Here is a 115,343-nt window from a genome sequence, read left to right on the forward strand (position 1 = left end):
CCCACCCCTTGGCGTGCACGATCGCGTTGGGCACCGCCGGGGTGAGTCGGGCGGGGGACAGGCGCACGCCCGACTCCTCGTACAGCTCCCGGGCCGCGCCGACCGCCGGGTTCTCGCCGCGTTGCAGCAGCCCGGCGGGGAGCGTCCAACCCCGTCCCGGCGGCTGGCGCAGCAGCAGCAACCGCCCCGCCTCGCCGGCCTCGCTGTCGCGGACCAGGGTGACGGCGCCGACGATGTACTTGGGCACGGCCATCCGTACCAGCCGGCGTCGCACCGGTAGCGGTAGCCGGTAGAAGACCTGGTAGGCGACGGCGCGTCCGGTGCGGCGCGTGCGGGGGATCATGAGTCCAGGCTAGTAGCCGTGAGCCGCGCTCGCGGCACGAGGAGCCCGGGTCATTGCCGGTGGTCGACCAGATCGATGAGTTGGCGTACCACGGCGTCCGGCTCGATCACCCGGTCGAAGACCGCGACCAGCAGGGTCTCCAGGTCCGGATAGCCGAGCTCCTCGGAGAGCCGCAGCAGCGGCAGGTCGCTGGCCAGCCCCCGATTGTGCTGCCGTAGGGCCAGCCCGATGGTGGCCCGGCCGAGCCGCACCTTGTCACTGATCGAGATGCCCGGCTCGCTGTGGTCGGCGAACCACCGGTTGATCTGCATCTGCGCGTGCGGCGACTTGACGAAGCCCAGCCACTCGCGGCGGGGGCCGCGTGGGGCCACCTCGGCGTCGAGGCTGCCCTCCTCGTCGGTCTCGGTGAAGATCTCGACCACGTCGCCCTCCTCCAGCTCGGAGGAGAGCGGAACCAGCCGGCCGTTGATGCGCGCGGCGAGACATCGGTCGCCCCGGTCGGCGCTCAACTCGTACGCCAGGTCGACCGGCGTGGCGCCGGCCGGCAGGACGATCTGCCGCCCCTCGGCGACCACCTGGATCTGCACCTCCGACAGGTCGCAGCGCAGCGACTGGAGGAACTGCGCCGGGTCGGCCGCGTTCTGCTCCCAGTCCAGCACCCGGCGCAGCCAGTCGAGTTGCCCGGAGCCGGTCGTCGCGGCCGTGCCGGAGCGGGGGAAACGGAAGTCGGCGGCCACCCCGTACTCGGCCGAACGGTGCATCTCCGTGGTGCGGATCAGCACCTCCACCGTGCGGTTGCCTGGACCGCAGACGCTGGTGTGCAGGGACCGGTAGAGGTTGTTCTTCGGCGAGGCGATGAAATCCTTGAACCGGCCGGGCACCGGCCGCCACAGCCCGTGGATCGCGCCGAGCGCCGCGTAGGTGTCGGTGGCCGGGCCGTCCACCACGATGGTGATGCGGGGCAGGTCGTACGGGACGGCGTGACCGCCCGCGACGGTGTCCTTCCAGATCGAGTAGAGGTGCCGGGGCCGGGGGGCCACCTCGCCGTCCACCCGGCTGCGCCGCAGCGCCACCTTGGCCTGGGCGACCACGTCGGAGAGGTAGCTGTCCCAGCCGGGGCGGTCGTGCACGTGCCGGGCGATGCGGGCGTGCTCGTCCGGCTCCAGGTGCAGCAGCACCACGTCGTCCAGCTCCCGCTTGAGGGTCTGGATGCCCAGCCGGTCGCAGAGCGGTACCAGCACCTCCTGGGTCTTGCGGGCGATCCGTTCCCGGGAGGCGGCCGAGCGGACGCCCAGGGTTCGCATGTTGTGCAGCCGGTCGGCGAGCTTGATGATGAGCACCCGGACGTCCTTGCCGGCCGCAATGATCATCTTCCGGATGGTCTCCGCCTCGGCGGCCTGCCCGTAGAACGCCTTGTCGAACTTGGTCACCCCGTCGACCAGGTGTGCGACCTCATGGCCGAAGTCCTCCGCCAGGGCCTGCAACGTGTAGCGGGTGTCCTCCACGGTGTCATGCAGCAACGCCGCGACCAGGGTGATGGTGTCCATTCCCAGCTCGGCGCAGATCTGGGCGACCGCGAGCGGGTGGGTGATGTACGGCTCGCCGCTCTTGCGGAACTGGCCGCGGTGCATGTTCTCCGCGATCGTGTAGGCCCTGCGCAGCACCGCCGGGTCGGCTCCGGTGTGGATGGCGCGGTGGGTGCGGACCAGCTGGCCGACCGGCTCCGTCTCGGCGCTGGGCCAGGTCAGCAGCGAGCGCAGCCGGCGGGTCAGGGGCAGCTCGCCCGGCTGTGTCGGAAGCGCACCGCCCAGGGCGCCGCCGGGTCCGGCGTCGACGTCCACCTGGGACACCCCCTCACATCTGCGTCGGACCACCGCCGTTGCGGCGGCAACCGGGAGCAGATCCTCGAAACGGGCAGGACTGCACTTCCTTAACAGAGTAAGTGAGTCGACGTAGTCCGATCGGACACTTGCTCATGAGCGTTCGGACCAGCTTTGGTGGGACGCCGCGCTCTCGGCCTTGGTCAGCAGGTCACGAAACCGTGCCGCGCCGTCCGCCGGAGAGGCCCACCCGGCGGACATCTCGACCAGTCGGGTCTCCGGTCGCTCCAACCAGGACAGGATCCGTTCCGACTCCTCCGGGCTCGCCGCCGGAACCGGACCGTGCCCGGGCGGCACCGTCTCGGCGGTGGCCCGGATGGCGGCCAACGTCGGTCGAGGATGGACCCCCGGTGGGGAGACCCCGGCCCCGGCCAGCCGGCCGTGCCGCACCAGCGCCAACTCCCAGCCGCCGCCGGCGGCCGGGTGGGCGGCGGCCAGTTCGGCCAGCCCGCTCAGCGCGGCGAGCCGCTGCATGCGGATCGCGGCCCGCAGCACCGCCGCGAGGCGGGACCGCAGCACGGCGGCCTCCTCGTACCGCTGCCCGACCGAGAGCGTCTCGATCCGAGCGAGCAGGGCGTCCACCACCGGTTGCGGGTCACCGGTGGTGGCGGTGGCGAAGGGCGTGACGGCTTGGCGGTCGTACTCCTCCGGGGAGATCCGGTGCTCGCAGGGTGCCGGGCAGCGGCCCAGCTCGGCCAGCGCGCAGGCCGGGGTGACGGTGCGCAGGGACAGCCGGTGGGTGCACTGGCGCAGCGGCACCGCGTCGTGGAAACCGGCGGCGGCCAGCTCGGCGGCCCGGCGTGAGGAGAACGGGCCGAGGTACGCGCGGTCGCCGGGGGAGATCTCCCGGACCACCGACAACCGGGGATAGGGCCCGTCGGTCAGCTTCAACCAGACCACCCGCTCCGGGAACTTCGACCGACGGTTGTACGGCGGCGCGTGCGCCCCGATCAGCCGCAGCTCGCGGACCTCGGCCTCCAACGAGTGCGCGCACTCGACCGCCTCGACCCGCTCGGCGGCAGCGAGCATCTCCGAGATCCGGGCGCGCTTCTCCGCCGCCGTGAAGTAGCTGCGGACCCGGGTGGCGATGTCCCGGGAGGTGCCCACATAGAGCGGCCGGTCGTCGGCGGCGCGGAAGATGTAGACCCCCGGGCCCTTCGGCAGGCCCTCGGCCAGGTGTCGTTTGCGGCGCTGCGTCGGGGTGACCGCGCGGGCGAACTCGATGGCGTCGCCGATGGTGTCGACCCGGTGCCCGCCGAGCCGGCCGATGAGCCCGTGCAGCACGTCGACGGTCGCCCGGGCGTCCTCCAGCGCCCGGTGGGTCGGCACGGTGGCGGCCCGGAAGTAGGCGGCGAGGGTGCCGAGCTTGCGGTTGGGTACCTCGTCGCGCAGCAGCACCCGTCGGGCCAGGGCGGCCGTGTCCAGTACCCGTGGGTTCGGCCATCGGTAGCCGTGCTTCGCGCAGGCCGCCTTGAGGAAACCGACGTCGTACGGGGCGTTGTGGGCGACCAGCACGGCATCCGAGACGAACTCCAGGAAACTCGGCAGCACCTGCTCGATCGGCGGCGCCGGCAGCAGCATCGCCTGGGTGATGCCGGTCAGTACGGTGATGAAGGGCGGGATCGGCACCCCGGGATTGACCAGGGTGGCCAGCACCCCCAGCTCCTCGCCGCCACGCACCTTGACCGCGCCGATCTCGGTGATGCCGCCGCCGTCCGGGGCTCCGCCGGTCGTCTCCAGGTCGACCACCACGAACGTCGTCGCGTACAGCGGCAGCGCCGGATCGACGCCGCCAGTGGTCGGATCGGTCCCGGCCAGCGCCGGTTGGAGATACTCCTGTCGTGCCATCGGCGGCACGCTAGTGCTTCGGTACGACACTCCCGCCCCAACGGCCCCACAGACACCACCGGGTCTAGGATGAGAGATCGGCTCACTCACCAGGCGGTGGGCCCGGTCGCGGTGGGAGACTTGCCACATGCCCCTCGCCGAGCCGCACGACGACAACCTCCCACAGGAGGAGCGGGTCGTCGGGGCGCCGGCTGCCGGCGAGGCGGTTCATCCCGATGCGGCGGAGGCCGCCGCCGACCGGGAGGCGGCGACGGAGCCGGAGCCGAGCCTGCCGGAGGCGGTCCGGCAGCGGATCGTCTCGCTCACCGCCGCCGTGCTGCCCGGCCTGCCCGCCGACGAGGTGCCGGTGCCGCTGCGTCGGGTCGCGAAGTTCGCCCCCAACCGACGGGCCCGGCTGGGCGCGCCGGTGATCGCCGCCCAACTCGCCGCCGACCCGCTGTTCCGGCAGCGGGTCACCGCCCGCGTCCTGGTCGACGCCGGTGACCTCGGCGCCGCGGTGATCGAGGGGACCGCTCCCGCCGCCGCCGACCCGGTCGAGGTGGCGGCCCTGGCCTACCTGGCCCGGCCGAGCGGCTGGCGGGGCCTGATCGAAGCCAGCGGCGCGGCGGTACGCGCCGAGGCGGACACCGCCGTCGTGGCCGAACTGGTCCGTCAGGCCGAGCAGCGGGCCACCCGCGCCGACCACGATCGGGCCGTGGCCCGGGTCGAGGCCGACAAGCTGCGCGACGAGTTGGCCCGGGTACGTGAGGAGCTGGGCCAGCTGCGCGAGGAGGCCCGGCAGCTGACCCGTACCCTCCGGGAGAGTCAGGCCCGGGAGCGCCGGGCGAGCGAGCTGCTGGCCACCGAGCGGGGGAGGGCCACCCGGGCCGCCGCCGACGCGGACGCCGAGCTGCGCCGGGCCCGGGCCCGGCTGGCCGAGGCGGAGGCCGCCGCCGGGGTGGCCCGCACCAGCGCCAAGGAGGCCCGCTCGGTCGACAACGCTCGGCTGTGGCTGCTGCTGGAGACCATCGGCCAGGCCGCCCTCGGGCTGCGCCGCGAGCTGGCGCTGGACCCGGTCGACAAGCTGCCCGCCGACTTTGTCGCGGACGCCTTCACCGACTCCTCGGCCGCCACCGCCACCGCCGCCGGTGCCGCGGCCCGTGCCCAGGACACCGACGACCCCGCCCGGCTGGATCAGCTGCTCGCCCTGCCCCGGGCGCACCTGGTGGTCGACGGCTACAACGTGACCAAACGCGGCTTCGGCGAGATGTCGCTGGAACAGCAGCGCAAGCGACTGATCACCGGCCTGGGCGGGCTCGCCGCGCAGACCGGCGACGAGGTCACCGTCGTATTCGACGGGGCCGAACGGATGCACGGACTGCCGCCCACCCCGCGTGGCGTGCGGGTGCTCTTCTCCCGCAAGGGGGAGACCGCCGACGAGCTGATCCGCCGGCTGGTCCGCGCCGAGCCGCCCGGCCGCCCGGTGGTGGTGATCTCCTCCGACCGCGAGGTCGCCGACGGGGTACGCCGGCATGGCGCATACCCGTTGGGCGCGGATTCGCTGCTGCGGCGGTTGGCGCGTTCCTGAGCGACCCTGGTCCGAGCGACCGGCGCGACCCTGGTGTGATCGACTGGCGCGACCCTGGTGTGATCGACTGGCGCGGGGCGCGCGCGTCGGGCAATAGGATGGGCGCCCATGGCGACAGGAGCGGCGGTATGAGGCGCACGGCGGACGACAGGTGCGGTCGCTGCGGCGGTGGGTCGCCCGAGCCGGGCTGGGCGGCGCGGTGAGCCCGCGCGGCTGGGCGCTGCTCACCCTGGCCGGCCTCGGCGTGGCCGTGGTGCTGGCCGCGCTGCTGCTGATCCCGTGGAACCGCCCGCCGGCGCCCCGGGCCGACCAGCTCGCCGCGCTGCGTGACCTGCCGGCCGACCAGGTCGAGCGGGCCCGGCAGTTCCGTTCGGCGCTGCGCCCGGGCGGCTGGGCGGCGCTGGGTGTCGGGTTGCTGGTGGCGTTGGCGCTCGGGTTGACTCCGCTGGGCAGCCGCCTGATCGAGCTGGCCGGGCGCCCCTTCGGCAGCCACTGGATCGCCCAGGCGGTCCTCGGCGGGCTGGCCGTGGTGCTGGTCGCCGACCTGGTCACGCTGCCGTTCGCCGCCTGGCGCCACAGCGTGCTCACCCGTTACGGGCTGGCCACCAACGGCTGGGGCGGCTGGTCGGTCGACCTGCTCAAGTCGTACGCGGTCAGCGCGGTCATCGGCGCGGTGGCGCTGCTCGGCTTCTACACGGTCGTCCGGCTCGCGCCGCGCTGGTGGTGGGCGTTCGGCGCGGCCGGGGCCGCCACCCTGGTGGTGGTGCTCTCGTTCGTGCTGCCGGTGCTGGTCGAGCCGGTGTTCAACCGGTTCAGCCCGATGCAACCGGGGCCGCTGCGTACCCAGTTGATGGAGCTGGCCGAACGCGACGGCGTACCGGTGCGCGACGTGCTCGTCGCCGACGCGTCCCGACGCACCCGGGCGGTGAACGCGTACGTCTCGGGGCTCGGGCCGACCCGCCGGGTGGTGGTGTACGACAACCTGCTGCGCGAGGCGACGCCGGCCGAGGTGACCGCGGTGGTCGCGCACGAACTGGGCCATGCCAAGGACCGGGACGTACCGGTCGGCACACTCACCGGCGCGCTCGGCGCCGCGGCCGCGGTGGTGGGGCTCTACCTGATCGGCTCCTGGCCGCCGCTGCTGCGCCTGGCCGGCGTCGACTCGGTCGCCCAACCTCGCGCCTTCGGGCTGCTGCTCGCCCTGGTCACCGTGACCGGGTTGGTCTTCGCCCCGGTGCAGGCGCTGATGTCGCGGCGGGTGGAGGCACGTGCCGACGCGCACGCGCTCGCGCTGACCGGCGACCCGGTCGCGTTCGAGTCGATGCAGCGCCGCCTCTCCGCGATCAACCTCGCCGATCCCGATCCGCCCCGGTGGGAGTACCTCTACTCCGCCTCGCACCCGTCCACCGTGGAGCGGATCGCCGCCGCCCGCGCGTACGCCAGGAGGGCCGGCTGATGAGCGAGCAGCGCGAGCGAATCGTCAGGTGCGGTGCCGTGGCGCCGGATGGCGGCACGGAGCGCAGCGGAGCGCCGGCATGAGCCGCACGTTGCTGGTCACGAACGACTTCCCGCCCCGTCCGGGCGGCATCCAGTCGTTCGTGCACAACCTCGCGGTACGCCAGCCGGCGGGCTCGGTGGTGGTCTACGCGTCGAGCTGGTCCGGTGCCGACAAGTTCGACGCCGACCAGCCGTTCGAGGTGGTACGCGAACGCACCAAAGTCCTGCTGCCCACCCCGCTGGTGGCCCGCCGGGCCGCCCGGCTGGCCCGGGCCTACGACTGCGACACGGTCTGGTTCGGCGCGGCGGCCCCGCTTGGTCTGCTCGCCGCCGGGCTGCGGCGTCGGGCGCAGGTGCGGCGGGTGGTCGCCCTCACCCACGGTCACGAGGTCGGCTGGGCGGCGCTGCCGGTGGCCCGGACCGCGCTGCGGCGCATCGGCCGGGGCACCGACGTGGTCACCTACCTGGGGGAGTACACCCGCAGCCGACTGGCCAGGACGCTGGACGGCCTGACCGAGCTGCGCCGGCTCGCCCCCGGCGTGGACACCGACCTCTACCACCCGTCCGTCGACGGGGGTGCGGTGCGGCACCGCCTCGGCCTCGCCGACCGGCCGGTGGTGGTCTGCGTGTCCCGTCTGGTGCCACGCAAGGGCCAGGACATGCTGATCCGGGCGATGCCGTCGATCCGCCGCCGGGTGCCCGACGCCGCGCTGCTGGTGGTCGGTGGCGGGCCGTACCGGGCCACGTTGGCCCGGCTGGCTCGGCAGTCCGACGTGGAACGGGACGTGGTCTTCACCGGCTCGGTGCCCTCCGCCGAGCTGCCCGCCCACTACGCGGCCGGTGACGTGTACGCGATGCCCTGCCGTACCCGCAACCGCGGCCTGGACGTCGAGGGGCTCGGCATCGTCTACCTGGAGGCGTCGGCGACCGGCCTGCCGGTGGTGGCCGGCAACTCCGGTGGCGCCCCCGACGCGGTACGCGAGGGCGAGACCGGCTACGTGGTGGACGGCCATGACCTGGCCGAGCTGGCCGACCGGGTGAGCACCCTGCTCGCCGACCGGGACCTGGCCCGGCAGCTCGGCAGCGCCGGCCGCGCCTGGGTGGAGCAGGAGTGGCGCTGGGAGACCCAGGCCCAGCGGCTGGCCGGTCTGCTCGCCGGCTGACCGCCGCCCTCAGATAGGACGGATGCCCGGCTCAGGTGTTGATGCGGGGCCTGCTGCACAGCAGGCGTTGACAGGGGCCCCTCCTTTCACTTCAGGCGGGCGAGGATGTGATCGGCGGGGGCGGGGCGACCGAAGTGCCAGCCCTGGCCGGCGTCGCAGCCGATCGCCCGTAGCCGTTCTGCCTGCCCGCCGGTCTCCACCCCCTCGGCCGTGACGGTCAGGTCCAGGGCGTGCGCCAGGGAAACCAGCGAGGCGAGGATCCGCTCGTCGGCCCGGGCCTCCGGCGCGCGTAGGCCACGGACGAACTCGCCGGCCACCTTCAGCTCCGTCACCGGAAGATCCCGCAGGTAGGCCAGGTTGCTGTAGCCGGTGCCGAAATCGTCGATGGCGATCCGGATACCCAGGTCGGCCAGGGCCCGGAGGGCGCGTACCGGCTCCTCGGCGGTGGTCATCATGGTGCTCTCGGTGATCTCCAGCTGGAGCCGTTCGGGTGGCAGGCCGGTGCGCCGCAGCAGGGCCTGCACCTCCTGTACCAGGCCGGGCCGGTGAACCTGCCGCACCGCCAGGTTGACGCTGACGTATGGCGGCTCACCCGAGGTGGCCCGCCAACCGACCGCCTCCCGGCACGCCTCGGCGAGCACCCAGCCGCCGAGCGGCACGATCAGCCCGGTCTCCTCGGCCAGCCCGATGAAGCTGTCCGGGCGCAGCACACCCAGCTGCGGGTGGCGCCAGCGCACCAGCGCCTCCATCCCGAGCAGCGAGCCGTTCTGCAGGGAGGTCAACGGCTGGTAGTCGAGGAAGAACTCGCCGCGTTCCAGGCCCGCCGGGATCGCCGCGCTCAGCTCCTGGCGGGCCTGTTCCCGGCCGTCGCGCTCCGCGTCGTACAGCGCCCACCGGGCGCCGCCGGCGGTCTTTGCCCAGTGCAGGGTGCTGCCCGCGGCCCGCATCAGGTCGTCCGGCGACGTGCCGGCTACCCGCCGCTCCACGACGCCCACGCTCGCCGTGACCGTCACGTCGTGCCCGTCGACCACCACCGGCTCGGAGAGGGCGGCCAGCGCCGCCTCGGCGACGGCGACCACGTCCCCGGTACCGGTGGAACGCTCGACCAGCACGACGAAGGCGTCCCCGCCGAGCCGGGCGACCAGGTGGGGCTCGACGGCCCGGCGCAGCCGCCGGGCGGCCGCGACCAGCGCCCGGTCGCCGATCTGGTGCCCGAACGAGTCGTTGACCCTTTTGAACCGGTCCACGTCGACGAAGCACAGCCCGACCCGACGGCCGCTGCCGGCCGTACCGCCCACCGCCGCGGCGAGCCGCTCGGCGAACAGGGTGCGGTTCGGCAGATCGGTGAGCGGATCGTGGGTGGCCTGGTGCCGGAAGCGGGCCTCGCTGGCCCGCAGTGCCTGTTCCGCCTCGGCGCGGGCGGTCAGTGCCGCCCGCCGGATCGACTCCTGCTCGTCGAGTGTCCGGTCGCGCAGCGCCCGCGCGTACCCGGTGGCGACCGCGGCCAGCAGCCGGGCCATCCGGTCCTCGACGTCGTCGCAGACCAGATCGAGGTCGCGGACCAGCCGGAGCTGGATCACCTCCACGGTCCGGCCGAGCGCCTCGGCGGAGGCGATGTGCGCGTTGACCAGCTCGTCGGCGACCTTGTGCCCCACCCGCAGGTCGAGCGGCTCGGCCCGCAGCGCCTCGGACAGCAGATCGGTGAGCCGCTGCAACAGCGTCTCCAACTGGGCGTCCGTCATCGGCAGGTAGCTGGTGCCCGCGACCGCCTTGGCCCAGGCCCGGGCGAACGCCCCGGCGCTGGAGCAGGTGTCCGGGGGCTCATCCACCGAGTCGCCCGACCCCACCCAGGAAAACGGCCCGCTCGGCGTCCTCGGCGCTCTCCGGGGTCTCCGGCCGCCACTGGGGCACCCACACCACACCGGGCTCGACCAGCTCGAAACCGTCGAAGAAGCCGGTCAGCTCGGCCCGGCTGCGAACCCAGAGCGGATTGTCGGTGCGCCGGTACACCTCCTCGGCCTCGGTCCGTTCGGCCTCGTCGCGGCCGTCGTCGCTGGCCTGCGACAGGACCAGGTAGCTGCCGGGTGCCAGCGCCGAGCGCAGGGTCCGCAGCACCTCGGCCGGCCGGTCGTCGTCGGCGACGAAGTGCAGCACCGCCACGACGAGGACGGCCACCGGGCGGGAGAAGTCGAGCACCGCGCGTACGTCCGGGTGGGCGAGAATCCGGTCGGGGTGGCGCAGATCCTCCTGGACCACCGTCGTGCGGTCGTTGCCGGCCAGGATCTCCCGGCTGTGCGCCACGGCGACCGGGTCGACGTCCACGTAGACCACCCGGGAGTCGGGGGCGTGCCGTTGGGCGATCTCGTGCACGTTGCCGACGGTCGGGATGCCCGAGCCGATGTCCAGGAACTGCCGGATGCCGGCCGCGGTGAGGAACTGCACGGCGCGGCGCAGAAAGGCGCGGTTGGCCTGGGCCATCAGCGGCGCCTGCGGCACCGCGGCCACCATCGCCCGGGCCGCCGCCCGGTCCACGGCGAAGTTGTGCGAGCCACCGAGGTAGTAGTCGTACATTCGGGCGACGCTGGGACGTTCGACGTCGATGGTCTCGGGTGCCCAGTCCGGCCGCTGCAATGCCATCACCCCTTCGCCCGCCGGTCGGGGCGGCTCGCGCCCCGGCGGGTATTCTGCCCCGTTTTCGCCGGGGAGGCTATAGCGATGTCGCCCGAACGGTGATCGATGCGAAAGATCCGTGCCCGCGGGTGGCGGGACACGGATCCTCGGCGAGGGTGCCGGGCGGCCTCAGAATTTCGGCGCGTCCGGAGCCTCGAGCAGGCCGAGCCGCAGGGCGGTCATCAGCGCCTGTGCCCGGTTGGCCGCCCCGAGCTTCTCGTAGAGCTTGGAGATGTGGGTCTTCGCGGTCGACTCGCTGACGAACAGCTGCTTGGCGATGCCGGCGACGCTCATTCCGTCGGCGAGCAGCCGCAGCACCTGACCCTCGCGGGGGGAGAGCTGGGGCCCGGACGGGGCGAGTCGGCGCTTCATCGCCTCGGCGAGGTCGGCGGCGGTGAAGGCGCTGGGGGAGGAGGCGGCGTGCCGGGCGGCGGCGACGACCTCGTCGGCCGGCGCGGTCTTCGGCACGAACGCGCTGGCGCCGGCCTCCAGGGCACCGAAGAGCTGGTCGTCGCCGGCGTACATGGTGAGCACCACGATGCCCATCGACACGCTGGACTTGCGCAGCGCGCGGGTGGCCTCCAGGCCGCTGCCGTCGGGCAGTCGGAGATCCATGATCACCACGTCGGGCTGCAACGCGCCGGCCTGCCGTACGCCTTCGGCTGCCGTGGCTGCCTCGCCGACGACCTCGAACTGCCGGTCGCGCTCGAAGGCGTGCCGTAGGCCCTTACGGATCAAATCGTGATCGTCGACAAGGAGGACCTTGGTACGAGTGGCCGGTGTCGGACTTGTGGTCATCCTCGGGTTACTCCCCTTCTGCTGCGGCGGCGCTACCGCGAACGTTATCGCGCCGGGGTGACGAACCGACCACCACCGCGACGGTCGTCCCGCTCGGCTGTCGCGGCCTGATCTCCAACCGGCCCCGGATACGTTCCGCTCTCTCGGCCATGATCGCAAGACCATAGTGCCCATCCGAGCGCTGGTCACCTATGCCGTGACCGTCATCCGACACTTCGATCTGCGCGTACGGCGGGTCCACCTCACAGGTGACCCAGAGGTTGGACGCCCCGGCGTGCTTGCGCGCGTTGGTGACCGCCTCCTGGGCGATGCGCAACAGCTCGGCCTCGGTGGCGGCGGGCAGCCGGGCGGTGGACTCGTCGAGCGACAGGTGTACCCGCAGGCCGCCGGAGGCGCCGACGGTGCGGGCGTACTCGGCGATCGCGGCGGCCAGGCCGCCGTGCCGGTCCACCTCGCTGCGCAGCTCGAAGAGGCTCAGCCGCAGCTCAGTGATCACGCGAGTCACCTCGTGGCGGAGCAGGCGCAGCGACTCGGCGGTCTCCTCGGCGTCGTCATGCACGGTGGCCAGCGCGTTGTCGATGCCGTAGCCGACCATCACCAGTTCCTGGGCCACCCCGTCGTGGATCTCCCGGGCCAGCCGCTGCCGTTCCTCGTTGGTGGCCAGCGACCGCACCTCGTCGAAGAGCAGCGCGGCCTCCAGTCGCAGCGCCGCCGGGCCGGTCAGCCCGGTCACCTGCGCCACCACCGGCGGCGGGTACGCCTGCGCGGCGTCCGCCTCCAGCACCACCAGACCGACCGTGCGCAGCCCGGCGACGAGCGGCACGATCAGCGCCGAGACGTCCCCGCCGCGGTGCGATCGGGACTGCGACCGGGCCGCGGTCTGCGACTGCTGGCTGGCCCAGGCGTCGGCGATGGCCGAGTCCGCGTCGAGCGTGGTCTCCCAGTCGACCCGGTCCGCGCCGAGCTGGGCGAGCACCACCAGCCGACCACCGCCACTGGCGGAGAGCACCGCTGCGCGGTCCGCGCGGGCCACCGTGCGCAGCTCCTCCAGCAGATGCTCGGAGATCCCGCCCGGGTCCAGCGTCGCCCCGGGCAGCTGCCGGGCCACCGTGCGCAGCTGGGTCAGCAGCCGGGTCGCCTCGGCGTACGGCTGGGGCTTGTTGTCGTGGCGGACCTGCATCACCCGGTGCAGGGTGCCCGCGGCGTACAGCCCCAACGCCGCCAGGATCAGCCACTGGGCGCAGACGGCGAGGTAACCGGGCTGGCTCAGCTGCCGGACCCCGCCGACCTCGGTGATGGCCCCGGCGACCAGCAGGGTGACCGCGGCGACGGCGATCAGGGCGGCGCCCTCGCGGAAACGGCGGCGCAGCGCGGTGACGGTCACCGGCACCGCGAGGTAGGGCAGCACCGCGGAGGCGCCCAGTCCACCGATGTGGCCGCCGACGGTGGCGACCGCGGCGACCTGGCTGGCCGCCAGGCCGAGCACCACCACCTCCGCCACCCGGCTGAGCGGACCGACGAGCCGGTGCTGGGGCGCCAGCAACGCCGGCAGCCCCGCCAACGCCAGCAGGGCGATCCACCACAGCTGGGTCACGTCGCGGGTGGCGAACAGGGTCAGTACGGCGACCAGCGCCAGCACGACCACCCGCGCAGCCGCGGCGAGCGGGTGGGAACGGGCCAGGGCGGATGTCGAGGCGGGCACGTGACGGATGGTAGTCAGCCGCGGTAGATGTCGGCGATTTCCGCCGCGTAGGTCTTGTGGACGACCTGGCGCTTGACCTTGAGCGAGGGGGTCAGTTCGCCGGTTGCCTCGGTGAAGTCGCGCGGCAGGATCCGGAAGACCTTGATCGCCTCGGCCTGCGAGACGGACTCGTTGGCCCGGTTCACGGCGGCCTGGATCTCGGCCAGCAGCCCCTCGTGTCGGCGCAGCTGCTCGACCTCGGCGTCGGCGGGCAGCCCGGCCGACTCCAGCCAGGCCGGCAGGGCCTCCTCGTCGAGGGTGACCAGCGCGGCGATGAACGGCTGCCGGTCGCCCACCACCACACACTGACTGACCAGATGGTGCGCCCGGACCTGGTCCTCCAGGATGGCGGGGGCGACGTTCTTGCCGGCCGCCGTCACGATGATCTCCTTCTTCCGGCCGGTGATGGTCAGGTAGCCGTCACCGTCGAGGGAGCCGAGGTCGCCGGTGCGGAACCAGCCGTCGGCGGTGATCGCCTCGGCGGTGGCCGCCTCGTTGCGCCAGTAGCCCTGGAAGACGAGGTCACCGGAGATGAGGATCTCGCCGTCGTCGTCGATGCGGATGGTCACGCCGGGAAGCGGCCGGCCGACCGTGCCCATCCGGGTGAAGTCGGGCAGGTTGGCCGAGGCGGCGGGAGAGGTCTCGGTCAGGCCGTACCCCTCGCAGACGCTCACGCCGACGCCCCGGAAGAAGTGGCCCAGCCGGGCGCCGAGCGGCGCCCCGCCGGACATCGCGTCGCGGCACCGCCCGCCGAGCGCGGCCCGGAGCTTGCCGTAGACCAGCTTGTCGAAGAGTGCGTGCTGGGCCCGCAGGGCCAGGCCCGGCCCGCCGGAGGTCTCCAACGCCTCGCTGTACGCGATGGCCACCGCCTCGGCCCGGGCGAAGATCTTTCCCTTGCCGGCGGCCTCGGCCTTCTGCTTGGCGCCGTTGTAGACCTTCTCGAAGACCCGGGGCACCGAGAGCACGAAGGTGGGCTTGACCTCCTGAAGCTGGGCGACCAGGTCCTTGGTGTCCGAGCAGTGCGCCATGGTGGCCCGCGCCTGCACCACACCGATCTGGATGAGTCGGGCGAAGGCGTGCGCGAGCGGCAGGAACAGCAGGGTCGACGCGTTGCGCCCGAACAGGTTCGGCAGCACCGGCACCGCGTTGGCGATGTCGGCGTACATGTTGCGGTGGGTCAGCACGCAGCCCTTGGGGCGGCCGGTGGTGCCACTGGTGTAGATGATGGTCGCGACGTCCGACGAGCGCAGTCCGGCGCGCCGGCGCTCGATCTCGGCCGGTTCCACCGCGGCACCGGCAGCCACCAGCTCGTCCACCCCGCCCAGGTCGATCTGCCAGGTGTGGGCGAGGTCGGGGACGCGGTCGCGGACGCCGGCCACCAGCGTGGCGTGCGCGGTGCTCTCCAGCACGGCGGCCACCGCGCCGGAGTCGGCCAGGATCCAGGCGGCCTGTTCGGCGCTGGAGGTCTCGTAGATCGGCACGGTGACCGCGCCGGCCGCCCAGATGGCGTAGTCGACCAGGGTCCACTCGTAGCGGGTGCGGCTCATCAGCCCCACCCGGTCACCCGGCTGCACGCCGGCGGCGACGAGCCCGCGAGCGACCGCGACCACCTCGTCACGGAACTGCCGGCAGGTCACGTCCGTCCAGGTGCCCGTCGCGTCGCGCCGGACGAACTGCACCGCCTCGGGTGCCTTCTCGGCGTTCTCCCAGACCGGGTCGGTGAGGTTGGCCGAATCGCCGACGGTGACGATCGGCGGGACGGAGAACTCGCGCACCTGCACTCCCTCGTGCTTTCGCTGGCCGGGTGGGGCCGCCGGGACGCGGGCGGCTCTGTCGAAACCTACCCGGCCGGCTGGCCGGCGGGCACACCGCAGGTGGGCGGCGCGTCCCGCGGGTGCCCGCGGGACGGGTAGCCTCCCCCCATGGCGGACTCCTCCACTCAGTCGATCATGATCGGCGCGTCACCGGACCGGGTGGCGGCGGTCATCTGTGACTTCCCGAGCTACCCGGAGTGGACCGACGCGATCCGCGAGGCCGAGGTCGTCGAGGAGTACGAGGACGGCTACGCCAGCCAGGTCCGGTTCGTCCTGGACGCCGGCGTGCTGGCCGACGAGTACGTGCTGGCGTACGCCTACGCCGAGGACCTGTCCCGCGTCGAGTGGCACCTGGTGGCCCCGTCGAAGATGCAGAAGGCCCAGCGGGGCGCGTACGACCTGGTCGCCACCGCCGACGGGGGCACCACGGTGACCTACACCCTGGAGGTGGAGCTGGCGGTCGGGATGATCGGAATGTTCCGTCGCAAAGCCGAGAAAATGATCATGGATGCCGCGTTGAAGCAGCTCAAGCGCCGGGTAGAAGCAACCGGTGCGGCGCAGTGACGCGTCCGGCGATCCGGTTGCCGCGGTAGAGGAGCCCAGCATGGGTGCGACAGATCCGGGTTCGGCCCGGGAAGAGGCGGAGCGGCTGGTCGCCACTCTGCTGGCCACTGTGCGGCTGGCCGCCGCCGACCCCTCGGCGACGCCGTTCGGCCCGATCGGTGGGATCGTGACCGGTGTCCTGGGTCACAGCGGCGCCCCGGACGTTTCCCCTGGCTCCACCGGAAGTGGTTTCGCCACCGGTGCCGGTGAATGCCGTGTCTGCCCGGTCTGCCGGGGAATCGCCGCGTTGCGGGACCCGAGTCCCGAATTCGCCGAGCGACTGGCCACCGGCGCCGGTGATCTGGCCGCCGGACTGGCCAGCTTTCTGCGTGCCTTCGCCCCCGCCGAACCGCCCGCCGAACCGCCCGCCGACCCCCCGTCCGACCCTGCCGGCCCCGCCGCAGCCGGTCCCGACAGCGACCACGTGTGGCGCGAGGCGACCCGTACCGGGCATGATTCTCAGCCGGCACCGGAGCGGGACGTCTGGTCCGCCGCGACCCGGGCGGAGGACGACGCCGTCCCGGCCGACGCGCCCGTCGACGCCGCCGGGCCGGTCGCGCCGACTGCGCGCCGGTCGTCGACCGACCGTCGCGTGGTGCCCGCCTCCCGGCTGCCCGACGGCGAGCCCGCGTCGGTCGGCGGCGAGCCCACGCCGGACGGCCCGGCCGTGCCCGGCGAGCGGCAGGGCGCACCAGGCGACGGAGCCTGACCACGGACGACCCGCACCACCGGCGAAGGCAGGTGTGCGCGGGGTGGCACAGCAGAGGGGAGTGGCAGCGGTGACGCTGACCATCGGAGTCGACGTCGGTGGCACCAAGGTGGCCGGCGGTGTCGTGGACGACACCGGCAAGGTCCTCGTGCAGACCCGACGGGACACCCCCGCCGACGACGTCGGCAAGACCCGGGACGTCATCATCGAGCTGGTCACCGAGTTGGCCGCCGGCCACGAGATCCAGGCGGTCGGCATCGGTGCGGCGGGCTGGATCGACGTCAGCCGCTCCACCGTGCTCTTCGCCCCCAACCTGGCCTGGCGCGACGAGCCGCTGCGGGCGTACGTCAGCGCGGCGGTCGGGCTGCCGGTGATCGTGGAGAACGACGGCAACGTGGCCGCCTGGGCGGAGTTCCGCTATGGCGCGGCCCGGCACGCGGACGACTCGATGGTCATGTTCACCATCGGCACCGGCGTCGGCGGTGGCATCGTGCTCGGCGGCGAGCTGGTGCGCGGTGCCCACGGCATCGCCGCGGAGCTGGGCCACATGCTGACCGTCCCCGACGGGCACCAGTGCGGCTGCGGGCGGCTCGGCTGCATCGAGCAGTACGCCAGCGGCAGCGCGCTGGTCCGTTTCGCCCGCGCCGCCGCACGGCAGGAGCCGCAGCGGGCGACCGCCCTGCTGGAGCTGGCCGACGGCGAGGCCGAGGCGATTACCGGGCCGATGGTGACGGCCGCGGCCAAGGGCGGCGACCCCGTCTCCGCCGAGTCGTTCGCCCAGGTCGGGCGCTGGCTCGGCACCAGCCTGGCGGACATGGCACAGATCCTCGACCCGCAGGTCCTGGTGGTCGGCGGCGGCGTCATCGACGCCGGTGACCTGCTCTTGGGGCCGACCCGCCGCTCGTTCACCGAGGCCCTCGCACAACGCAGCCGGCTGCCGGTGGCCGAGATCCGCCCGGCCGAGCTGGGCAACTCCGCCGGCGTCATCGGCGCCGCCGACCTGGCCCGGCGGATCTAGGTGACCCACCCCGGCGTGCCGCTGCGCGTCGTGTCGTACAACATCCACGGCCAGCGCGACGACACCGCCGCGCTGGCCGCGGTGATCCGCGAGGCGGCGCCGGACGTGGTGATCGTCCAGGAGGGGCCGCGCCGGTTCCGGTGGCGGGAGAAATCGGCCACGCTGGCCGCCTCGTTCGGCCTGGTGGTCGCCGCCGGCGGGCTGCCCGCGCTGGGCAACCTGCTGTTGACCAGCCTGCGGGTGCGGGTGGTCGACACCCGCTGCCGACGCTTCCCGCTCACCCCCGGCCGGCATCTGCGCGGTGCCGCGTACGCCGACTGCCGGGTGGGCACCTCCGCGTGGTTCACCGTGGCCGGCTCGCACCTGTCCACCGACGCGGCCGAACGGCCGGGGCAGGCGGAACTTTTCCGGCGGGATGTCGCCGCCGCGCCTTATCCGGTGATCGCCGCCGCCGACCTCAACGAGGAACCGGGCGGGCCGGCGTGGACCACCGTCGCCCGCGGGCTGACCGACGCGGCGGTGGCGGTGGACCGGGGCGAGCGGTTCACCTACTCCTGCGCGGACCCCCGGCGGCGCATCGACGCCCTTTTCGTCGACCCGCGGATCACGGTGATCGACTATGACGTGGTGGACACGCCGCTGACCCGCCGGGCCAGCGACCACTTTCCGGTCCTGGTGGACCTGCTGCTGCCCGCCGCCGGCTGACCGCCGGCCGCCGGCCGGGCTGGACATCCCGCTCCGTTGTGGAGAGGATTTCGCGCGACCCGGCACTCGTGCCGAGACGAAGGAGATCCCCGGTGCCCACCCCCACCGAGCACGGCCGGTCTGATCCGGAGACGACCACGCTCGCCCGAAGCCGCGACGGCCGCCCGGTCTCCGACCGGGGCGACACCGTCTGTGTCATCGGCGCCGGCGCCAGCGGCCTGACCGCCGTCAAGAACCTCGCCGAACACGGCTTCGGTGTCGACTGTTACGAGCGCGAGACCGGCATCGGCGGTGCCTGGAACTGGCGGCACGACCGCAGCCCGGTGTACGCCAGCACCCACCTGATCTCGTCACGGCCGTTCACCCAGTTCCCCGACTTTCCGATGCCCGACCACTGGCCGGACTACCCGCACCACAGCCAGCTGCTGTCGTACTTCGAGCGCTACGCGGACCACTTCGACCTGCGCCGGCACGTCTGGTTCGGCACCGAGGTGGTGCGCGTCGAGCCGGCGTCCGAGGAACGCTGGGACGTCACCACCCGCAGCACCGGTGGTTACGGCCCCGAGCGCACCTCCCGCTATGCCGCCGTGATGATCGCCAACGGGCACAACTGGTCGCCGAAGCTGCCCCGCTACGAAGGTCTGGAGCAGTTCCGGGGCGAGGTCATGCACGCCTCGTCCTACAAGGACCCGGCCCAGCTGCGCGGCAAGCGGGTGCTGGTGGTGGGTGCCGGCAACACCGGCTGCGACATCGCGGTGGAGGCCGCCCAGCAGGCGTCGCGCTGCTGGCACTCGACCCGCCGGGGCTACTGGTACGCCCCGAAGTACGTCTTCGGTCGCCCCGCCGACCAGGTAAACGACACCCTGCTGGCGCTGCGCGTGCCGCTGCGGGTACGGCAGTGGCTCTACCACCGGACGCTACGGCTGACCGTCGGTGACCTGACCCGCTTCGGCCTGCCGAAGCCGGACCACCGGGTGTACGAGACGCACCCGATCGCCAACAGCCAGCTCGTCTACTACGTCGGCCACGGCGCGATCGCCCCGGTACCGGACGTCGGGCGTTTCCACCCGCACTCGGTGGAGCTGGCCGACGGCCGGCAGATCGACCCGGACGTGGTCGTCTTCGCCACCGGCTACCTGCCGCGCTTCGAGTTCCTCGACGCCAAGATCCTCGGCGACGACGACGGCGTGGGCCGGCCCCGGCTGTGGCTCAACGCCTTCGTGCCGGACCATCCCACCCTGGCGGTGGCCGGGCTGGTCCAGCCGGACAGCGGCCTGTTCCCGCTGTCGCACTGGCAGGCGGTGCTGTTCGCCCGGCTACTGCGGTCGCGCACCACCGCGCCGCAGCGGGCCGGGGCCTTCGCCGCCCGGGTCCGCTCCGGTGCCGGCGAACGCTACGCGGGGCAGGTCAAGGACTCCACCCGGCACTGGTTCGAGGTCGGTCACGCCGACTACCTGCGTGCGCTGGAGCGCGCCCTGCGCGAGCTGGAGGGACAATGAGCGAGCGAAGCGAGGCGACGGCGTGAGCGAGCGGGTGCAGGTCATGCGGGGCTGGGAGTGGGCGCGGCCGGTCCGCCCGGTCCGCCGCGAGGTGCTCAGCGTCACCCCCCAACTGGAGGAGGGCCGGCCGCCGCTGTTGTTCGTGCCCGGCTTCGGGCACGGCGCCTGGGCGTACGCCGAGAACTGGCTCGGGCACACCGCCGCCCGTGGCTTCAGCGCGCACGCGGTGAGCCTGCGGGGGCACGGCGGCAGCGATCCGGCGCCGGAGGCGACGCTGCGGGCGTACGCCCACGACGTGGTCCAGGTGGCGGCGGGCCTGCCCAGCCGGGCGGTGCTGGTGGGGCACGGTGCCGGGGCCCTGGTGGTCGCGCACGCCCTGGCTCGCTATCCGGCCCGCGCGGCGGTGCTGGTGGCCCCGGTGCTCGGTGGTTGGGCGACGTTCGGCGCCGCGCTGCGCCGCAACCCCTTCGGCACCCTGCCGGCGGTGTTCGGCGGTGGGTTGCGGCTGAGCCGCCGGCAGCTGTTCAGCCGCGAGTTGCCCGACGCCGACGCCCGGCGGCACACCGCTCGGCTGGGCCGGGCCGCCCGGCGCGCCCAGTGGCAGCTGCTGACCGGGGCCGACCCGGAGCCGGCGGTGGGCAGTCCACCGGTGCTGGTGCTGGGCAGTCCGGACGACCGGGTGGTGCCCGCCTCGGCGCTGACCCGCGCGGCCCGGCGGTACGGATCGGCTCCGCTGCTCTTCCCCGGCATGGGGCACGACCTGATGCTCGACGCCCGGTGGCGGGAGCCGATCGACGCGATCCTCGACTGGCTGGTCAAGAATCCGGGCCGAGGCGGGTGAGCAGCGAGTCGCTCTGGTCCAGGGTGGACAGATAGGAGCGGGCCCAGGCGCGGATGTCGTGCTGGTGCAGGTGCTCGCGCATGGCTCTCATTCGGGCGCGCGCGTCGGCCGGGTCGGCCCGCAACGCCGAGAGTAGGCCCTGCTTGAGCCCTTCCAGGTCGTGCGGGTTGACCAGGTACGCCTGTTGCAGCTCGGCGGCGGACCCGGCGAACTCGCTGAGCAGCAACGCACCGGTGTCGTCCACCCGGGCGGCGACGTACTCCTTCGCCACCAGGTTCATCCCGTCCCGCAGCGGGGTCACCGCCATCACGTCGGCGACCCGGTAGAGGGCGGCCAGCTCGGCGCGGTCGAACGGCTGGGTGAGGTAGTGGATCGCGGGCTCACCGACCCGGCCGAACTCGCCGTTGATCCGCCCGACCTCCCGCTCGACCCGGTCGCGGAGGATCTGGTACTGGCCGACCCGCTCCCGGCTGGGCACCGCCACCTGCACCAGCACCGTGTCGCGGACCTTCACGTGCCCGTGGGCGAGCAACTCGCTGTAGGCCTTGAGTCGCTGCTCGATGCCCTTGGTGTAGTCCATCCGGTCGACGCTGAGGATCACCTGGTCGGGGCTGCCCAGATCGCGGCGCAGCCGGCGGGCGCGCTCGACCACGTCCGTCCGGCCGGCCAGCGCGGCCATCTCGGTGGTGTCGATCGAGACCGGGAAGGCGCCGATGCGGACCATCCGGTCGTCGACCGCGATCCGCCGGTCGGTCGCCGGCAGCCCCAGCACCTTCGTCACGAGCTGGGCGAAGTTGTGCGCGGCCTGGGCCCGCTGGAAGCCGACCAGGTCGGCGCCGAGCATCCCGCGCAGCAGTTCGGCGCGTCGGGGCAGTTGCATGAACAGCTCCGGCGGCGGGAACGGCACGTGCAGGAAGAAGCCGATCCGCAGGTCGGGCCGCAGGGTGCGGAGCAGCTCCGGCACCAGTTGCAGGTGGTAGTCCTGCACCCAGACCACCGCGCCGGTCTCGGCGACCTGGGCGGTGGCCTCGGCGAACCGCCGGTTGACCCGCTGGTACGCGTCCCACCAGCGCCGGTGGTGCTGGGGCTGCTCGACCGCGTCGTGGTAGATCGGCCAGAGGGTCGCGTTGGCGAAGCCCTCGTAGTGGTCGCGCAGGTCGTCGCTGGTCAGCGGCACGCTGTACATCCGTACCCCGTCGATGTCGGGCAGGGCGGGCGCGGGACCGGTCCCGCCGGCCCAGCCGACCCACGTCGCGGGGGCCTGCCGCAGGAGCGGATGCAGCGCGCTGACCAGCCCTCCGGGACTGCGGCGCCATTCGCAGGCGCCGTCCGGCGCCACACTGTCGTCGATGGGTAGGCGGTTGGCCACCACCACAAGGGAACTCTGTCGCATCTCGGGCATTCCGATCAGCAGAGGAGTGACCGCCACGAGAAAGGAACAACCGGGCAGTCGGCGGGTGACGTGACGTACTGCGGTATTCCTACTGACAGTAAGTTACACCACTGTTACGCCCACTGGCGCGGGCAGTCGCCGTCCCGGTATCCGGGCGGCTCCCTGCGTGGCGACTCAGACGACGGCGCCGTCGTCGGGATCGCGGTCGTCGGTGTCGCCGGGACGCAGCCGCCAGACCAGCGTGACGAAGCCGGCGAGGATGCCGGTGAAGCCGAGCAGCGTCACGATGCTCTGGTCGGCGGGGAGCAGGTCGGGAAAGAGGAACAGCACGAAGCCGAGCACCACGGCGAGCACGCCGGCCACCGCGTACTTCGACACCCGGGGCAGTGGCGGAGGGGGCGGCGGCACGTAGCGTTCGTTGTCGTCCGGATCGTCGGGCAGGTCCGTGCCGAAGGTGTCCAGGCCGTCCAGCAGCGACGGCCCGTCGCCGTCACGCGGACCACGTCCCACCGAGACGCCGGAGATGTCGGCCGCGTACGGCAGCCGGCGGACGTCGGTGGCGGTCGGTCCGACCGGCTCGTCGGTGCTGCCCGGCCGGGTGGCGGTGGCCGTGCCACCGCCATGGCCGGCCTGGTCGTCCACGTCCTCGGCGGCCGGCCACGGATGGTCGCCGGTGTTGGGCGAGGTGTGGAAGCCGGCGACGATCCGCTCCCACTCGGCGTCGATGTCCGGCTCCTCGCCGCCGCGCCCGCCGCTGCCCTCGTCGGCGAGCTGGCTGAGGTAGTCCCGGGCGGTGCTCAGATGCGAGCGGTCCACGTAGAGCCGGTCGACCGGGCGGGCCGGCACGGTGGTGGTCCGGGTGACCGGGTTGAGGTCCGCCGAGGGTTGCAGGTAGGCGGCGATCCCGCCGGCGGCCAGCACGTCGAGCAGGTGCTCCCCGACGCGCGGGTCGACATCGCCAGCGATGGCGTACTCGCTCGCGTCGAGCCCGTTGTCCCGCCGTCCCCGGCGAGCCCCACCCGCTGACACCGGACCACCCTCCTCATCGCGCCGCCGGCGCGCCCCGCGTCCAGCCCCTCGGCGTGGCCCCGCACGCCGTGCCCTGAATCGTGACACGTCCGGGGCGGGTTCGGGGAGTGCCTTGTGGCGCGGCGTACGGCGGTCGGTGGATCGACCACCGGTCGCGGTCGGCCTTTGTCCCTCTTGTCGCTCAGGACGCGACCGTCCGTGACAGCAACCCTCCGTGTCGGGTGCCACCCCGCCACCGTATGCCCTGCCGAGCCTTTGCTCTGCTTCAACCTACGCAAGGGCGCTTGACCAGGTGCAACGAGGGCGGCGGCAACCGGGCTTCGGGCGGCATTCGATACGCAGGGTGACCGTTGCGCCGGTTGAAGCAGCGCAAGGGCGGAACGGGGGGAGATGCGGGCGAGGCGACCGATACCGAACGTGACGGGCGATTCGAGCTGGGCGTACGTTGCCGGGCAGGTCGGCGGTTCGTAGGCTCATGTCACGATCACCCGGCCCACAAGGTCGTGGCGACAACACCTGGGGAAGGGACGCCGGTGCTCTACTGGCTGCTGAAGTACGTGCTCCTCGGCCCGCTGTTGAGACTCGTCTTCCGGCCGCAGGTGGAGGGCCTGCACCATGTGCGGGCCACCGGCCCGGTGATCCTGGCCAGCAACCACCTCTCCTTCTCCGACTCGATCTTCACGCCGTTGATCGTGCCGCGGAAGGTCACCTTCGTGGCCAAGGCGGAGTACTTCACCGGCAAGGGGATCAAGGGCTGGCTGACGAAGATGTTCTTCACCGGCACCGGCACCATCCCGGTGGACCGCTCCGGCGGCCGCGCCGCCCGCGCCGCGCTGGACACCCAGCTGAAGGTGCTGCGGGCCGGCGGCGTCGCCGGCATCTACCCGGAGGGCACCCGCTCACCCGACGGGCGGCTCTACCGGGGCAAGACGGGAGTGGCCCGGCTCGCGTTGGAGAGCGGCGCGCCGGTCGTCCCGGTGGTGATGCTCAACCTGGACGAGATCCAACCACCCGGTCAGCTCATCCCGAAGATCGAGCGGGTCCGGATCCGCTTCGGGCCGCCACTGGACTTCTCCCGGTACGCGGGGCTCTCCGGCGACCGGTTCGTCGAGCGCGCCGTCACCGACGAGATCATGTACGAGCTGATGGAGCTCTCCGGCCGCGAGTACGTCGACGTCTACGCGCAGAAGCTCAAGACCCTGCCCACCCCGGCACCCGGCGCGCCCGTCGCGGCCTGAACCCGGTCGGTGCGGTCAGGAGGCCAGCGTCTGTGCCTCTTCGGTGGGCGGGTGGGCCAGGGTGAGCAGGCCCGGCGCGCCGTTGCGGTGGGCGAAGGCGCGCAGCTCGACCAGCAGCGCAGCGGCCGCCGCCCGGTCGCCGGCCGACTCCAGTTCCCGGACCGCGAAGGTCAGCGCCAGCATCCGGTCGGTGACGTCGGGGATCCCGGCGTAGATCTCGGCGGCGGCAAGGTGCAGCTCGGCGGCGTGCCGGTGGTCGCCGTCGGCGCCGGCCAGCGCGCCGGTCACGGTCCGCAACGCCGCCTCCGACCAGGGCGTACGGTGCCCGACCTGGTCGAGCATGGTGCGTACCCGGGCGGCGGGCTTGCGCCCGGCGAGGGTGGCCGCCCAGCCGGCCGCGGCGATCCACTCGCCACTGGCCAGGGCCGGCACCGCCATCCACGCCTCGGCCAGCTCGTCGACCAGTGCGGCGGCCTCCTCGGTGCGCCCCTGCACCGCACGGCACAGCGCGCCCATGGCCAGCATCGTCCAGTGCAGCCGGTGGAAGCCGCTGCGCCGCGCGGTGTCCAACGCGGCGGCCACGTCGTCGCGTGGGGGAGCGGGGCTGGTCGGAGCCGCGCCCGGTTTCCCGGCGGCACCGTCCGGTCCGAAGCCCGGGTCGGTGCCGCCGGCGGGCGGGCCGGCGGCCGGCGGCACCGGCTGGCCACACAACACCAGCAGGCAGGACCGCAGGCCGCGGATCTGCATGTCCCAGCTGCCGGTCGGGGTGTCCACGAACGCCTCGGCGGCGGCGAGCAACCGGCCGAAGTCCCCCTCGAACCAGGCCCGCATCGCCTCGACGGAGTAGCTGGTGGTCAACGTCTGCCCGCTCGCGGTGCGGGCTGGTGCCGCCGTGAGCAGGGCGTCGGACCGTAGCCAGTCGCCTTCCTCCCGCACCGCGTAGGCGAGGTTCTGGGTGGCACGGGGCAGCGCGAGCAGCTGACCGGCCCGGGTGAACTCGACGATGGCGTACAGCTCGTCCAGCCCGGCCCGGTCGCCGGCCTGGTAGCGGGCGGTGGCCGCGGTGATCCGGGCGTTGGTGCGGGTCTCGGTCAATCCCAGCCGTTCGCCGATCTCCGCCGCCGTGTCGGCCGCCGCCACCGCCGGATCCCGCTCGTAGTTGAGCATGTGCAGCCGGCCCAGCTCGGCGAAGGCGTCGGCCTTCTGCGCGCTGTCCGGTAGCGGGTCGAACAGCCGTACCGCCCGGTCCAGGCAGGCCAGTGCGGCCTGCCGGTCGGCCCGCAGCCAGGCCGCCTGGCCGAGCAGCGTCCAGGCCCGGGCCGCGCAGGCCTCGTCGCCGTACGCCAGCAGCCGGTCGGCCAGCGCCTGCACCTGCTCCGGCCCGCCGCCGGAGAGGAAGGCGTTGCCGTCGCGGTAGAACGAGATTTCGGTGCTGAGCAGCTCCAGTTGCAGCCGGCCCACCGGGTCGGAGTCATCGGCCAGACCGAGCGCCCGACCGGCGTGACTGGCCGCGGCCTCCAGCCCGTGCAGCGCGTACGCCCGGCGGGCCGCCCGGTGCAGCGCGGCCCGGGCCGGCCCGGCGTAGCGGCGGGTCTCCATGCCCAACGAGCGGGCGATCTCGTGCGCCGCCCAGCGGTGGTGGGCCAGCACCTCGGCCAGGTCGGTGTCCCGGCTCTGCGAGAGCGTGTCCAACCAGTCGGCCGTCCGTTCGTGCCGGGCCACCCGCTCGGTACGCGGCAGCCGCTGGTAGCACACGTCGCGGACCAGCACGTGCCGGAAGCGGTACTCCGGCTGACCGGCCATCGTGGAGGCGGCCTGTTCGTGGACGAAGTCCCGCTGCTCCAGCCGGCGCAGGGCGCGCTCGACGGACTCGACCGACTGCCCGACCGCGGCGGCCACCGCGCCGGGCCAGAACTGCACCCCGACCACCGCCGCGGCCAGCAGCGCCGCCCGGTCCTTGGCATCGAGGAGGTCGACCCGGTTGGCGATGACCGCGTGCACACTCTCCGGCATCGGCAGGTCCAGGTGCTTCTCCAGCGACCAGCCGCGCCCGGACTGCCGCAGCGCACCCTGCTCGATCAGCATCCGGACGTACTCGTGGGCGTAGAGCGGGTTGCCGCCGGCGACCTCGATCAGCGGGGTCAGCAGGTCGGCGGAGAACGCGGCCTGGCCGAACATGTGCGCGTACAGGGCGGCGATGCCGGTGTCCCGCAGCGGCGGCAGGGTGATCGTCACCGAGCCGGTGATGGTCCCCGCCCAGCTCGGATCCCGGTCGACCAGCTCGGGACGGGCGGTGCAGAGCAGCAGGAGTGGCACGTCCCGGGCTGCCGCGCCGAGCAGCTCCACGAAACGCAGCATCGCGTCGTCGGCCCAGTGCAGGTCCTCGAAGACGAGCACGGTGGGGCGACGGGCGGCCAGCGCCAGCAGGAACCGCCGCCAGGCCGACTCCGCCTCCTCCGCGGGCAGCGGCGTGCCGGCCAGGCCGACCAGCGGGCGCAGCGCGTTGACCACCCGGGGCCGCTCGCCGATGCCGACCAGCTCGCCGACGGCCGCGGTGAGTCGCTGCGCGGCGCTGGCGGCCGGATCCGTGTCGAGGATGCCCGCCTCGGACTTCACGATGTCGGCCAGCGCGGCGTACGTGACGTTCTCGCCGAACGGTGGGCACCGGCCGATCCGCCAGGTCAGCGGCTCGTCCACCAGCCGGCCGGTGTGCCGGTGCAGCTCGCGGACCAGCCGGCTCTTGCCGATGCCGGCCCGGCCGAAGACGGTGACCACCTGGGGCCGGCGGTCGCGCAGGCTGCGGTGCAGGGCGTTGACCAGCATGCCGAGTTCGTGCTCGCGGTCGATCAGCGGGGTGGTGTCCGGCTCCCGGTCGGTGGGTTGCTGGCGTACCGCGGACAGCGCCAGCCACACCTCCGTCGGCGCTGACCGGCCGCGCAGGGTGACCGGTGGCTGCTCGTCGTACCGGATGGTGTCCCGGGTCAACGCGTGCGTGGCACCGTCGACCAGTACCCCGCCGGGCGGCGCCGCGGACTGCAACCGGGAGGCCGTGTTGACCACGTCACCGGCGACGATCGCCTGGCCGCCGTCGCGGGCCGCGGCCACGTCGACCAGCGCCTCCCCGGTCGCCACGCCGACCCGGAAGCGCAGCCCGTCGGTGCCGGTGGGAGTGAACCGGGTGAGCACCCGTTGCAGCTCCAGCCCGGCCCGCACGCAGCGCAGCGCGTCGGTCTCGGTGGCCACCGGCGCGCCGAACAACGCCATCACCGCGTCGCCGATGTACTTCTCCACCACCCCGCCGTACTGGCCGACCACCCGACGTGCGGCCGAGAAGAATCCGGTCTGCATGCCGCGGACCTGCTCCGGATCGGCCCGCTCCACGTACGGGGTGAAGTCGATCAGGTCGACGAAGAGCACACTGACCCGGCGGCGGTCCTCCTGGTTGATGCTCGCCGGGCGATCGGTGCCGGCCCGGGGCGAGCCGCAGGAGGTGCAGAAGGCCACGTCGGGGGCGAGTGGGCGCAGGCAGTGCGGGCAGACGGCACCGAGTTCCGCACCGCAGCCACCGCAAAAGCGGTCGCCCTCGGCGGCGGTACGTCCACAGCGGTCACACTGCGCGGCGATGTCACCCTCCACTGGCAGGCCCCCGACGCCCGGGGGCGCAGGACCGAGTATCGCCGCCCGAGGCAGTGTCGGGTACCGGGCTGTTGGCTTGTGGACACTCAGCCGGGCAGCTCACCGCGTTCCGAACGGCTAGATTCAGGCAGCTGATTCGTCAACCGCTGATCAGGGGGACAGCTCCATGGTGTACGTGATGCTGAAGAGTGACTGGACCGACGGCAACGGGATCACCCACCCCGCCGGAGACTCGGTGGACGTGGACGCCGCCACCCTCGCCCTGCTGCAGGCGCAGGGAATCGTCGGCGAGGTGCCCGGTGGTGGCAAGGACGGTACGGACTGGGCCGGGCCGGGTGGCACGGACTGGGCCGGGCCGGGCAGCACCACGCCCTGACCTGGTACGCGGGCGGGGCCGGGACCGAGGTCCCGGCCCCGCCGCTTCGTTTTTCAGCGCTCGCTCATGCCCGCCCGGCGACGCAGCGCGGGCACGTCGGTGACCACGATCCTTCGGCCTTCGGTGCGCAGCCATCCCCGGTTGGCGAACGACCCGATCGCCTGGTTGACGCTCTGCCGGGAGCCGCCGGCCATCTCGGCGAGCTGGCTCTGGTTCAGCTCGATGGTGATCATCGGGGCCTGGCTCTCCCCGGCTAGCCGGACCAGCGTCTTGGCCACCCGACCGGGCAGGTCGAGGAAGACGTGGTCGGCGTTCTGCTCGGTCAGGCGGCGGATGAGCGCGCCGAGGGACCGCATCACCGCGTCGAGGATGCGCGCGTTCGAGTGGACCAGCTCCATGAACGCCGGCCGGGACAGCGCCAGCGCGGCCGTGTCCTCGATCGCCTCGGCGGAGGTCGATCTGGTCGAGGCGTCCAGCAGGGACACCTCGCCGAGCACGTCCGGCGGCCGCATCACGGTCAGGATGGCGCGTTCACCGGTGGGCGCCGTGCGGAACACGGCAACCGCGCCCCGCCGCAGGATGATCAGCGATTCGCCCGGGTCGTTCTCCACGAACAGGAGCTGACCCTTGCGGTACGTCCGGGGTACCGCGGCGGCTACCACCCGCTGACGCACCTCCGGCTCCAGCCCGGCGAACATGTCGACACCCGTGAGCGCGTCGCCCGGCTCCGGCAGGCGCATCTCCACGGCCCCACCCCTCCCCGGTCAAGGACCCAACTCGCTCACCGGGTGAGCCTGGCGGCTCCTGATGAGGTGATCTGACACCTGCTCGGCGTCCGGCAGCGGTACACATCAGATCATGACGGTCCGGTCGCTTGCTGTACACCCCTCAAATCACTTCCGTGACAGCTTCGAGCTGGGCCTGGCCCCGGTCCGGGCGGATGGAAGCGCTCCCGGCGTCCTGGCCCCGCCCGTCGGGCTCCGTCGGGCGTCGGCGAGGATGGCGGGGATGTCTTACCGCTACTTCTACGACTGCGAGTTCATCGAGGACGGCCGGACCGTGGAACTGGTCTCGATCGGCGTCGTCGACGAGTACGACCGTGAGTTCTACGCGGTCTCCACCGAGTTCGACGCCGCCCGGGCGGTGCCCTGGGTTCGCCGGCACGTGCTGGACAAGCTGCCCTCGCCGGCCGATCCGGCCTGGCGGTCCCGCGAGCGCATCCGCGACGAGCTTTACGACTTCCTCGTCGAGCCGATCCGGGAGCGGCCCGGGGAGGAGTTGGAGCTGTGGGCCTGGTACGCCGCGTACGACCACGTGGCGTTGGCGCAGCTGTGGGGTGCGATGCCGGCGCTGCCCCGGGCGATTCCCCGGTACACCAAGGAGCTGCGGCAGTTGTGGGACGAGCGGGGTCGGCCCCGGCTGCCCAACGCCGAGGCGGCCCGGCACGACGCGTTGGTCGACGCCCGACACAACCTGGCCCGGTGGCGGGCGATCACCGGTTCGTAGTTTCGGGCCGTTCGGCGGTTTGGCCCGTTGTGTCCTGGGCACCGGTTCGGCCGAAGGAGCCGAGGCGAGGGAGTGCCGGCATGAGCCAGCGAAGTGAGCGAATCGTCGGTGCCGGCACGAGCGACGAGGCGTTGACCGTCCGGGACGCCCGGGCCCGGATCACCGAGCTGATCCTTCTCGCGCGGACCTGCACGCTCACCACGATCTCCCTGGACGGTCGGCTGGCGGCCCGGCCGATGGTCCTGCAGCGGGTGGAGTTCGACGGGGAGCTGTGGTTCTTCGCGCACGCAGCCTCGGCGACCGTCCGGCAGCTGCGGGTCAATCCCGAGGTCGAGGTGGGCTTCCACGACCCGGATGGACAGTTCTGGGTGTCGGTCTCCGGTACTGCCCGGGACGACTGCGACCGGGCGCGGGCGCAGCGGCTGTGGCATCCGGGCCTGGCGGCCTGGTTCCCGGAGGGGGTGGAGACGCCGGGCCTGACGCTGGTCGCCGTGCACGCCACCGCCGCCCGGAGCTGGGACGCTCGCAGCGGCCGGCAGGTCGGCCTGCTCGGCCATCCCGGCCGGGCGACCGGCGACGGCGGCCCCCCGGCGCCGGGGGAGACCCATGGCTCGGCTACTGACCGGTAGCGGGGCGCGGTGTCGGGCCTGCCACGGCGGCGACTACAGTTCGTAGCGGACGGCCCGCCCCGGGCCGGCAACGGTGCCGAGGTCTGACCTGACACATATCCTGGGGCTTGATCGGGCTTGACCAGAGCTCCCCAGGAGGATGAGCAGATCATGCGTATCGGCGTGCTCACCGGCGGCGGCGACTGCCCGGGTCTCAACGCGGTCATCCGGGCGGTGGTCCGTAAGGGCGTCGCCAGCTACGGCCATGAATTCGTGGGTTTCCGGGACGGCTGGAAGGGCCCGCTGGAGGGTCTGTCCCGTCCGCTGGGCATCGCGGAGGTCCGCGGGATCCTGCCCCGTGGCGGCACCATCCTCGGCTCGTCCCGCACCAACCCGTTCAAGATTGAGAACGGCGTCGAGCGGATCAAGGACAACCTGGCCGCGCAGGGCGTGGACGCGCTCATCGCCATCGGTGGTGAGGACACCCTCGGCGTCGCCACCAAGCTGCACGAGCTGGGTGTCAACGTCGTCGGCGTGCCGAAGACCATCGACAACGACCTCGGCGCCACCGACTACACGTTCGGCTTCGACACCGCGGTCAACATCGCGATGGAGGCGATCGACCGGCTGCACACCACCGCCGAGAGCCACCACCGCACCCTGGTGGTCGAGGTGATGGGCCGGCACGCCGGCTGGATCGCCCTGCACGCCGGCCTGGCCGGGGGCGCCAACGTGATCCTGCTGCCGGAGCGCAAGTTCGACGTCGACCAGGTCGCCGGCTACGTCGAGAAGCGCTTCCAGCACCAGTACGCCCCGATCGTCGTGGTCGCCGAGGGCGCCCAGCCGCTGGAGGGCCAGATGGTCCTGCAGAACCAGGAGCTGGACGCGTTCGGTCACGTCCGGCTCGGCGGCATCGGCCAGTGGCTGGCCGAGCAGATGGAGGCCAAGACCGGCAAGGAGGCCCGCACGGTCGTGCTCGGGCACATCCAGCGCGGTGGCACCCCGACCGCGTTCGACCGGGTGCTCGCCACCCGGCTCGGCCTGCACGCGATCGACGCGGCCCACGAGGGCGACTGGGGCAAGATGGTCGCGATGCAGAGCACGGACATCGTCCGCGTCCCGCTCGCCGACGCCACCCGCGAGCTGAAGACCGTCCCGCTGGAGCGCTACGCCGAAGCCGAAGTCTTCTTCGGCAGCTGATCGTTCATTGCCGCGTCGCGGCGGGCCCGGCGGTCCGCCGCGACGCCGGCAGACCAAGGGGGTACGTCAGGTGTCAGCCGGGGTGCACACAGTCGCGGTGATCGGCGCCGGCAAGATCGGTGAGCTGATGCTCTCCGGGCTGCTGCGTTCCGGCTGGCCGGCGGACCGGCTGCTGGCCACCGCCCGCCGCCCGGCCCGCGCCGAGGAGTTGGCCGCCCGCTACGGCGTACGGGTGGTGGACAACCTCACCGCGGTCGACGAGGCCGAGGTGCTGGTCGTCTCGGTCAAGCCGCAGGACGCCGCGGCGCTGCTGGACGAGATCGGGCCCAAGGTGCCCGCCGACAAACTGGTCATCTCGCTCTGCGCCGGCCTGCCGAGCAGCTTCTTCAGCCGCCGGCTGCCCACCGGCACACCGGTGGTGCGGGTGATGACCAACACCCCGGCCCTGGTGGACCAGGCGATGACCGCCATCTCCGCCGGCGCGCACGCCACCGGCGAGCACCTGGCGCTGGCCGAGGAGATGTTCAAGCCGCTGGGCGCGACCATCCGGGTGCCGGAGAGCCAGCAGGACGCGGTGACCGCCCTCTCCGGCTCCGGTCCGGCGTACTTCTACCTGCTGGTGGAGGCGATGACCGACGCCGGCATCCTGCTCGGGCTGCCCAGGCAGGTGGCGCACGACCTGATCGTGCAGACCGCGATCGGGTCGGCGGTGATGCTGCGCGACTCCGGTGAGCACCCGGTGAAGCTGCGCGAGGCGGTCACCTCGCCCGCCGGCACCACCATCTCCGCCATCCGCGAGCTGGAGAACCACGGCGTACGCGCGGCGCTGCTGGCCGCCCTGGAGGCGGCCCGCGACCGGGCCCGGGAGCTGGCCGCCCAGGCCGAGTGACGGCGGCCTCCCGAGGGACGCCCCGGTGACGCATACTGGCGCGGTGTTCACACTCGCCCAGGCCCGGCACCTGGTGGCCACCCTGCACCCCCGGGTCGACGAACTGATCCGGGTCCGGGCCGACCTGGCCGAGCTACAGGCCGACCTGGTCACTCACGGGCTCAGCGCGCTCGGCGGCCGGGCCGAGGTCAAGGCCCTGGAGGCGCGGCTGCACGCGGTCCTCGACGAGATCCAGCAGCACGGCATCGAGGTCAAGAGCGTGGCGCCGGTGCTGCTCGACTTTCCCGGCGAGCGCGACGGCCGGCAGGTGCTCTGGTGCTGGCTGGAGGGGGACACCGACGTGCGTTGGTACCACCGCGCCGACTGCGGCTTCGCCGGCCGCCGCCCCGTCTGAGCTCACCGTACGGCGGTCGCCGGGGCCCACTCACGCCGACGCGCAGGCCCGGACCGTCGCGTCGGTCGGTGCGGAGGGCTCGATCTTTCGGATTCGCCGACCAGGGGTGTGGACGCAGCGGAAAGATGACGACTCGGAGCCACCGGCGCGCGGGAGCAGACGAATGGCCGAGTTCGACATCCAGATCCAGGTGCCGGTCTTTCTCGGGGTGATGGCCGCGGGCCTGCGCTCCCGACAGATCTGTCTGCCACCGCCGACGGAAGTGGCCGGTGTCTCGCTGATCGTGCACCAGATCGAGTTCACCGCCAGCGAGCTGCGGCACGACCAGCCGGCCCGGTACGCGGTCTTCCACCAGTCACACGGGACGACCCAGGGGATGTGGGCGGAGGGTTTCCAGACCCAGTTGGCCCAGGACGTCGTCGTTCACGTGAGCACCACCGCGGCCGTGCTCGCGCATCCCAACCAGACGCCGCCCGCCATCGTGGCGCTACCGCTGACCGTGGTGGTCGATCTGGACTTCGTCGCCGACGGCACACCGACGATGACGAGCAGCATCTCGCAGGTCCAGTGGCGGCTATCCCTGCCACCGTTACCGCCGACCGTCGACCCGGCCGACATCAAACGGGAGGTGGAGGTCGTCATCCGGCGCGCGTTCCCGTCCTTCACCCAGCCGCTCGACATCGTCAACTTGTTGATGGGCGGCAACACGCCGACCCTGAACGTGGGCATGACCGTCAGCCAGGACGGCACCCTGCTGGTGTTCCGCGCGGAGACCGGAGCCGGCACCGGCTACGTCGACTGGCGTTGGGGAAATTTCTTCTCCGGCATCGTCACCGACCGTCTCGCCGGTGCCCAGTGGGGACTCTGGATCGATCATCGGGTCGTCGAGAGCATGTTTCAGACCGCGGTGTGGCAGGCCGTCGCCGCGGAGGCCGGCCCGGAGGTCGACCTGATCAGCGTCGGCAGCGCGTACTCGGGTACCGGGGGTAGGGCTCAGGTGACCACGACCGTGCACGCGCATGTCGACCTGCCCGATCCCCTCGGCAACCCCTACGTCGAGGTGCCGGTCCGCGCCGAGCTCTCCGTCGCCGCCGGCGGTGAGCTGACGATCGATCTCCGGTTGCCGGACATCCGGGCGATCGCCCGCAGCATGATCGCCGGCATCGACGCGGTACTGCGGCGGCTCCTCGGGCCGGTGTGGGCATTCGTCCGGCTTCCGATCGACTCCGCCATCGCGGACCTCAAGCCGCCGGTCGGCGACGTCGACCTGTCGGGCCTGCACTGCACCGAGATCGAGCCACTGCACCAGCGGTGCACCCGGCGGCTGCCGGCGTCCTCGTTCGGCGGCACGCAGGTGCGGATCGGCGGCCTGTCCGCGCAGCCGGACGGGTTGCTGCTCACCGCGACGCTGCGAAGTCCGGTAACCACACCGGCGAAGCTGCGAACCAGCTTCCGGCCGTTCGCGTGGACGCCGCCGCAGATCTCCTGCGGCAGCGCCGACGCCGCCCTGGCGGCGGCGTTCGCCGAGCACGCCGAGGATCTCGCGCCGCTGCAGGCCCAGATCTACCTCGAGGCGGACGGTACGGCCCCGGCCTGGTACTGCGCACTGGAGGTGCTCAACGATCCGCTGGACCGCTTTGGTCACGTCGCGGTCGACAGTGATCGGCTGCCGGCGACCGTCACCGTCCGGGTGCCCAACCCGGGGCCGGTGTACGCGGCCGACCCCTACCCGGTGGACGTGCTGGTCCGTACGACGATCGGGTCGCGGCTGATCCGGATTCCACCTGCACCGCCCCTGACCGAGCAGGACATCCGCCGGCTCAAGGCGGTGGTGATCGCGATGATCGCCGACTGCAAGCTGCTGGTCCGGTCGGGGCGGTTCGATCTCCGCTGGCTCATCGACCCCCCGTTCGACCGGCAGTTCAGACAACGCTGGCAGCTCGCCGCCGAGCACGTCCGTCCCGGTACGAAGGTGGCCCTGCTGGCTGACGGCGGGCCGATGGTGAGCGTCGCCGCCCGGGCAGGGACCGTGACGAAACTGTCCGCGATGGTCAGCCCGGGTGCCGGACTGAGCCTCGTTCGTGACGAGATCCCGGAGGGCGCGGCGCAGGCGGCCCTGGCGATCCGACAGCAGCTGCTCGAGGTGACCGCATCCGTCGCGGTCGAGGCGCCCGTCGCAGCCGTGCTGGCCTCTGCGGTCTGGACACCGAACGGCGTGGCCGCCGTCCTGTCCGACGGGATCGCCGCGTACGACGTCGGCAGTGCGGCTCGCCCGCGAGCCGTGGGCCGCTGGTACGTCGACGGTGTGCGACGGGCGCTGAACTGGTGGTCCGGCCTGCTTGTCGTCACCGAGGACGGCTTGTTCAACGTTGACGCCGAGCGGCGGCTGCGCCGGGTCGGACCGGCCGAGGAACCGGCACCGCTGCTGGACGCGGCGTCGGGTCCGGGCGCCATGTACGTGCTCACCGCCGACGGGCTGCAGGTGCGTTCCCGCAGCCTGTCGCGGCGCTCGTCGGTTGCCGTCCACGGAGCGCGATCACTGCTGCGCGTCGGGGGTCGGCTACTGGTGGGCGGCGCGGCTGGCGTCGCCGTGTACCGGATGACCGGCACCGGGCTCTCGGTGGACCCGGTGGTCTCGGTACCGGAGTTGGACGTGACCCACCTGGCTGCGGTGATCGTGGAGGACGAGGGCGCGGTCCTGGCGACGGTGGCGGACGGGACGTGGCGGTCACTCGTCGTCGACGAGCGGGACCGGGTGTCGGTCGTCGCGGAATACCCCGAGCGGCCCTGGTTCGCCGGGGCGGCGCGGCTCGGGGACACGTTCGTCCTGGTCGACGACCGGGGTGGCGCGCTGGAGGTGTTGACCGCCGGAGTGGCCAGACCGGTCGGGTCGGACGCGACCACCGAGCTTCCGGCGGGCTTCGCGTTCGCCTCCTGGACCGACCTGGGTCCGGAGCGGGCAGTAGGCACGCTGCACGGCGCGCAGGTGACGGTCGTCGGACCGATCGGGGAGGGCGGCGTGACGGACGGCACCTTCCCGCTGTTCGGGGCCGCGCACTACGCACCGCCGCTACCGATGAGTGACGCCGTCAGCCTCATCTCCCTCGCGGGCAGTTCCTTCCGGCTGCGCTTCGGCGAGGCGGTACGCGACGTGGTCCTGCACCTGGCATCCGTGGCGTCGCGCCTCACCTTCCCGCCCGGGACACCGGTGGTACGGGTCAGCGGTGATCCGACGTTCTCCCTGTCCGCGACGACGGTGACCGGTGCCGTCGCCGGCACGCTGGATTCGGGCGGGACGCTACGGATCTACGGCAGGATGACCGAGCTGAGCTTCACGGCCGATCCGGTGTTCGCCGACGGCACCGTCCCCGACGGCTTCTACCTTCAGGTGGGCGCCGTACCCGCGTGATCTCCGGTGCCGGCGATCCAGGGTCAATGCGTTGATGCGAGCCCAGCTAGGGTTGGCCGGATGAGCGGGGTGCGGCGGGCGAGCGTGGACGATGCGCGGGAACTGGTTCGGTTGCGGGCGGTCATGTTGAGTGCGGTGGGCGGCGCGCCGCCGGAGCCCGGCGGATGGCAGCACAGCGCCCTGCGTACTCTGCGCCGGCAGTTGCCGGACCCGGACGCCGACCTCGCCGCCTTCGTGGTTGACGCGCCGGGTCGACCGGGGGTGGTGGCCGCGTGTGCGGTGGGCGTGGTCGACCTGCGGCTCGGCGGGCCAGCCGACGCCAGCGATCGCCGCGGTTACGTCTTCAACGTGGTCACCGACCCCGCGTACCGTCGGCGGGGTTTCTCACGTGGCTGCATGTCGGCGCTGCTCGACTGGTTCGCCGGGCAGGGGGTGCGGACGGTCGAGTTGAAGGCCAGCCCCGAAGGGGAGTCGCTGTACCGGGAGTTGGGCTTTCGTCCCACCGCGGCGCCGGCCCTGCGGCGGGTCGTGCCGGGCGGTGCGCGCTGATGTTCGCCGTGCCGCTGACCGACGACGCGCAGCTGCGTCCGCTGAACCCGTGGCACGCCGAGGAGTTCCTGGCGAACCTGAACCGGTCCCGCGAGCACATCTCGCCCTGGGTGTCGCCGTCCTTCGTCGCCGCCGACCTCGACGGGGCACGGCACGTGCTGCAGCGGTACGCCGACCGGTGGGCCCGTGACGACGGTGGGATCTGGGGCATCTGGTCCGGCGGCACGCTGGTCGGCGGGGTGCTGCTGGTGTCGCTCAACACGGCGAGCGGGGTGTGTGAGGCGGGCTGCTGGCTGGAGCCGGCCGCCGAGGGGCGTGGCCTGGTGACCCGCGCGGTGAGCCGGCTCATCGACTGGGTGGTGGACGAGCGTGACCTGCACCGGGTCGAGTGGCGGACCAACGCCGACAACGTGCGCAGCATCGCGGTGGCCCGCCGGCTCGGCATGCGGCGTGACGGCGTGCTGCGCGAGGTGCTAGCCGGCCCGGACGGCCGGATCGACCTGGAGGTCTGGTCGGTGCTGGCCCCCGAGTGGCGGTCGCGGCACGGCGGCCCGGACCGCTAGGTCGGCTCGGACCGGCGTGGCGGCACCGGCATGCAGTCAGGTGTCGACGGCCGGATCGAGGTCAGCCGGCTGCGGCGAGCGCGGCGCGCAGGGTGCCCGTGCCGGCCGGGGATTCCCGCTCCCAGTCCGCCGGATCGGCCGAGTAGATGACGCCGTAGGCCGGATTGCCCGGTTGGAAGCGCCAGCCGTCGGCGAGCGAGCCGACGTCCACGGCTTCGTAGCCGATCCGGTCGAGGAACGCGGTGACGGTCTCCTTGGCGTCCGCGTCGTCGCCGGCGATCGGCAGGGCGCTGCGGTCCGCGGCACCGTTCGGCCGGGGCAGGGCGAGCAGGTGCTTGAAGAAGATGTTGTTGAACGCCTTGACCACCCGGGCCTCGGGCAGGTGCCGTTGCAGCAGCTCGCTGCTGGTGGCGGTGGCGGAATCCAACTCGGGGAACTGGCCGTCCCGTTCCGGGTAGTAGTTGTTGGTGTCGATGACGACCTTGCCGGCCAGCGGTGCGGCCGGCACGGACCGGTACGACTTGAGCGGGATGGTGACCACCACCAGGTCACCAGCGTTGGCCGCGGCGTCGGCGGTGCCCGCGCTCGCCTGCGGCCCCAGCTCCTCGACCAGGCCGGTGAGGGTCTCCGGCCCGCGTGAGTTGCTCAGCACCACGTCGTAGCCGGCGTTCACGGCCAGCCGCGCCAGCGTCCCTCCGATATGCCCGCTGCCGATCAACCCCACCGTCGCCATACCCCACCCCTCCACCACTCCGGCCACCACCGAACCTACCCCGCCCGCCCGGACCCGCCCGCTGTTCGTCGAGGCGGGTACCGCGGTCAGGCCGGGAGGTTCTTGTCGATGGCGGTGCGCAGGCTGGGGTCGTCGGGGGTGACCGTGGGGGCGAAGCGGGCGGCGACGGTGCCGTCGGGGGCGACGAGGAACTTTTCGAAGTTCCATCGCACGTCGCCGGTGTGGCCGTCGGCGTCGGGGGTGTCCGTCAGGGCCGCGTAGAGCGGGTGGCGGTGCGGGCCGTTGACGTCGACCTTCTCCGTCAGTGGGAAGCTCACTCCATAGTTGACCTGGCAGAACTCGCTGATCTCGGCGGCGCTGCCCGGCTCCTGGCCGGCGAACTGGTTGCACGGCACGCCGAGCACCAGCAGCCCGCGGTCGGCGTACTCGTCCTGTAGCGCCTGCAGGCCGGCGTACTGCGGGGTGAGTCCGCACCGGGACGCGACGTTGACCACCAGCAGGGCTCGCCCGCGGTACTGAGCGAGATCGGCCGGGCCGCCGTCGAGTGCGCCGATCGGGATGTCGAAGACCGTCATGCCGCGAGGTTACCGCTGGGTGGTTGAGCGCCGGACCGTCGGGGAGGGCCACGCTACCGTTCGGTAGCCGACCGCTGACCGGCGAAGACGCGGGAACCGGGTGGTTTCGCCTCGACGGCCAAATCGATACATGCGCATCTTGACGAAGTGGTTGCGTGTGAGTAGCGTCTCCTCATCCTTTTGGAAAGTTTCCTAACTGTTTGGAGACGCCACATGAAGAGATCGCTCCGCCGGGCCATCTGGGTCGGCGCCGTGGTCGCGGTGACCGTCGCCACGGTCCCGATGGCCTCGGCGTTCGGCGCCGGAAGCGTGACCACCTCGTTCACCCGGGTGTCGGACTGGGGGACCGGTCACGAGGCGCGGGTCACCATCACCAACGGTTCCGACGCCAGCGTGAGCACCTGGCGTGTCGAGTTCGAGCTGCCCTCCGGCACCAGCATCAGCAGCTCCTGGGACGCCGACGTCACCCGCAACGGCAACCGCTACGTGGCGGTCAAGAAGAGCTGGGCCGGTGCGCTCGCTCCGGGCGCCTCCTTCAGCTGGGGCTACAACGGCACCGGCGCGTACCGGGCTCCGCTGAACTGCACCGTCAACGGCGCGCCGTGCGGCGGTGGGACCCCGCCGCCGACCACCACCCCGCCGACGACGACTCCGCCCACCACCACTCCGCCCACCACGACGCCTCCGACCACGACACCCCCGACCACGACGCCGCCGAACCCGGGCGCGCAGAAGGTGGTCGGCTACTTCGCCCAGTGGGGCGTCTACGCCCGGAACTACCACGTCAAGAACATCCACACCAGCGGCTCGGCCTCGAAGCTGACCCACATCCTGTACGCCTTCGGTAACACCACGGGCGGCCGGTGCACCATCGGGGACAGCTACGCCGACTACGAGAAGGCGTACACCGCGGCGGAGAGCGTCGACGGCGTGGCCGACACCTGGGACCAGCCGCTGCGGGGCAGCTTCAACCAGCTGCGCAAGCTCAAGAAGATGTACCCGCACATCAAGGTGATCTGGTCGTTCGGTGGCTGGACCTGGTCCGGCGGCTTCACCCAGGCCGCGCAGAACCCGGCTGCCTTCGCCGAGAGCTGCTACAACCTGGTCGAGGACCCGCGCTGGGCGGACGTCTTCGACGGCATCGACATCGACTGGGAGTACCCGAACGCCTGCGGCCTGACCTGTGACGCCAGCGGCCCGAACGCGTTCAAGAACGTGGCCAGCGCGCTGCGTACTCGATTCGGCTCGGGCAACCTGGTCACCGCCGCGATCACCGCGGACGGCAGCAACGGTGGCAAGATCGACGCGACCGACTACGCCGGCGCCGCCACGCACCTCAACTGGATCATGCCGATGACGTACGACTACTTCGGCGCCTTCGCCCCGCAGGGCCCCACCGCCCCGCACTCGCCGCTCACCTCGTACACGGGTATCCCGCAGCAGGGCTTCTGGTCGGACGCGGCCATCCAGAAGCTCAAGAGCAAGGGCATCCCGGCCAACAAGCTGCTGCTCGGCATCGGCTTCTACGGCCGCGGCTGGACCGGGGTCACCCAGACCACGCCGGGCGGCACCGCGACCGGCCCCGCCCCGGGCACCTACGAGCAGGGCATCGAGGACTACAAGGTCCTCAAGAACACCTGCCCGGCCACCGGCACCGTGGGCGGCACCGCGTACGCCAAGTGCGGCAGCAACTGGTGGAGCTACGACACCCCGTCGACCATCGGCGGAAAGATGACGTACGCGAAGAACCAGGGCCTCGGTGGCGCATTCTTCTGGGAGCTCTCCGGTGACACCAGCAACGGTGAGCTGATCGGCGCCATCAAGGGTGGCCTCGGCTGAGCCGACGGCCAACGCACCACCCACACGACGGGGAGGGGCCCGCACCGGCCCCTCCCCGTCCGGCTTGCCTGTAAGGAGGGGCCCCTTGTTAACGCCTCCGGTAGAGCAGGGGCCCCCTGTTAACAAACTGCCCGGTGCGCCGAGCCGGCCGCCATCAGGCGCCGGCTCCGCGCCGCTCCGGTCGCGTGTCTTAACAGGGGGCCCCTCCTAAACAAAAGGCGTTAACAAGGGGCCCCTCCTTGCGCCGGCGGCGGGTGTGACAGACTCGCCGCTCGACCGTGTCTCGATGTCCGTCGTCGGGAGGTAGCGATATTGGTCACGTACCGGCGACCGGCCGCAGCCGCCGTGCTGCTCGCGACCGTGCCGTTCGCGCTGTTCGGCTGCGGGCTCGTCGGCGGCGAGGACGAGGCGGAGAAGCCGGGACGGGCACCCGCCGAGGAGGCGCTGCTCAAGTCCCGGGAGCGGGTCCAGGCGTACCTCGACGCGATGACGGCCAAGGATGTGGCGGCCGGCCGCAGCCAGCTCTGCGCGGTGCTGCACGAGGCGTTCGACCTCGCCGCCACGGAAGCGAACGGTGACTTCGCGGACCACTTCAAGGTGGCGCGGTCCGAGATCACCGACATCCGGCCCGGCCCGGCCGGGCAGGAGGTCAGTACCTCGGTCACGGTGACCGTCGGCAGCCGCAAGGCCACCCGCCCACTGCTGTTCACGGTCACCCGTGACGGGCTCGACTGGTGCATCTCCGACGAGCGGCCCGGCGCGAACAGCCCCAACCCGGCACCGACGCCCTGACCTGCGCCATCAGCCACGGTCGTCCATCTACCGGAACCCGCCCCCTCGCCGGGCGCTCCTTCCTCTGGTCGCCGTACGCTGAATGTCATGCGCCATGAGTGGCATCAGCTGAGTCATCCGGCGGTGGGCAGCCGGGTGCTGCAGACCAGCCGCCCGACCGTCGACTCCGCCGAGGACGAGGCCTTTGGCCTGGACCGCTGGCGGGAGCTGCCGCGCGCCCAGACTCCGCCCTGGCCGGACCAGGACCAGGTAGCCGAGGTCTGCAAGGTGCTCGACACGGTGCCGTCGGTGGTCGCTCCGTACGAGGTCGATCAGTTGCGCCAGCGCCTCGCGCTGGTCTGCGAGGGCAAGGCGTTCCTGCTGCAGGGCGGTGACTGCGCGGAGACGTTCGTCGACAACACCGAGAGCCATCTGCTGGCCAACGCCCGCACGCTGCTGCAGATGGCGATCGTGCTCACCTACGGCGCGTCCCTGCCGGTGGTCAAGGTGGCCCGGGTCGCCGGGCAGTACACCAAACCCCGGTCGCTGCCGACCGACGCCCGCGGCCTGCCCGCCTACCGCGGCGATTTGATCAACTCGCTGGAGGCCACGCCGGAGGCACGGATCGCCGACCCGCAGCGCATGATCCGGGCGTACGCGAACTCGGCCGCCGCGATGAACATGCTCCGCGCCTACCTCGCCGGTGGGCTGGCCGACCTGCACGCCGTGCACGACTGGAACAAGGGCTTCGTGCGCAACTCGCCGGCGGGCGAGCGGTACGAGGCCATCGCCAGGGAGATCGACCGGGCGCTGGCCTTCATCCGCGCCTGCGGGATGACCGACGACGAGGCGCTGCGTACGGTCACCCTGTACTGCTCGCACGAGGCGCTGGCCCTGGAGTACGACCGGGCGCTGACCCGGGTCTCCGGTCGCCGGCCGTACGGGCTCTCCGGCCATTTCCTGTGGATCGGCGAGCGCACCCGGCAGATCGACGGCGCGCACATCGACTTCATCTCCCGCATCGCCAACCCGATCGGGGTCAAGCTCGGCCCGACCACCACGCCGGACGAGGCGATCGAGCTGTGCGAGAAGCTGAACCCGGACAACATCCCCGGCCGGCTCACCCTGATCAGCCGGATGGGTAACCACAAGGTCCGTGACGCGCTGCCGCCGATCGTGGCCAAGGTGACCGCCGCCGGGGCCAAGGTGGTGTGGCAGTGCGACCCGATGCACGGCAACACCCACGAGTCGTCCAACGGCTACAAGACGCGGCACTTCGACCGGATCGTCGACGAGGTGCTGGGCTACTTCGAGGTGCACCGGGGCCTGGACACCCACCCGGGCGGTCTGCACGTGGAGCTGACCGGTGAGGACGTCACCGAGTGCCTCGGCGGCGCCCAGGGCATCGCCGACCTCGACCTGCCCGACCGGTACGAGACCGCCTGCGACCCCCGACTCAACACCCAGCAGTCACTGGAGTTGGCCTTCCTGGTGGCGGAGATGCTCCGTGGCTGACGCGAGGAGTGAGCTTGCGAGCCCCGCAGTCGCAGCCGAGAGGGATGACCGTGGCTGACGCGAGGAGTGAGCTTGCGAGCCCCGCAGTCGCAGCCGAAAGGGATGACCGTGGCTGAGCAGTCGGGGCGGGTGCCGATTGACCTGCGGTCGGACACGGTGACCCGGCCCACCCCGGGGATGCGGGAGGCGATGGCCACCGCAGAGGTCGGTGACGACGTCTACGGTGAGGACCCGACGGTCAACGCCCTGGAGGCCGAGGTCGCCGCGTTGTTCGGGCACGAGGCGGCGTTGTTCTGCCCGAGTGGGTCGATGGCCAATCAGATCGCCCTGCAACTGCTGGTACCGCCCGGCACCGAGCTGCTCTGCGACGCCGACGCGCATGTGGTCACGTACGAGATGGGGGCCGCCGCCGCGTACGGCGGAATCACCTCGCGGACCTGGCCTGCCGTGGGTGCCCAGATCGACCCCGACACGGTCGCCGGCATGATCCGTCCCGACGGCTACTGGGCGGTGACCACCCGGGCGATCGCCGTGGAGCAGACCCACAACCGTGGCGGCGGTGGGGTGATTCCGCTGGCCACGCTGCGTGAGCTACGCCGGGTCGCCGACGCCGCGCAGTTGGCGCTGCACTGCGACGGTGCCCGGATCTGGCACGCCCACGTCGCCGACGGGGTGCCGCTGGCCACCTACGGCGGGCTTTTCGACACCCTGTCGGTCTGCCTGTCCAAGGGGCTTGGCGCGCCGGTCGGCTCGCTGGTCGTCGGCGCGGCCGACCGGATCGAGCGGGCCCGGGTGATCCGTAAGCGGATGGGCGGTGGACTGCGTCAGGCCGGCATCCTGGCCGCCGCCGGCCGATACGCGCTGGCCCACCATGTCGACCGGCTCGCCGCCGACCACGCGAAGGCCGCCAGGCTGGCCGAGGCGATCGCCCCGTTCGGGGTGCTGGCCACCGCCGTGCGTAGCAACCTGGTGCCGCTGGACCTGACCAAGGCGTCGCTGGACGCCCCGGGGCTCGCTGCCGCCGCGCGCGCCGAGGGCGTCCTGATCTCGGTGCTCGGGCCGAGAACGGCCCGACTGGTCACCCACATGGACGTCACCGACGCCGCCGTGGACCACGCCGCCGCCGTGCTCACCAACATCCTCCGCCGCTGACCCGTCCGCTGCGTTGATCAAGAGGTTTGCGTCAGGATCCGTTGCCCGGATGACGTAAGCCTCTTGATCAACTGGCCGGTGTGAGACGGCGGAGGGTGGCGATGTCGACGGCGTGGCCCTCGTGGCGCTCGCTGGGGGTCTCGACCAGGATCGGTACGCCAGCGGTGGCCGGGTGGCGCATCAACTCGGCGAAGGCGGGCTCGCCGATCGTGCCCTTGCCGATGTTCTCGTGCCGGTCGCGGGTGGAGCCGCACAGGTCCTTCGAGTCGTTGGCGTGCACCAGCCGCAGTCGCTCCGCCCCGACGGCGGCGACCAGGCTGTCCAGCGTCTCGGTCATCCCGCCCTCGGCGGCCAGGTCGTGCCCGGCGGCCCAGGCATGGCAGGTGTCGAAGCAGACGCCGAGCCACGGGTGCCGATCCACCGCGTCGAGGTACGGCCCGAGCTGCTCCACCCGGCAGGCCAGCGATCGGCCGCCGCCGGCGCTCGGCTCGACCAGCAGCATCGGGCCGCCGGCCGCTGCGGCGGAGTCCAGCAGCGGCAGCAACGACTCGCGTACCTGCCGCATCGCGGTCTCGGCGTGCCCGGCGTCCACCGCGCTGCCGGCGTGGAAGACCACCCCGCGTGCCCCGACGGCGGCGCCCCGGCGCAACGCGTGGGCCAGGGTCAGGGTCGACCGCTCGACCGTGGCCTCGGTCGGTGAACCCAGGTTGACCAGCAGCGACGCGTGGATGTAGGTCGCGACGCCCCGCTCGGCGCAGCCGTCACGGAACAGCGTGTCCTGCGCCGGATCTCCGGCCGGCATCGCCCACCCTCGGGAGTTGCCGACGTATACCTGTGCCACCTGGGAACCGGCGGCGTCGATGTACGGCAGCGCCGCCTTCGCCAGCCCGCCCGAGGTGGGCGTGTGCGAGCCGATCGGCCGGTGGCCGGGGTCGGGATTCATCATCAGAAGCAGCCGATGGTGATCTGGGTCCCCGGGGGTACCTGGGCGTTCTCGTTCGGGTTCTGGAACCGGGTGACGGCGTTCGGGTTGAACTGCACCGTCACCTGGAAGCCCTGACTCTCCAGCACCTGCTTCGCCTGCTGACAGGGCAGGTCGATCACCCGGGGTACGGTCACCTGCGGCGGCCCCTTGCTGACCTCCAGCCGGACCTGGGCGTCCTTCTCCACGCCGCTGCCGACGGCCGGGCTCTGCCCGAGCACCTCGTCGCGTGGCTTGTCGGACTCCTTGTACGTCGGCTCCACCAGAACCAGGCCGAGCTGCGCGATCTGCGCGCGGGCCTCGTTGAGGTTCTTGCCGACCAGATTGGGCACCGTGATCGGGGCCCGGCCCTTGCTGAGGATCACGGTGATCTCGTCGCCGGGCCTGACCTCCTTGCCCGCCTCCGGGCTGGTGGCCACCACCACGCCCTCCGGCAGGCCGTCGTCGAAGCGGGCGGTGCCCTTGACGACCTCCAACTGGGCGCTGACCAGATCCGCCTCGGCCAGGTCGAACTCCTTGCCGACCACGTCCGGCAACTCGAAGCGCTCCGGGCCCAGCGAGAGGGTCAGGGTGATGGTGCCGCCCTTGAGGATCCGGGCCGCCGAGGCGGGCTCCTGCGCCACCACACCGTCACGCGGCACCTGGTCGTCGTGGCGCGGGTCGGCGTAGCGCAGGGTGAAGCCCGACTGGGATGCCTGTGCCTCCGCCTCGACCTTGCTCATGCTGACCAGTTCCGGCGTGGTGGTGTAGCGGCCCACCCCGAACCACCAGCCGCCGAGCGCGGCCACCAGCCCGAGCACCACCACGACGGCGGCGACGCCCAGGCGTCCGCTTCCCCCGCCGGTCAGTCGGGTACCCAGCGCGGCCAGCCGGGAGCCCAGGTCGCCCGCCGCGCTCGGGGCAGCCCGGCGCCTGCCGCGGGTCGGCTGGCCGCCCTCCGGCAGCCGGGCCCAGGTGGGTCGCTCGGGCGGACGGACCGCCGCCACCACCATCGTGGGCTGGGACACCGCGGGGCCGTCGGACACCGACGGCAGCATCGCGGTTTGGCTGTTCGCGGTACCGAGACCGTCCCGGGCCACCTGCACCTCGGCCAGCAGGGCGCCGGCGTCGGAGGGGCGGGCCGCCGGGTCTCGGCGGGTGGCCCGGGCGACCAGGTCGTCGAGCAACCTCGGCAGGCCGGGCACCAGTGTCGACGGTGCGGGAACGTCCCGGTCGACGTGCTGCCAGGCGATGTCGATCGGCCGGTCACCCTCGTACGGCACCCGGCCGGTGAGCATCTCGAACAGCACGATGCCCGCCGAATAGACGTCCGTGCGGGCGTCGGCCCGGCCGTCGGTGACCAGCTCGGGGGCGACGTACGCCACGGTGGCCATCAGCTGGTTGCCGTTGTCGTGGTCGGTGCTGGCCTCGACCGCCCGGGCCAGCCCGAAGTCGGTGACCTTGACCACGCTGTCGACGAGGTTGGAAGGGCCGCCGCTGGGCGCCTCGGCCACCAGCACGTTCTCCGGCTTGATGTCGCGGTGCACCAGCCCGGCACGGTGGGCGGCGGCGACCGCGGCGAGCATCTGCTCGGTGATGGCCAACGCCTCGTCCGGGTTGAGCCGACGCCGTTCGGTCAGCAGCTCGCGCAGAGTGCGCCCGCGGACGAACTCCATCACCAGGTACGGCCGCCCGGCGTGGGTGCCCTGGTCGTAGACCGCAACGACGTTCGGGTGGGTGAGCCGGGCGATCGTCTTGGCCTCGTCGGTGAACCGGTCGACGAAGTTTCCCGCGCCGGCCCGGCCCGGCGGGCCCTGGGTCGAGTGAATGATCTTGATCGCCACGGCGCGTTCGAGCCGCTCGTCCATGGCGGTGTACACGGTCGCCATGCCGCCACGGGCCACGCGACCGCGAATGCGGTAGCGCCCGTCGATCAGCGAGCCCAGCAACGTGTCGGCGACCTGTGTGTCCATCGGCAGGCAGTCTATGTGTCGGGGTGATGAAGGTTGAACAGGATGCTACAGCCGGGCGGACATTCGTGGGTCCGCCGCGCGGACAGCGGAAAGATCTGCCCTGCTCAACACGGCTGTCGGGAGGTCGTTGACCGCGGGTGGGGGTGGCGTGGCAGGGTGTTGCGCGTGACCGACTCCGTACCCGCCGATACCGCCGCGCCCGGGGCTGGCCCCGCCGCGTCCGGCTGGCTGACCCTGCCGGACGTCGCCGAGCGGCTCGACCTGCCGATCAGCAAGGTCCATCAGCTGATCCGGGATCGGGAGCTGATCGCGGTACGCCGCGACGGTGTCCGCCGGATCCCGGCCGACCTGGTGGCCAACAGCACCGTGCTCAAGCATCTGCCCGGCGTGCTGAATCTGCTGGCCGACGCCGGCTACGACGACGAGGCGGCGCTGCGCTGGCTCTACGAGCCCGACGACACGCTGTCCGGCGGTACCCCCGCCGCGGCCCTCGCCGGCGACCACGCCCGGGAGGTCAAGCGACGAGCCCAGGCCCTCGGCTTCTAGCCTGCCTGCTGCCTGCTGCCTGCTGCCTGCTGCCTGCTGCCTGCTGCCCGGCTTCAGTCGGCGCGGCGGGTGGCGGCGATGGCCAGGTCGACCAGGGCCTGGCGGGCCTCGGTCTCCAGGTCGACGGCGGTCAGCGCGGCGAGCGCCGCGTCGGTCAGTGTGACGATGCGTTGCTCGGTACGGGCCAACGCGCCGGTGGCGACGATCAGCTCGCGCAGCCGGGCCACCCCGTTCGCGTCCAGGTCCGCGTCGCCGAGCCCGCCCAGCAGTAACGCCCGACCGGCCTCGTCGGTCGCCTCCAGCGCGGCAGCCACGAGGTACGTCCGCTTGCCCTCGCGCAGGTCGTCGCCGGCCGGCTTGCCGGTCTGGGCCGGGTCGCCGAACACCCCGAGCACGTCGTCGCGCAGCTGGAACGCCTCACCCAGCGGCAGCCCGTAGGCCGAGTAGGCGATGCGTACGTCGGCTGGCGCGTCGGCCAGCGCCGCGCCGACCAGCAGCGGCCGTTCCACCGTGTACTTCGCCGACTTGTACCGGGCGACCTTGCCGGCCCGCTCCACCGAGGTGTCGCCGGTGGCCTGGGTCAACACGTCGAGGTACTGCCCGACGGTGACCTCGGTGCGCATCTCGTCGAAGTCCGGCCGGGCGCGGGCCACCGCCCGTGGATCGAGCCCGGCGGAGTGCAGCAGCTCGTCGGACCAGACCAGGCACAGATCGCCCAGCAGGATCGCCGCGGCGTCGCCGAAGCCGTCCGGGTCGCCGCCCCAGCCGGCGGACCGGTGCCGGGTGGCGAACCGGCGGTGTATGGCTGGTTCGCCCCGGCGGGTGTCCGAGCGGTCCATCAGGTCGTCGTGGATCAGGGCGCTGGCCTGGACGAACTCCAGTGCGGCGAGGGCGGTCACCACCGGATCGGTGTCCACCCCGCCGGCTCCTCGGTACCCCCAGTAGGCGAACGCCGGCCTTAGTCGTTTGCCGCCGCCCAGCACGAACGCCTCGATCGCCTCGGCGACGGGCACCAGGGCGTCGTCGACGTCGGTCATCCAGGCTCGACGGCGGGCGAGGAAGTCCGACAGTGCCCGGTCGACCCGTTGGCGCAGGCTGGCACGGTCGACGGGGGAGACAGGAGCAGCGTGGGTCACGTCCCGACGCTAATGGGTCGGGACGCGACGCGCCGACCCACCCGGCTCCCGGCGCGTCGTGGCCCGGCTGCTCAGCGGCCGGGTGGGCGTGCCGGCGGTGCCCGGTCGGGTGCGCCGGGTGGCGGGTCGGCCGCGGCCACCGGTCGTGGCGGGTGGCCGCCGATCATCCCGGGACGCGAGAACCTGGGTGAGCCAGCCGCGCCAGAAGCGTCCGGGCACGCGTACCTGGCGCTCCCATCGCGAGATCTCGTGCCGACTCAGCGTGGCCACGCCGGCGGCCGCGCAGAGTTCGGCGGCGAGCCGGGACTGGCTCCAGCCCCGGGCAAGCCGGAGCCGGGCCACCATCGGGCCGGTCACCATCGGGCCGGCCACCATCGGGTCGGTCAGGGAGGGGGTCATGGGTCCTCCGGGGTCGGCGGAGGTGGCCCGGCCCGCCCACCCCCGGGACGGTGCCGGTGCGCCACCGGTCGGACAGCTGACCCCCGCGCGACCCCCGGTGCGGTGTCGGCCACACCCACGCTGAACACAGAACTACCCCAGAGGTGTGACGGTTTCGCCGGCCTGCCCGTCGTCCCCACCGCTGGGAAGCTGGTAGGGGTCTCCGGCTCGGCCCGCTAGAGTCGACGTGTGGCGCTCGGACTTCCCTCGATCCTCCCGAATTCGCAACCGGCGATCGGGGAGTTGGTGCGCGACTGCCAGCCGACCTTCTCCTTCGAGTTCATGCCGCCGAAGGACGAGCAGGGTGAGCGGCAGCTCTGGCAGGCCATCCGCGAGTTGGAGCCGTTGCGGCCCTCGTTCGTCTCGATCACCTACGGTGCCGGCGGCTCGACCCGGGACACCACGGTCGCGGTCACCGAGCGGATCGCCACCGAGACCACCCTGCTGCCGATGGCTCACCTGACCGCCGTCAACCACTCCGTCGCCGAGCTGCGGCACGTGATCGGTCGGCTGGCCGGCGTCGGCGTGCGCAACATGCTGGTGGTACGCGGTGATCCGCCGGGCGACCCCACCGGCGAGTGGATACCGCATCCCGAGGGTGTGCACTACGCCGAGGATCTCGTCCGCCTGGTCCGCCGCTCCGGTGACTTCAGTGTCGGCGTCGCCGCCTTCCCGTACCGGCATCCGCGCTCGCCGGACGTCGCCACCGACACCGAGTACTTCATCCGTAAGTGCCGGGCCGGCGCGGAGTTCGCGGTCACCCAGATGTTCTTCGACGCCGACGAGTACCTGCGCCTGCGCGACCGGGTGGCCGCCGCCGGCTGTGACACCCCGATCCTGGCCGGGGTGATGCCGGTGACCCGGCTCGGCACCATCGAACGGTCGGTGCAGCTGTCCGGGGCGCCCTTCCCGGCGGCACTGGCCGCGCGCTTCGAGCGGGTCGCCGACGATCCGGAGGCGGTCCGCCGGCTCGGCATCGAGCAGACCAGCGAAATGTGCCGGCGACTGCTCGACGAGGGCGTCCCCGGGATCCACTTCATCACCTTCAACCGGTCCACCGCCACCCGGGAGATCTGGCAGAACCTGCGGGTCAGCGCCGCGACGTGACATCCGGCGCGCGACACCTCAGCGCCGTCGTGACGGTTGAACCGTGGTGGGCAGACAGCTGAACTGGAACGAGTACGCCACCGCGTGGGCGCGGCTGCACGGCGGGTTCGACCCCCGGGCAGCCACCCCGGTGGTACGCGGCTGGCTGCGATTCTCCTACCACGTCGGGTTCCTGCTGGGCCGGCTGCGGGTCGGACCGACCGCGGTGACGGTGGCCGGGGTACTGCTCTGCCTCTGCGTACCGCTGCTCGCGGTCCGGCCGGGCGACGGACCGTTCCTGGGCGCGCTGTTCGTGCTGCTCGCCTCGGTGGCCGACAGCGTCGACGGTGCGGTGGCGGTGACCACCGGCCGTACCACTCGGCTCGGCTACGTCTACGACTCGCTGGCCGACCGGCTCGGCGAGGCCGCCTGGCTGGTGGCTTTCTGGCTGGTCGGCGCGCCGGGTGCGCTGGTGGTGGCGGGCGGTGCGCTGTCCTGGCTGCACGAGTACGTCCGGGCCCGTGCGGTCGCCGCGGGCATGCGGGAGATCGGCGCGGTCACCGTGGGGGAGCGTCCCACCCGGGTCTGCGTGGCCGTGGCCGGGCTGCTGCTGGCCGGCCTGACCGGCCTGATCCAGGCGGACCTGGCCGCCGGCACCATCACCATGGCGACCGCGGTCTGGGTGCTGCTCGCCGCCTTCGGGCTGGGGCAGCTGATCTCCGCCGTTCGCCGGGCACTGATCGACGTCGGCTGACCGGGTACCGCCCCGGTGCGTTAACAAGGGGCCCTTCCTATACCGCAGGCGTTAACAGGGGGCCCCTCCTTGCACCTACCAGGCGGGGCCGATCGCGTCGGCGACGATCTGCGCGGACAGGGTCACCATCGGCAGGCCGCCGCCCGGGTGGCTGGACCCGCCGACCAGCCACAGGCCGCTGGCCGGGCCACGGTTGGCCGGGCGGAGCAGGCCACCGGCGGTGCCGTAGATGCTGCCGCCCGGCGCGCCGGTCGCGGTGGCCAGGTCGGCCGGGGTACGAATGTCGCGGAACACCAGCCGGTCCCGCACGTCCACCCCACGCTCGGCCAGCACGTCGAGGATCCGGTCGGCGTAGGCCTGCGCCAATCCCGGCCGGTGCCAGTCGACCGCGCCCGGCGCGGTGCCCTGCCGGGCGGCGTTGACCAGCACGAACCACGCCTCGTGCCCGGCCGGGCGGACCGCCGGGTCGTCCGCGATGGTGACGAAGACCGTCGGGTCGGCGGCCGGGCGGGCCGGTACGCCCCGTCCCGGATCGCCGAAGACCGCGTCGAACTCGGCGTCGTAGTCGCGCGGGAAGAAGACGTTGTGGTGGGCCAGCCCGGAGTCGCCGCGTACGCCGAGCAGCAGCACGAAGCCGGCCAGGCTGCGGTCGGTGAGCCCGGCCAGCCGGCGCGGGTCGGGCAGCAGGTCCCGGTAGACGGTGAGCGCGTCGACGTTGGCCACCACCACGTCGGCCGGCACGGGGGCGCGCTGCCCGGCGACGCGTACCCCGTGCACCCGGCCGCCCACCGCGTCGATCCGGGTGGCCTCGGCGCCGGTCCGCACGAGCACGCCGAGGTCCAGGCAGCGCGACAGCAGCGCGTCGGCGAGGGTGCCCAGCCCGCCGCGCAGGTACCAGCCGCCGAAGGCCAGCTCGGCGTAGGGGACCGCGACCAGCGCGGCCGGTGCGCGGCGCGGGTCGGCGCCGGTGTAGGTGGCGTACCGGTCCAGCAGCATCCGCAGCCGGGGGTCGGAGATCAGGGTGCGACCCAGCCCACGGAGGCTCTGCCCGGGTCTGATCGCCGCCAGGTCGCCCAGCCGCCAGGCCAACCGGGCCAGGTCGCGGGGCGAGTCGACCCGGCGGCGCAGGATGTCGCGTTCGGATGCCCGCCACACCCGGGCGGCGCGCCGCCACAGTCGCTGCCAGTCGGCGGCGGCCCGGTCACCGAGGGCCGCGCCGATGCGGGTGGTGAACTCGGCCGGGTCGGCGCAGGAGTCGAGCACCGGGCCGCCGCCGGGCAGGACGTGCCGCACGATCGGGTCCAGCGGTACCAGGTCGAGATACTCGTCGAGCTTGGCGCCGGTGGCCTCGAACAGCTCGTGGAAGACCTGGGGCAGCGTGAGCAGGCTGGGGCCGGTGTCGAAATGGAACGAGCCCTGCGGGGTGTCCCGGGTGTGCCGCCCCAGCTTGCCGCCGACCTGTTCGGCGCGTTCCAGGATGGTCACCTGGTGCCCGGTGACGGCCAGCCGGGCGGCGGCGGCCAGCCCACCCACGCCGGCGCCGATGACCACGATCCGCGCCATGCCGTGCCCTCCCAGGCTCTAGCCCACCGGACGGCCGCGCCAGGACAGGCGCCGCCGCTTGCGCAGATGGTACGACCGCAGGGTCAGCCAGCCGAGGACCGCGACCGAAACGGGGTGGCCCAGCGCGTCGGGCCACGCCCGCCCGCCGGTGGCCCGGGCGCTGACCATCCGCCCGGCCACCCCCATCAGGTACGTCAGCAGGGCGACCCCGGCCACCGCCGGCGCGCCGGCGAGCAGCGCGCCGGCGGCGACCACCGGCGGCGCGGTGTAGAGCAGCAGGAGCAGGGTCAACACCACGGCGGCGGCGACCGGGTGCCCGAACGAGGCCCAGAGCGACTTGGTGTAGCCGTCGCGCAACTGCGGCCAGTCCTCGTACATCCGGCAGGTGGCCAGCCGCGAGCCGTCGGCGAGGGCGATCCGGCCGCCGGCGCGCTTCACCGCCCGGGCCAGCTCGATGTCCTCCAGCACCCGGTCGGCGACGGCCGCGTGCCCGCCGGCCCGCAGGTAGCCGGCCCGGTCCACGGCCAGGAACTGCCCGCCGGCCGCGGCCAGCGACGGTCGTGGCGAGCGCTCCATCGCCCGTAACGGCAGGAAGGTCAGCCACAGCCACTGCAACAGCGGCTGCACCAGCCGGTCGGCCGCCGTCCGCACCACGATCCGGGGGTACGGCGACAGCAGCGTCGCCCCGGCGGCGCGCAGTTCGGTGACCGCCGCCGCCACGGCGTACGGGCCGAGCACCACGTCGGCGTCCACGAAGACCAGTGCGGTGGCCGACGCCTCGGCGCGGGTGGCCAGCTGCCAGCAGGCGTGCGGCTTGCCCAGCCAGCCCGGTGGTGGGGCGGCACCGGTGAGCAGGGTGACCCGGGGATCGTCGGCGACCACCGCGCGGACCACGTCCGCGGTGCCGTCGGCCGAGCCGTCGTCGAGCACCACGACCCGCAGCCCGGGGACGCCACGCTGGTCGAGCAGGGCGCGCAGGCACGGGGTGACCCGGGTGGCCTCGTCGCGCAGCGGCAACAGCACCGTCACCGCCTCGGTGACCTCCACCGGCCGGTCGGTGGGGCGGCGCAGCCACCGGCCGGCGTTGACCACGGTGTGCGCGGTCAGCGCGGCGACGCCGAGCAGCAGGACGAGCGCCGCGGTCATGCCGCGACGTCGACCGGGGATCGCGGCGAGCCGGCGTCGCGGTCGTGGGCCCGGCGGGTCCGCAGCAGCGTGACCGCCAGCGGCACCGCGACCACCGCCATGCCGGCCGCACCCCACAGCGCCGAGGCGGGCAGGTCGAGGAAGACGGCGTGGGCGAGCACGCTGGAGCCGTACGTCCACAGGTAGAGCGCGTACATCGGGTGGTCGCGGGCGTCGGTGGTGGCCACGGCGGGCCCGGCGAGCGGGCGCAGCGCGGTCATCATCAGCACCGCGAACAGCAGCCAACCGAGGTAGTTGCTGACCGGGATGCCGGGCAGGCCGGGCAGCGCCGGGGTGGCATCCCGCCACACCCAGTGACCTTCGGCCACCATCTGCGGGTCGAGGAAGAGGTCCCAGGCGGCCAGCCCGACCGTGGCCAGCGCGATCCGCCCCGGCCACCGCCACCGCGCCACCGGGCGACCTCCCGGTCCGGCGGTGAGCCGGGTCGCCGCCAGCCAGGCCGGCCAGGCCATCCAGGTCCACGCCAGCGGAATGATCAGCGGCACCCCGGCGAGCTTCGGGCCGAGCTGACCGGAGTAGTCGTAGCTGCCGAACGGGAAGCCGGTGGCCACGCCGAGCGCCTCGATGGCGAAACCGCCCCCGGTGGCCACCGCCACCAGCGCCACCGCCGCCCGCGGTCCCCGGCTGGCCAGCGCGTGACCGACCGACAGCAGGTAACCGAGCACGACGGTGGCCACGGTCAGCCGGGCCCGGGTCGTCCCGCCGGTCAGCGGGTAGCAGATCTGCGCCAGCACCAGCAGGGCCAGCAGTGTCCATCCGTAGCTGCGGGCCAGCCGGGCCGGTGACCGTCCGGTCATGACCGGACGGGCGGCGGTGTCGGCCCCGGCGCCGGCAGGGGAAGGTCCCGGCCGAGCACCCCGAACGGACGTTCGTCACCGGGAAAACGGAAGTCGCGCAGCACGTCGACGAAGCCGAACCGCCGGTACAGCCGCCAGGCGCGCGAGGTGTGCTCGTCGGCCTCCGGGGTGGACAGCAGCGTGGTCGCGCCCTCGGCCATGCTCAGCAGGGCCCGCAGTTGTCCGGCGCCCAGTCCGTGCCCCTGCGCCGGTGGCCGTACGTGCAGCTCGACCACCTCGAAGCAGTCGGTGAGCCAACGCTGCCGGGTGGCCGGGTCCAGTGCCCGCCAGACCTGGTCGTGCCACCACTGGCCGGACCCGCCGACGTAGCCGTAGCCGAAGCCGGCCAGGTGGCCCTCGTCGGTCAGGCTGGCGACGGCGCGAAAGCCGGGCCGGCGCACGTGGGTGGCGATGTAGCCGCGACGGGCCTCCAGCAGGTCGGCGCGGTAGCCCATCGCCTCGCCGTAGACGGCCACCACGTCGCTCAGCCGCCGGAGGAGATCGTCCGGTGTCCACCGAACCAACCTCATGCCCGTCCACCCTTCGCCGGGGCACCGCCGTCGGTGACCCACCCCAGTACCGTCCGGTCACCGACCACGTCACGCACCTCGAACCGTGAGAACAGTTCCTCCGCGTACCACCGTTCGGTGGGGGTCCGGGTGATCGCGGCCCGGTGCTCCGGGTGACGGTACGCGAACGCCACGAGATCCGCCGGATCACGCCACACGCTCACCGTGCCCTGCCAGCCCAGCGGCGCCTCGCCGACGCCGAAGCGGGCCAGCAGCCCGGGTGCCGCGTGCAGGGCGGCGGCGACCGGTGGAACCGCCCGCCAGAAGGTGAGCGCCCGCGCCGGGCGCAGCCGGGCCCGGGTCAGGGCCAGTACCGGACCGGCGACCCGACCGCCGGCGGGATCGCCGAAGGGTCGCCGGCCGGACCATTCGCCCCGGCTGGTCAGCGGCCGCAGGTCGAGTCGGACACCCGCCCGGGCGATGCCGGACCAGGCCCGCCCCACCGGCGAGTCGGCGAACCGGGTGGCCGCGGCGGCGGAGTCCCACACCGTCAACGCCGCCCAGCGGGTCAGGTCGGCGTCACCCGGCCCGAAGCCGGTGCCGGTCCCGGTGCCGAGCAGCTTGCCGAACCGCACGCCGGGCAGGGCGCGCAGCCGGCGAGGGTCGAGCCCCATCCGGGTCAGTGCCCGGGGCAGGGCGCTCCGGGGGACCCGCCACACGTGCAGGGTGACCAGTTCCGGGACGGTCTCCGCGGTGTTCACGCCACGTCGGTCGGGACACCGCCGGTGACCCGCAACAGCTCGGCGTACGTGGTGGGGAAGACTGCCTGCGGTACGCCACCGGCGGCCCAGATCTCGTCGTACTTGTCGAGGGCGGTGTCGACCAGCGTGCGCAGCGGCTGCGGGTGACCCACCGGGGCGACTCCGCCGATCACCTGCCCGGTGTGCTCCTTGACGAAATGCGGGGTGGCCCGGCGCAGCCGGGTGACGGTGAGCCGGGTGGCCAGGCCGGCGGTGTCCACCCGGTGCGCGCCGGAGGTGAGCACCAGCAACGGGGCCCCGTCGGCGTCGAAGACGAGCGAGTTGGCGATGGCGCCGACGTCGACGCCGAGCGCCTCGGCGGCGGCCGCGGCGGTGTGCACGGCGTCGGGCAGCAGGCGGACCGTGGCGGGCGCGCCGGAGCCGTCGCGCGCCTGGGCGGTGTCGAGGGAATCCTGCACCGCCCGGACGTTCGGGTGTGACTGCATGCCGCCATTCTTCCCGGTACGCGGGCCGCCTGCGCAGCCGGCCACACCGTCAGGGCCGGCTGCGGACGACGTCGCCCGGGCGGTTGCGGGCGGGATCCCGTTCAGCTCGGTGGGTGACGCAGCGTCAACGACTGGAACCGGTAGCCGCGGCCGGTGTCGACGGGGTGGAAGTCCACGACGTCGAACCGCGCGGCGACAGCGAAGCCGAGCAGCTGCTCGTCGGTGCGCCATGAGAAGAACCGTGGCGGCACGTGCTGGTCATCGTCGATGGGGCCCTCGGCGCTCTCGTCGCCGCCGTATACCCCGACGAAGAAGAGTCCGCCGGGGCGCAGCACCGCCCGGATCGCCGCCAGGACTGCGGGCAGGTCATGGTTGGGCACGTGCAGCAGGCAGTTCATCGCGAACACCGCGTCAAACGAGCCGGCCGGGAAGCTCAGGTGCAGGAAGTCCATGACGTGGGCCTCGACGCCCTTGGCCCGGCAGCGCTCGACCATCACCGGCGACAGGTCGGCCGCGACGACGGCACAGCCTTCCTGCTGGAAGTACGCGCTGTCCTGCCCGGTGCCGGCGCCGATCTCCAGCAACCGCGCCCCCGGTGCCAGACGGTCGTGGAACGCCTGCCGCTCCGTCAGCTTCCACGGTTCCCTGGTGAGCCCGTCACGCCAGGCCGCGCGGGTGTCGTACGCCTGACGCAGCGGGTCGAGCACCTCGTCGTATCGGACAGTCATGCCAGTCATTATCGACGCGCGGTAGATGACGGACATGCCGGCGAGCAGCGGGGCCTGCCGACAGCCGGCGCGTCACACGTTGCGTTTTTGTCGGAGGGAGGGTGTACTGTCAGCAGCAGTTAGAACGAGTGTTCGATTCCCTCGAACGTTCGTTCCAACCCCTCGGGGTGCGGGTGTTTCGCGGCATCGGCTCCCGACAGGTGCGGTGCCGCGGACCGCACCGGGCTCCGGGCAGTCGCGAGTCCGGACCCATCAGGCAGGACCGTCGTCCGCCGCCCACGACCCCCGGGCGGCGGACGACGGACCCGCCGGTACGCCGGCCGGGTGTGGTGTGGGGAAGCTCCGCACCCGGCCGGCCGCCCACCTGGTGCGTCTTCCTCCGCACCGCCCGCCGCGGGCGTCCCGCGCCGACGGACCTGCTCCGTCGCGTGGCCTGCCCGCCCCGGTCCACCTGGAGGAGACCATGCCGACCAGTCCGGCTCAGGCGCCGACGGTGCCCGCGCACGTGCTGCCGCACCGCACTCCCGTCCAGTTGATCGCGGTGGCCCGGCACGGGCTCACCGAGGCCGCCCGGACCGGCCCCGACGGCCTCCGGTACGCCGCCGCCCACCTCGCGGCCCTGCGTGCCGCTGCCGCGGTGCTCGCCGCCCGGGCCCGTCCCGCACCCACCCGACGCCACCGGATCACCAGCGTCTGGGTCCTGCTCGCCGGTGTCGCCCCCGAACTCGACGAGTGGGCCAACTACTTCGCCCTCGGCGCCGGCAAGCGGGCCGCCGCCGAGGCGGGCATACCCCGGGTGGTCACCGCCCGGGAGGCCGACGACCTGCTCCGGGCCGCCGAGGAGTTCGTGACGGTGGTGGAGTCGACGCTCGGTCTGGCGCACCAGCCGGCGATCGAAGGTCTCGTCGCCTGAGCCGCGGCGTCCGACCGCCACTGGCGGGACCCAGGGTGGCCGGACGCCGCCCCGCCGCATGTCCTTCTGACTCATGACAGCACCATCCACGGGCCGGCGGCCCGTGGTGACACGACGGGGGGTAGGTCCGATGGCGGGCCGGATGGTGGTCGGTTCCGCCGCGCTGGCCGGGTTGGTGCGTCCGGCCAGCGCACCCGACCCGGCGGGTGGGCATCGGGTGCTGCCCGTGCGGCCGGAGCTGACCGGGCTGCTGCCCGGCCGGGGGTTGCGGCGCGGCAGCACCATCGCGGTCGGCGTCGGGCAGACCCGGCACAGCGGCACCGCGTCCTTGCTCCTGGCGCTGCTCGCCGAGGCCTCGCGCGCCGGCTCGTGGTGCGCCGTGGTCGGGGTGCCGACCTTCGGTGCCGGGGCGGCGGCCGAGGCCGGGATCGCCCTGGATCGGCTGGCCCTGGTGCCGCAGCCCGGGCCGGAGTGGCCCACCGTCGTCGCCGCCCTCATCGACGGGGTCGACGTGGTGGTCACCGCTGTGCCGTCCGCCCTCGCCGCCTCCGTCGCCGACCGGCTGGCCGCGCGGGTCCGGCAGCGCGGCAGCGTGCTCGTGCCGTACGGCCGGTGGGACGGCGCGGACGTGACGCTCCAGGTGGTCCGTGGGGTCTGGGACGGGCTCGGGGCGGGGCGGGGGCGGCTACGCCGCCGGGAGGTGACGATCTCGGCTCGAGGGCGTGGCGCCGCCGCCCGCCCCAGGGAGGTCAAGGTCTGGCTACCCGGTGACGAACTGACCCGGGTCATCCCCGGCCCGGCCGCCGGCCGGCCGGGCACCAGCGGGCGGCTGCGAGTGGTGGCGCCGTGAGTGAACCGGTCCGGACCCTGCTGCTGTGGTGCCCGGACTGGCCGGTTCTGGCTGCCGAGATCGCCGACGGGGTGCCCGCCACCGATCCGGTCGCGGTGCTGCACGCCAACCGGGTGGTGGCCTGCTCCGAGCGGGCCCGCGCCGAGGGCGTACGCCGAGGACTGCGTCGGCGGGAGGCACAGGGACGCTGCCCACAGCTCACCGTCGTCGACCACGATCCCGGCCGGGACGCCCGGGCGTTCGAGCCGGTGGTGGCCGCGGTCGAGGAGGTGGCGGTCGGGGTCGAGGTGATTCGCCCCGGGGCCTGCGCGCTGGCCGCCCGGGGGCCGAGCCGCTATCTGGGTGGCGAGGAGGCGGCCGCCGAGCGGATCATCGAGCACGTCGCCCACAGCTGTGCGGTGGAGAGCCAGGTCGGCATCGCCGCCGGGGTCTTCGCCGCCGGGCTGGCCGCCCGGCGGGGTCGGATCGTGCCACCCGGCGGGACGCCGGAGTTCCTGGCCGGCCAGCCTGTCGCGGCGCTCGGCCGGCCCGCCCTGGCCGACCTGCTGCGCCGGCTCGGGATGCGTACGCTCGGCGACTTCGCCGCGCTGCCCGCCGGCGACGTGCTGGCCCGGTTCGGATTCGACGGGGTGCTGGCCCACCGGCTGGCCGCCGGGCGGGACGACCGGCCGCTCGCGGTACGGCGTCCGCCCGCCGACCTGACGGTCACCGCCGATCTCGACGAGCCGATCGAACGGGTCGACGTGGCGGCGTTCGCGGCCCGGACGCTGGCCGAGCGGCTGCACGAACGGCTCGCCGGGTACGGGTTGGCCTGCACCCGGCTCGGCATCGAGGCGGTCACCGCGCACGGCCAGGAGCTGCACCGGGTCTGGCGGCACGACGGTCTGCTGAGCGCGGCGGCCATCGCCGACCGGGTCCGCTGGCAACTGGACGGCTGGCTCTCCGGAGGCGGTCGCGGCGGTGACCGGCCGGCCCGCCCCACCGCCGGGATCATCCGGTTGCGGCTGGTGCCGGACGGGGTGCTCGCCCAGGCCGGTCTGCAACCGGGGCTGTGGGGTGAGACCGGCGCGGAACGGGAGCGGGCGCACCGCGCGCTGAGCCGGGTGCAGGGTCTGCTCGGCCCCGAGGCGGTGGTCACCGCGGTGCTCGGCGGTGGACGGTCGCCGGACGACCAGACGCGGCTGGTGCCCTGGGGCGACGAACGGCTCCCGGCCCGACCCGGCGCGGTGGGATCGGGCGGGCCGAGATCTGGTGGGTCCGGGGCCGCGGTCGGGTCCGAGGGAAAGCCGCCTCGGGTGGGTGGCCGGGCGAGCTCCGGGCCGGCCGTACCGTCCTGGCCGGGGCGACTGCCGCCGCCCTCGCCGGCCGTGGTGCTGCCCGTCCCGCTCGCCGTGAGCGTGCTGGACGCCACCGGCGTACCGGTGGTGGTGAGCGCGCGGTTGGCGGTGAGTGCCCCGCCGGCCCGGCTGGTCATCGATCCGGCCGCGGCGGCCATCGCTCCGGCGGGGGCCATCGTCCCCATCGGCGGGGGTGCGTCGGCGGAGATCGTCGGCTGGGTCGGCCCGTGGCCGGTCGACGAGCGGTGGTGGGCCCCGGCCGAGGCGCGCCGGCGGGCCCGATTCCAGGTCCGCCTGGCCGATGGTGGCGCACTGCTGCTCGCCGTCGAGGCCGGCCGATGGCTGCTGGAAGCGATCTATGACTGAGACAGATCTGGATCATGGGTGGGGTCGGTGAGTTTCCACAATCCGCAGTTGCCCTGGTCGGAGTTGGAGCGGGTGCTCTCCGGGAAGCCGGGTGGGAAGGGGCAGCGCGACGGGAGGCGGGGGGATGCAGGCGGCGGGGGGTGGGGGGACGGAGGTGACGGTGGGGGGCGGCACCTGCATGTGGTGGATCCCCTCGCGGTCGACGCCGACGGGGGAGACTCGCCCGCCTGGAGCCGGCGGCGGGAGCACTACCAGCCGCCGGAGCTGACCCGTCCCGATGGCGTGGTGCCGTACGCCGAGCTGCACGCGCACACCAACTTCAGCTTCCTCGACGGCGCGAGCCATCCGGAGGAACTGGCCGAGGAGGCCGTCCGGTTGGGGCTCACCGCGCTCGCCGTCACCGACCATGACGGCCTCTACGGGGTGGTGCGCTTCGCCGAGGCGGCCCGCGCGCTGCACCTGCCGACGATCTTCGGGGCGGAGCTGTCCCTCGGTATGTCCAGCACACAGGGGGGACGTAGCGGCGTACCCGACCCGGTCGGCAACCACCTGCTGGTCCTGGCCCACGGCCACGAGGGGTACGCCCGGCTGGCCGCGACCATCGCCCGCGCCCAGCTGCGGGGCGGCGAGAAGGGCCGTCCGGTCTACGGGGAGCTGGAGGAGATCGCCGGCGAACTGCGTGACCACGTGCTGGTGCTCACCGGCTGCCGCAAGGGGCACGTGCCGGCCGCCCTGCTCACCGAGGGGGTCGACGCGGCGGCTCGCGAGCTGGATCGGCTCTGCGCGCTGTTCGGCGCGGAGACGGTGGCGGTGGAGCTGAGCGACCACGGGCACCCGGTCGACGGCGACCGCAACGACGCCCTGGCCGAGCTGGCCGCCGGCGCCGGGCTGCCCACGGTGGCCACCAACAACGTGCACTACGCCACCCCGGGGCGGCGGCGGCTGGCCACCACCCTGGCCGCCGTCCGGGCCCGACGCGGCCTCGACGAGATCGACGGTTGGTTGCCCGCCGCGGGCACCGCCCACCTGCGCGACGGCGCCGAGATGGCGGCCCGGTTCGCCGCCTACCCGGGTGCGGTGGCCCGGGCCGCCGAGTTCGGCGCGGAGCTCGCCTTCGACCTCCAGCTCGTCGCACCGCAGCTGCCCGCGTACCCGGTGCCGCCGGGGCACTGCGAGATGAGCTGGCTGCGGCAGCTCACCGAGCGGGGCGCGCGGGAACGCTACGGCCCACCCGAGGCACACCCGCAGGCGTACGCGCAGCTCGACCACGAGCTGAACATGATCGAGGAGTTGGGCTTCCCCGGCTACTTCCTGGTGGTCTACGACATCGTCGACTTCTGCCGGCGGGAGAACATCTACTGCCAGGGCCGGGGTTCGGCGGCCAACTCGGCGGTCTGCTACGCGTTGCGGATCACCAACGTGGACGCGGTCCGGCACCGGCTGCTGTTCGAGCGGTTCCTGGCCCCCGAACGCGACGGCCCGCCCGACATCGATGTGGACATCGAGTCCGACCGCCGGGAGGAGGTCATCCAGCACGTCTACGCCCGCTACGGCCGGGAGCACACCGCCCAGGTGGCCAACGTGATCTCCTACCGGCCCCGCTCGGCGGTGCGGGACGTGGCCAAGGCGTTCGGCTTCTCGCCCGGCCAGCAGGACGCGTGGAGCAAACAGATCGACCGGTGGGGCGACGTGGCCACGGTCGACGTGCCGGAGATCCCCGAGCAGGTGATCGCGTACGCGAACGAGTTGCAGACCTTCCCCCGGCACCTGGGCATCCACTCCGGTGGCATGGTGATCTGCGACCGGCCGGTGATCGAGGTCTGCCCGGTGGAGTGGGGGCGGATGCCCGGGCGCAGCGTGCTCCAGTGGGACAAGGACGACTGCGCCGCCGTCGGCCTGGTCAAGTTCGACCTGCTCGGCCTGGGCATGCTCTCGGCGCTGCACTACGGCTACGACATGATCGGGATGAGTCTGGATCTCGGCGACATGGCACTGGACGACCCCGAGGTCTACGACATGCTCTGCCGGGCCGACTCGGTCGGGGTGTTCCAGGTGGAGAGCCGGGCCCAGATGGCCACCCTGCCCCGCCTGCGGCCTCGTGAGTTCTACGACCTGGTGGTCGAGGTGGCGCTGATCCGGCCCGGCCCGATCCAGGGAGGTTCGGTGCACCCGTACATCCGGCGCAAGAACGGCCAGGAGCCGGTGACCTACCCGCATCCGCTGATGCGCAACGCGCTGGAGAAGACCCTCGGCGTGCCGCTGTTCCAGGAGCAGCTGATGCAGCTCGCCATCGACCTGGCCGGCTTCGACGCGGCCGAGGCCGACCAGCTGCGCCGGGCGATGGGCGCCAAGCGGTCCGTGGAGCGGATGGCCCGGATCGCCGACCGGCTCTACGCCGGCATGGCGCAGCGGGGCATCCGCGGCGAGCTGGCCGACGACGTCTACCGCAAGCTGACCGCGTTCGCCAGCTACGGCTTCCCGGAGAGCCACGCGATGAGCTTCGCCTACCTGGTCTACGCCAGCTCCTGGCTCAAGCGCTACCACCCGGGCCCGTTCCTGGCCGCGCTGCTGAGCGCCCAGCCGATGGGCTTCTACTCGCCGCAGACCCTGGTGGACGACGCCCGCCGGCACGGGGTGGAGGTACGCCGCCCGGACGTCAACGCCAGCGGCGCGAAGCCGGTGCTGGAGTCCACCCCGCAGAGCCGCTGGGGCAGCCAGCCGGGGGAGCCGCCGCACGCCTGGGGGCTGGGCGGGCCGGCCGTGCGGCTCGGGCTGTCCAGCGTCCGTACCCTCGGTGACGGTGTGGCCGAGCGGATCGAGGCCGAGCGGACGGCGGGCGGTCCGTACCGCGACATGTCGGACCTGGCCCGGCGGGTGGGTCTGACCGCCGCGCAGTTGGAGGCGCTGGCCACCGCGGACGCCTTCGCCTGTTTCGGGTTGACCCGGCGGCAGGCGCTCTGGGCGGCCGGCGCGGCGGCCCAGGAGCGGCCCGGCCGGCTGCCGGGCACGGTGACCGGCACGGCCGCGCCCACCCTGCCCGGAATGGAGGCGGTGGACCGGCTGGTCGCCGACGTGTGGGCCACCGGGTTGTCGCCGGAGAGCCATCCGGCCCGGTTCATCCGCCCGCAGTTGGACGCCGTGGGCGCGGTGCCGATCGACCGGTTGGGTCGGGTGGAGCCGGGTCGGCGGATCCGGGTCGGCGGGATCGTCACCCACCGGCAGCGGCCGGCGACCGCGGGCGGGGTGACCTTCCTCAACCTGGAGGACGAGACCGGGATGCTCAACGTCACCTGCTCGCCGGGGCTGTGGCAGCGGCACCGGCGGGTGGCCCGGACCAGCGCGGCGCTGGTGGTGCGGGGGCGGTTGCAGCGGCACGAGGGGGTGGTCAACCTGGTCGCCGACCGGCTGGAGGCGATCGAGCCACCGGTCAGCCCCGCCTCCCGCGACTTTCGCTGACCGGCGACCGGTCAGGTGCCCCTGGCGATCTGGGCCAGTCTGACTAGGCTCGACCGGGTGGAACAGACCCCAGGCCCGGCCGGGCCGCCGCTCACCCCCCGTACCGCCGTGGTCTGGTCGGTGCTGCGCGCCGAGCTGGACCGCCGGGCCGCCGCTGAGCTGACCGTGCTGGACGTGGGCGGTGGCACCGGCGGCTTCGCCGTGCCGCTGGCGTTGGCCGGGCACCGGGTCACCGTGGTCGACGCCAGCCCCGACGCGCTGGCCGCGCTCAGCCGCCGGGCGGCCGAGGCCGGGGTGCCCGAGCGGGTACGCGCGGTGCAGGGCGACGGGGACGCGCTCGCCGGGCTGGTCGAGCCGGCCAGCGTCGACCTGGTGCTCTGCCACGCCGTACTGGAGGTCGTCGACGATCCGGTGCCGGTGGTGTCGGCGCTGGCCGGCGCGCTGCGACCGGGCGGCGCGGCGAGCGTGCTGGTCGCCGGGCGGGCCGCGGCGGTCCTCGGCCGGGCGATGAACGGCCATCTCGAGGTGGCCGCGGCGCTGGCCGCCGATGCCGAGGGCAGCGCCGGCCCCCGGGACACGCTGCGCCGACGCTTCGACGCCGAGGGCGCCGCCGCGCTGCTGGCCGCCGCCGGGCTCACCGTCGAGGAGATCCACGGCGTACGCGTCCTCGCCGACCTGCTTCCGGCGACGGTGGCGGACGGCCAGCCCGGTGCCCTGGTCGAGTTGGAGCGGGCGCTGGCCGCGCGATCACCCTGGCGGGACGTCGCCGCCCAACTGCATCTGTTCGCCCGCCGCCCGGCATGACCGGCCGAGCCAGGCCGTTGGAGGTCGTCGCGCCCGCCTACGGCGGCGGCAGTCTCGCCGACGTGCTGCCCAGCGCGCTGGCCGTGCTCGGTGTGCCCGGCGCCACGGACCTGCTCGAACTCACCGCCGAACTGTCGGGGGTGCGTCGGATCGCGGTGCTGCTGGTCGACGGTCTCGGCTGGTACCAGATCCCGACCGCCGCGCCGTACGCGCCGACCCTGACCGGGCTGACCGCCGCGGCCGGCCGGCCGCTCACCTGTGGGTTTCCGTCCACGACCCCGACCAGCCTGGTCACCCTGGGCACCGGCGCGCCGCCCGGCGCGCACGGGGTGCTCGGCTTCACCCTGCGCGTTCCGGGCACCGAGCGGGTGCTCAACCACATCGAGTGGGTCGACGACCCGCCGCCGCTGCGCTGGCAGCCGGTCACCACCGCGCTGCAGCGGGCCCGGGCCGCGGGTGTCGCGGTGACCGTGGTGAGCCGGCCGGAGTTCGGTGGCACCGGTCTGACCCTGGCCGCGAACCGGGGTGGCGACTACCGCGGCGCGGCCGGCGTCGACGCGGTGGCCGCGGCCATGCTGACCGCGCTGACCGCCGGGTCCGGCCCGACCCTGGTTTCCGGCTACCACCCGGACGTGGACCGTCACGGTCACCTCAGCGGCGTGGACTCGCTGCCCTGGCGGGTGGCCGTGACCGAGCTGGACGGGCTGCTGGCCCGGCTGGTGGACGGGCTGCCGCCGGACGCGGCACTGCTGGTCACCGCCGACCACGGCCAGCTCGACGTGCCCGACGGGCACCGGTTCGACCTGGACACCGACCCTCGACTGCTCGACGGGGTGCGCGTGGTGGCGGGCGAGCCCCGGGTGCGCTACCTGCATGTCGCCCCGGGTGCCACCGCCGACGTGGCGGCCGCCTGGTCGGGCGTGCTCGGCGCTGCCGCGAGGGTGCTGACCAGGGCGGAGGCGGTGGCCACCGGCTGGTACGGGCCGGTGGCCACCGAACACCTGGGCCGGATCGGCGACGTGGTGGTGGTCTGCAACGACACGTACGCGGTGATGGCCAGCCGGTCGGATCCGCCGGCGGTGTCCCGGCTGGTGGCGTTCCACGGCGCGGACACGGCGACGGAGATGACCATTCCGCTGCTGGTGGTGCGGGGCTGACCGGGCGGCGATGTCGCACCCGGCGGCTAACCTTCGCGGGTGGGCCGCAGCCAGTCGATACCCCGGGGTGGCGATCCCCGGTTCGGGCCCGACGCCGATGACGCCGGCTGCCCGATTCTGCATGTCGACATGGACGCCTTCTATGCCTCGGTGGAGGTGCGTCACCGGCCCGAGTTGCGGGGCCGGGCCGTCGTGGTCGGCGGGGTCGGCCCGCGCGGGGTGGTCAGCTCGGCCAGCTACGAGGCCCGGCGGTACGGCGTACGCAGCGCGATGCCCACCATGCGGGCCCGCGCCCTCTGCCCGCACGCGGTTTTCCTCGCCCCGGACTTCGCCCGCTACACGGCCGCCTCGCGGTCGATCATGCAGATCTTCCGTGACGTCACACCGCTGGTCGAGCCGCTCTCGCTGGACGAGGCCTTCCTGGACGTCTCCGGTGCCCGCCGGCTGTTCGGCCCGCCGGCGGCGATCGCCCGCCGCATCCGTGAGCGGGTTGCCGCGGAGCAGGGGCTGACCTGTTCGGTGGGGGTCGCGCCGAGCAAGTTCGTGGCCAAGCTCGGGTCGACCCGGGCCAAACCCGACGGTCTACTCGTCGTCCCGGCCGACCAGGTGCTCGATTTCCTCCACCCCCTGCCGGTCGCCGCGCTGTGGGGCGTGGGAGAGCGCTCCGAGCAGGCGCTGCACCGGCTCGGCCTGCGTACCATCGGTGATCTCGCGCAGGCGCCGATCGGCATGCTGCGTACCGCGCTGGGCGAGGCGGCCGCGGTGCACCTGCACGAGCTGGCCGCAGGGCGTGACCCGCGTCGGGTCAGCCCGGAGCAGGTGGAGAAGTCCATCGGCGCGGAGACCACCTTCGACGTGGATGTCGATGATCCGACCGCGATCCGCCGCACGCTGCTCGCCCTGGCCGAGAAGGTCGGTGCCCGGTTGCGGGGCGCCGGGCAGGTCGGGCGGACGGTGTCGCTCAAGGTGCGTACCGCCGACTTTCGCACCGTCACCAGGGCTCGCACCCTCGACGTGCCCACCGATGTGGCCAGGGAGATGTTCGACACCGTGTGGGCGCTCTACACCGTTCTGGAGCTGGGTGAGCGGATCCGGCTGCTCGGCGTCCGGGCGGAGGGTTTGACGGCGGCCGTCGAGACGCCGCGGCAACTCACCCTGGGCGAGCGGGAGCACGGCTGGCGGGAGGCGGAGGTCGCGGCCGACGCCGCGGCTGCCCGTTTCGGGCGGTCCGTCATAGGACCGGCCAGTCTTCTCAGCGGGCGCGATCACCGACGAAATGAAAATCCGACCCGGCCGTAGGTCGTCCCGCTTTCCGACGCGCGAGGGCCCTCGTAGACTTGCGGGTAAGCAGCCGGTTGGCTGCCACGGTCTGTCGGTCCGACCGGACCGACCAACGTGACCGGGGAGGAGTGCCGTGCCGCTCTCGGAGCACGAGCAGCGGCTGTTCGAGCAGATCGAGCGGTCGCTTGCCGAGGACCCCAAGTTCGCCTCGGCCGTGCGCGCCAGCGATCCGCGCTTCCATGCGCGGCGTCGCCTGCTCGTCGCTGCCGGCGTGATCATCGCTGGCCTGGCGTTGTTGGTCTATGGCGCGGTGATTGCAACTCCGCCGCTGGCAGTGGCGGGATTCGTCGTCATGCTGGCCTCGGCCGCGTTCGCGGTGCAGTCGCACCGTCGGGCGCAGTCACCCGACCTGCACGTCGTCGGTGGCACGGCGAGTCGTCGCCGGTCCCGAAGCCGTGCCGGCAGGCGGCCGGGCTTCCTTGACCGGATGGAGGATCGGTGGCGGCAGCGCCCGGAGGGGCACCGCTGAAGCCGTTCCGCCGTTCCTGAGGCGGAGCACGTCACCCCGGCCTGACCGCCGGGGTGGCCAGCGCTCGACCGGCTGGTGCCGTTCGAGCGCTCCACCCTGCCCCAACCCGACGCCCTCCCACTGCCCCCCCGCGCCCCCGCACGCCCCCTCGGCGTGTCGATCATGCAGTTCTCGTCCTGGCAGAAGCCGTTAATGGCGCAAAAGGGTGACCACAACTGCATGATCGGCGTCGAGTGGAGGCACGGGGGCGAAAGGGTGGGCCGGTGGTGGGTGTTCACCACCGGCCCGGATGGAGGATCGGGCCGGGTTAGCGGCCTGCGCGGTTGGCGATCAGCCGGCGCGGGCTGAAGCGCAGCAACCGGTGGCGTAGCTGCCCACCGGAGGCGACCAGCCGCGACGAGGTGTCCGCGATGGTGGTGCGCCACCGGTGCAGCACCGACGGCGGCAACACCGTCGCCACCAGCCTGGTCCGGCGGTCCGCCTGCCCGACGAGCGCGCCGCGTACCGTCCGCAGGGCCGCCGGCAGGGGCTCGCCGGTCAACGGGTCCCGGGCGTAACGGGCCCGCTCCTCCGCCCGGCCGAGCAGGCGGACCGCCGAGGAGGCCCCGGCGTCGGTGGTGAGCGCCTCGCGGGCCAGCCGGTCGGCGGTCGCCCGCGGAGTTTCCGTCCGGTCCACCCGGACCCGGTAGTCGACCAGCGTGTCGATCAGCTCGTCCCAGGCGGCGTGCGCGTCGGCTCGGGCCCGATCGTGGTCGCCGCCGACCAGCACGACCGGTTGGCCGGTGGCCGGGCCGCCGGCGTCCGGGACGTCGACCGTCCGGACCGCCGGTGCCGGCCGTCCCCGACGGCGGCGCAGGGCGAGCCGGCGCAGCGCGGGCACGGCGAGCAGGACGAGCAGCGCCAGTACCCCGATGGTGAGCAGCCAGGGCCAGAGCGGCGCCTGCTGGTCCGGCGTGTCGGAACCGGCGGCGGCACCCGGGTCGACGCCTTCCTCGAACTGGTCCGGCCCCTGGTCCGGTGCCTCCGACGGGTCGGCCGCGTCAGGTGCGTCCGACGCGTCGGTCTGCGGGCTGGTCTGCTCGGGGGCGTCGGTGTCCGGCGCCCACGCCGAGCGGGTCGAGCCCGGCACGCCGTAGGCCGGGGTGGCGTCGAAGGGCACCCAACCGATCTGGTCGAAGTAGACCTCGGTCCAGGCGTGCAGGTTGCGGTTGGTCAGCGTGAGGGTGTCGTCGCTGCGCCGGCTGCCGTTGGTGAACCCGAACGCGACCCGGGCCGGGATGCCCGCGTCGCGGACCATCCACGCCAGCGCCGCCGCGTACTGCTGGCAGTAGCCGACCTTGTTCTCGAGGAAGTCGAGGATCGCCTGACCGCTGGTGCCCTCCTCGGTGCTGAGCCGGTAACTGAAGCCGTTGTCCTCGGAGAAGTAGTCGTAGAGGGCGCGCACCTTGTCGTACTCGGTGCGTTCGCCGCGGACCAGATCCGCCACCAGGGCCCGCACCTCGGGCACGTCGGGGGTCACGGTCTGCTGCCGGCGCAGCGGTACGTCCGCCGGCAACGGCTGAGCCTGGCGCAGCGCCTGCGGAGTGTACGACGAACGCACGTAGTCGAACTCGTACTGCCTGCCCCGGGAGTTCTCCCGGTTGGAGAAGACGACCTGGAGGTTCGGGTCGTAGAACCAGTTGTTGCCGAGTTCGCCGAAGCGGACCGGTTCGGCGTAGACCGGCACGTACGGCATGTTCAGATCCCGGCTCACCTCCACGGTGGCCCGGTGCCGGGTCCGCTCGATGCCCGACAGTGACCGCGCCGACGGATCGGGCAGCTCGCCGGTGACCCGCCGGCCGTTGGGACCGCGGATCCGGAAGCCGTCGGTGCGCAGGTCGTCGGCCACGCCGAAGCGCAGGTAGAACGGATCCTCCTCGGTGGTGGTGACCTTCACCAGGTCGGTCACCTGTGACTGGTTGAGCTGCCCGCTGAGCGCGGCGAACAGGTCGATCCGGCCGGGTGAGCCCCCCAGCCCCGGTCCGATGCCGGAGCCGGCGCCGGAGTTCAGGCTGGTCATCAGCCCGGCGGTCATGCCCGGGACGGCCAACGGCACCAGCACGGCCAGGGCGAGGCCCACCACCGCCAGCCGCCGGCCCGCGGCGGCCAGCGGAGACGCCTCCCAGACGTCCACGTCGCGGCCGTCGCCGGTGAACCGTCGGCCGAAGCGGCGGACCCGGTCCACGTTGTCGGTGACCAGCAGCCACAGGAAGCCGGCGGCACCGATCGCGAACGGCACCGGCGGGACGCTGTCCACGTAGACCGCCACCGGCACCGAGTAGATGGCCAGCATCGGCAGGCCGGCCAGGGCGGGTCGGCGCAGCCCGACGCAGAGCACGTCCACCAGCACCGCCACCCCGCCGATGCCGAGCACCGTGATGAACAGCAGCGGGTCGGTGTCCGGGACCTTCACGCCGTGTGAGCGCATGTCCTCGACGGAGTTGCCCATCAGTTCGGCGAAGTGCCCGAAGGTGGCCGGGGTGGGCAGCACCGCCAGCAACTCCCCGCCGCTGGGGAACAGCCAGGTCAGGGCGAGGGTGAGGCCGCCCACCATGGCCAGGATCTGGAGCCACAGCGGGGTCCGGCCGAGTCGGGCAAGCGCCGCCGCGGCGGCCACCGCGGCCACCGCGATGACGGCCTGGACCAGCCAGGTCCAGCGTTCGAAAATGGCCGAGAGCGGTGCCGCGGCCAGCAGCGTCGCGGCGGCGGCCACCAGGCCCAGGTTCCGATGGGCGATCATGAGGGGGACCTTCCGTTCATCGCACGCTGCCCGACACCGTCTCTGCCATCGCCGCCCGGAGGGCGAACCCCTGGGAGCCTCGGCCGGCCTGTGGCCAGAGCGCCGGCAACCGGCCGCCGTGGTCGACGCCGATGACCCGCCAGCCGGACTGCAGCAGGGCCAGCGCGGCCGTGTCGTGGGCCTGGTCTGCCTCGGCCCGCGCGGACGCGGGCAGGTTGAGCCAGGCGGAGCTGTCCAACAGGAAGCACACGCAGGTGGCGCCGTTGGCCCGCAGCCCGGCCAGCAGCTCCGCCTCGGCGGTGCTCAGCGATCCGAACAGGCCGATGATCAGGCCGCCGTCGGCCCGTTGCCGGACGTGCTGCACCAGCGTGGTGATCTCGACCCGCTGGTCCAGCCGGACCTCCGCGAGCTGGTCGAGCAGCACCCCGTCGCCGGCACCCTCGTTCGCGTCGACGTCCGCGCCCGCGCCGGTGACCAGCCGCAGCTTGTAGCCGGCCTGCCGCAGGTGCACGGCGATGCTGGCCGCGGCCGAGACCGCCCACTCGAAGCTGGCCGTCGGGCCGTCGCCGTGGTGGCCGTAGGCGCGAGTGTCCAGCAGCACCGTCGCCCGGCTCTCCCACGGCTGTTCCTCACGCCGCACCATCAGCTCGCCGGTGCGCGCGGTCGACTTCCAGTGCACCCGGCGCAGGTCGTCGCCGCGCCGGTACTCGCGGGTCGCCGCGTCGTCCTCGCCGTGCACCGCCACCGAGCGGGCCCGGCTGTCGCCACTGCCGGCGTACTCGCCGGGCAGCCGCACCGACGGCAACGGGACCACCTGGGGGACGACCGTGAGGCGGTCGGTGCCGGGGAAGGCGCGACTGAGTTCGCAGAGACCGAACGGGTCGGTCATCCGGACCACCAGCGGACCGACCTCGTACCGGCCGCGCACGTCGGCACGCACCGTGTACGCCACCGAGCTGGCCTGGTGCGCGCCGAGGCGCTCCAGCACCACCCGGGGGCGACTGCCCAGGGCGTACGGGAGCCGGTCCTCCAGCAGCAGGGTGCCGGTGGGCAGCCGGGACATGTTCTGCAACCGCAGCACCACCCGGGCGCTGGCGCCGACCGGCACCCGGTGCGGTTCCAGCGAGCGGTGGCAGGCGAGCTTGTAGCGGCTGCGACCCACGTAGAGCGCGGCGAGCAACGGCAGGACGGCCAGCAGCACCGCCACCCGCAGCAGATCCTTCTCGCCGAGGATGCCGGCGGAGACAGCTGCCGCCACCGCCGCGGCCAGGAACGAACGGCCGCGGGTGGTCAGCCCACGCAGCCCGTCACGCACGTCACGGCCTCCGCGGCTCGAACGGGGGCCGGACGGTGCCGGTCGGTGGCGGGTCGTACGGCGAGCGCTTGCGGTCGTGCGGCAGCGGCAGGCGGTGCACCAGGTCGGCGACGATCGCGTCGGTGGTGCGCCGGGCGAGTTGGGCGTCGGCGGTGGGGATGATCCGGTGCGCGAGCACCGGCACGGCGAGCACCTGCAGGTCGTCGGGGAGGACGTAGTCGCGCCCGTCGAGGGCGGCCACCGCGCGGGCGGTGCGCAGCATCTGCAGGGTGCATCGGGGGGACGCGCCCAGACGCAGGTCGGGCGACTCACGGGTGGCGGTGACCAGGTCGACGGCGTACTGCTTGACCACGTCGGCGACGTGCACCTGCCGGACGTGGCCGATCAGCCGACGCACGGTCTCGGCGTCGGAGACCGGCCGCAGCGCGGAGAGCGGGTCGACCGCGCCGTGCCCGTCGAGCATGGCCAGCTCGGCGGTCGGATCCGGGTATCCCATCGCGATGCGGGCGGTGAACCGGTCACGCTGCGCCTCCGGCAGCGGGTACGTGCCCTCCATCTCGATCGGGTTCTGGGTGGCGATCACCATGAACGGGGTCTGCAGTTGGTAGGTCACCCCGTCGACGGTCACCTGCCGCTCCTCCATGCACTCCAGCAGGGCGGACTGGGTCTTCGGAGAGGCCCGGTTGATCTCGTCGCCGACGACCAGGTTGGCGAAGACGGCCCCGGGGCGGAACTCGAAGTCGTGGGTCTCCTGGTTGTAGACGCTGACCCCGGTGACGTCGCTGGGCAGCAGGTCGGGCGTGAACTGGATGCGGCGTACCGAACAGTCGATCGACCGCGCCAGGGCCTTGGCCAGCTTGGTCTTGCCGACGCCGGGCACGTCCTCGATGAGCAGGTGACCTTCAGCGAGCAGGACGGCCAGGGCGAGCCGCACGGTGGCGGTCTTGCCCTCGATGACCTGTTCGATGTTGGCCACGATCACGTCACTCGCGGCGCGGAACTCGTCGTGCGGCAGCAGTCCGCCAACTTCGTCCCAGGTCTGTTGTGTCACGGGCCTCCTCCTCGTCGCCATCACGGCAGCTCTGTATAGAGCACCTGGCCCCGCCGTTGGGTTCGCGACGTGCGAGCCTCGTCTGCCGCAGCAATCTCACTGGCCTCTCAGGCTAACCATGTTTCTAGCCAACGCCGACCGCCGCAGGTGTTTGAGTGGTTACGCAGCTTTTTGTCATCACGGAGCGCATGTCAGTGGTTCTGCCGGGTAAGGGGGTCGGAAGGCACCTGATGAGGAGAGACATGCCCGACCGCACCGACGCCCCGTTCGGCCCGCTGAATCCCGGCCCCGGTCGCCCCGCCGACCGCACTGTCACCGGGCGCTGAGGTGGCGATGTCAACGGCACGCCCGGTCCACCAGGCGTGTCGGGAGGCGGTGTGATCCTCGCGGTGGTGCTCGCCTGGCAGGTCGGCCTGGCGGTCTGCGCTCCGCTGCTGACCCGGCGCTTCGGCCGCGACGCCGGCTACCCGCTGGCGGCCGGGTACCTGATCGCGGCGGCGCTGCTGCTCACCAGGCTGCCGGTGATCCTGGACGACCGGGAAGTTGCCCTGGCCTGGCGGTGGCTGCCCGGGCTGGAGGTCAACGCCGCGCTGCGGATGGACGCGCTCGGGCTGGTCTTCGCGCTGTTGGCGCTCGGTGTCGGCGCGCTCATCGTGGCCTACTGCCCCCGGTACCTCGACGGCGATACGGCCGAGCAGGAGCGGGTGTACGTCACCATGACCCTCTTCGCCGCCGCGATGCTGGGCCTGGTGCTCGCCGACGACCTGCTGGTGCTCTTCGTCTTCTGGGAACTGACCTCGATCCTCTCCTTCGTCCTGATCGGGCAGGGTGGTCGGCCGGCGGCCACCCGTTCCGCTGTGCAGGCGCTGCTGGTCACCGTCGCCGGCGGGCTGGCCCTGCTGGCCGCCTTCGTCCTGCTCGCGGTGCACCTCGGCACCACCAGCCTGGACACCATCGTGGCCGAGCCGGAGCGGCTCACCGGCGGACCGGCCTGGGCGGTGGGGACGCTGATCATCGTCGCCGCGTTCACCAAGTCCGCGCAGCTGCCCTTCCACTTCTGGCTGCCCGGCGCGATGGTGGCGATCACGCCGGTGAGTGCCTACCTGCACGCGGCGACAATGGTCAAGGCCGGCATCTACCTGCTGATGCGCTTCTCGGCCGTGTTCTCCGGGGAGTGGGCGTGGGACGTCACGCTGATGGCCGTCGGCCTGCTCACCGCGATCCTCGGTGCGCTGCTGGCGCTCCGGCAGTACGACCTCAAGGCGCTGCTGGCGTACTCCACGGTCAGCCAGCTCGGCCTGCTGGTGGGCGTGATCGGTGTCGGCACCCCGGCCGCCGACGCGGCAGCGATCCTCTACACCGTCGCCCACGCGCTGTTCAAGGCGACGCTGTTCATGCTGGTCGGCATCATCGACCATCAGGCGGGCAGTCGGGACATACGGCAACTCTCCGGCCTGCATCGGGTGATGCCGGTGACGGTCTGGCTCACCGCGCTGGCCGCGATGTCGATGGCCGGCCTGCCGCCCACCATCGGCTTCGTCGGCAAGGAGGCGATCTTCGAGTCCCTCGGCGAGGCGCCCGGGGTGTGGTGGCTGGGCTGGCTGGCGGCCGGGCTCGGCGTGCTCGCCTCGGTGCTGACCTTCGCGTACGCGGCCCGTCTGGTACACGGGATGATCGAGGGGCCGACCCGGCAACGCCAGCTGCGCGAGCCGTCCCGGGCGTTCCTCGCGCCGGCCGCGGTGGCCGCGGTGACGGCGACCGCGCTCGGTCCGGTGGTGATGTTCCTGAGTCCGCTGGTGGAGCGGGCCGCCGCCGACGCCCGCCCGGAGGGAACCCCGCCGTACCTGGCGTTCTGGCACGGCTTCACCCCGGCGCTGGGGCTGAGCGTGCTCACCGTGCTGCTCGGCACGCTGATGTTCCTCGGCCGGGTCCGGGTGGACCGGTGGCTGCGGGCCCTACCCACCACGCCACCCTTCGCCGAGTTGCTGGAGCGCGGCCGGCAGGGGCTGCTGCGCGCCGGTGCGGTCGTCGCCCGGACCGCGCACGCCCCGGGCCCGGCTCCCTACCTGGCCCGGCCGTTGCTGGTCGTGGTGGTGCTCGCGGTGGTCGCCGTGGCAGCGCCCGGCGTCGCGGTCCCCCTCGGCGGCGACCTGGGCCGACCGGGCGACTGGCTGCTGCTCTGCCTGCTCGTGCCCACCCTCGCCGGGATGCTGGTGGTGCGCTCCGCGCTGGCCGCGATCGGACTGACCGGGGTGGTGGGACTGCTGCTGTCCGCCTGGTTCCTGACCGTCGGAGCGCCGGACGTGGCGCTGACCCTGATGCTGGTGGAGGTGCTCACCGCGGTGGTCGTCATGCTGGCCCTACGGCAGCAGCCGGGCCGGCTCACCTCCGTCGGGCGGCGCTGGCCGGTGACCGGTGCGGCGCTGCTGGCGGTGGCGGCGGGGGTCGCGGCGGCGGCGGGCACCGCCATGCTCACCGGCCGCGCGCAGCTGTCCGAGCCCGGCCGCTGGTACCTCGAACAGGCGGAGGAGCTGACCGGCGGCGCCAACGTCGTCAACACCATCCTGGTGGACTTCCGCCCGCTGGACACCCTCGGCGAGGCGGTGGTGCTCGCGGTGGTGGCGCTCGGGCTGGTCCGGCTCGCCGGCCGCCGGGTCGACCCCGCCGGGGCGGAGCCGACCGGTGGCGACATCGTGCTCGGCCTCGCCTACCGGGTGCTCGCGCCGGTGATGCTGGTCGCCTCGGCGGTGCTGTTCCTGCGGGGCCACGAGGAGACCGGCGGCGGCTTCATCGGGGCGTTGCTCGCGGGTACCGCCGTCGGTCTCGGGCAGCTGGCCCACCCCGGCGGGGCGCCCCTGCTGAGGCGGCTCCGGTCGGTGCCGCTGGTCGCCGCCGGACTGCTGGTCGCCATGGCCGCCGGGCTGGCGCCGCTCGCCGTCGGCCGGCCCCCGTTCACTCCGCTCACCCTCAGCACGCCCGGACCGGTGCCGTCGCTGTCCACCTCCCTGCTGTTCGACCTCGGCGTCTACCTGATGGTCCTGGCGCTGGTGGTGGCCGCGGTCCGGCGTCTCGGTGTGCCCGCCGCCCAGCACGGCGCGCCAGCCCCCGGAGGTGCCGGGTGAAGGAGCAGAGCGCGGCCCTCATCGTCGGTGTGTTGGTCGCCGCCGGGGTGTTCCTGCTGCTGCGGCCGGGCCTGCTGCGGGTGGTGCTGGGCTTCGTCCTGCTCGGGCACGCCGTCAACGTGCTGCTGCTCGCCGCCGGTGGGCTCGGCCGCCGGACGGCCGCGCTGGAAGAGGTGGGCCCCGACACGGCCGACCCGCTGCCACAGGCGTTCGTACTGACCGCCATCGTGATCACTTTCGGTATCACCGTCCATCTGCTCGGTCTGCTGCGGCGCGACGACGGCGACGACGAGCCGGCGGGCGACGGCGCGGCGACCGGCGGCGGTGGCGGGGACGGCAGGAGCAGCGGCGCCGGGGGCGGCGACGGTGGTGGGCCCGATGGTGGGGACGGCGACGTCGAGCCGGTACGCGAGGGCGCGCCGGAGGGTGACGTACGGTGAACGACCTTCTCCTCCTTCCGGTCGCCGGACCGCTGCTGGTGGCCGCTGTCCTGCTCGCCCTGCCGGGCCGGATGCTGCTGCACCGGCTCGCCGCCCTGGCGACCACTGCCGGGGTACTGGTGGTGGCGGTGGCCCTGCTGGTGGCGACCAGCGACGGGGCGGTCCCGGTGCTGCGGGTCGGCGGGTGGCCGGAGTCGGTGGCCATCAGCCTGGCGGCGGACGCGCTCAGCGCCCTGCTGGTCACGGTCACGGCAGTGGTGGTGCTCTGTTGCCTCGTCGCGGCGGTCGGCTCCGGCGACGACCGCCGCCCGTACTTCCTGCCGCTGGTGCTGGTCCTATCGGCCGGGGCGAACGGTGCCTTCCTCACCACCGACCTGTTCAACCTCTTCGTGCTGATCGAGGTCATGCTGGTGCCCTCGTACGTGCTGCTGAGCCTGGCCGGCGGGAGCGGACGTGGCGGCGCGGCACGGGTGTACGTGGCCACCAACCTGCTCGGCTCCACCCTCCTGCTGGCGGGCGTGGCCCTGGTCTACGGCACCACCGGCGTGGTCGGTCTGGGTGACCTGGCCGGCCTGGCCCGCGACGATCCGGCGGTGGCGGTCGCCGCCGCCGTGGTGCTGCTCGCCCTCGGCCTCAAGAGCGCGTTGGTCCCGCTGCACGACTGGCTGCCCCGCACCTACCCGGTGGCCTCGCCGGTGGTGGTGGCCCTCTTCTCCGGGCTGCTGACCAAGGTCGGCCTCTACGCCGTGATCCGGATCTACGCCGTGGTGTACGGCGGTGACCCCGCCTACCACTGGCTGCTCGGTGCGGTGGCGCTGCTGTCGATGGTGGTCGGCGTGCTCGGCGCCGTCGGCGAGAAGTCGATGCGGCGGATCCTGACCTTCCACATGGTCAGCCAGATCGGTTACGTGCTGCTCGGCCTGGCGCTGTTCACCGCCGCCAGCCTGGCCGCGGCGGTGTACTACCTGGCGCAGTACATCCTGGTGAAGGCCGCGCTGTTGCTCTGCGCGGCGGCGGTGCGCTTCGGTCGGGGCACCGACCGGCTCGACGAATCCGGCGGTCTGAGCTGGCAGCGACCCGCGCTCGGCCTGGCGTTCGCCGGGGCGGCGCTGTCGCTGGCCGGCCTGCCGCCGTTCTCCGGCTTCGTGGCGAAGTTCCTGCTGCTGCGGGCCACCGCGGAGACCGGGGCCTGGCTGGCGATGACGGTCGCGGTGCTGGTCAGCCTGGTCACCCTGCTGTCGATGTTGAAGATCTGGAGCGCGGTGTTCGCCGGCGACCCGCCGACGTCGACGGCCGTGGAGAAGCGGATCGGGCTGCCACTGGTCGGCGCGCCCCTGGCCCTGGCCGGGCTCTCCCTGGCGGCGGGGTTGGCCGCCCAGCCGCTGCTGGTGGTCGCGGACACAGCGGCGGCCGGGCTGCGCGACCCGTCGGGTTACGTCCGGGCGGTGACCGGACGATGAGCGTGGACGCGGTGGGGGGTGTCACCCGACGTGCGGTGCTGCGGACCGGACGCATCCTGCGGTTCGCCGGCTACTTCGCCGTCCGGCTGGTCCAGGCGAACCTGGCCGTGGCCTGGGAGATCATGACCCCGCGTTCCCGGCTGGCCCCGGCGGTGGTGCGGGTGCCGCTGCGGGCGGTCACCGACACCGAGGTGGCGGCGGTGGCGCTGGCGGTCAGCCTGACCCCGGGCACGCTGACCCTGGCGGTCCACCGGAGTCCGGCCGCGCTGTCGGTGCACGGTATGTACGCCGCCGATCCGGTGGTGTTCCGACGCGACGTGACCGAGTTGGAGGGGCGACTGCTGGCCGCCCTGCGCCCGGCCGGGCACCCCGGCCACGGCGGCCCGGCCGACGACGGCGGCCCGGCCGACGACGGTGACCGGAGGTGACGCGGAGATGGTGAGGATCCTGCTCGACATGGTGCTCGTGGTTCTCGTCGGGTCGATGGCGGTGGTGGTGGTCCGGCTGGTGATCGGCCCGACCGACGCGGACCGGGCAGCGGCACTGGATCTGGGCTTCTTCGTCTTCCTGGCGGCCCTGGCCGTGCTCGCCGCCCGGCTGGACGCCCCGGACCTGCTCGACCTGGTGCTCCTGGGGACGCTTGTGAGTTTCCTGGCCACGGTGGCGATGGCTCGGCTGGTGCTGCGGAGGCAGCGATGATCCGGATCGGCGCTGCGTCGCTGCTGCTGGTGCTCGGCACCGCGCTGATCGCGATCGGCGCGGTGGGTCTGATCCGCCTGCCCGACGTCTATCACCGGATGAACTCCGTGGCCAAGGCGGCCAGCCTCGGGGTGAGCTGTGTCCTGTTGGGCGTGCTGCTGCTGATTCCCGGCGTGCGTACCGCCGTGGTGGTCCTGGTGGCGGTCGGCCTGCAGCTGTTCACCGCGCCGATCGGCGGGTACGCCCTGGCCCGCGCCGCCTACCGGTCCGGGGCGCCGCTGGCGGCGGTCACCCGATACGACGAACTCGACGGCCGGGTCGGCGAGGGCCGCGGTCAGCCGGGCGGCCGAGAGCCCGGCTGACCGATAGTGGGCGGCGGCTCCGTGCGGGAGGGCGGTACACTCCCACTCATGGCCGGTGTCTTCCTGCTTCTTACCGGGCCGTGCTGATGCGCTGAACGCGCGACAGTACGGCGGCCCCTCCTGCGTGAGGGGCTTTTTCGTGTCCGCCGCCGGTCCGGGGGCGGGCCGTCGAGCACAGGACACGAGACCAGCCAGCCCTCCGACGGACTCCGTCGGGCGACGCGAGGAGAAGGCCATGAGCAGCAGCGAGGCAGCCACCGACACCCCACCGTTCCGGTACACCGCGACGCTGGCCGACGAGATCGAACGCCACTGGCAGGACGTCTGGGAACGCGAGGGGACCTTCCACGCGCCGAATCCGTCCGGTCCGCTGGCCGATCCGGCCCACCCGCGCGCCGGCGCCGAGAAGCTGTTCGTGCTGGACATGTTCCCGTATCCCTCGGGCGCGGGGCTGCACGTGGGGCACCCGCTGGGCTACATCGGCACCGACTGTTTCGCCCGCTACCAGCGGATGGCCGGGCGCAACGTGCTGCACGCGATGGGCTTCGACGCGTTCGGCCTGCCCGCCGAGCAGTACGCGGTGCAGACCGGCACTCACCCGAGGACCACCACCGAGGCGAACATCAGCCGCTACCGGGAGCAGCTGCGCCGGCTGGGGCTGGCCCACGACCAGCGGCGTTCGGTGGCCACCATCGACACCGACTTCTACCGCTGGACGCAGTGGATCTTCCTGCAGATCTTCAACTCCTGGTACGACCGGGCGGCCGGTCGGGCCCGGCCGATCAGTGAGCTGATCGCCGAGTTCGCCGGGGGCACCCGGCGCACCCCGGACGGCCGGCCGTGGGCCGAGCTGTCCGCCGAGGAGCGTCGTCGGGTCGTCGACGACCACCGCCTGGCGTACGTGTCGCAGGCACCGGTGAACTGGTGTCCCGGGCTGGGCACGGTGCTGGCCAACGAGGAGGTCACCGCCGACGGCCGCTCCGAGCGGGGCAACTTCCCGGTCTTCAAGCGCAACCTGAAGCAGTGGATGATGCGGATCACCGCGTACGGCGACCGGCTGCTGGACGACCTGGACAAGCTGGACTGGCCGGAGCCGATCAAGCTGATGCAGCGCAACTGGATCGGCCGGTCCACCGGCGCGCACATCGACTTCCCCACCACCAGCGCACCGGTCCGGGTGTTCACGACCCGCCCGGACACCATCTTCGGTGCCACCTACATGGTGCTGGCACCGGAGCACGAGCTGGTGGCGGCGCTGGTGCCGGCGGCCTGGCCGGAGGGCACCCGGGACGCGTGGACCGGTGGGCACTCCAGCCCGCAGGCCGCGGTCGAGGCGTACCGCAAGGCGGCGGCGGCCAAGACCGACGTGGAGCGGCAGGCGGACACGAAGGAGAAGACCGGCGTCTTCATCGGCGCGTACGCCACCAACCCGGCCACCGGCAAGCAGATCCCGATCTTCATCGCCGACTACGTGCTGGCCGGCTACGGCACCGGCGCGATCATGGCGGTGCCCGCCCAGGACGAGCGGGACTGGGAGTTCGCCGAGGTCTTCGAGCTGCCGATCGTGCGTACCGTGCAGCCGTCGGAGGGCTTCGACGGCAAGGCGTACACGGGGGACGGTCCGGCGATCAGCAGCGCCGCGCCCGAGCGCGGCCTGGACCTGGACGGCCTGGGGGTGGCCGACGCGAAGGCCCGGATCATCGAGTGGCTGGAGGCGACCGGCAACGGCCAGGGCGCGGTGACCTACCGGCTGCGCGACTGGCTGTTCAGCCGCCAGCGCTACTGGGGCGAGCCGTTCCCGATCGTCTACGACGCCGACGGGGCCGTCATCGCGCTGCCGGAGGAGATGCTGCCGGTCGAGCTGCCCGAGGTGGACGACTTCTCCCCGCGCACCTTCGACCCGCAGGACGCGGCCAGCAATCCGGAGACGCCGTTGTCGCGCCGCCGGGACTGGGTAGAGGTGGAGCTGGACCTGGGTGACGGGCCCAAGCGCTACACCCGGGAGACCAACGTGATGCCGCAGTGGGCCGGCTCCTGCTGGTACGAGCTGCGTTACCTGGACCCGACCAACCGCGAGCGGTTCGTCGACCCGGACAACGAGCGGTACTGGATGGGGCCGCGCGGCGAGGGCGACTGCGGTGGCGTGGACCTGTACGTCGGTGGCGCCGAGCACGCCGTGCTGCACCTGCTGTACGCCCGGTTCTGGCACAAGGTGCTGTACGACCTGGGCCACGTGTCGTCGTTCGAGCCGTTCCGCAAACTGTTCAACCAGGGCTACATCCAGGCGTACGCGTACACCGACGCCCGGGGCGCGTACGTGCCGGCCGAGGAGGTCGCCGAGCGCGACGGCGGCTGGTTCCTGGGCGACGTCCAGGTCAACCGCGAGTACGGCAAGATGGGCAAGTCCCTGAAGAACATCGTCACCCCGGACGAGATGTGCGCCGCCTACGGCGCCGACACCTTCCGCGTGTACGAGATGTCGATGGGCCCGCTGGAGGTGTCCCGCCCGTGGGAGACCCGGGCGGTGGTCGGCTCGTACCGCTTTCTGCAGCGGGTCTGGCGGGCCATCGTCGACGAGCAGACCGGGCAGTCGCGGGTCACCGACGATCCGGCCGACGAGGCGACCCGGCGGCTGCTGCACCGGGTCATCGACGGCGTCCGGGGCGACATGGAGGGGATCCGGTTCAACACCGCCATCGCCAAGCTGATCGAGCTGACCAACGCGGTGACCCGGCTGAACGGGACGCCGCGCGAGGTGGCCGAGCCGCTGGTGCTGATGGTGGCCCCGGTCGCCCCGCACATCGCCGAGGAGCTGTGGCGGCGGCTGGGTCACCAGACCTCGCTGACGTACGCGGACTTCCCGGTCGCCGACCCGGCGCTGCTGGTCGCCGAGACGGTGACCTACCCGGTGCAGATCAACGGCAAGGTCCGGGGCCGGGTCGAGGTGCCGGCCGACGCGGCCGAGGACGACGTGCGGACACAGGCGCTGGCGGCGGTGGCCGGCCCACTGGCCGGCAAGGAGCCGCGCAAGGTCATCGTCATCCCCGGCCGAATGGTCTCGGTGGTGGTCTAGGGGGCGCGGCGGTGTAGGGCGAGCATGACGACCGCGGCGGCTACCGCCGCCCAGACGGCGTAGGTGGTCCAGGCGCCGGAGACGGTGGCGGGGTAGGTGTCGGTCAGCCACGGCGGGGGACCGCCGGGCTCGATCAGCCGCTGCCAGGCCGGCACCGGCATGGCGTGCCGCAGCCACGCGCTCCAGCGTTCGTCCTCGTTGACGGCGGTGGGCAGCAGGAGCAGCACCGTCGCGGCGGTGACGATCGCGGGCGCGGTGTGTCGGATCAGCGCCGCGAGGGCCATGCCGACGAGCGCGCAGAGCGGCACCAGCAGCGCGGATGCGGCGATCCCCCGCAGGGCACCGGGCTCGCTGACGGACATGCTCGCGCCGACGTCGGCGAGGATCGCCTGGGACACCGCGAAGGCCGCCGCCGCGCCCAGCGCCCCGAGCAGGGTCAGCACGCCGGTCAGCACCGTCAGCTTGGCGGCGGCGACCGCGTGCCGCCGGGGGACGGCCGCGAACGTGGTGCGCATCAGCCCGGAGGCGTACTCGCCGCCGATCGCGACCGCCCCGACGCCGCTGGCCGCGAGGACGACGAACATCTGTGCCTCGGCGGGGAAGGCGTCCCAGAGCGGGGAGCGTACCGCCCGCCGTTGCGCCGTCCAGTCGGGCCAGCCGGCGTGGGTGGCCAGCGCGGCGTGGGTGGCGAGGCCGACCAGGGCGAGCAGGAGCAGGGCGAACGCGCCCCAGGTCGAGCGCAGCGACCAGAGCTTGATCCATTCGGCGGCGAGCAGGTCGCGGTAGCGGGCCGGGTGTGGCGTCCGGGTGATCTCGTCGGCGGGGCGGGTCACGGCGGTCATCGGCTCTCCCGGGTGGCGTACTCGACATCGGCGGCGGTGAGTTCCATGAAGGCCTCCTCCAGCGAGGCGGTGCGGGTGGTCAACTGGTGCAGCGGAATCCGCAGGCCCAGGGCCAGGTCACCGATCCGCTCGGCGGTCACCCCGAGCACGGCCAGCGCACCGTCGGGATCCGGCCGTACGGTCGCGCCGGCGGCGGTCAGCGCGGTGGTCAGGGAGGCGGGCTCGGGGGTACGCACGACGACCTCCGCGCGGCCGGCGCGGGCGGCGAACCCGGCCAGGGACTCGTCGGCGATCAGTCGGCCCCGGCCGATCACGACGAGATGATCCGCGCAGTGCTCCATCTCGCCCATCAGGTGACTGGAGACGAAGAGGGTCCGGCCCTCGGCCGCGAGTCGCCGGAACACCTCCCGCAGCCAGCGCACCCCCTCCGGGTCGAGCCCGTTGAACGGCTCGTCGAACAGCAGCACGGGCGGGTCGCCGAGCAGCGCGGCGGCGATGCCGAGGCGCTGCCGCATGCCGAGCGAGAAGCGGCCGACGCGGCGATCGGCCGCGTCGTCCAGGCCGACCTGCCCCAGCACCTCGTCGACCCGGTGGCGGCCCATGCCGTTGCTGCGGGCCAGGGCCGCCAGGTGAGCCCGTGCGCTGCGCCCACCGTGCACGTCCCCGGCGTCGAGCAGCGCGCCGGCGTGCCGCAGTCCGCGCGGGAGGTCCCGGAATCGGACGCCGCCGATCGTGGCGGTGCCGCTGGTCGGCGCGGTCAGCCCGAGAAGCATCCGCAGGGTGGTGGACTTGCCGGCGCCGTTCGGGCCGAGGAAGCCGGTCACGTGGCCGGGCCGGACGGTCAAAGTCAGGTCGTCGACGGCTGTGGTGCGGCCGTACCGTCGGGTCAGGGAACGAAGTTCGATCATGTCGTCCACGCTGCCCCGGCGCCGGGTTGGACGGCGTCGGCCCGCCGGCCACACCGGGGGCCGGACACTGGCCCACGGGCGTACGCCCCCGGGCCGATGCCCGTGCGACGCCCGGCTGGATACGGTGTGCCGGTGGACGCCATCGCCCTGCTCCGGCCGCGGGCCGCCCTCCCGGTGGTCCGGACGGTGCTGGGGTGGGCCGGGGTGGCCGTCCTGCCCGTGCTCTGGGTGATGGCGCCGGCAGTGTCGACCGGCGGGGGCGGTGTCGGTGTGCTGGGCTGGTGGCTGCCCGAGCGGTACCTGGTGCCGGTGCTGGCCGTGGCCCTGCCGGCGGGCCTGCTGCGCCGCCGCCCGCTGACGGCGCTCGGCCTGATGCTCGCCGGGGCGACGCTGAGCACCGTGACCGTGCACGGCGGGGACGCCGAGTATCTACGCAACGTCTTCAACCTGCAGTTCCTTGCCGTCGACGCCGCACTCGGCGTGGTGGCGGCGAACCGGGCCCGGCGGGTGTCGGTGACCGCCGCCGGGGTGGTGCTGGTGATGCAGCTACTCGCGGCCTTCGTGAACCTCGGAGTCGAGCCGGTGGACCAGGCCGCGCTGACCATCCTGGCCGTGGCGACCGCCTGGATCGCCGGCAACTCGGTGCGGGCGCGGCGCGGTTACGCGGTGGCCCTGCGGGCGCATGCCGCCGCCGAGGCGGTTACCGCCGAGCGGCTGCGCATCGCCCGGGAGCTGCACGACATGGTGGCGCACAGCATCGGCGTCATCGCCATCCAGGCCGGGGTGGGGGCCCGGGTCATCGACAGCCAGCCGGCGCAGGCCCGTGCCGCGCTCGCCACCATCGAGGCGGCGAGCCGGGACACCCTGGCCGGGCTGCGGCGTACCCTCGGCACGCTGCGCCGTGGTGCCGGTGAGTCGGCGTCACTGGACCCGGTGCCCGGGCTGGCGGACCTGGACCGGCTGGTCGCCGCGACGGGCGACGCCGGAGTCCGGGTCGAGTTGTGCGAACGCGGCGACGGGCCGGTCCCGGCGGAGGTCGACCTCGCCGCGTTCCGCATCGTCCAGGAGGCGCTCACCAACGTGGTACGCCACGCCGGTGTCGACGCGTGCCGGGTCACCGTCGAGCGCGGTGACCAGGAGGTCGCGGTGGAGGTCGTCGACGACGGCCGGGGCGGTCCGATCGGTGTCGAGGGCCACGGGCTGGTCGGCATGCGCGAGCGGGTCCTGGCGCTCGGCGGCCGGCTCCGGGCCGGGCCACGGCCCGAGGGCGGTTTCCAGGTGACGGCCCGACTGCCGGTGCCGATCGGGACCGGCGGCCCGCCGGGCGAGCCGGTGGGCCGGTGACCGTCCGGGTGCTGCTCGCCGACGATCAGCCCCTGATCCGGGCCGGGCTGCGGGTACTCATCGCCGACGTGGTGGACATCGAGGTGGTCGGGGAGGCGGGCACCGGCGCCGACGCGGTACGCCTGACCCGTGAGGTCCTACCGGACGTGGTGCTGATGGATCTGCGGATGCCCGGAATGGACGGGATCCAGGCGACCCGGACGATCATCGCCGCCGGCGGTCCCACCCGCGTACTGGTCCTCACCACGTTCGACGACGACGAGCACGTGCACGCCGCGCTGCGCGCGGGGGCGAGCGGTTTCCTGGTCAAGGACATGGCGTTGGAGGACATCCTCGGTGCGATCCGGGTGGTCGCCGCCGGGGATGCGCTGATCGCGCCGGGCGTGACCCGCCGGCTCATCGCCGAGTTCGTCCGCCGGCCGGCGGCGCAGCGGCCCCGGGTCCTCGCCGGGGTCACCGAGCGGGAACGGGAGGTACTCACCCTGGTCGGTCGCGGCCTGTCCAACGCCGAGATCGCCGACCACCTCGTGATCAGTGTGGCCACCGCGAAGGCCCACGTGGCCCGGCTGTTCAGCAAGCTCGACGCGAGAGACCGGGTGCACCTGGTGATCGCCGCCTACGAGGCCGGGCTGGTCGGCGTCAACGGCCCGGAGGCGTCGTAGCGGGGCGACGGCCGCGGTCACCCCCGGATGGCCTCCGGCGGGGTCGAGCCGGGGTCGAGCCGACGCCGGCGCTCCGCGCGCCACCAGCGGGCGAGCAGCACGGCGCTGGCGATGAAGCCCAGCGCCGCCGGTGCGGCGGCGAACCAGTTGACCCCGCCGGTGGAGGTGACGGCGGCACCGACCGCCGCGTAGCCGAACGCGGTCGGCGCGGAGGCGATCACGCTGCCGGTGAGGAACGGCAGCACCCGCGCGCCGGTGGTGCCGTAGCCGTAGCTGACCAGGCCGAAGCCGGAGATCGGCAGCAGCCGTACGGTGACCACGCCGAGCACGCTCTGCCGGGTGAACCAGCGGTCGAGGCGGGCCAGCCGGCCCCGGATGCGTTCGGCGACGAACTCCCGGCCCAGCACCCGGCCCACGGCGAAGCCGATCGCGGCGGCCAGCAGCGCTGCGCCGAGTGCGTAGGCGGCGCCCTCCAGGGCGCCGAAGATCGCCCCGGCGGCGAGTGTGATGAACGTGCGGGGGACCAGCGCCACCAGCAGCAGTGCCCCGCCGAGGACGCCGGCGACCGGGGCGAGACCACCCAGCCGGTCGCCGACCTGCGGCAGCGCCGTCGGGTCGGGCCGCGGCACCAGCAGCAGCGTCACCCCGAACCCGGCGAGCAGGAGCAGCAGCAGCGCGAACCGGAGGACCGACGGCCGGACGGCGACCGGCCAGCCCAGCGGGATTCCCGGTGGCCGCTGGCGTAGCAGCCGCCGGAGGGTGGGGATCATGCCCGGGCGGCGGCCACCGCGGTCCGGCGTTCGGCCCGCAGCCGGTCGGCCCAGGTGTCGTCGAGCGGCGGAAGCCGCTGCGCGCCGGTGGCCCAGCCCAGCAGCAGATCGGCCAGGGCGGGGTTGCGGGCCAGCGCCGGGCCGTGCGAGTACGTGCCGAGCAGCTTGCCCCGCCACGCCCCCTCGGTGGCGCCGTCGTTGCCGACACCGGCGGTGACCCGGGCCAGGGGGGAGACCCCGGGGCCGAGCCGGGTGCGGCCGCCGTGGTTCTCGAAACCGGTAAGCGGCGGCAGGCCGAGTCGGGCGTCGATGTCGCCGGCCAGCTCGCCGACCGCCCGGCTGGGACCGCGGTCCGAGGAGAGGTCGAGCAGCTCCAGTCCCTGGTACTGGGTGCCCTTGGCGAAGAAGGAGGTGCCGAGCAGTTGGTAGCCGGCGCAGACGCCGAACACCACCGAGCCCTGGGCCACCGCACGGTGCAGGCCGCCGTCGGCGATCAGCCGCTGCGCGCCGAGTGCCTGCGGTCCGTCCTCGCCGCCCCCGATCAGGTAGATGTCGGCGGTGGTGGGCAGCCGCTGGTCGGACCGGACCTCCAGCACCTCGACCGGGAACCCGCGCTGTCGTGCCCGGCGGGCCAGGATCAGGGCGTTGCCCCGGTCGCCGTAGGTGGACAGCAGGTCGGGGTAGATCCAGACGATGCGCAGGGTCTCAGTTGACACGGTCCAACTCCGCTCGGATGTCCTGGAACGCGGTGTAGTTCGCGATGACCTCCAGCCGCCCTGGTGGTACCGCCCGGACGGCGTCGTCGAAGGAGCGGACGTACTGGAACGGCACGTCGTTGACCTCCAGCCGGACGGCGAGGTCGTATGCCCGGTCACCGGTGATCAGAACCTGGCGCCCGCGTAGCGGGGCGAAGTCGACGTCGAAGAGCCAGGAGGTGTCCAGGCCGTCGGGGTCGCGGGCGTTGATGGAGAGCAGGGTCGGTGCCTCGTCGGCCATGTCGAAGGCCTCCAGCCAACTGGCCGGGTTCTTGGCCAGCAGCAGCCGGACGGTGCGCCCGTCCCGCACGACCTGGGCGTACCGGCCGGCGACCGAGGTGACATCGCCGAGCCGGGGAACCGCGTCGAACGGGCGTACGCCGAACTCGGCGGCGACCGCGAGGGCGGTGGCCGCGTTGCCGACGTTCACCTTGCCCGGAAGCTGGAGCTTCACCTTGTACCAGGCGCCGGTCGGGTCGACCACGCCCTGGTCGTCCACGGTCCACTGCGGGTCGGGCCGGCGCAGCGGGCAGCCGGTGCACCACCACTGGTCGCCGGAGCGTTGGATGGTCGAGCCGCACTCGGGGCAGACCCACGAGTCGTCGTGCCACCGTTGCCCCGCCGAGAACCAGGTGACGTGCGGCGCAGTGATCCGCTGGTCGTGGGTGGCCGGCGGGGTGGCCGCCCAGACCACCATCGGGTCGTCGGCGTTGGCGATGATGCGGACGTCGGGGTGGCGGATCAGCGCCGCGCGCCAGAGCTGCGCCATCATGGCGACCTCCTTGGCCCGGTCCAACTGGTCGCGGGAGAGGTTGAGCAGCGCCACCACGTGCGGGTCGGTCGCCTCGATCACCTGGGCGAGGTAGTGCTCGTCGACCTCCAGCACCGCGTAGGGGGTGCTGCCCGCCTTGGCCAGCGCGGAGGTGTGCCCGGTGGGCATGTTGGCGCCGAACGAGTTGGTGGCGACCCGGCCGAGCACCCCGACGGCCGCGGCGGCCAGCCGGGTGGTCGTGGTCTTGCCGTTGGTGCCGGAGATCAGCGCGATCGCCCGTCCGGCGGAGAGGTGGGCGAGCAGCTCCGGGTCGATCTTCAGGCCGATCCAGCCACCGATCACCGAGCCGTCGCCACGGCCCGCAGCCCGCGACAGTGCCGCGGCGGTCCGTGACACGGAGCTGGCCACCTTCGCCCGCAGGGGCATCTTCGCGTCCGTCACGCGAGCGAGGTTACCGGACCGGACGACCCGCCAGATCGCCGCCGACGGCGATCGGTCCGGTCCGGCTTTCGCGACGACCGGACGGCCGTGCTCGACCGGACGGAGTCGATCTATGTCGGAAAGCGGACCCGCCCCGGGCGGCGTCCGGCCCTCCACTCCGCTCCACCCCGGCTGACGTGCGGTTTTGCTGCCCGACACGGCGCGCCACGCGGTCGATTCTGGTTGCGAGTGGAGGGAAGTGGAGTAGAGTGGGGCGCATTGGTGGGGCCGGGAGGGGCCCACCGGCCCGGGGGGTCAGCGGCGCGCGAACGCCGCTAAAAGGGCGAGGGGGTTGGGCCGTGTTTCTCGGCACCCACACTCCGCGCCTGGACGACAAAGGCCGGTTGATCCTTCCGGCGAAGTTCCGGGATGAGCTGGCGGGGGGTGTCGTGATCACCAAAGGGCAGGAGCGCTGCCTCTACGTATTCCCGACGCCGGAGTTCCAGCGGATCGCGGAGCAGTTGCGCGCGCAGCCGATGACGCACAAGGCCGCTCGGGCCTACGGCCGTGTCTTCTTCGCCAGCGCGCACGACGAGGTGCCGGACAAGCAGGGTCGGGTGACCATACCCGCCCATCTGCGCACGTACGCGGGGCTCGACCGTGACCTGGTGGTCATCGGCGCGAGCACCCGGGTGGAGATCTGGGACAGGGTCGCCTGGGAGACCTACCTCGCCGAGAGCGAAGACGACTTCGCCGACATCGAGGAAGGGGTGCTGCCAGGCGGTCTGTAGGGCGTGGCGACGCCCGACGTACTGCGAGATCTCCAGCCGCTTTCGAGTTCCTGGCATCCCTTCCCCGATGCCAGGCGCGCGATCCGACCGAAGGGCCGTGGCCCGACGGGCGGGCGGAGAGCGGATGGGGATCTGGCGGTACGACGGCACGGCGTCGTCCGACGAGCAGGGCGCGAGGAAGAAACCGGTTCAACCAGTGGGGGTCGACATGGGGGAGCTACGCGGCACGCACGTGCCGGTGCTGCTCGAGCGGTGTCTCGAGCTGCTGGCCCCCGCACTGGGCCGGGGTCGGCGCACGGTTCACGTCGACGCGACGCTGGGCCTGGCCGGGCACGCCGAGGCGGTGTTGCAGGCCCATCCGGAGACGATCCTGGTGGGCCTGGACCGGGACACCGAGGCACTCGCCCACGCCCGGGTGCGGTTGGCCCGGTTCGCCGGCCGGGTCCACCTGGAGCACGCCGTCTACGACGAGCTGCCCGAGGTGCTCGACCGGCTGGGCTTTCCGTCCGTGGACGGGGTCCTGTTCGACCTCGGCGTCTCCTCGTTGCAGCTCGACGCGCCCGACCGCGGGTTCGCGTACGCGCAGGACGCGCCGCTGGACATGCGGATGGACCAGACCCGGGGGGTGACCGCCGAAGAGGTGGTCAACTCCTACCCGCACCCGGATCTGGCCCGGGTGCTGCGGGTCTACGGCGAGGAGAAGTTCGCCGGACGAATCGCCTCGGCGATCATCCGGGAGCGGGAGCGCGGCCGGATCACCTCGTCGGCTCGGCTGGCCGAGCTGGTCCGGGAGTCGATCCCGGCACCGGCCCGACGAACCGGCGGACACCCGGCAAAGAGAACGTTTCAGGCTTTACGGATCGAGGTAAACAGGGAACTGGCAGCGCTGGAGACGGCGCTGCCGGCCGCTCTCGACAGGCTTTCCGTCGGCGGTCGCCTGGTGGTCCTGTCCTACCACTCGCTGGAGGACCGGCTCACCAAACAGGCGCTCGCCGAGCGGGTCCGCAGCACGGGCCCGATCGACCTTCCGGTCGAACTGCCCGGGTCAGAGCCGACGTTCCGGCTGCTCAGCCGGGGCGCGGAACTGCCCGGGGAGGTGGAGGTCGCCGCGAATCCGCGGGCCGCTTCGGTGCGCCTGCGGGCCGCGGAACGGATTGATCCACAGGCAGCACAGCGGGGGCGTACCGACCGCGAACGGTACCGCCGCCGAGGCAAGGCGATGCACCAACCGGGGACGGGATCAGCCACGGGATCCGGCTCGGATCCGCGGCGGATGCCGGGGGACACCACGGACGAAGAGGGGGAGGGGACATGAACGTTGACAAGCGCCGGGACAACGCCGGCGTCGGGCAGCGCGCACCGCGGTCGGGGGGCCGGATCGCGGCGGAGCGGGCCCGGGGGGTCGGGAACGGCAACAGCACGCGGCGGACGGACCGGATGAACCAGCCGGAGGAGACTCGCGCCCGGGGGGCGCGCGAGTTTCCGACCCAGGGCAGCGCGGCGCTGCGTCCGGTCGAGCGTGCCGCCGCCACCGCCGAGCGGGCGGAGTCGCCGCGGTTGCGGGTCGCGCCGCCGCCGCCGGTACGGGTGCCCCGGGCGCCCTTCGCGGCGCTCGTGGTGGTGCTGGTCGTCGGTGGGGTGCTCGGCATCTTGGCGGTCAACACGAAGATCAACGAGAACGCCTTCCGGCTGGACGAACTGCAGCAGCAGCAGGCCAAGCTCGACGTCGAGCAGCAGCAGCTGAAGAAGCAGATCGCCGAGTCCGAGTCGCCGGGCAACCTCGCCGCCCAGGCCCGCAAGCTGGGTCTGGTCGAGTCGGGTGAGCCGGCGTACATCCGGCTGCCGGACGGCAAGGTGATCGGCGTGCCGCAGCCGGCCGGCGGGCAGCTGTCCATCGCGAGCCAGCAGGGCACGGAGGGGTAGACCGTGTCACCGAGGTCGGAGGAACCGCGCCGGGACGCCACAGGCTCCCGGCGCGGTTCGTCGCGTGGCGGCGGGGATCGTGGTGCCGGGGATCGTGGTGCCGGGGATCGTGGCGTGCCGCCCCGGGCGCCGGGGGAGCGGGGCGGGGAGCCGGGCATCGGCGGCATCTCCGACGCCCGTGCCTACACCCCGCGGGGCCGCACCATCCGCGAGGGCGCGCCGACGGCTGGCGCCGGCCGCACCGAGCAGCGGCGTACCCCGCGCAGCAGCCGGTCACAGGACCCGTTCCGCCCCGCGTTGCAGGTGCTCGACGGCGGCCGGTCCACCGCGAACCGGGCCGGCGGACGGCAGGGCGCGCCGGCCCGTCGGGACGGCGCCGCCGGGCGGACCACGGTGGTCCGGACCGTCACCGACCGCAGCCCGCGCGACGAGCCGGCGGCCCCGCCGCGGCGGCGGGTGACCGGCCGCGAGCCGCGCCGCGGTGACCGGCCGGCCGGCCGCCGGCCGCCCCGCAAGCCGCCCCGGCCGCCTCGGCTCGCCGACCCCGGCCGCCGGCTGCGACTGGGCACCGCGCTGGCCATGGCGCTCTTCGTCGCGGTCGGCGTACGGCTCGTGGTCCTCCAGGCGGTCGACACCCCGGCGTACGCCGACGGCGGGCTCGCCGACCGGACCCGGACCGTGCAGCTGCCCGCGCCGCGCGGGGCGATCTACGATCGATCCGGCGAGGCCGCGCTGGCGCACAGCGTCGAGGCCCGGTACGTCTACGCCGACCCGACCCGGATCGTGGACATCGCGGCGACCGCCGGCGCGCTCTCCCCGCTGCTGGGCATCCCGGCCTCGGAGCTGGCCGAGAAGATGCGACCGCGCAAGCGGATCAACGGCGTCGACTCACAGTTCGAGTACCTGGCCCGAGGGGTGGAGATCGACCGCGCCAAGGAGATCATGGCGCTCAAGCTGCCCGGCATCAACACCCACCGCGACGAGCGGCGCGAGGTGCCCGGCGGTGACCTGGCCGCCAACCTGATCGGCTTCACCAGCCTGGACATGGTCGGGCTGGAAGGGCTGGAGGCGCGCTTCGACGACCTGCTGCACGGTGAGGACGGCCAGCGGGTCTTCGAGGTCGGCCTCGGCGACCTGGCCGCCCCCATCCCGGGCGGCTACAGCATCACGACCAAGGCCAAGCCGGGCAGCTCACTGGTCCTCACCATCGACCGCGACCTGCAGTACATGGTGCAGCGCATCCTCAGCGAGCGGATGCAGCAGGTGCAGGGCAGCACCGGCGCCGCCGTGGTGCTGGACGCGCGTACCGGGGAGGTGCTGGCCCAGGCGAGCCACCCCACGTACAACGCGGCGAAGCCCTTCCCCAGCGAGCCGACCGACCGGGAGGACGCGGCCACCAGCTTCGTGGTCGACCCGGGCTCGGTGCACAAGGCGATCACGTTCGGGGCGGCGTTGCAGGAGGGCGTGATCACCCCCGACACCTCGTTCCCGGTGGCCAACGGCATCCGCAAGGGCGACACCTGGTTCCCCGACACCCACTTCGCGAACGGGCGGCGGATGAGCGTGGCCGGCATGATGGCGTACTCCTCCAATGTCGGCACCATCCAGATCGCCGACAAGCTCGGCGCGGAACGCCTGCTCGACTACCAGCGGCGGTTCGGTCTGGGCAAGCCGACCGAGGTCGGGATGCCCGGCGAGGCGAGCGGGCGGTTGCTGCCGGTGCAGGAGTGGAGCGACTCGTCGTACGGGTCGGTGCCGATCGGGCACAGCGTTGACGCCACCCCGTTGCAGATGGCCGCCGCGTACGCCGCCATCGCCAACGACGGCACGTACATCCAGCCGCACCTGGTCAAGGAGACGATCGCCCCGGACGGGAAGCGCACCCCGGCGGTGCAGCCGGAGACCCGCCAGGTGCTCAGCCCGACCAACGCCGCGGCGCTGCGTACGCTCCTGGAGGCGGTCACCACCGTGGACGACGCCACCGGGGTGGCCGCTGCGGTCCCCGGCTACCGGGTGGCCGGCAAGACCGGCACCGGGTTTCGACTGGTCGAGGGCAAGAAACAGCCCGGCGATGTCGCCTCGTTCATCGGGATGGCGCCGGCGGAGAATCCGAAATATGTGATCGCGGTCTTCGTACACAGCCCGAGTGGCGGCGGTGGCCAGATCTCGGCTCCGGCTTTCCGGGACATGATGACCTTCACTCTCCGCCATTTCCGGGTACCGCCGTCGAGTGAACCGGCACCGAAATTCACCGTGTTTCCATAGCGGCCACACCGGTTGCCGACCTGAAGGCTGAGCTGGGCTGGTGTGCCATGGGTTCCGGCAATTCTGGGCCGAAGTCCGGTGTTTCGGTCCGGAGCTGGTTACGCAGGACGTGGCCGCCGATGGCGAGCATTTCCCGAACGAACGTGATGTCACCCAGACATATCTATTTCTGGGTGACATCACGCTCGTGACCAGAACCTGGCCCCACCGCTCGGAGGCCCGAGCGGAGCCGGCGCGTCCGCCGGGAGATGGGCTGACGCCCTCGGCGGAACCCCCGCAGACGGAGATTCAGGCGCGCCGTGCGGCGGGGACCGCGCGACCGGGTAGGGTCTGACGCCGTGCGCGGCAATCCTCGTCCCCGTACCGTGCCCGGAATTCGGCTCGGTGACCTAGCCGCCCGGCTCACCGTGGCGCCCTCCACCAGCGCCGATCCGGTGGTGACCGGGGTGACCCACGCCAGCCAGGAGGTCCACCCCGGTGATCTGTACGCGGCCCTGCCGGGCGCGCGGCGGCACGGCGCGGAGTTCGCCGCCGGCGCGGCGGCGGCCGGCGCGGTCGCAATCCTCACCGACCCGGCCGGGGCCGAACTGGCCGCCGGGAGCGGGCTGCCGGCCCTGGTGGTGGCCGATCCGCGGGCGGTGCTCGGCACGCTCGCCTCGGCCATCTACGGCGACCCGACCGCGCAGCTGCTCGTGATCGGGGTGACCGGCACCGCCGGCAAGACCTCCACGGCGTACCTCATCGAGTCGGGGCTGCGCGCCGCCGGCCACACCACCGGACTGATCGGCACCGTGGAGACCCGGCTCGGCGAGCTGGTGGTGGACAGCGTGCGCACCACGCCCGAGGCCACCGACCTGCACGCGATGCTGGCCGCCGCCCGCGAGCGCGGGGTCACGGCGGTGGTCATGGAGGTCTCCAGCCACGCCCTGGCGATGGGCCGGGTCGGCGGGGTGCGGTTCGCCGTCGGTGGCTGGACCAACTTCGGCTCCGACCACCTCGACTTCCACTCCGACACGGGGGACTACTTCGCGGCCAAGGCGCGGCTGTTCGACGGCCGCTGCGGCGTGGAGGTGCTCAACCACGACGACCCGGCGCTGAAGGGGCTGTTCACGCCGGCCACGGTCAGCTTCTCGGCGGCCGGCGACCCCGCCGCGACCTGGTGGGCCGAGCACGTCGACGGTGCGGGGTACGCCCAGCGGTTCACCGCCCACGGCCCGGACGGGCTGGACCTGCCCGCCGGGGTGGCGTTGCCGGGTCGACACAACGTGTCCAACGCCCTGCTGGCCATCGCCGCCCTGGTCGCGGCCGGTGTCGCTGCGGTGACCGCTGCCGAGGGGGTGGCCGCCTGTGGCGGTGTACCCGGCCGGCTGGAGTCGGTGGGTGTCGTCGGCGGGGTGCGCGGGGTGGTCGACTACGCGCACAAGACGGACGCCATCGTGGCCGCCCTGGCCGCGCTGCGCGAACTCAGCACCGGCCGGCTGATCTGCGTGATCGGCGCGGGCGGCGACCGGGATCGCGGCAAACGGCCGATGATGGGCGCCGCGTCCGCCGAGGGCGCCGACGTGGTGGTGGTGACCGACGACAACCCGCGTACCGAGGACCCCGCCGCGATCCGGGCCGAGGTGCTCGCCGGCGCCTACCGGGCCGGGGCGCCCGCCCGGATCGTCGAGGTCGCCGGGCGCCGCGCGGCGATCGACGCCGCGGTCCGGTTGGCGGCACCGGGTGACGTGGTGGCGGTGCTCGGCAAGGGCCACGAACGTGGCCAGGAGGTCGCTGGCGAGGTGTACCCGTTCGACGACCGGACCGAACTGGCCGACGCGCTGCGGGCCCGCTTCGGAGATCTGGAGGGCTCGCAGTGATCATCCTCAGCCTGGCCGAGGTGGCGGCGGTCGTCGACGGGCGGCTGGTCGCCGCCGACCCCGCCGCACAGGTCACCGCGGGCGTGGAGTTCGACTCCCGCAAGGTCGCCCCCGGCGGGCTCTTCGTCGCCTTCGACGGGGAGAAGGTGGACGGGCACGACTACGCCGCCGCGGCCGTCGAGACCGGCGCGGTGGCGGTGCTGGGTACCCGGGAGGTGCCCGGGGTGCCGATGATCATCGTTGCCGACCCGCTGGCCGCGATGGGCCGGCTGGCCCGCACGGTGGTGGACCGGCTGCCCGGGCTGACCGTGATCGGATTGACCGGTTCCTCCGGCAAGACCACCACCAAGGACCTGATCGCCCAGCTCACCGCCCGACTCGGGGAGACGGTGGCGCCGCCCGGATCGTTCAACAACGAGCTCGGCCACCCGTACACGGCGTTGCAGGCCGGGCCGAGCACCCGGTACCTGGTGATGGAGAAGGGCGCGCGGGGCATCGGCCACGTGCGGTACCTCTGCGAGGTCGCGCCGCCACGGATCTCCGTGGTGCTCAACGTCGGTGTGTCGCACATCGGTGAGTTCGGTTCGCAGGAGAACATCGCGCTGGCCAAGGGCGAACTGGTCGAGGCGCTGCCGGCCGACGGTCTGGCCGTGCTGAACGCCGACGACCCGTTGGTGGACGCGATGGCCGCCCGTACGGTCGCCCGGGTGGTCCGCTACGGCGAGGCGGCCCACGCCGACGTGCGGGCCGTGGACGTGACGCTGGACGAGCGGGGACGGCCCGCGTACACCCTGCTGACGCCGGAGGGCAGCGCGCCGGTGCGGCTCGGGCTCACCGGACGGCACCAGGTCTCCAACTCGCTGGCCGCCGCGGCGGTGGCCCGGGAGTTGGGCATGCCACTGGCCGAGCTGGCCATCGCGCTGGGCGCGCTCGGGTTGGTCTCCACCCGTCGGATGGACGTCTTCGAACGCACCGACGGGGTGACCGTGATCGACGACTCGTACAACGCCAACCCGGCGTCGATGGCGGTGGCGCTGCGGGCGCTGGCCGGTATCGGCAACGGGCGGCGTACCGTCGCGGTGCTCGGCTACATGGCCGAGCTGGGCGATTTCGAGGCGCAGGGACACGCCGAGATGGGCCGTCTCGCGGCCGAGTTGGACGTCGACCGACTGCTCGTGGTCGGCGAGGCGGCGGTGTCGATTCACCACGGGGCGACATCGGTAGGTGACTGGGGAGGAGAGTCGGTGTTGCTCACCGATCAGGCGGCGGCCGTCGAGGTGCTGCGCAGCGAGCTACGGCCGGGCGACGTCGTCCTGGTGAAGGGCTCCCGGTACCGGACCTGGGAGGTGGCCGACGCGCTGCGGGTCGAGGCCGCCGAGGGCGCGGGTACGTCGGCGGGCGCGTCGGCCGAGGGTGGCGCGGCGTGAGAGCGGTCATCGTGGCCATCGGGGTGGCCTTCCTCGTCTCGCTCTTCGGCACCCCGCTCGCGATCAAGGTCTTCACCCGGCTGAAGGCGGGTCAGCCCATCCGGGCCGAGGGCCCGCAGATGCACCAGGGCAAGAAGGGCACGCCGACGATGGGCGGCGTGGTGTTCATCCTGGCCACCGTGATCGCGTACGTGGCCGGTCACCTGGCCCTGACCACCCTGCCGGACGCGCAGATCGCCCAGGTCGAGCCGACCATCACCGCGCTGGTGCTGCTGGGGCTGATGGTCTTCTCCGGCGCGGTCGGCTTCATCGACGACTTCCTGAAGGTCCGCAAGCGGCACAGCGGTGGCCTGAGCGCGCGCGGCAAGCTGCTCGGGCAGATTCTGGTCGGTGCCCTCTTCGGGGTGATCGCGCTCTACTTCCCCTCGACGATGACCGACTCCTCCGGCGCGGTGACCAACACCGAGACGGTCGGCAGCACCACGCTCAGCTTCATCCGGGACATCCCGGCGCTGGACGTCAGCAAGATCGGCGCGGTGATCATCTTCATCTTCGTGGTGATGGCCGCCACCAACGGGGTCAACCTGACCGACGGCCTCGACGGCCTCGCCACCGGCGCGTCGGTGATGGTGCTCGGCGCGTACGCGGTGATCGCGTTCTGGCAGTACCGGCACTGGTGTGCCGACCCGGCGTACACCGCGAACCCGAACAACTACTGCTACGCGGTACGGGATCCGCTGGAGATCGCCCTGATCGCCGGAGCCGCGGCCGGGGCCTGTGTCGGCTTCCTGTGGTGGAACACCTCACCGGCCCGGATCTTCATGGGCGACACCGGCGCGCTCGGACTCGGCGGCCTGATCGCCGGCATGGCGATGTCCACCCGTACCGTGCTGCTGCTGCCCATCATCGGCGGGCTCTTCGTGATCATCACGATGTCGGTGGTGATCCAGATCATCTCCTTCAAGACCACCGGCAAGCGGGTGTTCCGGATGTCGCCGTTGCAGCACCACTTCGAGCTCGCCGGCTGGAGCGAGGTCAACATCGTGGTCCGGTTCTGGATCATCGCCGGCATCGGCGTCGCCATCGCCCTTGGCCTCTTCTACAGCGACTTCCTGGCCAACATGGGCTGACCCCCACCCGCCCTCGCCGGGTTGATCAAGAAGTTTGCGTCGGGATCCAGGCCGATCCCGACGCAAACTTCTTGATCAACCCGGTCGGGTGGGGTGATGGTGAGGCTGCGGAGAGTGGCCGACGCAAGTGCGACACGCCGACCGGGGCGTACCGCCTGTGTCGGGTGCCGGTAGCGGCGATGATGGCGCTGTGGGGGAGGCGCGAGAAGGAGAGGGCGCGGCACCGGGTCGGCGGACCGCTGGCGGTACGGGTGCCGCCGGGTCGGTGGCGACGGGATCCGGAGCCGAAGGGCCGTTGCGGGGTCTGGACGCGGTTGCCGGGCTTGCGGCGCTGCGTGGCCTGCTGGCCCGGCCGTTGACCTCCTACCACCTGCTGCTCGCCAGCGCCGGGCTGCTGCTGTTGATCGGCCTCACCATGGTCTTCTCGGCCACCAGCGTGCGCGACTACGCCCAGGGCGGCAACGCCTCGGCGTCGCTGACCAAGCAGGCGATCTACGCGGTGATCGGCATCGTGGCGTTCTGGGCCTGCCAGCGTCTGCCGGCCGGCACCTACCGGGCGCTGAGCCGGCCCACGCTGGCGGTCGCGGTGGGGCTGCTGGTGCTGCTGAACCTGCTGGTGGCCTACGGCCGGCTGACCAATGGCGATGCGAAGATCGGCCCGCTGGAGGCCAACCTGCTCTGGCTGTACATCGGCGGGATCGGCCTGCAGCCCTCCGAGCTGGCAAAGTTCGCGCTGGTGCTGTGGGGGGCGCACGTGCTCGCCCGCAAGGGCGCCGCGCTGGGCTGGTGGCGGGAGTTGGCCACCCCGCTCTTCCCGGTGGTCGGCCTGCTCTTCGTCCTGGTCGGCTACAACGACCTGGGCAGCATGCTCTGCCTGCTGGCCCTGGTCGTCGGCCTGCTCTGGGCGGCCGGGGTACGGCTACGGGTCTTCGCCGCGCTCAGCGCGATCGGGCTGCTCGGCATCGGCCTGCTGGTCGCCGTCGCCTCGCTCGGCGCCGGCTCCGGCGTCCGGGGCGAGGAGAACTACCGGCTTGCCCGGCTCACCGTGTTCTTCAGCCCGCCGCCGCTGGACGCCTGCAAGGACGAACTCTGCTACCAGATGGTCCAGGCCCGGTACGCCATCGCCAACGGCGGCTGGTTCGGCACCGGCCTGGGCCAGGGGCGGACCAAGTGGGCGTGGCTGCCGGCGGCGGAGAACGACTTCATCTTCGCGGTCATCGCCGAGGAGCTCGGGGTGGTGGGCTGCGCCGTGGTGGTCACCCTCTTCGCCGTGCTCGCCTACAGCGGCCTGCGGATCGCCCGACGGGTCGAGGACCCTTTCCGCCGGCTGGCCGCCGCCAGTGCCACCGCGTGGCTCGTCGGACAGGCGTTCATCAACATCGGCGGCGTGATCGGCCTGCTGCCGCTGACCGGCGTACCGCTGCCGTTCATCTCCGACGGTGGCAGCGCCCTGGTGGTCACCCTCGCGGCGGTCGGCATGCTGGCTTCCTTCGCACGTGGGGAGCCGGACGCGGCCCGGGCGCTGCATGCCCGTCCGCCGGCCCGGTGGGTCCGACTAGTGTGGGCACCGTTGCCGCCGCTTCCCGGCCGGCGTCGCCGGCCGGCGACGCCGTCGGCTGCCCGAGGGTCCGTACCCCAGGCGCGTAAGCGGCGCGGGGACGACCAGGCCGCACCGCGTGGCGCCCGGGACGGCCGGGGTCGCGGCGGGTCGGCGGACGAGAGGAGACGTTGATGGGTCCGCTGCGTTCGGTGGTACTCGCAGGAGGTGGCACCGGGGGGCACATCTACCCGTTGCTCGCCTTCGCCGACTGCCTTCGCCGACACGACCCCGGCGTCCGGATCACCTGCCTCGGCACCCCCAAGGGCCTGGAGAACGAGCTGATCCCGCCGGCCGGCTACGACCTGCGGAACATCCCGGCCTACCAGCTGCCCCGGTCGGTCAACATGAACCTGGTCCGTACCCCGGGCCGGATGTGGACCGCCGCCCGCGCGGCGGGCAAGGTCATCGACGAGGTACGCGCCGACGCGGTGGTGGGCTTCGGCGGGTACGTCTCGGTGCCGGCCTACCTGGCCGCCTGGCGGCGGGAATTGCCGATCGTGATCCACGAGGTGAACGTGCCGCCGGGCGTGGCCAACCGGCTGGGCATGAAGTTCACCAAGCACGTCGCGGTCGGCTTCCCGCACCAGCCGTCGCAGGCCGAGTCGCTGCGCGACGCCCGGGTGGTCGGCGTGCCGCTGCGTCGCAGCATCGCCGGGCTGGACCGGGCTGCCATGCGGGGTGCCGCCCGCGCCCACTTCGGTCTCCGCCCCGACCTGCCGGTACTCTTCGTGGCGGGCGGGTCGCAGGGCGCCCGTTCGATCAACCTCGCGGTCGCCGGCGCGGCCAAGGAGTTGGCCCGCAACGGCATTCAGGTGCTGCACGTGATCGGCGCTCGCAACGAGCCGGTGCCGATCCCGACCGACCTGCCGGTGCCGTACGTGACCCTGCCGTACCTGTCCGACATGGATGCCGGGTACGCCGCCGCGGACCTGATGCTCGGTCGGGGCGGGGCGATGACCTGCGCCGAGGTCGCCGCGATCGGGCTGCCGACCATCTACGTGCCCTACCCGCACAGCAACCAGGAGCAGAAGCGCAACGCGTTGCCGGTGGTCGAGGCCGGCGGCGGGCTGCTGGTCGACGACGCCGAGGTGACCCCGGACTGGCTCGAACGGACGGTGATCCCGTTGATCCGTGACCCGCAGCGGCTGCACGCGATGGGCGCCGCCGCGTCCGGGTACGGGCGGCGTGACGGTGACGAGGCGCTGCTGAACTTCGTCTACGAGGCGGTGGCCCAATGAGTACGTTCAGCCCGGCCGGCACGCTGACCGCCGAGGACCTCGGCCACATCCACCTGATCGGGGTGGGTGGGGTCGGCATGAGCGGTCTGGCCCGGCTCTTCCTCACCCGCGGCCTGCCGGTCTCCGGCAGCGAGCTGCGTGAGTGGCCGTCGCTGGCCGGCCTGCGGGCGCTCGGCGGGACGATCCACATGACCCACGAGACGACCAACCTGGACGGCGTCGACACCGTCGTCTACTCGTCGGCCATCCCCGCGGACCACCTGGAGATGGTGGAGGCACGCCAGCGGGGCCTGCGGGTGCTGCACCGATCGGAGGCCCTCGCGGCCGCGATGACCGGCCGCCGCACCGTGGCCGTCGCCGGTACGCACGGCAAGACCACCACCACCTCCATGGTCACCATGGTGCTCCAGCGGGCCGGCGCGGATCCGTCCTTCGTGATCGGCGGGGAGATCTCCGAGGGGGGTTCCGGGGCGCACCACGGCACTGGCGAGCACTTCGTGGTCGAAGCCGACGAGAGCGACCGGTCGTTCCTCATCTACCGCCCGTTCGTCTCGATCATCACCAACGTCGAGGCGGACCACCTGAACACCTACGGCGACCTGGCCAACCTGGAGGCGACCTTCGCCGAGTTCGCCCGGCTCACCGATCCGCAGGGGTTCGTCATCACCTGCGCCGACGACCCGGGCGGGCAGCGACTCGCCGCCACGCTGCGGGCCGAGGGACGTCGGGTGTACACCTACGGTGAGTCCGCCGAGGCCGACCTGCGGCTCAGTGAGATGGCCTCGTCGGCCCGGGGAGTGCGCTACCTCGCCCACCTCGACGGCCGCCCGCTGGGGGAGTTCCGGCTGCCGGTGCCGGGCCGGCACATGGGGCTCAACAGCGCCTCGGCGGTGCTGGCCGCGTACCTGCTGGAGCTGCCGCTGGAAGCGGCGGAGGCGGCGCTGGCCGCCTTCCCGGGCGTGCGCCGACGCTTCGAGCGCAAGGGCGTCGCCGACGGGGTGCTCGTCTACGACGAGTACGCCTACCATCCGACCTCGATGACCCTGGCGCTGCGGACGCTGCGCGAGGTGGCCGCCGGCGGCCGGCTGATCGTCGTCTTCCAGCCCTACCGCGTCTACCGCACCCGGGAGCTGCAGGCGGAGATCGCCGAGGCGCTCGCGATCGCCGACGAACTGGTGCTGCTGGAGGTCTTCGGGCCGGGCGAGCATCGGGGACCGGGTGAGGGGTCGGCGGCACTGGTCGAGGCGGTGTCGCTGCCGGCCGAGCGGAAGGTCTTCGTCGACTCGTGGGAGGCCGCGCCGGCTGAGGTGGCTCGGCGGGCCCGGCCCGGCGACGTGGTGGTGACGATGGGCGCCCCGCCGATCTCGCTGATGGGCGAGGAGCTGCTCGCCGCGCTCGGCGCGCGTACCGCCCATCCGCAGGCGATGGTGGGCACCGCGCCGGGCGGTCTGGCCGGCGGGTCGACGAGCGTCGGTGGCAGCGTCCCCGGCGTCGTCGGCGTGGACGGCGCGGCGCCCGTGGCGGAATGAGCCCCGGACCGGCCCGTGGGCGGGGCACCGGTTCCGACGGCGGTGCGGGCCGCCGCTCCACCCGGCGGTGGCAGCTGGTGCGCGCCGACAGCGATGCGGTGCCCGCCTCGACCCGTCGGTTCATGGCCCGGGCCCGGCGGCGCCGGATGCGCGCCGCGCTGCCCTGGGCGGTGGTCGGCGGGCTGGTCGCGCTGGCCGGGCTGGTGGCGTGGGTGTTGCTCGGCACCGGCCTGTTCGGGGTGCGCGAGGTGCGGGTGGAGGGGGCCGAGCTGGTGACTGCGGTGCAGGTGCGGGACGCGGCGGGGGTCACCGACAACGCTCCGCTGGCCCGGATCGACCTGGCCGAGCTGGCTGACCGGATCGGCGCCCTGCCTCCGGTGGAACGGGTGACGGTGACCCGGGACTGGCCGGACGCGCTGGTGGTCCGGCTGACCGAGCGGACCGGTGTGGCGGTGGTGCCGGGCGGGGAGCAGTTCGTCGTGCTCGACGCCGCCGGGGTGGTGTTCCGGACGGTGCCGCAGCGGCCGGACGGACTGCCGCTGGTGCGGCTGGCCACTCCCGGACCGGACGATCCGGACACCAGGGCCGGGTTGGACGTGCTCGGCGTGCTCACCCCGCAGCTGCGGGAGCAACTGGTGGAGGTCACTGTGGAGGGGCTGGCGCGGATCAGCCTGCGGCTGCGGGACGACCGTACGGTCTTCTGGGGTGACGCGACCCGTGGGGCCGACAAGGCTCGGGTGGCCACCGCACTGCTCGATCAGGACGCCGCCCGGATCGACGTGAGCGCTCCGGACGTGGTCACCTTTCGATGAACCCGTGTCGCTGTACCGGCGACACGCCGGAAGGGTCCTTGGCTCATCGCTCGGCGGCGCTTACGTTGCCCCGAAGAGGTTCAGTGGTTGACATAACTCTAACCCTCTAGTAGAGGGTGAGGGTTTACCTCTCGACCTCGCTGGTGACAGCTGCGTCGACCGCCGGTCCGGCCCGGCCGTAGCCGGTCGGGGGAGTAGCCAGTCTCGAAGGAAAGGACCGGAGATGACACCTCCGCACAACTACCTGGCGGTCATCAAGGTCGTCGGCATCGGGGGCGGCGGAGTCAACGCCGTCAACCGGATGATCGAGGTTGGGCTCAAGGGCGTCGAGTTCATCGCGATCAACACGGACGCGCAGGCGTTGCTGATGAGCGACGCCGACGTCAAGCTCGATGTCGGCCGCGAGCTGACCCGCGGGCTGGGCGCCGGCGCCAATCCGGACGTCGGGAAGAACGCCGCCGAGGACCACCGCGACGAGATCGAGGAGGTGCTCAAGGGCGCCGACATGGTCTTCGTGACCTGTGGTGAGGGCGGCGGCACCGGTACCGGCGGTGCCCCGGTGGTGGCGAACATCGCCCGTAAGCTCGGCGCGCTGACCATCGGCGTGGTGACCCGCCCGTTCTCCTTCGAGGGCAAGCGCCGTCAGGTGCAGGCCGAGGCCGGCATCGACGAGCTGCGCAACCAGTGCGACACCCTGATCGTCATTCCCAACGACCGGCTGCTGGCGCTCGGTGACCGCAACATCAGCATGATGGACGCGTTCCGCACGGCCGACCAGGTGCTCCTCTCCGGTGTGCAGGGCATCACCGACCTGATCACCACCCCTGGTCTGATCAACCTGGACTTCGCCGACGTCAAGAGCGTGATGAGCGGCGCCGGCAGCGCGTTGATGGGGATCGGCAGCGCGCGCGGCGAGAACCGGGCGGTCGAGGCCGCCGAGGCGGCCATCTCCAGCCCGCTGCTGGAGCAGAGCATGGATGGTGCCCGGGGCGTGCTGCTCTCCATCGCCGGTGGTTCCGACCTCGGCCTGTTCGAGATCAACGACGCGGCCCAGCTGGTCACCGACGCGGCGCACCCGGACGCCAACATCATTTTCGGCGCGGTGATCGACGACGCGCTCGGCGACGAGGTGCGGGTCACCGTGATCGCGGCCGGCTTCGACGGGGGCACCCCGGCCTACAAGGCGGCCGAGCCGACCCGCAAGACCAACCAGAATCAGCCCGCCCCGCCGAGCAACCCGGTCGTGCCGTCGCCGGCCGCCCCGGTCGCGCCGCAGTCGCCGCGCCGGGTGCTCTTCGACGACGTCGACGTGCCGGACTTCCTCAAGAACGGGTCCTGAACGCCGCCGATGACCGACAGTGGAGCCCTGGTGCGCCCCGACCGGCGCGCCGAACTCGCGGCCGGGCTCGCCCGCGTACAGGCACGCATCACCGATGCCTGTGCCGCGGCGGGCCGGGACCGGGGCGAGGTGACCATGATCGCGGTGACCAAGACCTATCCGGCGTCCGACGTGGTGGCGCTGGCCGGCCTCGGGGTGACCGACGTGGGGGAGAACCGCGACCAGGAGGCGGCGGCCAAGGCGACGCAGGTCGCCGCCGCCGGCGTCACGCCCCGGTGGCACTTCGTCGGCCGGCTGCAACGTAACAAGGTCAAGTCGGTGCTGCGGTACGCGGACGTGGTCCAGTCCGTCGACAGCGTGCGACTGGCGTCCGCGCTGGCCGCAGCCGCCACGTCCAGCGGCCGGGACCGGCCGCTGGACGTGCTGGTGCAGGTCAGCATCGACGCCGACGCGGCGCGGGGCGGCGCGGTGCCGGACTCGGCCGATCCGGATGTCGGGCTCGGCCCGGTCGCCGACTCGGTCGCCGCCGCCGGCGGGCTGCGGCTGGCCGGCCTGATGGCGGTGGCGCCGTTGGGCTGGGAGCCGGAGCGGGCGTTCGCCCGGCTGGCCGGGATCGCGGCGGCCCTGCGGGTCGACCATCCGCAGGCCGTCGCGCTGTCGGCCGGCATGAGCGGCGACCTGGAGGCGGCGATCGCTCACGGCGCGACACATGTCCGCGTCGGCAGCGCGTTGCTCGGAATGCGTCCCACGCTGGGGTAGCCTGACCACGAGGGAAGCAAATTACATCAGTGTTGTTTGCGGGAACGGCCTTCCCGGTGACGGGGGGCGTGACGTGCAACGCGAATTGCGCGTCGGGGGATTGCCGTTCCGGTTCGGTGGGCAGGAATGGTCCACTCGCGACCGGCGACACGGCGGGGGCGTGTGCCGCACGGCGGACGGGAAGGGCGCGGGGATGGGTGCACTGCGCAAGGCGGGGGTCTGGCTCGGACTGGTCGAAGAGGACGACGAGCGGGCCTACGACGACGGTGGCTACGAAAAGGGTGGCTACCGTGAGTCGCGCTATCGGCAGAGCCGGTATGCCGAGGAGTTCGCCGACGAGGAGGACGAGGCGGAGGAGCCGCCGGCACCTCGTCCACGGCTGGGTGACCGTGGCCGGATCAGCGAGCGTTCGAGCCGACTGGGCGACGCGGATCGGCTGGAGTCCGAGCGTCCGGAGCGGGGCGAGCGGGTCGAGCGGTCCAGTGTCCGGTCGATCACCCGGTCCACCGGCGAGCCGTCCGGTGCGCTGACCTACCACACCCGCGACAACCTCGCTCTGGCGCCGCAGGCGCAGCCTCGTGAGCGTGGTCTCATGCCGGAGGAGGAGCAGCGCTACCAGATCACCACGCTGCACCCGACCACCTACCGTGAGGCCCGCACGATCGGTGAACACTTCCGGGACGGCGTTCCCGTGATCATCAACCTCACCGAAATGGACGAGGCGGATGCCCGCCGTCTGGTGGACTTCGCCGCCGGGCTGGCCTTCGGGCTGCGCGGTACGATCGAGCGCGTGACCAACCGGGTGTTCCTGCTCTCACCGGCCAATGTCCAGGTCACCGCAGAGGACAAGGCCAAGATCGCTGAGGGCGGGTTCTTCAGCCTGAGTTGACCCGCCCGACCCGAGGGACGCCGCCTGCCGTGTTGTCGATCTTGTTTCAGGTCCTCTACCTGATCACTTATGTCTTCCTGATCATTCTTCTGGCCCGTTTCGTCCTGAGCGCAGTGCTCCAGTACGGTCGGCGCTGGCAGCCCGGTCGGGGCGCATCGGCCGGACTGGAATCCGTGTGGAGCGTCACTGATCCCCCGCTCTGGGCGTTGAGGCGTGTGATCCCTCCGCTGCGAATTGGTACCGTGAGCATCGACCTGGCCTCCCTTGTGCTCCTGGTTATCCTGTTCGTGCTGATGAGGTTTGTGTTAGAGCCGGCGATCATCAGGACCGCCTGATGACCGACGCGCTATCGCGGCCGCAACTGACCCGAGGAGTTTCGATGCCGCTGACCCCGGCCGACGTCCATAACGTCGCCTTCAAGAAGCCGCCGATCGGCAAGCGGGGCTATGACGAGGAGGAGGTCGATGCCTTCCTTGACGAGGTCGAGCGCGAACTCGCCCGTCTGATCGAGGAGAACAACGAGCTGCGCGCCCAGGTGGAGCGCGGCGGTCGGGGTGGCGCCCCCGCCGGCCCCGGCGGCGATGCCCGTCTGGCGGCCGAGCTCAACGACGTCAAGACCCAGCTCGACCGGGTGCAGCGCGACAAGGCCGCCGCCGAGCAGGCCGCCCGCGCCATGCAGGCCGAGCTGGAGCAGGTCCGGGCCGTCGGTGGCGCGGTGCCGGGTGGCGACGGTGAGCAGCAGGCGCTGCGGGTGCTGATGATGGCCCAGCGCACGGCCGACGACCACGTCTCCGACGCTCGCCGCGAGGCGGACCAGCTGCTCTCCGAGGCCCGCTCCAAGGCCGAGGAGGTCACCCGCGAGGCCCGTGCCAAGGCCGACGCGCTCGAGCGCGACGCCCGCCAGCGGCACCAGGAGGCCATGGGCGGCCTGGACGCCAAGCGCACCGCGCTGCAGAAGCACATCGAGGAGCTCAAGCAGTTCGAGCGGGAGTACCGCACCCGGCTCAAGGCCTACCTGGAGAGCCAGCTGCGTGACCTCGACGGTCGCGGTCAGGGCCTGGAGGCCGAGATGACCCGGGGCGACAGCACCCGGGCCGCCGGCAACGGGCTCGCCGCCGCCGGGCTCGCCGGATCCTACGGCGGGGGTCGCTCGGGAGCTCTCGAGGCCGGTCGCTGAACGGGCCGGTGACCGCCGCCGACGCGGCGATCACCCGCCCTGCCTCATCGGTACGACGCGGCGGGGGGTGAGCCGTGATAGTCATCAGTCTCGCGCTCATCCTCGTCGCGGTGGTGCTGCTGGTGCTCGGCCTGGCCGGCGGTTCCAGCGCACTGTTGGTCATCTCGATCGCGGCCAGCCTGTTGGCCGCCGTGGCACTGGTCACGGGCGCCCGCCAGGCGGCCGCCGGCCGGGCCCCGACGCAGGACGGAGCACCGGTGGGCCAGCCGGCGGAGCCCGCCGGCCCGGCTGCTCCGGTCGGACGCGAACCGGGCATCCCCCCGCAGTACGCTCCAGCAACTGTTGACACCGGTGATGCCGGGTGGCGGCAACCACCCGGCTCGCCGGTGGCGGACCTGCGGGAGCGGCCCGCCGACGGGTACGACGACGAGCCCGCGGCGCAGGAGATCACCGCTGATCAGGCGGCCCTGGTGGCCGGCCTCGCGGACGAGGTTCGGGTCATCGACGGACGGCCGCGCTATCACCTCGACGAGTGCCCGCACCTGGTCGGGCGGGAGCACGAGCCGTTGCCCGTCGCCGAGGCGGTCGATCTCGGCTTCACCCCGTGCGCGCACTGCACCCCGGACACCATCCTGTTGTCGGAATCCGGACGCCGCTGAGCGCCGGCCCTGGAGTGATGGATGACGCGCTCACCGTCGCCGTCCGGGTGAAACCGGGGGCGTCCCGCGCCCGGGTGGGCGGCCGGTTCGATGGCCCACACGGGCCTGCCCTGGTGATAGCGGTGCATCCTCCGGCGGCCGACGGGCGGGCCACCGAGGCGGCCCGCCGTGCGCTGGCCGCCGCGCTCGGCGTCCGGCGGGCCGCCGTGTCGTTGCGCTCCGGCGCGGCGAGCAGGGACAAGCTCTTCCTGGTCAGTCCCGCCGGGCCGGACCTGATCGGTCGACTGGGCCGGCTGCGCGACGGGGTCGAACCGGCCGGCTGAACTGTCGTCATCTGCTAGCGTTCCCTTTGCCCTGATTCGGCGGGAGTCAGGGTGGAACGGGCGCTTCGGTGCGGCACGTTGTCGGACGCCTGTACGTTCCGTATCCTTGCCAACCTCCGGAGTGCGCGGCCTCGTCGCCGCGCGCCCGTTTTGTACTTGGGGCGGCCGATGTCGGCGGCCCCTGTCCAGGTGCCGCGGCCAGCCGCGGCTCCGTGGCCGAGGGAGCGACTATGGCCAAGCCAGCCGACACCAGGACCGCAGGCCGCAAGCCGGCGCCGAAGTCCACCCGCAGTGCCGCGGAGACCGAGAAGATCCGAGCCGCGTTGGCGGCCCGGCACGACGAACTGCGAGCCGAGTACGATCAGACGCTGAGCGAGATCACCGAGCTGCAGCGCGACCGTCTGACCGACTCGGCCGGGGACGACCAGGCCGACACCGGCACCAAGACGTTCGAGCGGGAGCAGGAGATCTCTCTCGCAAACAACATCCTGGAACGGATCACGCAGGTCGAGCGCGCTCTCGAGCGTCTCGACGAGGGTGGCTACGGCTGGTGTGCGCGGTGCGGCAACCCCATCCCGGTGGAGCGGCTGGCCGCCTTCCCGGCGGCTACCCTCTGCGTGACCTGCAAGCAGCTGGAGGAGCGGCGCTGACGGCGCGCTTCCCGGCGCCCGTGCGCGGCGGTGCGACCACACCGCCGCCATTGTCGATGGGGAGTAGATGAGCGCAGCACCGCCCGCTGGGTCCAGCACCGCCGAAACGGGCACCGCCACGAGATCGCGGCGTCGGCCCGTCACGATCCTGCTCTGCCTCGCGGCGTTCGCGCTGACCGTCGACGTGTTGACCAAACACCTGGCCCTGCTCGAGCTGAGCGACCGGGAGCCGGTGCGACTGCTCGGCGGAGCCGTCTATCTCTCGCTGACCCGTAACAGCGGTGCCGCGTGGAGCCTCGGCAAGGACTACACCTGGATCTTCCCGCTGATCGCGATCGGCGTGCTGGGCTGGATCGCCTGGATGGCGCGTACGCTGCGCTCGGTGCCGTGGGCGATCTCGCTCGGCCTGGTGGTCGGCGGGGTGGTGGGGAACCTGATCGACCGGATCTTCCGCGCCCCGGGATGGTTCGTCGGGCACGTGGTCGACATGGTCAGCGTCTTCGACCCGTACGGTCGGGTCTTCCCGATCTTCAACGTCGCCGACAGCGCCCTGGTCTGCGGCGTGCTGCTGGCCGTCGGGCTGGAGTTCACCGGCCGTCAGCGCGACGGTACCCGGGCGCCGGGCGACGACCGGCCGGCTGCCCCGCCCGGGGAAGCTGCTGACACCGACACCGACACCGACACCGACACCGGGCGGCGGGAGCGCGCATGAGCACCACCTTCACCGCCGGCGGCGACCAGCGCAGCCTGCCGGTGCCCGACGGGCTCGACGGGATGCGGCTCGACCAGGCCGTGGCCCGGCTGTTCGGCCTCTCCCGGACGACCGCCGCAGCGCTCGTCGACGCCGGCGCGGCCCGCCTCGACGGAACGGTCCGCGCCAACTCGCACAAGGTGCGGGCGGGCTCCTGGCTGGAGGTGACGCTGCCCGCGCCGGCCGCCACGATCGTGGTGGTGCCGCAGGCGGTGCCCGGCCTGCGGGTGGTCCACGCCGACGACGACATCGTGGTGGTCGACAAGCCGGTCGGGGTGGCCGCGCACCCCAGCCCGGGCTGGACCGGACCGACCGTGATCGGCGGGCTGGCCGCGATCGGGCACACCATCGCCACCAGCGGTGCCGCCGAGCGACAGGGCGTGGTGCACCGGCTCGACGTCGGCACCACCGGGGTCATGGTGGTGGCCAAGAGCGAGCAGGCGTACAGCCTGCTGAAGCGGGCCTTCAAGGAGCGCGAGGTGGAGAAGCGGTACCACGCGGTGGTGCAGGGGCATCTCGATCCGCTGCGCGGCACCATCGACGCCCCGATCGACCGCCACCCGCATCACGACTACCGGTGGGCGGTGGTCTCCGGCGGGAAGCCGAGCATCACCCACTACGACACGATCGAGGCGTTCCCCTCGGCGAGCCTGGTCGACGTGCGGCTGGAGACCGGCCGTACCCACCAGATCCGGGTGCACTTCTCCACGCTGCGGCACCCGTGCGTGGGGGACCTGACGTACGGCGCCGATCCGACGCTTTCCGGGCGGCTGAAACTGGACCGGCAGTGGTTGCACGCCAGAGAATTGAGCTTCCAGCACCCCCGTACGGGGGACGAGGTCCGCTTCGTCAGCGACTACCCTGACGATCTGGGACGCGCGCTGGACATTCTCCGCGACTGACGCGCCCACCCGTCCCGACCGACCGACGAGGGGACCGCACGTGCGTGCCGGCGATCTGCTGCGGCAGCTGGATCAGCGACTGCTGCCCCGCCTCGCCTCCGCGGTGGTCGGTCTCGGTCAGAGCCCGGCCCGGGTCCCGCTGATCGGGTGGGTGGCCACTCTGTCGTGCGCCGCCGTGCTGGCCACGGCCGTGCTCACCACCGGCGGTCCACCCGTGCCGGACCGGACGGTCGGCGAGGTGACCCGGGTGGGGGTCGTCGACGGCGACTCGATCGTCGGCTACGAACAGCAGGCCGCCGCCGACCTGGCGGCCCTGGCCGGCGGCGGGTTGCTCGGTGGCGGCACCTACGCCCTGGTCTCGCTGACCGAGTACCTCACGCCGCAATCGTTGGCGGCGGTGGTCGGTGACGTGGGCGTCGCGGTCGTGTTCGGGCGGGTGCCGTTGCCCGAGCGGCAGACCGAGATCGTCCGGATACCCGCGCAGCGGGTGCCCGAAGACGTGACGGCCGGAATGGCCAAGCTCGCCGAGCGCAAGGAGCGGGAGGCCGCGGAGTACCGCTCGCGGGCCACCGCGCTGGGCGGCGGCGGACCGCAGGAGCGGGAGCTGCGCCAGCTGTACACCAGCGGAGCCCAGGTAGCGGACGCGGAGGCGGCGGCCTACCGGGCGGGCTGTGCCTGCCTCTACGCCATGGTGGTCCGCGCCGCACCGGCGAAGCTGCGCGGTGTCGCGGCCCGACCCGGCGTGCGGGTGGTCGACCCGGCGCCCGAGGTCCGACGGCTGGAGCGCACGGTGTTCAGCCCGCCGCTGCCCGAGCAGCGGGACGTGGTCCGGCCGCCGGTCGATCGGGAGCCCACGGCGGAACCGACGCCGAGCAGCACCACCAGTCCGCTGGCGCCGGTGCCGCTACCGGTGCCGGGGGAACGCTCGCCGGCGCCGGAGGTGACGGATTCGTCACCATCACCGGCGGCATCTTCGCCGTCACCCTCGGGCACGACGTCTTGGACGCCTTCTACCTCGGCAGACACCGTCGAGGAGGACGACCTGAGTCCCACACCGTGATGGTTGCCGACACATCGGTGTGTCGCCCGGTGTGGCTTGAACGGGCTTTCGTTCGTAGCCTGTCAGACGGAAACCAAAGCGCTGGGGAGGCGAGCCGTGGACGGCAGCGAGACCGGTTGGGGACGTCCCGCCGAACCGGCACCGCGGTGGCGGGCGCTGCTCGACCGAGCCCGCCTCGGCGGTCGCAGCAACGAGCCGCCCGCCGCTGAGCGACCGGCGGAAGAGGCACCACCACCATCGCCCGAGCCGTTGCCGCGCCGTGGGCCGGGTACCGGCTTCGCCGGCCGGGTGTCCCCGGTCGGGCCGCCGGTCGACCGGCCGTACGGCGTCGACCCCGGCTATCGACCCGAGCCCGGCTATCGACCCGAGCCGGCCCGCCCGGCCCAGCCGTACCGGGGGCAGCCGGGGTATCCGGCGGAGCCGGCCTACCCGGCGGTGCCGGAACCGCGCCGGCCCGATCCGGTGGAGTCGCGGTACACCCTGCTGGACAACGGCTACCGGCACGCCGCGCCACCGGTGGAGTCCCGGTACGCGTTGCTGGACAACGGCGGCTACCAGCCGGTGGCGCCAGCGCCGGCGCCACCACTCGCGCCGCCGGCACCGGTGGCGTCGGTCCCGGTGGCGCCGCCGCCCACCCCGTCGCCGGCGGTGGCCGGCCGTCCGGGGCGTATCGAGTGGCGGGCGCAGAGCGCCAGCAGTGACCTCGAGCGGGCCGCCGTCGTGCTGCGCCGGGATCTGGGCACGCCGCGGGTGGTCGCCTTCGCCAACCCCAAGGGCGGCGTGCACAAGACCACGGCCACCGTGCTGGCTGCGGCCACCGTCGGCAGCGTACGCGGGCGTGGCGTGCTGGCCTGGGACGACAACGAGTTGCGCGGCACCCTCGGGCTGCGCGCCGGCAGCGCCCGGCACGCCCGCACGATCCGGCATCTGGTCGCCGAACTGGCGCAGATCGAGATCCGCGAGGGCGCGGAGCTGTTGGAGATCCTCGACGACTACCTTCGGCACGCCTCCGACGGGTCGTACGACGTGCTGGCCGGTGAGGAGAGCCCCCGGTTCGCCCAACGGCTGGACCAGTTCACCGTGAAGCGGGTGCTGGAGCTGCTGCGCCGCACCCACGACGTGATCTGCGTGGACACCGGCAACAACGTGGAGAGCCCGAACTGGCGCACCGTGATGCAGGCCGCCGACCAGCTCGTGGTCACCACGGTGCCACGGGAGGACGCCGCGTTCAGCGCCGACTGGATGCTCGATCTGCTGCACGAGGAAGGGATGGGTGAGCTGGCCGACAACGCGGTCACCCTGATCTCCTGCCCCACGCCCGGCCGGCTGCCGTTGCAGGACGACCTGGAGCGGCACTTCGCCACCCGGACGCGGGCGGTGGCCGTGGTGCCGTACGACCCGGCGTTGGAGACCGGCTCCTCGATCGAGTACCACCAGCTCCAGGCCGAGACCCGGCAGGCGTGGCTGCGGGCGGCCTCGGCGATGCTGGAACCCTTCGGACGCTGAACGACCGCCGGGAGGCGATCGGGTGGCGGCGGCCGGCCGCAGCGGACCTGGTCCGACGCCTTGGTGCCGACACCGTGCACGGCTCGCGCGGGGAACTGCGAGGATCATCGGGTGAGCCCGGACACCCCCGCCGCCGAACCGCCCGTACCGGCACCGCCTACCGTGCCGCAGCCGCAGCCGCAGCCGCAGCCGCAGCCGCAGCCGCAGCGCCCCGCCCGCGTGGCGGCGGTCGGTGCGGTGGCGGTACTGGTCATCGGGGCGCTGGGCGCCCCGCTGGGGCTGCTCTGGGCGGCGCTCGCGCCCGCCACGCCGGTGATCAAGAGTGGCGACGGCGCGGTCTACGGCCAGCCGCAGCCGGAGCAGCCGGTCGCCGCCGACGGATGGTTCAGCCTGCTGGGGTTGGCCTTCGGGGTGCTCGCCGCGCTCGCGGTGTGGCTCGTGCTGCGCCGTCGCCGAGGACCGGTCGGGCTGGTCGCCGTGGTGCTCGGCGGGCTCGCCGCCGGAGTCGTCGCCTGGCAGGTGGGTCGCCGCATCGGATTGGCCGGCTACCAGCGGCTGCTGGAGACCGCACCGGACGGGACGCCCCTGACCAAGCCGGCGGACCTGCGGGCCGGCGGGGTCGACCTGTTCCTCGGGGTGCTGCCGGTGCCGTACGGCAACCTGCTGCTGCCGGCGTTCGGCGCGGCGGTGGCGTACACCCTGCTGGCCGGCTGGTCGCGGTGGCCGTCGTTGCAGCCGGAACCGGATCCCGCGGCTGCCTGGCTCACCGGCCACCCGCCGGTCGGCCCGTCCGCCGAGTCGGCGGACGGGGTCAGTTCGGGGCCGGCGGCGCCGTGGCCAGCTCCGCCAGCGGCACCGGAACCGCCCGCACCTGGCGCAGCAGAGCCGCCTCGCGGTTGAGCAGGTGCAGTTCGGCGCGCAGCCGGGCCGCCGTGTCGTCGATGGCGAGCAGTCGCTGCCGGTCCGCGACCGTGAGCGCCGCGGTCGCGGCCACCAGGTGGGAGAGCACGGTCGGATCCTCGGGCAGTTGCTCGGTCAGCTGACCGGCCTCGGCCCGGATCAGGCCGAGGTACTGCCGGAAGACGGCGATCACCCGCGCCGCCAGCACGTCGGCGGTCGCGTCCGGGCCGTCCGGCTCGGGCAGCCACTGCACCTCGGCGGTCAGGTACGGCGCGGAGTCGTGGTCGACGTCGGCCATCCGGAACCGTCGCCGCCCGACGGTGACGATGTCGAAGCCGCCGTCGGCGAGTTCGGTGACCTGCCGCAGCTCGGCAGTGCAGCCCACCTCGTGCAGCGTCACCTCCCCGGTGCCGGGCACGACCCGGCCGGCGGCGGGAGCGACCTCCCAGCCACTGCGGATGGCCACCACACCGAACTCGCGTGGCGCCCCCTCGGGCAGCCCGACCAGGTGGCGGACCAGGGCGCGGTAGCGCTCCTCGAAGATGTGCAGCGGCAGCACCAGCCCGGGAAAGAGCACCGTGGCGAGCGGGAACACCGGCAGCCGTACGGTCACGTGATCAAGCGTAGCCCGATCGCCGGCCGGCGGCGTGTCCCGGCTCACCGTCCCGGACAGCGGGCGGCGTCGGTCGGCCCGTCGCGGGCCGCCTAGACTCGCAGGGGTGTTGAACCGGATCGACCTGCGTGGTGCCGCCGAGGCGGACCCGCGTCACCTGCTGCCGCGTGCCCAGCTCGACGTCTCGGTGGCCGTCGAGCGCATCCGTCCCCTGGTGGCGGCGGTCCGTGAGCATGGTTACCCGGCGGTCCGCGAGGCCAGCGAGCGGTTCGACGGGGTCGCCCCGGAGTCGCTGCGGGTACCCACCGAGGCGATCGCGGCGGCGGAGGGCACGCTGGACCCGCAGGTTCGCGCCGCCCTGCTGGAGTCGATCGCCCGGGCCCGCAGGGTGCACGACGAGCAGCGGCGGGCCGACCACACCACCCAGGTCGTGCCGGGTGGCACGGTCACCGAGCGTTGGGTACCGGTCGACCGGGTCGGCCTCTACGTCCCCGGCGGACTGGCGATGTACCCGTCGACCGTGGTGATGAACGTGGTGCCCGCCCAGGCGGCCGGCGTCCGGTCGCTGGTGGTGGCCAGCCCGCCGCAGCAGGAGAACGGCGGTCTGCCCGACGCGCGGGTACTGGCCGCCTGCGCGCTGCTCGGCGTCGACGAGGTGTACGCCGTCGGCGGCGCGCAGGCCGTGGCGATGCTGGCGTACGGCTGTGCCGTGGACGCCGCC

101 protein-coding genes and 1 pseudogene (2 of these 102 running past the window's edge) are annotated in these 115,343 nt (G+C 73.1%); 68 read left to right on the plus strand and 34 right to left on the minus strand.

What is annotated here, in order from left to right:
• From BMY89_RS23945 to BMY89_RS23955, 3 genes are all read right to left on the minus strand, one after another.
• Positions 1–343, minus strand: partial view of an NUDIX hydrolase gene (locus tag BMY89_RS23945; protein WP_092382317.1) — the 5' portion only. 200 nt of this gene lie to the left of the window's left edge; only the first 343 of its 543 coding nucleotides appear in the window; the start codon lies at positions 341–343; the stop codon falls past the left edge of the window.
• Positions 344–393: 50 nt separating this feature from the next.
• Positions 394–2,184 (minus strand): RelA/SpoT family protein, encoded by a 1,791-nt coding sequence (locus BMY89_RS23950; RefSeq protein WP_092382433.1) that lies wholly within the window; start codon positions 2,182–2,184, stop codon positions 394–396.
• Positions 2,185–2,316: 132 nt separating this feature from the next.
• Positions 2,317–4,071, minus strand: a complete 1,755-nt coding sequence (locus tag BMY89_RS23955; RefSeq protein WP_092382318.1) for a DEDD exonuclease domain-containing protein — start codon at positions 4,069–4,071, stop codon at positions 2,317–2,319.
• A gap of 127 nt (positions 4,072–4,198) precedes the next feature.
• Between BMY89_RS23955 and BMY89_RS23960 the strand changes: the two genes are divergently transcribed.
• The 3 genes from BMY89_RS23960 to BMY89_RS23970 all read left to right on the plus strand — a co-directional run bounded on the left by BMY89_RS23960 (position 4,199) and on the right by BMY89_RS23970 (position 8,298).
• Entirely contained in the window at positions 4,199–5,638 is a 1,440-nt protein-coding gene (locus BMY89_RS23960) for an NYN domain-containing protein (RefSeq protein ID WP_092382319.1), read from the plus strand.
• A 199-nt stretch (positions 5,639–5,837) separates the two neighbouring features.
• Positions 5,838–7,094 carry a M48 family metallopeptidase gene (locus BMY89_RS23965; RefSeq protein WP_092382434.1) on the plus strand — a complete coding sequence of 419 codons (1,257 nt, stop codon included), beginning with the start codon at positions 5,838–5,840 and terminating at the stop codon, positions 7,092–7,094.
• Between the two features lie 79 nt (positions 7,095–7,173).
• Positions 7,174–8,298 carry a glycosyltransferase family 4 protein gene (locus BMY89_RS23970; protein WP_092382320.1) on the plus strand — a complete coding sequence of 375 codons (1,125 nt, stop codon included), beginning with the start codon at positions 7,174–7,176 and terminating at the stop codon, positions 8,296–8,298.
• Between the two features lie 86 nt (positions 8,299–8,384).
• On the opposite strand, the gene BMY89_RS23975 is transcribed toward BMY89_RS23970, so the two are convergent.
• The 5 genes from BMY89_RS23975 to BMY89_RS23995 all read right to left on the minus strand — a co-directional run bounded on the left by BMY89_RS23975 (position 8,385) and on the right by BMY89_RS23995 (position 15,282).
• Complete coding sequence (locus tag BMY89_RS23975; RefSeq protein ID WP_092382435.1) at positions 8,385–10,040, minus strand: putative bifunctional diguanylate cyclase/phosphodiesterase; 1,656 nt, start codon at positions 10,038–10,040, stop codon at positions 8,385–8,387.
• Positions 10,041–10,119: 79 nt separating this feature from the next.
• Positions 10,120–10,929, minus strand: a complete 810-nt coding sequence (locus BMY89_RS23980) for an SAM-dependent methyltransferase (RefSeq protein WP_092382436.1) — start codon at positions 10,927–10,929, stop codon at positions 10,120–10,122.
• A 168-nt stretch (positions 10,930–11,097) separates the two neighbouring features.
• Positions 11,098–11,766: a response regulator transcription factor gene (locus BMY89_RS23985; RefSeq protein WP_092382321.1), complete on the minus strand. Its 669-nt coding sequence runs from the start codon at positions 11,764–11,766 to the stop codon at positions 11,098–11,100.
• A 7-nt stretch (positions 11,767–11,773) separates the two neighbouring features.
• On the minus strand, positions 11,774–13,468 hold the full coding sequence (locus BMY89_RS23990; protein WP_092382322.1) for a sensor histidine kinase: 1,695 nt from the start codon (positions 13,466–13,468) through the stop codon (positions 11,774–11,776).
• 14 nt (positions 13,469–13,482) lie between these two features.
• The gene (locus BMY89_RS23995) at positions 13,483–15,282 is read right to left on the minus strand and encodes an AMP-dependent synthetase/ligase (protein WP_092382437.1); all 1,800 of its coding nucleotides are present in this window, start codon (positions 15,280–15,282) and stop codon (positions 13,483–13,485) included.
• Positions 15,283–15,429: 147 nt separating this feature from the next.
• Between BMY89_RS23995 and BMY89_RS24000 the strand changes: the two genes are divergently transcribed.
• From BMY89_RS24000 to BMY89_RS24025, 6 genes are all read left to right on the plus strand, one after another.
• The gene (locus tag BMY89_RS24000; RefSeq protein WP_092382323.1) at positions 15,430–15,885 is read left to right on the plus strand and encodes an SRPBCC family protein; all 456 of its coding nucleotides are present in this window, start codon (positions 15,430–15,432) and stop codon (positions 15,883–15,885) included.
• A 40-nt stretch (positions 15,886–15,925) separates the two neighbouring features.
• Positions 15,926–16,633, plus strand: coding sequence for a hypothetical protein (locus BMY89_RS24005; protein ID WP_232521526.1), 708 nt, complete (start codon positions 15,926–15,928; stop codon positions 16,631–16,633).
• Positions 16,634–16,703: 70 nt separating this feature from the next.
• A complete protein-coding gene (locus BMY89_RS24010) occupies positions 16,704–17,651 on the plus strand; it encodes an ROK family glucokinase (protein WP_092382438.1) in 948 nt (315 codons plus the stop codon).
• The gene (locus BMY89_RS24015; protein ID WP_092382324.1) at positions 17,652–18,356 is read left to right on the plus strand and encodes an endonuclease/exonuclease/phosphatase family protein; all 705 of its coding nucleotides are present in this window, start codon (positions 17,652–17,654) and stop codon (positions 18,354–18,356) included. It begins immediately after the preceding gene.
• Between the two features lie 92 nt (positions 18,357–18,448).
• A complete protein-coding gene (locus BMY89_RS24020; RefSeq protein WP_092382325.1) occupies positions 18,449–19,855 on the plus strand; it encodes a flavin-containing monooxygenase in 1,407 nt (468 codons plus the stop codon).
• A 43-nt stretch (positions 19,856–19,898) separates the two neighbouring features.
• On the plus strand, positions 19,899–20,696 hold the full coding sequence (locus tag BMY89_RS24025; RefSeq protein WP_372433296.1) for an alpha/beta hydrolase: 798 nt from the start codon (positions 19,899–19,901) through the stop codon (positions 20,694–20,696).
• Here the strand turns inward: BMY89_RS24025 and BMY89_RS24030 are convergent.
• Both BMY89_RS24030 and BMY89_RS24035 read right to left on the minus strand, forming a co-directional pair.
• Positions 20,671–22,089, minus strand: coding sequence for an alpha,alpha-trehalose-phosphate synthase (UDP-forming) (locus BMY89_RS24030; protein WP_092382439.1), 1,419 nt, complete (start codon positions 22,087–22,089; stop codon positions 20,671–20,673). The genes BMY89_RS24025 and BMY89_RS24030 overlap by 26 nt on opposite strands.
• A 174-nt stretch (positions 22,090–22,263) precedes the next feature.
• Positions 22,264–23,118, minus strand: coding sequence for a DUF308 domain-containing protein (locus tag BMY89_RS24035; protein WP_092382327.1), 855 nt, complete (start codon positions 23,116–23,118; stop codon positions 22,264–22,266).
• 533 nt (positions 23,119–23,651) lie between these two features.
• Between BMY89_RS24035 and BMY89_RS24040 the strand changes: the two genes are divergently transcribed.
• A complete protein-coding gene (locus tag BMY89_RS24040; protein ID WP_092382328.1) occupies positions 23,652–24,356 on the plus strand; it encodes a lysophospholipid acyltransferase family protein in 705 nt (234 codons plus the stop codon).
• 15 nt (positions 24,357–24,371) lie between these two features.
• Here BMY89_RS24040 and BMY89_RS24045 read toward each other — a convergent pair whose 3' ends face one another.
• Positions 24,372–27,992, minus strand: coding sequence for an ATP-binding protein (locus tag BMY89_RS24045; protein ID WP_092382329.1), 3,621 nt, complete (start codon positions 27,990–27,992; stop codon positions 24,372–24,374).
• A 166-nt stretch (positions 27,993–28,158) separates the two neighbouring features.
• Between BMY89_RS24045 and BMY89_RS24050 the strand changes: the two genes are divergently transcribed.
• Positions 28,159–28,368: a hypothetical protein gene (locus tag BMY89_RS24050; RefSeq protein ID WP_092382330.1), complete on the plus strand. Its 210-nt coding sequence runs from the start codon at positions 28,159–28,161 to the stop codon at positions 28,366–28,368.
• Between the two features lie 53 nt (positions 28,369–28,421).
• Here the strand turns inward: BMY89_RS24050 and BMY89_RS24055 are convergent, their stop codons facing one another.
• Positions 28,422–29,114 (minus strand): Crp/Fnr family transcriptional regulator, encoded by a 693-nt coding sequence (locus BMY89_RS24055; protein ID WP_092382331.1) that lies wholly within the window; start codon positions 29,112–29,114, stop codon positions 28,422–28,424.
• A gap of 262 nt (positions 29,115–29,376) precedes the next feature.
• Here BMY89_RS24055 and BMY89_RS24060 point away from each other — a divergent pair, with 262 nt between their 5' ends.
• The 8 genes from BMY89_RS24060 to BMY89_RS24095 all read left to right on the plus strand — a co-directional run bounded on the left by BMY89_RS24060 (position 29,377) and on the right by BMY89_RS24095 (position 37,486).
• A complete protein-coding gene (locus BMY89_RS24060) occupies positions 29,377–29,874 on the plus strand; it encodes a polyadenylate-specific 3'-exoribonuclease AS (RefSeq protein ID WP_092382332.1) in 498 nt (165 codons plus the stop codon).
• Positions 29,875–29,954: 80 nt separating this feature from the next.
• Complete coding sequence (locus BMY89_RS24065; RefSeq protein ID WP_092382333.1) at positions 29,955–30,503, plus strand: pyridoxamine 5'-phosphate oxidase family protein; 549 nt, start codon at positions 29,955–29,957, stop codon at positions 30,501–30,503.
• A 150-nt stretch (positions 30,504–30,653) separates the two neighbouring features.
• Complete coding sequence (locus BMY89_RS24070; protein WP_092382334.1) at positions 30,654–31,682, plus strand: 6-phosphofructokinase; 1,029 nt, start codon at positions 30,654–30,656, stop codon at positions 31,680–31,682.
• 70 nt (positions 31,683–31,752) lie between these two features.
• Entirely contained in the window at positions 31,753–32,571 is an 819-nt protein-coding gene (gene proC, locus BMY89_RS24075; protein ID WP_092382335.1) for a pyrroline-5-carboxylate reductase, read from the plus strand.
• A 43-nt stretch (positions 32,572–32,614) separates the two neighbouring features.
• Positions 32,615–32,965, plus strand: a complete 351-nt coding sequence (locus BMY89_RS24080; RefSeq protein WP_092382336.1) for a DUF2203 domain-containing protein — start codon at positions 32,615–32,617, stop codon at positions 32,963–32,965.
• Between the two features lie 163 nt (positions 32,966–33,128).
• On the plus strand, positions 33,129–36,374 hold the full coding sequence (locus tag BMY89_RS30550) for a hypothetical protein (protein ID WP_092382337.1): 3,246 nt from the start codon (positions 33,129–33,131) through the stop codon (positions 36,372–36,374).
• 60 nt (positions 36,375–36,434) lie between these two features.
• Positions 36,435–36,923 (plus strand): GNAT family N-acetyltransferase, encoded by a 489-nt coding sequence (locus tag BMY89_RS24090; RefSeq protein WP_092382338.1) that lies wholly within the window; start codon positions 36,435–36,437, stop codon positions 36,921–36,923.
• The gene (locus tag BMY89_RS24095; RefSeq protein ID WP_092382339.1) at positions 36,923–37,486 is read left to right on the plus strand and encodes a GNAT family N-acetyltransferase; all 564 of its coding nucleotides are present in this window, start codon (positions 36,923–36,925) and stop codon (positions 37,484–37,486) included. Before BMY89_RS24090 ends, BMY89_RS24095 begins: the two co-directional genes overlap by 1 nt.
• A gap of 61 nt (positions 37,487–37,547) precedes the next feature.
• Here the strand turns inward: BMY89_RS24095 and BMY89_RS24100 are convergent, their stop codons facing one another.
• Positions 37,548–38,219, minus strand: a complete 672-nt coding sequence (locus BMY89_RS24100) for an NADPH-dependent F420 reductase (protein WP_092382340.1) — start codon at positions 38,217–38,219, stop codon at positions 37,548–37,550.
• An 86-nt stretch (positions 38,220–38,305) separates the two neighbouring features.
• On the minus strand, positions 38,306–38,794 hold the full coding sequence (locus BMY89_RS24105) for a glutathione peroxidase (protein WP_092382341.1): 489 nt from the start codon (positions 38,792–38,794) through the stop codon (positions 38,306–38,308).
• A 213-nt stretch (positions 38,795–39,007) separates the two neighbouring features.
• Between BMY89_RS24105 and BMY89_RS24110 the strand changes: the two genes are divergently transcribed.
• The 4 genes from BMY89_RS24110 to BMY89_RS24125 all read left to right on the plus strand — a co-directional run bounded on the left by BMY89_RS24110 (position 39,008) and on the right by BMY89_RS24125 (position 44,071).
• Positions 39,008–40,633, plus strand: a complete 1,626-nt coding sequence (locus BMY89_RS24110) for a glycosyl hydrolase family 18 protein (RefSeq protein ID WP_092382342.1) — start codon at positions 39,008–39,010, stop codon at positions 40,631–40,633.
• 309 nt (positions 40,634–40,942) lie between these two features.
• Positions 40,943–41,425 carry a hypothetical protein gene (locus BMY89_RS24115; protein WP_092382343.1) on the plus strand — a complete coding sequence of 161 codons (483 nt, stop codon included), beginning with the start codon at positions 40,943–40,945 and terminating at the stop codon, positions 41,423–41,425.
• 87 nt (positions 41,426–41,512) lie between these two features.
• Positions 41,513–42,919, plus strand: coding sequence for a class II 3-deoxy-7-phosphoheptulonate synthase (locus BMY89_RS24120; RefSeq protein ID WP_092382344.1), 1,407 nt, complete (start codon positions 41,513–41,515; stop codon positions 42,917–42,919).
• Positions 42,920–43,096: 177 nt separating this feature from the next.
• Positions 43,097–44,071 (plus strand): threonine aldolase family protein, encoded by a 975-nt coding sequence (locus tag BMY89_RS24125; protein WP_239096916.1) that lies wholly within the window; start codon positions 43,097–43,099, stop codon positions 44,069–44,071.
• Positions 44,072–44,138: 67 nt separating this feature from the next.
• On the opposite strand, the gene BMY89_RS24130 is transcribed toward BMY89_RS24125, so the two are convergent.
• Positions 44,139–45,017, minus strand: a complete 879-nt coding sequence (locus tag BMY89_RS24130) for a deoxyribonuclease IV (RefSeq protein WP_372433294.1) — start codon at positions 45,015–45,017, stop codon at positions 44,139–44,141.
• The gene (gene pknB, locus BMY89_RS24135) at positions 45,017–47,005 is read right to left on the minus strand and encodes a Stk1 family PASTA domain-containing Ser/Thr kinase (protein ID WP_092382347.1); all 1,989 of its coding nucleotides are present in this window, start codon (positions 47,003–47,005) and stop codon (positions 45,017–45,019) included. The genes BMY89_RS24130 and pknB overlap by 1 nt, the downstream gene beginning before the upstream one ends.
• A gap of 165 nt (positions 47,006–47,170) precedes the next feature.
• On the opposite strand from pknB, the gene BMY89_RS24140 reads away from it, so the two are divergent.
• Positions 47,171–47,551 (plus strand): Rv2175c family DNA-binding protein, encoded by a 381-nt coding sequence (locus BMY89_RS24140; protein WP_092382348.1) that lies wholly within the window; start codon positions 47,171–47,173, stop codon positions 47,549–47,551.
• A gap of 53 nt (positions 47,552–47,604) precedes the next feature.
• On the opposite strand, the gene BMY89_RS24145 is transcribed toward BMY89_RS24140, so the two are convergent.
• The gene (locus tag BMY89_RS24145; protein WP_092382349.1) at positions 47,605–48,687 is read right to left on the minus strand and encodes a polyprenyl synthetase family protein; all 1,083 of its coding nucleotides are present in this window, start codon (positions 48,685–48,687) and stop codon (positions 47,605–47,607) included.
• Between the two features lie 9 nt (positions 48,688–48,696).
• Entirely contained in the window at positions 48,697–49,086 is a 390-nt protein-coding gene (locus BMY89_RS24150) for a helix-turn-helix domain-containing protein (RefSeq protein ID WP_092382350.1), read from the minus strand.
• 228 nt (positions 49,087–49,314) lie between these two features.
• Here BMY89_RS24150 and metF point away from each other — a divergent pair, with 228 nt between their 5' ends.
• Positions 49,315–50,232 (plus strand): methylenetetrahydrofolate reductase [NAD(P)H], encoded by a 918-nt coding sequence (metF, locus tag BMY89_RS24155; protein WP_092382351.1) that lies wholly within the window; start codon positions 49,315–49,317, stop codon positions 50,230–50,232.
• A gap of 43 nt (positions 50,233–50,275) precedes the next feature.
• Positions 50,276–50,965 carry a CDP-alcohol phosphatidyltransferase family protein gene (locus BMY89_RS24160; protein WP_092382352.1) on the plus strand — a complete coding sequence of 230 codons (690 nt, stop codon included), beginning with the start codon at positions 50,276–50,278 and terminating at the stop codon, positions 50,963–50,965.
• Positions 50,966–51,040: 75 nt separating this feature from the next.
• Here BMY89_RS24160 and BMY89_RS24165 read toward each other — a convergent pair whose 3' ends face one another.
• The 7 genes from BMY89_RS24165 to BMY89_RS24195 form a co-directional block, all read right to left on the minus strand.
• The gene (locus BMY89_RS24165) at positions 51,041–52,528 is read right to left on the minus strand and encodes a phytoene desaturase family protein (RefSeq protein ID WP_092382353.1); all 1,488 of its coding nucleotides are present in this window, start codon (positions 52,526–52,528) and stop codon (positions 51,041–51,043) included.
• Positions 52,529–52,546: 18 nt separating this feature from the next.
• Positions 52,547–53,674, minus strand: coding sequence for a glycosyltransferase family 2 protein (locus BMY89_RS24170; protein WP_092382354.1), 1,128 nt, complete (start codon positions 53,672–53,674; stop codon positions 52,547–52,549).
• On the minus strand, positions 53,671–54,531 hold the full coding sequence (locus tag BMY89_RS24175) for a carotenoid biosynthesis protein (RefSeq protein WP_092382355.1): 861 nt from the start codon (positions 54,529–54,531) through the stop codon (positions 53,671–53,673). Before BMY89_RS24175 ends, BMY89_RS24170 begins: the two co-directional genes overlap by 4 nt.
• Positions 54,528–55,100, minus strand: coding sequence for a GNAT family N-acetyltransferase (locus BMY89_RS24180; RefSeq protein ID WP_092382356.1), 573 nt, complete (start codon positions 55,098–55,100; stop codon positions 54,528–54,530). The genes BMY89_RS24175 and BMY89_RS24180 overlap by 4 nt, the downstream gene beginning before the upstream one ends.
• Positions 55,097–55,840 (minus strand): monooxygenase, encoded by a 744-nt coding sequence (locus tag BMY89_RS24185; RefSeq protein ID WP_092382357.1) that lies wholly within the window; start codon positions 55,838–55,840, stop codon positions 55,097–55,099. The genes BMY89_RS24180 and BMY89_RS24185 overlap by 4 nt, the downstream gene beginning before the upstream one ends.
• Complete coding sequence (locus BMY89_RS24190; RefSeq protein ID WP_092382358.1) at positions 55,837–56,325, minus strand: YbaK/EbsC family protein; 489 nt, start codon at positions 56,323–56,325, stop codon at positions 55,837–55,839. The genes BMY89_RS24185 and BMY89_RS24190 overlap by 4 nt, the downstream gene beginning before the upstream one ends.
• 101 nt (positions 56,326–56,426) lie before the next feature.
• On the minus strand, positions 56,427–57,062 hold the full coding sequence (locus BMY89_RS24195) for a class I SAM-dependent methyltransferase (RefSeq protein WP_092382359.1): 636 nt from the start codon (positions 57,060–57,062) through the stop codon (positions 56,427–56,429).
• A 454-nt stretch (positions 57,063–57,516) separates the two neighbouring features.
• Here BMY89_RS24195 and BMY89_RS24200 point away from each other — a divergent pair, with 454 nt between their 5' ends.
• The 8 genes from BMY89_RS24200 (at position 57,517) to BMY89_RS24235 (ending at position 67,746) form a co-directional block, all read left to right on the plus strand.
• Entirely contained in the window at positions 57,517–57,966 is a 450-nt protein-coding gene (locus tag BMY89_RS24200; RefSeq protein WP_092382440.1) for an SAV_6107 family HEPN domain-containing protein, read from the plus strand.
• 130 nt (positions 57,967–58,096) lie between these two features.
• Entirely contained in the window at positions 58,097–58,816 is a 720-nt protein-coding gene (locus BMY89_RS24205; RefSeq protein WP_092382360.1) for a hypothetical protein, read from the plus strand.
• Positions 58,813–60,519 (plus strand): DNA polymerase Y family protein, encoded by a 1,707-nt coding sequence (locus BMY89_RS24210; protein WP_092382361.1) that lies wholly within the window; start codon positions 58,813–58,815, stop codon positions 60,517–60,519. The genes BMY89_RS24205 and BMY89_RS24210 overlap by 4 nt, the downstream gene beginning before the upstream one ends.
• A 27-nt stretch (positions 60,520–60,546) precedes the next feature.
• Positions 60,547–63,975, plus strand: a complete 3,429-nt coding sequence (locus BMY89_RS24215; RefSeq protein ID WP_092382441.1) for an error-prone DNA polymerase — start codon at positions 60,547–60,549, stop codon at positions 63,973–63,975.
• A 39-nt stretch (positions 63,976–64,014) separates the two neighbouring features.
• A complete protein-coding gene (locus BMY89_RS24220) occupies positions 64,015–64,779 on the plus strand; it encodes a methyltransferase domain-containing protein (RefSeq protein WP_092382442.1) in 765 nt (254 codons plus the stop codon).
• The gene (locus BMY89_RS24225) at positions 64,776–65,936 is read left to right on the plus strand and encodes an alkaline phosphatase family protein (RefSeq protein ID WP_092382362.1); all 1,161 of its coding nucleotides are present in this window, start codon (positions 64,776–64,778) and stop codon (positions 65,934–65,936) included. Before BMY89_RS24220 ends, BMY89_RS24225 begins: the two co-directional genes overlap by 4 nt.
• Positions 65,937–65,975: 39 nt before the next feature.
• Entirely contained in the window at positions 65,976–67,235 is a 1,260-nt protein-coding gene (locus BMY89_RS24230) for a DNA polymerase IV (RefSeq protein ID WP_092382363.1), read from the plus strand.
• A 115-nt stretch (positions 67,236–67,350) separates the two neighbouring features.
• Positions 67,351–67,746, plus strand: a complete 396-nt coding sequence (locus BMY89_RS24235) for a DUF3040 domain-containing protein (protein ID WP_092382364.1) — start codon at positions 67,351–67,353, stop codon at positions 67,744–67,746.
• 307 nt (positions 67,747–68,053) lie between these two features.
• Here BMY89_RS24235 and BMY89_RS24240 read toward each other — a convergent pair whose 3' ends face one another.
• The 3 genes from BMY89_RS24240 to BMY89_RS24250 are packed head-to-tail and all read right to left on the minus strand — an operon-like array spanning position 68,054 to position 72,891.
• The gene (locus BMY89_RS24240) at positions 68,054–70,525 is read right to left on the minus strand and encodes a transglutaminase TgpA family protein (RefSeq protein ID WP_092382365.1); all 2,472 of its coding nucleotides are present in this window, start codon (positions 70,523–70,525) and stop codon (positions 68,054–68,056) included.
• Between the two features lie 16 nt (positions 70,526–70,541).
• The gene (locus BMY89_RS24245) at positions 70,542–71,840 is read right to left on the minus strand and encodes a DUF58 domain-containing protein (protein WP_092382366.1); all 1,299 of its coding nucleotides are present in this window, start codon (positions 71,838–71,840) and stop codon (positions 70,542–70,544) included.
• 1 nt (position 71,841) lies between these two features.
• The gene (locus BMY89_RS24250) at positions 71,842–72,891 is read right to left on the minus strand and encodes an AAA family ATPase (RefSeq protein ID WP_092382367.1); all 1,050 of its coding nucleotides are present in this window, start codon (positions 72,889–72,891) and stop codon (positions 71,842–71,844) included.
• Positions 72,892–73,268: 377 nt separating this feature from the next.
• On the opposite strand from BMY89_RS24250, the gene mbhE reads away from it, so the two are divergent.
• From mbhE to leuS, 7 genes and pseudogenes are all read left to right on the plus strand, one after another.
• The gene (mbhE, locus tag BMY89_RS24255; protein WP_092382368.1) at positions 73,269–76,013 is read left to right on the plus strand and encodes a hydrogen gas-evolving membrane-bound hydrogenase subunit E; all 2,745 of its coding nucleotides are present in this window, start codon (positions 73,269–73,271) and stop codon (positions 76,011–76,013) included.
• A pseudogene (locus BMY89_RS31100) lies at positions 76,010–76,288 on the plus strand (sodium:proton antiporter); the annotation flags it as partial. The gene mbhE and the pseudogene BMY89_RS31100, both read left to right, overlap by 4 nt.
• Positions 76,289–76,449: 161 nt before the next feature.
• Positions 76,450–77,913: a proton-conducting transporter transmembrane domain-containing protein gene (locus BMY89_RS24265; protein WP_092382369.1), complete on the plus strand. Its 1,464-nt coding sequence runs from the start codon at positions 76,450–76,452 to the stop codon at positions 77,911–77,913.
• Positions 77,910–78,341, plus strand: coding sequence for a Na+/H+ antiporter subunit E (locus BMY89_RS24270; RefSeq protein ID WP_092382370.1), 432 nt, complete (start codon positions 77,910–77,912; stop codon positions 78,339–78,341). The genes BMY89_RS24265 and BMY89_RS24270 overlap by 4 nt, the downstream gene beginning before the upstream one ends.
• A 7-nt stretch (positions 78,342–78,348) precedes the next feature.
• Positions 78,349–78,612 (plus strand): monovalent cation/H+ antiporter complex subunit F, encoded by a 264-nt coding sequence (locus BMY89_RS24275; RefSeq protein ID WP_092382443.1) that lies wholly within the window; start codon positions 78,349–78,351, stop codon positions 78,610–78,612.
• Positions 78,609–78,974, plus strand: coding sequence for a monovalent cation/H(+) antiporter subunit G (gene mnhG / locus BMY89_RS24280; RefSeq protein ID WP_092382371.1), 366 nt, complete (start codon positions 78,609–78,611; stop codon positions 78,972–78,974). The genes BMY89_RS24275 and mnhG overlap by 4 nt, the downstream gene beginning before the upstream one ends.
• A 235-nt stretch (positions 78,975–79,209) precedes the next feature.
• The gene (leuS, locus tag BMY89_RS24285) at positions 79,210–82,047 is read left to right on the plus strand and encodes a leucine--tRNA ligase (protein ID WP_092382372.1); all 2,838 of its coding nucleotides are present in this window, start codon (positions 79,210–79,212) and stop codon (positions 82,045–82,047) included.
• Here leuS and BMY89_RS24290 read toward each other — a convergent pair.
• Positions 82,044–82,889, minus strand: coding sequence for a hypothetical protein (locus BMY89_RS24290; protein ID WP_092382373.1), 846 nt, complete (start codon positions 82,887–82,889; stop codon positions 82,044–82,046). The genes leuS and BMY89_RS24290 overlap by 4 nt on opposite strands.
• Complete coding sequence (locus BMY89_RS24295) at positions 82,886–83,797, minus strand: ABC transporter ATP-binding protein (RefSeq protein WP_175510414.1); 912 nt, start codon at positions 83,795–83,797, stop codon at positions 82,886–82,888. The genes BMY89_RS24290 and BMY89_RS24295 overlap by 4 nt, the downstream gene beginning before the upstream one ends.
• A gap of 132 nt (positions 83,798–83,929) precedes the next feature.
• Between BMY89_RS24295 and BMY89_RS24300 the strand changes: the two genes are divergently transcribed.
• A complete protein-coding gene (locus BMY89_RS24300) occupies positions 83,930–85,141 on the plus strand; it encodes a sensor histidine kinase (RefSeq protein WP_232521527.1) in 1,212 nt (403 codons plus the stop codon).
• Positions 85,138–85,803: a response regulator gene (locus BMY89_RS24305; RefSeq protein WP_092382376.1), complete on the plus strand. Its 666-nt coding sequence runs from the start codon at positions 85,138–85,140 to the stop codon at positions 85,801–85,803. Before BMY89_RS24300 ends, BMY89_RS24305 begins: the two co-directional genes overlap by 4 nt.
• 17 nt (positions 85,804–85,820) lie before the next feature.
• Here the strand turns inward: BMY89_RS24305 and BMY89_RS24310 are convergent, their stop codons facing one another.
• Genes BMY89_RS24310 through BMY89_RS24320 form a run of 3 tightly spaced genes read right to left on the minus strand, consistent with a single transcriptional unit; the run spans position 85,821 to position 88,526 of the window.
• Positions 85,821–86,573, minus strand: coding sequence for a TVP38/TMEM64 family protein (locus tag BMY89_RS24310; RefSeq protein WP_092382377.1), 753 nt, complete (start codon positions 86,571–86,573; stop codon positions 85,821–85,823).
• On the minus strand, positions 86,570–87,289 hold the full coding sequence (locus BMY89_RS24315; RefSeq protein WP_092382378.1) for a type 1 glutamine amidotransferase: 720 nt from the start codon (positions 87,287–87,289) through the stop codon (positions 86,570–86,572). Before BMY89_RS24315 ends, BMY89_RS24310 begins: the two co-directional genes overlap by 4 nt.
• Complete coding sequence (locus tag BMY89_RS24320; protein WP_092382444.1) at positions 87,279–88,526, minus strand: MurT ligase domain-containing protein; 1,248 nt, start codon at positions 88,524–88,526, stop codon at positions 87,279–87,281. Before BMY89_RS24320 ends, BMY89_RS24315 begins: the two co-directional genes overlap by 11 nt.
• Before the next feature lie 353 nt (positions 88,527–88,879).
• Between BMY89_RS24320 and mraZ the strand changes: the two genes are divergently transcribed.
• From mraZ to BMY89_RS24440, 24 genes are all read left to right on the plus strand, one after another.
• On the plus strand, positions 88,880–89,311 hold the full coding sequence (gene mraZ / locus BMY89_RS24325) for a division/cell wall cluster transcriptional repressor MraZ (protein WP_092382379.1): 432 nt from the start codon (positions 88,880–88,882) through the stop codon (positions 89,309–89,311).
• Positions 89,312–89,519: 208 nt separating this feature from the next.
• Complete coding sequence (gene rsmH, locus BMY89_RS24330; protein WP_092382445.1) at positions 89,520–90,626, plus strand: 16S rRNA (cytosine(1402)-N(4))-methyltransferase RsmH; 1,107 nt, start codon at positions 89,520–89,522, stop codon at positions 90,624–90,626.
• Positions 90,623–91,234 carry a cell division protein FtsL gene (locus BMY89_RS24335; protein ID WP_092382380.1) on the plus strand — a complete coding sequence of 204 codons (612 nt, stop codon included), beginning with the start codon at positions 90,623–90,625 and terminating at the stop codon, positions 91,232–91,234. The genes rsmH and BMY89_RS24335 overlap by 4 nt, the downstream gene beginning before the upstream one ends.
• Before the next feature lie 3 nt (positions 91,235–91,237).
• A complete protein-coding gene (locus BMY89_RS24340) occupies positions 91,238–93,499 on the plus strand; it encodes a peptidoglycan D,D-transpeptidase FtsI family protein (protein WP_092382381.1) in 2,262 nt (753 codons plus the stop codon).
• 299 nt (positions 93,500–93,798) lie between these two features.
• Positions 93,799–95,358: a UDP-N-acetylmuramoyl-L-alanyl-D-glutamate--2,6-diaminopimelate ligase gene (locus BMY89_RS24345; protein ID WP_092382382.1), complete on the plus strand. Its 1,560-nt coding sequence runs from the start codon at positions 93,799–93,801 to the stop codon at positions 95,356–95,358.
• Complete coding sequence (locus tag BMY89_RS24350) at positions 95,355–96,785, plus strand: UDP-N-acetylmuramoyl-tripeptide--D-alanyl-D-alanine ligase (RefSeq protein WP_092382383.1); 1,431 nt, start codon at positions 95,355–95,357, stop codon at positions 96,783–96,785. Before BMY89_RS24345 ends, BMY89_RS24350 begins: the two co-directional genes overlap by 4 nt.
• Complete coding sequence (gene mraY, locus BMY89_RS24355; RefSeq protein WP_092382384.1) at positions 96,782–97,915, plus strand: phospho-N-acetylmuramoyl-pentapeptide-transferase; 1,134 nt, start codon at positions 96,782–96,784, stop codon at positions 97,913–97,915. Before BMY89_RS24350 ends, mraY begins: the two co-directional genes overlap by 4 nt.
• Positions 97,916–98,180: 265 nt before the next feature.
• Positions 98,181–99,647 carry an FtsW/RodA/SpoVE family cell cycle protein gene (locus BMY89_RS24360; RefSeq protein WP_092382385.1) on the plus strand — a complete coding sequence of 489 codons (1,467 nt, stop codon included), beginning with the start codon at positions 98,181–98,183 and terminating at the stop codon, positions 99,645–99,647.
• Positions 99,647–100,753: an undecaprenyldiphospho-muramoylpentapeptide beta-N-acetylglucosaminyltransferase gene (murG, locus tag BMY89_RS24365; protein WP_092382386.1), complete on the plus strand. Its 1,107-nt coding sequence runs from the start codon at positions 99,647–99,649 to the stop codon at positions 100,751–100,753. Before BMY89_RS24360 ends, murG begins: the two co-directional genes overlap by 1 nt.
• Entirely contained in the window at positions 100,750–102,282 is a 1,533-nt protein-coding gene (gene murC, locus BMY89_RS24370; RefSeq protein ID WP_092382387.1) for a UDP-N-acetylmuramate--L-alanine ligase, read from the plus strand. Before murG ends, murC begins: the two co-directional genes overlap by 4 nt.
• Positions 102,279–103,094, plus strand: coding sequence for a cell division protein FtsQ/DivIB (locus BMY89_RS24375; protein ID WP_092382388.1), 816 nt, complete (start codon positions 102,279–102,281; stop codon positions 103,092–103,094). The genes murC and BMY89_RS24375 overlap by 4 nt, the downstream gene beginning before the upstream one ends.
• A gap of 223 nt (positions 103,095–103,317) precedes the next feature.
• Positions 103,318–104,433: a cell division protein FtsZ gene (gene ftsZ, locus BMY89_RS24380; RefSeq protein WP_092382389.1), complete on the plus strand. Its 1,116-nt coding sequence runs from the start codon at positions 103,318–103,320 to the stop codon at positions 104,431–104,433.
• 9 nt (positions 104,434–104,442) lie between these two features.
• Positions 104,443–105,192, plus strand: a complete 750-nt coding sequence (locus BMY89_RS24385; protein WP_092382390.1) for a YggS family pyridoxal phosphate-dependent enzyme — start codon at positions 104,443–104,445, stop codon at positions 105,190–105,192.
• 193 nt (positions 105,193–105,385) lie between these two features.
• On the plus strand, positions 105,386–106,081 hold the full coding sequence (locus tag BMY89_RS24390; protein WP_092382391.1) for a cell division protein SepF: 696 nt from the start codon (positions 105,386–105,388) through the stop codon (positions 106,079–106,081).
• Positions 106,082–106,110: 29 nt separating this feature from the next.
• Positions 106,111–106,416: a YggT family protein gene (locus tag BMY89_RS24395; RefSeq protein WP_092382392.1), complete on the plus strand. Its 306-nt coding sequence runs from the start codon at positions 106,111–106,113 to the stop codon at positions 106,414–106,416.
• A gap of 44 nt (positions 106,417–106,460) precedes the next feature.
• The gene (locus BMY89_RS24400) at positions 106,461–107,258 is read left to right on the plus strand and encodes a DivIVA domain-containing protein (protein WP_092382393.1); all 798 of its coding nucleotides are present in this window, start codon (positions 106,461–106,463) and stop codon (positions 107,256–107,258) included.
• A gap of 74 nt (positions 107,259–107,332) precedes the next feature.
• Positions 107,333–107,917, plus strand: coding sequence for a hypothetical protein (locus BMY89_RS24405; protein ID WP_092382394.1), 585 nt, complete (start codon positions 107,333–107,335; stop codon positions 107,915–107,917).
• Positions 107,918–107,934: 17 nt separating this feature from the next.
• On the plus strand, positions 107,935–108,240 hold the full coding sequence (locus tag BMY89_RS24410; protein ID WP_092382395.1) for a DUF167 domain-containing protein: 306 nt from the start codon (positions 107,935–107,937) through the stop codon (positions 108,238–108,240).
• A 230-nt stretch (positions 108,241–108,470) separates the two neighbouring features.
• A complete protein-coding gene (locus BMY89_RS24415; RefSeq protein ID WP_092382396.1) occupies positions 108,471–108,890 on the plus strand; it encodes a TraR/DksA family transcriptional regulator in 420 nt (139 codons plus the stop codon).
• A gap of 67 nt (positions 108,891–108,957) precedes the next feature.
• Entirely contained in the window at positions 108,958–109,602 is a 645-nt protein-coding gene (gene lspA / locus BMY89_RS24420) for a signal peptidase II (RefSeq protein WP_092382397.1), read from the plus strand.
• Entirely contained in the window at positions 109,599–110,543 is a 945-nt protein-coding gene (locus BMY89_RS24425) for an RluA family pseudouridine synthase (protein WP_092382398.1), read from the plus strand. The genes lspA and BMY89_RS24425 overlap by 4 nt, the downstream gene beginning before the upstream one ends.
• Positions 110,544–110,583: 40 nt before the next feature.
• Positions 110,584–111,603, plus strand: coding sequence for a hypothetical protein (locus BMY89_RS24430; protein WP_175510416.1), 1,020 nt, complete (start codon positions 110,584–110,586; stop codon positions 111,601–111,603).
• Between the two features lie 96 nt (positions 111,604–111,699).
• Complete coding sequence (locus BMY89_RS24435; RefSeq protein ID WP_092382399.1) at positions 111,700–113,109, plus strand: MinD/ParA family ATP-binding protein; 1,410 nt, start codon at positions 111,700–111,702, stop codon at positions 113,107–113,109.
• A 111-nt stretch (positions 113,110–113,220) separates the two neighbouring features.
• Positions 113,221–114,009 carry a DUF2567 domain-containing protein gene (locus BMY89_RS24440; RefSeq protein ID WP_092382400.1) on the plus strand — a complete coding sequence of 263 codons (789 nt, stop codon included), beginning with the start codon at positions 113,221–113,223 and terminating at the stop codon, positions 114,007–114,009.
• On the opposite strand, the gene BMY89_RS24445 is transcribed toward BMY89_RS24440, so the two are convergent.
• Positions 113,921–114,622 (minus strand): LON peptidase substrate-binding domain-containing protein, encoded by a 702-nt coding sequence (locus BMY89_RS24445; RefSeq protein ID WP_092382446.1) that lies wholly within the window; start codon positions 114,620–114,622, stop codon positions 113,921–113,923. The genes BMY89_RS24440 and BMY89_RS24445 overlap by 89 nt on opposite strands.
• Positions 114,623–114,728: 106 nt before the next feature.
• Between BMY89_RS24445 and hisD the strand changes: the two genes are divergently transcribed.
• On the plus strand, positions 114,729–115,343 hold the beginning of the coding sequence (gene hisD, locus BMY89_RS24450) for a histidinol dehydrogenase (protein WP_092382401.1). The gene runs 708 nt beyond the window's last position; 615 of the gene's 1,323 nt are visible here — the first part of the coding sequence; the start codon lies at positions 114,729–114,731; its stop codon lies beyond the right edge, outside the window.

Origin of the sequence: Micromonospora phaseoli (assembly GCF_900109115.1) — a bacterium.
Classification (GTDB): Bacteria; Actinomycetota; Actinomycetes; order Mycobacteriales; family Micromonosporaceae; genus Micromonospora; species Micromonospora phaseoli.

Bases quoted from the DNA above. Each gene is read 5' to 3' on its own strand.
- BMY89_RS23955 (WP_092382318.1), bottom strand. From the start codon at position 4,071: ATGGCACGACAGGAGTATCTCCAACCGGCGCTGGCCGGGACCGATCCG.
- BMY89_RS23960 (WP_092382319.1), top strand. From the start codon at position 4,199: ATGCCCCTCGCCGAGCCGCACGACGACAACCTCCCACAGGAGGAGCGG.
- BMY89_RS23970 (WP_092382320.1), top strand. From the start codon at position 7,174: ATGAGCCGCACGTTGCTGGTCACGAACGACTTCCCGCCCCGTCCGGGC.
- BMY89_RS23975 (WP_092382435.1), bottom strand. From the start codon at position 10,040: ATGACGGACGCCCAGTTGGAGACGCTGTTGCAGCGGCTCACCGATCTG.
- BMY89_RS23985 (WP_092382321.1), bottom strand. From the start codon at position 11,766: ATGACCACAAGTCCGACACCGGCCACTCGTACCAAGGTCCTCCTTGTC.
- BMY89_RS24000 (WP_092382323.1), top strand. From the start codon at position 15,430: ATGGCGGACTCCTCCACTCAGTCGATCATGATCGGCGCGTCACCGGAC.
- BMY89_RS24005 (WP_232521526.1), top strand. From the start codon at position 15,926: ATGGGTGCGACAGATCCGGGTTCGGCCCGGGAAGAGGCGGAGCGGCTG.
- BMY89_RS24025 (WP_372433296.1), top strand. From the start codon at position 19,899: ATGCGGGGCTGGGAGTGGGCGCGGCCGGTCCGCCCGGTCCGCCGCGAG.
- BMY89_RS24030 (WP_092382439.1), bottom strand. From the start codon at position 22,089: ATGCGACAGAGTTCCCTTGTGGTGGTGGCCAACCGCCTACCCATCGAC.
- BMY89_RS24050 (WP_092382330.1), top strand. From the start codon at position 28,159: ATGGTGTACGTGATGCTGAAGAGTGACTGGACCGACGGCAACGGGATC.
- BMY89_RS24060 (WP_092382332.1), top strand. From the start codon at position 29,377: ATGTCTTACCGCTACTTCTACGACTGCGAGTTCATCGAGGACGGCCGG.
- BMY89_RS24065 (WP_092382333.1), top strand. From the start codon at position 29,955: ATGAGCCAGCGAAGTGAGCGAATCGTCGGTGCCGGCACGAGCGACGAG.
- BMY89_RS24070 (WP_092382334.1), top strand. From the start codon at position 30,654: ATGCGTATCGGCGTGCTCACCGGCGGCGGCGACTGCCCGGGTCTCAAC.
- BMY89_RS30550 (WP_092382337.1), top strand. From the start codon at position 33,129: ATGGCCGAGTTCGACATCCAGATCCAGGTGCCGGTCTTTCTCGGGGTG.
- BMY89_RS24090 (WP_092382338.1), top strand. From the start codon at position 36,435: ATGAGCGGGGTGCGGCGGGCGAGCGTGGACGATGCGCGGGAACTGGTT.
- BMY89_RS24095 (WP_092382339.1), top strand. From the start codon at position 36,923: ATGTTCGCCGTGCCGCTGACCGACGACGCGCAGCTGCGTCCGCTGAAC.
- BMY89_RS24100 (WP_092382340.1), bottom strand. From the start codon at position 38,219: ATGGCGACGGTGGGGTTGATCGGCAGCGGGCATATCGGAGGGACGCTG.
- BMY89_RS24105 (WP_092382341.1), bottom strand. From the start codon at position 38,794: ATGACGGTCTTCGACATCCCGATCGGCGCACTCGACGGCGGCCCGGCC.
- BMY89_RS24110 (WP_092382342.1), top strand. From the start codon at position 39,008: ATGAAGAGATCGCTCCGCCGGGCCATCTGGGTCGGCGCCGTGGTCGCG.
- BMY89_RS24120 (WP_092382344.1), top strand. From the start codon at position 41,513: ATGCGCCATGAGTGGCATCAGCTGAGTCATCCGGCGGTGGGCAGCCGG.
- BMY89_RS24125 (WP_239096916.1), top strand. From the start codon at position 43,097: ATGCGGGAGGCGATGGCCACCGCAGAGGTCGGTGACGACGTCTACGGT.
- BMY89_RS24130 (WP_372433294.1), bottom strand. From the start codon at position 45,017: ATGATGAATCCCGACCCCGGCCACCGGCCGATCGGCTCGCACACGCCC.
- pknB (WP_092382347.1), bottom strand. From the start codon at position 47,005: ATGGACACACAGGTCGCCGACACGTTGCTGGGCTCGCTGATCGACGGG.
- BMY89_RS24150 (WP_092382350.1), bottom strand. From the start codon at position 49,086: ATGACCCCCTCCCTGACCGACCCGATGGTGGCCGGCCCGATGGTGACC.
- BMY89_RS24165 (WP_092382353.1), bottom strand. From the start codon at position 52,528: ATGGCGCGGATCGTGGTCATCGGCGCCGGCGTGGGTGGGCTGGCCGCC.
- BMY89_RS24170 (WP_092382354.1), bottom strand. From the start codon at position 53,674: ATGACCGCGGCGCTCGTCCTGCTGCTCGGCGTCGCCGCGCTGACCGCG.
- BMY89_RS24175 (WP_092382355.1), bottom strand. From the start codon at position 54,531: ATGACCGGACGGTCACCGGCCCGGCTGGCCCGCAGCTACGGATGGACA.
- BMY89_RS24180 (WP_092382356.1), bottom strand. From the start codon at position 55,100: ATGAGGTTGGTTCGGTGGACACCGGACGATCTCCTCCGGCGGCTGAGC.
- BMY89_RS24190 (WP_092382358.1), bottom strand. From the start codon at position 56,325: ATGCAGTCACACCCGAACGTCCGGGCGGTGCAGGATTCCCTCGACACC.
- BMY89_RS24195 (WP_092382359.1), bottom strand. From the start codon at position 57,062: ATGACTGGCATGACTGTCCGATACGACGAGGTGCTCGACCCGCTGCGT.
- BMY89_RS24200 (WP_092382440.1), top strand. From the start codon at position 57,517: ATGCCGACCAGTCCGGCTCAGGCGCCGACGGTGCCCGCGCACGTGCTG.
- BMY89_RS24205 (WP_092382360.1), top strand. From the start codon at position 58,097: ATGGCGGGCCGGATGGTGGTCGGTTCCGCCGCGCTGGCCGGGTTGGTG.
- BMY89_RS24225 (WP_092382362.1), top strand. From the start codon at position 64,776: ATGACCGGCCGAGCCAGGCCGTTGGAGGTCGTCGCGCCCGCCTACGGC.
- BMY89_RS24240 (WP_092382365.1), bottom strand. From the start codon at position 70,525: ATGATCGCCCATCGGAACCTGGGCCTGGTGGCCGCCGCCGCGACGCTG.
- BMY89_RS24270 (WP_092382370.1), top strand. From the start codon at position 77,910: ATGAGCGTGGACGCGGTGGGGGGTGTCACCCGACGTGCGGTGCTGCGG.
- BMY89_RS24275 (WP_092382443.1), top strand. From the start codon at position 78,349: ATGGTGAGGATCCTGCTCGACATGGTGCTCGTGGTTCTCGTCGGGTCG.
- mnhG (WP_092382371.1), top strand. From the start codon at position 78,609: ATGATCCGGATCGGCGCTGCGTCGCTGCTGCTGGTGCTCGGCACCGCG.
- leuS (WP_092382372.1), top strand. From the start codon at position 79,210: ATGAGCAGCAGCGAGGCAGCCACCGACACCCCACCGTTCCGGTACACC.
- BMY89_RS24290 (WP_092382373.1), bottom strand. From the start codon at position 82,889: ATGACCGCCGTGACCCGCCCCGCCGACGAGATCACCCGGACGCCACAC.
- BMY89_RS24295 (WP_175510414.1), bottom strand. From the start codon at position 83,797: ATGATCGAACTTCGTTCCCTGACCCGACGGTACGGCCGCACCACAGCC.
- BMY89_RS24310 (WP_092382377.1), bottom strand. From the start codon at position 86,573: ATGATCCCCACCCTCCGGCGGCTGCTACGCCAGCGGCCACCGGGAATC.
- BMY89_RS24320 (WP_092382444.1), bottom strand. From the start codon at position 88,526: ATGCCCCTGCGGGCGAAGGTGGCCAGCTCCGTGTCACGGACCGCCGCG.
- rsmH (WP_092382445.1), top strand. From the start codon at position 89,520: ATGGGGGAGCTACGCGGCACGCACGTGCCGGTGCTGCTCGAGCGGTGT.
- BMY89_RS24335 (WP_092382380.1), top strand. From the start codon at position 90,623: ATGAACGTTGACAAGCGCCGGGACAACGCCGGCGTCGGGCAGCGCGCA.
- murG (WP_092382386.1), top strand. From the start codon at position 99,647: ATGGGTCCGCTGCGTTCGGTGGTACTCGCAGGAGGTGGCACCGGGGGG.
- murC (WP_092382387.1), top strand. From the start codon at position 100,750: ATGAGTACGTTCAGCCCGGCCGGCACGCTGACCGCCGAGGACCTCGGC.
- BMY89_RS24375 (WP_092382388.1), top strand. From the start codon at position 102,279: ATGAGCCCCGGACCGGCCCGTGGGCGGGGCACCGGTTCCGACGGCGGT.
- ftsZ (WP_092382389.1), top strand. From the start codon at position 103,318: ATGACACCTCCGCACAACTACCTGGCGGTCATCAAGGTCGTCGGCATC.
- BMY89_RS24385 (WP_092382390.1), top strand. From the start codon at position 104,443: ATGACCGACAGTGGAGCCCTGGTGCGCCCCGACCGGCGCGCCGAACTC.
- BMY89_RS24390 (WP_092382391.1), top strand. From the start codon at position 105,386: ATGGGTGCACTGCGCAAGGCGGGGGTCTGGCTCGGACTGGTCGAAGAG.
- BMY89_RS24400 (WP_092382393.1), top strand. From the start codon at position 106,461: ATGCCGCTGACCCCGGCCGACGTCCATAACGTCGCCTTCAAGAAGCCG.
- BMY89_RS24410 (WP_092382395.1), top strand. From the start codon at position 107,935: ATGGATGACGCGCTCACCGTCGCCGTCCGGGTGAAACCGGGGGCGTCC.
- BMY89_RS24415 (WP_092382396.1), top strand. From the start codon at position 108,471: ATGGCCAAGCCAGCCGACACCAGGACCGCAGGCCGCAAGCCGGCGCCG.
- lspA (WP_092382397.1), top strand. From the start codon at position 108,958: ATGAGCGCAGCACCGCCCGCTGGGTCCAGCACCGCCGAAACGGGCACC.
- BMY89_RS24425 (WP_092382398.1), top strand. From the start codon at position 109,599: ATGAGCACCACCTTCACCGCCGGCGGCGACCAGCGCAGCCTGCCGGTG.